The organism is Streptomyces sp. NBC_01463, from assembly GCA_036227345.1.
In the GTDB taxonomy this organism is placed as follows: Bacteria; Actinomycetota; Actinomycetes; order Streptomycetales; family Streptomycetaceae; genus Streptomyces.
This window is the reverse complement of sequence record CP109468.1, coordinates 4,317,955-4,433,297: the sequence shown is the minus strand read 5'-3', so window position 1 is coordinate 4,433,297 and position 115,343 is coordinate 4,317,955. Positions and strand designations below refer to the sequence as shown.

The window sequence follows — 115,343 nt, the reverse complement described above, 5'->3', positions numbered from 1 at the left end:
AGGATCTGGTTGGCCTCGGGCCACAGCTGCCCGGCCGGGTCGGCGGCCAGTGTGGACAGCTCGCCGCGCAGCTCCTGGAGCGGTCCGCGCAGCGACTCGCCGAGCACGGCGGTCAGCTGGGAGTGCCGGGCGGACAGGTCCGCGAGCCGCTCGGCCTGCTCCTCCAGCTCGGAGGCGTACCGCTCGGTGCGGTCGGCCAGCTCGGCGGCGTGCTGTTCCGTCAGCCCGGTGACCTCGGCGGTGTGCCGTTCGGTCAGTTCCGTGACCTCCGCGGTGTGGCGGTCGGTCAGCTCGGTGACCTCGGTCCTGCGCTGCTCGTCGAGCTCCTCGTACGGCCTGCGGTCGGTGAACGTCATGACCGCGCCGACCAACTGGTCGCCGTCGCGCACGGGGGCCGTGGTCAGGTCGACGGGCACCTGCGCACCGCTCTTGGACCACAGGACCTGCCCGCGCACCCGGTGCTTGCGCCCCGACTTGAGGGTGTCGGCCAGCGGCGACTCCTCGTACGGGAACGGCTCGCCCTCGGCACGTGAGTGCAGGATCAGCGGATGGAGCTCCTGGCCGCCCAGGTCGCTGGCGCGGAAGCCCAGGATCTGCGCGGCGGCCGGGTTCACGAGGACGACCCGGCCGTCGGTGTCCGTGCCGACGACGCCCTCGGAGGCGGCCCGCAGGATCATCTCGGTCTGGCGCTGCGACCGGGCCAGCTCGGCCTCGGTGTCGACGGTGCCCGACAGATCGCGCACGACCAGCATGAGCAGCTCGTCACCCGTGTAGCTGCCGCTGTACGAGCTCTGGACGTCGTTGTACGCCGCCTGCCCGTCCTCCAGGCTGGCGCTCGTCACCTCGACGGGGTACTCGTTGCCGTCGGTCCGCCGCGCGATCATCCGCGTGGGCTTGGTCCGGCCCCGCTCGTCCGCAGCCTCCGGCCTCCGCATCGACCCCGGGATCAGCTTGGAGTCGAACTCCGGCAGCAGATCGAGCAGTCCGCGACCCACGAGCGCGGTGCCCGGAGTCTCGAACATTTCGAGGGCGATGGTGTTGGCGTTGACGACCGTACCGTTGCAGTTGACGAGCAGGAGCCCGTCCGGAAGGGCGTCGAGTATGGCTGCGAGGCGAGCAGCGCCTCGGGATGGCCTGCTGCTCACGACGACGCTTCCTCCCTGATTACTGCACCTTGCCGACAGCGGGCCCCATCTTGCCCCTCGGGCCTCAGGCTGTCACTGGAGGAGTCTAAAGGCAGGGGAGGGGCAAGGGGCGGCGGATGAGGGGGAGCTCTCACCAAGGTTCTGTGCATACGGTGTACGACTCTGGCCCATTACGTGCCCCGCTACCCGCCCCGAATGCCGTGCAGCCGCAGCTCACCGCACGTTCGGGAGCACCGGCCGCAGGCTGTTCCAGCGCCCGATCTCGCACCCGTTGGTCCGGTCGAACGCGGAGTCGATGCTTCGCCCCTGCCACGTTCCGGTGATCCGGGCGGTGGCCGGTCCGCCGAACTGCTGCGTGCACATCGCGGCCCGGGACACCGGTGCGAACGGGTCCGCGCTCTCGCCCGGCAGCTGCGCCAGCCGGTCGCAGGCCTGCTGCGCCACCGGGTGGCTGCCGCCGGCCGGCTCACAGTCCAGCTCGTACGTGCCGTCGGCCGCCGGGTCCCCCGAGCCGGAGACGACGACGGTGAGGTGGGTGCCCTCGTCGTCGCTCTGCAGCACGGGCAGCGGCACCGGCAGCGGAAGGGGACCGGCCACGGCCGTCGCCGCGGGCGCGGCGGCGGACAGTGCGGCCAGCGACACGAGGGCGGTGAGGGCGAGACGACGCATCATGCGGGCTCCTGTGGTCGTACGTGCCGCCGGACCGGGCCGGCGGCGCGGGTAACGAAGGGCGGACGCCCCACCCCGACTAACGCTCCGCACGCCACGGCGTTGCGCAACCGCAGGCGCTTTGCTCTCGCGGCCGACTGCCTAGTACCGTAGGCATCGATTGGTGACGCAACGCTCAGCTGTGTCATCATCTGCACGCACCACCGCGCATGCGCGGGTGTGCTGGAGGCGTCGCCTAGTCCGGTCTATGGCGCCGCACTGCTAATGCGGTTTGGGTCTTAAAGCCCATCGAGGGTTCAAATCCCTCCGCCTCCGCTTGATCACCGAAGCCCCGGGCCAACGGCCCGGGGCTTCGGTCGTTCCCGGGTCCGAGCGGCATCCACCGGGAGGGTCTCGAACCGGTGATCTCGCAGCTCAGCAGGGGTGCGGCTAATGGATTTCGCGTCACGGCGCAGGTCATGTAATGTTGTTCTCGCAACGCCGACGGGGCAGAGAAAAGCCCGGAACGCACAAGCACTCGTAGCTTAACGGATAGAGCATCTGACTACGGATCAGAAGGTTGCAGGTTCGAATCCTGCCGAGTGCACAGCAGGCCAGAGGCCCCCAGGAGAAATCCTGGGGGCCTCTCGCGTTGCCCGTACAGCAGCGAAGTACGCCTTCTCAGCCCAGCTGCTCGGCCAGGCCGACGATGATGCCCTCCGGCCCGCGGAGGTAGCAGAGCAGGTAGCTGTCCTCGAACCGGGCGATCTCGCCGACGAGTTCCGCGCCGTGCGGGCGCAGGCGGGCGACGGTGTCCTCGATGTCGTCGACGGCGAACATGACGCGGTGCGTGCCCAGGATGTTGTGCGGCCGGTTGCGCGGTTCGTCGCTGGTCGCCTCGGGGCTCCGGTACCTCGCCAGTTCGAGCCGGCTGTGACCGTCCGGGGTCCGGATCATCGCGATGTCGCAGCGGACACCGTCGAGTCCGGTGCACTGGTCGGCGAAGAGGCCCTCGACCGTCCCCCTGCCCTCCAGCTCCAGACCGAGCTCCACGAAGAACGCGATGGCCGCGTCCAAGTCCTCGACGACGATGCCGACGTTGTCCATCCGCTGAATCGCCATGGTGGCTTCTCCTTCGTTCCGTGTGGCCGGTGGCGGCCCCTGATGCTCCTGGGACGGAGCCGGTGGCACGTTCTCGACATCCCCGGATCGCCCGACTCCGAATAGTCCGGGTCGTTTCCCGGGCGGGATTCGTCCGGATGGGTGTGACGGGCTCGTGGAGGAGGTGCTGCTGCGAGCTTTCGCCGGAGTGGGGCGTGGGCGTCCCGACGCCGGGCAATACCCCGCCCTCATGAGCCCGGTGGGGCGGCGAGAGGATCCGCACACCACAACGACGGAGACGAGGACGAGTCCGTGAACAGACAGACCCCGCGCAGCGCCACGGCCTTGTATGCCGCAGCCGCCACCTGCGCCGCCATAGGTGCCCTGCTGTGGCTGCGCAGCCGGACCGGCACGGCACCCAGCTTGTTCCTGGCCTCGTCCGCCCCGGACACCGACGGCAACCACCCGTCCTCCTGGCGGGTGTGGTCGCCGGTGGTGTCCGAGGAACGTCTTGGTGTGTATCTCCTCGCGGTGGCGCTGGTGGCGGCTCTGGCGGCGCGCCTGGTTGCCACCTGGCGCGAGTGAACCGTGCCGGAACGCCGTCGTCCGTCAGGCCTCGGCGTTGGCGGTGGTGGCCACCTGGGGCCCGGGCTCGGGGCGGAGTACCGGGCGGCGTCGGGTCGGGGCGCCGAGGGTGGGGTGGGCGACGCCCCAGGCCGCGCCCTTGCAGACCAGTTCCTTGTAGAGGGCGGCCGTCCTGCCGGTCAGGGCCGCGCTCACGGCGCGGTCGTCCGCGGTGACGTACTGGATGAGGCCTTCCCTGCGGCCCAGCGAGATGCACTGGTTGAAGTAGCGGAGCGGGGTCTTCGGCACCTTCGTGCCGGTCAGGCGGGCCGCGATGGCGTCGGCGGCCTGCCAGGCGGTGGGGACGCCCGAGGCGCACGACATCCGCAGGGGCTTGTCGCCGGGGCCCGCCACGAGGGCCGCGTCGCCGATGGCGTACACGTCCGGGTGCGAGAGCGAGCGCATGGTCGCGTCGACCGTGATCCGGCCGGTGTCGGAGACGTCCAGTGTGGTCGCCTCCGCGATCGGGTGGACCGCGAAGCCGGCGGTCCAGACGGCGACGGCGGCGGGGAGGGAGATGCCGTCGGCGGTGGTGACGGCGTCGGCCGTCACCTCGGTGATCCTGGTGTGTTCGTGGACCGTGATGCCGAGGCCGGCGAAGACCTTCCGCAGGTGCCGGGCGCCCTTGGGCGAGAACCCGTCGCCGAGGCCGCCGTGCGTGGCGAGGGCTACGGAGAGGTCGGGCCGGGCCTCGGCGAGTTCGGTCGCGGCCTCCAGGCCGGTGAGGCCGCCGCCGATGACGAGGACCTGCTCGCCGGCGTCCAGACGGTCGAGGCGTTCGCGGAGCCGGAGTGCGCCGGGGCGGCCGGCGATCTGGTGGGCGTGCTCGGCGGTGCCGGGGACGCCCTGGCTGTTCCAGCCGCTGCCGAGGGCGTACACGAGGGTGTCGTACGGCAGGTCCTCGGTGACCTCCTGCGCGTCGTCCTGCGCGCCGTTCACGTCCACGACCGTGACGCGCTTGCCGTCGGGGTCGATGCCGGTCACCTTCGCGTGCTTCAGTGCGACGCCGGTGCCCGCGAACATCTCGGCGAAGGGCCTGGGGGTCAGCTCCTGGCCCACCGCCAGCTGGTGCATCCGGACGCGCTCGACGAAGTCGGGCTCGGCGTTGACGAGGGTGATGGCGACGTCCTCGCGGCGCAGCCGCTTGGCAAGGCGGCCGGCGGCGATGGCTCCCGAGTATCCGGCCCCGAGGACGATGATGCGGTGCTGCTGCTGCATTTCCCTGCTCCTGTCTCGCGCGGGTTCGCCTCTTGAACCGGGCGGCCCGGCGATTTCTGACAGGGGGTGTGTGTGACCTGCGTCACGAGGGGCTAGAAGGCTCGGAACAGAGGGTCCCCGTGGTCGGAGGCCGCCCAGCGCCGGGTCGCGCGTTCGAGCTTGTCGGGGTTGACCTGGTTGCGGAACGCGGCGATGCCCTCGGCGGTGATCTCCAGGCACATCACGCCGATGACCCGGCCGCCCACGACCGCCACGACGGCCGGGAGGCCGTTGGCGGTCGTGGTGTGGACCTCGGGGGAGCCGCCGGCGATGTCGCGCTTGGCCTTGCTGGGCTTGAACAGACCGCGCATGAACGTCGCGACCGCGACAGCGCCCTCGAACGCCTTGGCGCGGGCCGGGACCTTGCCGCCGCCGTCGCCGATCGCGACGGCGTCCTCGGTCAGGAGCCGTACGAGCGGCTCGGTCCGGCCGGTGGTCGCGGCCGCGAGGAACTCCTCGACGATCCGCCGGGCGGCCGCCTCGTCGATCCCGGTGCGGGGCCTGCCGTGCGCGAGGTGCTTCTTGGCGCGGTGGAAGATCTGCTGGGTGGCGGCCTCGGTGAGGTCGAGGATCTCGGCGATCTCGCGGTGCGGGTAGCCGAAGGCCTCCCGCAGGACGTACACCGCCCGCTCGTTGGGGGAGAGCCGCTCCATGAGGGTGAGGACCGCGTACGAGACGGAGTCGCGCTGCTCGGCCGTGTCGGCGGGCCCGAGCATCGGGTCTCCGGCGAGCAGCGGCTCGGGGAGCCATTCGCCCACATAGGTCTCGCGCCGGGCGCGGGCCGACGTGAGCTGGTTGAGGCAGACGTTGGTGAGGACCTTCGTCAGCCAGGCCTCCAGGACCTCGATGCGGTCGACGTCGGCTGCCTGCCAGCGCAGGAACGTGTCCTGCACGGCGTCCTCGGCCTCGGTCGCGGAGCCGAGGAGCCGGTAGGCGATCGCCTCCAGACGGGGCCTGGAGGTCTCGAACCGCTCCACGTCCTGCACGCTCAGGGGCATGGACCGGATCCTAACGCCCGCCGCCGCACGGGTCCCGGGGGCGTCCCGGGCGATTCCCCGGCGGTCGCGGACGGGTTCTCACGCCGCGGCCGGCGGGATGTTCTGGTTGGCGTGGAAGAAGTTGTCCGGGTCGTAGGTGCGCTTGACCGCGGCCAGGCGGTCGTAGTTGCCGCCGTACGTGGACCGGACGCGGTCCGGGTCCTCCGCCTCCCCGAGGAAGTTGATGTACGCGCCGCCCATGGAGTGCGGGTGCAGCGCGGTCCAGTAGTCGACGCACCACCGGCGGATCCGTTCGGCGTTGGCCGGGTCGGGGTCGATGCCGGCGATGACACCGGACCAGGTGGCGTCCCGGTAGGCCCAGGGCGTCGCGGCGGGGCCGACCCGGTGGGCGGCTCCGTCGACCGGGTACAGGTGCATCGTCGACAGGCCGGTGGGCAGGTTGCGGCCGAACTCCGCGTGCACGTCGACCGCCGCGTCCGGGATCCCGTCGAAGAAGTCGCCGCGCCAGTACCACTGGAGCCCCTTGGGGATCAGCCCGTCGAACATGGTCTGCAGGGCCGGGTAGGGCATCGGGCTGGTGAAGTGGAACGCGGGCGGCGCCGGTTCCTCGACCGCCTTCAGCAGCTCCTCCAGCCGGCCGGACGCCGGGTCGGCCGTGCAGCACCAGACCACGCCGCACATCTTCTGCCCGTGGATCGCTTCGGGGAAGGGCGGTCCCGGCGGGACCGACAGGAGGGCGAAGAAGCCGTAGAGGTCCTCCGGCGCGGCGGGCAGGAACTCCCGGTACCAGCGCAGGACCTCCGCCGTGCGGTCGACCGGCCACACGGTCACCGCGACCCCGACCGTGCCCACCGTGTGCAGCCGGTACGTGAACGACGTGACCACGCCGAAGTTGCCGCCGCCGCCCCGCAGCGCCCAGAACAGGTCGGCGTGGTGGTTCTCGTTCGCGGTGACGAAGGTGCCGTCGGCCAGCACGACGTCCGCGGCGATCAGGCTGTCGATCGTGAGCCCGTATCTGCGGGTCAGATAGCCGTGTCCGCCGCCCAGGGTGAGGCCGCCCACTCCGGTCGTCGACATGATTCCGGCCGGCACGCCGAGGCCGAAGGTGTCCGCCGCGTGGTCCAGGTCGCCCAGCTGACTGCCCCCGCCCACCTGGGCCGTTCTGGCCTCGGGGTCGACGCGCACCCAGCGCATCGGGGACAGGTCGAGGGTCAGCCCGCCGTCGGTCAGGCACAGGCCGGGCCCGCTGTGTCCGCCGCCTCGGACGGCGAGGCCGAGCCCTGTCTCCTGGGCGAAGCCGAGCGTCGCCCGTACGTCCGCGACGTCCACGCACGAGGCGATGGCGGCGGGGCGCCGGTCGATCATGGCGTTGTAGAGGCTGCGGGACGGGTCGTAGTCCGGGTCCCCCGGCGCGACGACCGGGCCCCGCAGGGCCGTGCGCAGGGTGTCGAGGGCGGTTCCGTCGATGGTGGTGGTCATGGCCGAACACCTCTGAGGGATTCCGGTGGCGAACCCACCGCCCTTCCAGTGTGACGCAGGTCACATCACAAGGCGATATGTGTGGGATCATTGTGGGTTCGTATCCGTGGTGCCCCTCGGTATCCGGCTCGTATCCCGTTTCGCCTCTCTTTCCGTCCACGTCCAGAAGTCCGGGAGTTCACGCATGGGTTGGCAGTGCGGCGGTCTTCGGTGGCCCGAGGACCGGGGCGGTCCGGTGCTCGCGTGGCACCGGGGCCGGCAGACGCGGGGGAGCGTGCTGGCGTACGGGACGGAGCTCGGGTTCCGGGCCGCGGGCGGGCGGACGTGCATCGGCGCGCGGGGCAACGCGTGCCCGGTGACGGCCGCGGTCCCGGAGCGCAGCACCGGCGCGCGCTGCGCGGAGTGCGGGCGGCTGGACCGGGCGCATTCGGTGGCGGCCGACACGATTCCCGACGACCCGCGGACGTACCGCGTGTACCTGGCCTGGTTCGGTCCCGGGATGGTGAAGGTCGGGATCACCGCCGAGGAGCGGGGCGCGGCCCGGCTGCGGGAGCAGGGGGCGGTGGTCTTCAGCTGGCTGGGGCGTGGGCCGTTGATGGCGGCGCGGCGGGCCGAGGAGGTGCTGCGGGCCGCGCTCGGGGTGCCGGACCGGATTCCGTACGCGCGCAAGCGGGCGGTGCGGGCTGATCTCCCGGTGGCCGGCGAGCGGGCCGGCGAGGTGGCGGAGCTGTACGGGAAGGCCGCGGCGCTCGACGGGCGGGGCTGGCCCGAGGCGCTGGAGCGGCTGCCGTTCGAGGCCGTCGACCACGCGGGCATCTTCGGGATCGAGGGGGCGGCCGGGACGGCCGGGCCGGTGCGGGCGGTGAGCGGGCTGGTGGACGGCGGCGCGGTCGCGGGGCGGCTGGTCGCGGCGGCCGGGCCGGATCTGCATCTGGACACCGGGACGGACGGGGTCGTCGTGGTGGACACCCGGCTGATGACGGGCTGGGACCTGGCGGCGGCCGGCCCGGACAGCGGGGTGAGCGTGCCGACCGTCACCGCGGGGGGCGGCGCTTCGCAGGCCGGGCTGTTCTGAGATCGTCGGAGACGGTCGAAGGAGGAGCGCCTGATGGACACGGATGACGGACGCGACGACGTGGTGCGGTTCCATGAGCGGCTCGGACTGCCCGGGATCATCGACGTCCACACGCACTTCATGCCGGAGCAGGTGCTGCGCAAGGTCTGGGCGTACTTCGACTCGGCCGGCCCGCTGACCGGGATGGAGTGGCCGATCGCCTACCGGCACGACGAGGACGAACGCCTCGCGCTGCTGCGCTCGTTCGGCGTGCTCCGGTTCACCTCGATGCTCTACCCGCACAAGGCCGGCATGGCGGCCTGGCTGAACGGCTGGGCGGCCGGATTCGCGGCCCGGGTGCCCGACTGTCTGCACACCGCGACCTTCTTCCCGGAGGAGGGCGCCGGGAAGTACGTGGCGGAGGCCGTCGACGCGGGGGCCCGGGTCTTCAAGTCGCACGTCCAGGTCGGCGCGTACGACCCGAACGATCCGCTGCTGGACCCGGTGTGGGGACTGCTCGCCGAGGCCGGGATCCCCGTCGTGACGCACTGCGGGTCGGGGCCCGCGCCCGGCAGGTTCACCGGGCCGGGACCGGTCGGCGGACTGCTCGCCCGGCACCCCCGGCTGCGGCTGGTCGTGGCGCACATGGGGATGCCGGAGTACGCGGAGTTCCTGGCGCTGGCGGAGACGTACCGGGAGGTGCGGCTCGACACGACGATGGCGTTCACCGACTTCACGGAGGAGCTCACCCCCTTCCCGGCGGCGGAGCGCGGGCGGCTCGCGGCGCTCGGCGACCGGATTCTGCTGGGGACGGACTTCCCGAACATCCCGTATCCGTACGCCCACCAGCTGCACGCGCTGGAACGGCTGGGGCTCGGGGACGACTGGCTGCGGGCGGTCTGCCACGACAACGCGAAGGCGCTGTTCGACTGCTGAGGGCGCGGGGGCGGCCGCCTCGAACGCTTTCTCAGGGAATTCACAGAATCGGAAAAGAACTCTCTCAGGGGCGTCTCACAGGGTTGGGGCATGACGACGACGACCTCGCCCCAGGGGCGTACCGAACTGCTCAGGCCGGACCGGACGCCCGTCCGGGTGCTGGTCGTGGACGACGAGGCCCCGCTGGCCGAGCTGCTCTCCATGGCGCTTCGCTACGAGGGCTGGGAGGTGCGCAGCGCGGGGGACGGCGCGGGCGCCCTGCGCACGGCCCGGGACTTCCGGCCCGACGCGGTGATCCTCGACGTGATGCTGCCCGACATGGACGGGCTCGCCGTCCTCGGCAGGCTGCGCCGGGAGCTCTCCGACGTGCCCGTGCTGTTCCTGACCGCCCGGGACTCCGTCGAGGACCGGATCGCCGGGCTCACGGCCGGCGGCGACGACTACGTCACCAAGCCGTTCAGCCTGGAGGAGGTCGTGGCCCGGCTGCGCGGCCTGATCCGGCGGTCCGGCACGGCGGCGGTGCGCAGCGAGTCGACGCTCGTCGTCGGCGACCTGATGCTGGACGAGGACAGCCACGAGGTGAGCCGCGGCGGGGCCAACATCCACCTCACGGCAACCGAGTTCGAGCTGCTGCGTTTCCTGATGCGCAATCCGCGCCGGGTGCTGAGCAAGGCGCAGATCCTGGACCGGGTCTGGAACTACGACTTCGGCGGACAGGCCAACGTCGTCGAGCTCTACATCTCCTACCTGCGCAAGAAGATCGACGCCGGCCGCTCGCCGATGATCCACACCCGGCGCGGGGCGGGATACCTCATCAAGCCCGGTGAGTAGCACCGTGAAACGGCTGGCGAAGGGGCCGTGGACGCTGCGGACGCGGCTCGTCGTCTCCGCGGTGACGCTGATCGCGGTCGTCGCGGCCGTCATCGGCACGGTGACCGCCATAGCGTTCCACACCTACATGTACGGCAAGCTGGACGACCAGCTGCGTGACATCACGATGCGGGCCGAGCGCAGGCCGGGTGAGCCCGTTCCCGGTGGGCTCAAGAACAAGGACCCGCTCGGCTTCATCGGGATGGGCGGGCAGCCGCTGAAGACGTTCGGTGCGCTGTCCCTGGACGGTGACGTCTCGGAGTCCGCGGTCGTGAACGGGGGCGGGTTCGACGCCAAGGAGAACGTCGACCCCCTGACCGGTGCCCAGGAGGCCGCCCTGGAGGCGGCCGGGGTCACCTCGGACGGCCGTGCGCACGACGTCGACCTCCCCGGGCTCGGCAGCTACCGGGTGCAGGCCACCGCCCCCGCGAGCGACGGGACGACCGTCCTGGTCGGCATCCCCACCGAAGAGGTGAGCCGGGCCATCACCACCCTGATCCTCGTCGAGGTCTGCGTCACCGGGGCCGGGCTCATCGCCGCCGGGATCGCGGGCGCCGCCATGGTCACGGTCGCCCTGCGGCCGCTGCGCCGGGTGGCCGCCACCGCGACCCGTGTCTCCGAACTCCCGCTGCACAGCGGCGAGGTCACCCTCTTCGAACGGGTCCCGGACGCCGAGGCCGATCCGCGCACCGAGGTCGGGCAGGTCGGCGCGGCCCTCAACCGGATGCTCGGCCACGTCGGTTCGGCCCTGGACGTGCGGCAGAAGAGCGAGATGCGGGTGCGGCAGTTCGTCGCCGACGCCAGCCACGAGCTGCGGACCCCGCTCGCCTCGATCCGCGGATACGCCGAACTCACCCGGCGCGGACGGGAGAACGCCGGACCCGACACCCGGCACGCTCTCGGCCGGATCGAGTCCGAGGCGGAGCGCATGACGGGCATGGTGGAGGATCTGCTGCTCCTCGCCCGGCTGGACGCAGGCCGGCCGCTCTCGTGCGAGAGCACTGATCTCTCGCCGCTCGTCATCGACGCGGTGAGCGACGCACGCGTCGCGGGGCGGGTCGCCTCACCGGACGGCTCCGGGTCCACGCACCACTGGCGGCTGGAGCTGCCCGAGGTGCCCGCGACCGTCCGGGCCGACCCGACCAGGATTCAGCAGGTGCTGGTCAACCTGCTGGCCAACGCCCGTACGCACACCCCGCCCGGGACCACGGTCACGGTCCGGGTCCTCGCGGGGGCCGGGCAGCCGTGGGTGACGCTGGAGGTCCGGGACGACGGGCCGGGCATTCCGGCGGAGCTGCTGCCGCACGTCTTCGAACGGTTCGCGCGGGGGGACGCCTCGCGCTCCCGGCACGCCGGTTCGACGGGGCTCGGGCTCGCCATCGTGCAGGCCGTCACCGCCGCGCACGGCGGTGTCGCCGAGGTGCGTTCGGTGCCCGGGGACACGGTGTTCGCCGTCCATCTGCCGGCCGATGGCGGGCACGCGGGCGGTCCGGGCCCGGACGGTTCCACCACCTCACAGCGGGACCACAGGCTCACCACACGGGTGTGACAGCGCGGTTGGCGAGTGTCGGTGTCATGCGAACCGACACTCCCTGGAGCACCCTGCCGGCCCGGGACCACCTCCTGGCCCGCGCGGGCGATGCGGCAGGTGCCCCCGTACTCGACGTGGTGGTACCCGTCTACAACGAGGAGAAGGACCTGGAGCCGTGCGTGCTGCGGCTGCACGACCATCTGGCCCGCACCTTCCCGTACGCCTTCCGGATCACCGTCGCGGACAACGCGAGCACCGACCGGACGCCCGAGGTGGCGCGGCGCCTGGCACGGTCACTGCCCGGGGTGCGGTCCTTCCGGCTGGAGGAGAAGGGCCGCGGACGGGCGCTGCGCACCGTCTGGTCGCACTCGGACGCCCCGGTCCTCGCCTACATGGACGTGGACCTGTCCACCGACCTGAACGCACTGCTCCCGCTCGTCGCGCCGCTGATCTCCGGCCACTCGGACCTGGCGATCGGCTCGCGGCTGGCCCGCAGTTCGCGGGTGGTGCGGGGCACGAAGCGGGAGTTCATCTCGCGGGCGTACAACATCGTCCTGCGCTCGTCGCTGGCCGCCCGGTTCAGTGACGCGCAGTGCGGGTTCAAGGCGATCCGCCGGGAGGTCGCGCAGCGGCTGCTGCCGATGGTCGAGGACACCGGCTGGTTCTTCGACACCGAGATGCTGGTGCTCGCCGAGCGGGCCGGGCTGCGCATCCACGAGGTGCCGGTGGACTGGGTCGACGACCCCGACTCGACGGTCCACATCGTGCGGACCGCCACCGAGGACCTGAAGGGCGTGTGGCGGGTCGGGCGGGCGCTGGCCGTCGGCGCACTGCCGCTCGACCGTCTGGCCCGGCCCTTCGGCGACGACCCGCGCGACCGCGGGATCGGCGGGGTGCCGGGCGGACTGGCCCGGCAGCTGGTCGGGTTCTGCGTCGTGGGCGCTCTCTCCACGCTCGTCTACCTGCTCCTCTACTCGCTCTTCCGGCTGGGCGCCGGCCCGCAGATCGCCAACGGCGGCGCGCTGCTGGTGTCGGCCGTCGCCAACACGGCAGCGAACCGGAGACTCACCTTCGGCGTACGCGGCCGGGGCGGGGCCGTCCGTCACCAGGCGCAGGGCCTCGTGGTCTTCGCCATCGGCCTGGCGCTGACCAGCGGTTCGCTGGCCGCACTGGGCGCGGCCTCCGGCTCGCCCTCGCACGGCACCGAACTCGCCGTGCTGATCGCGGCCAACCTCGCGGCGACGGTGCTGCGGTTCCTGCTCTTCCGCGCCTGGGTCTTCCCCGACCGCGACCGCGACCGGAGCGGTGGCGGCCGCGGCGGTGACGCGGCCCGCCCGGCGGGCACCCCCGCGCCCGGCCCGGCCGCCGCCCCGGCCGACGACACCCACCACGAACTGAGGAACGTCCGATGACCACGCTCGACCACCTCCCGGCCCCACCCCACGCGGGCTCGCCGAGCCTCGGACGGACGGCCGGCCCGCTGCCGCGCCGGCTGTGGCGGGGCAGGCCCGAGGACCCCCGCTGGGCGCGCCCGGCCTTCCTCGCCATGCTGCTGGTCATCACGCTGGCGTACCTCTGGAACCTCGGCTCCTCCGGCTACGCCAACTCCTTCTACTCCGCGGCCGTGCAGGCCGGCAGCCAGAGCTGGAAGGCCTTCTTCTTCGGCTCGCTGGACTCGGCCAACGCCATCACCGTCGACAAACCCCCCGCCACCCTGTGGCCGATGGCGCTGTCGGTGCGGATCTTCGGCCTGAGCTCGTGGGCGATCCTGGCCCCGCAGGTGCTGATGGCCGCGGCCACGGCGGGCGTGCTCTACGCCTCCGTGCGCCGCCGGTTCAGTGCCGCCGCCGGGCTGATCACCATGGCGGTGTTCGCGCTCACGCCCGTCGCCGCGCTGATGTTCCGCTTCAACAACCCGGACGCGCTGCTCGCACTGCTGATGACCGTCACGGTCTACTGCGTGCTGCGCGCGATGGAGAACGGCCGCACCAAGTGGCTGGTGTGGGCGGGCGTCGCGGTCGGTCTGGCGTTCCTGTCCAAGACCCTTCAGGCGTTCCTGATCCTGCCACCGCTGGCGGTGCTGTACGCGGTGTTCGCGCCGGTCTCCGTACGCAGGCGGTTCGGCCAGCTCGGCCTCTCGGCGCTGGCGATGATCCTCGCGGGCGGCTGGTGGGTGGCGATCGTCGAACTGTGGCCCGCCTCCTCGCGCCCGTACATCGGCGGCTCGCAGAACAACTCGTTCCTGGAGCTCACCTTCGGCTACAACGGGCTCGGCCGGATCAACGGCGAGGAGACCGGCAGCGTCGGCGGCGGGGGCGGCCCGGGCGGCGGCTCCGGCGGCCAGTGGGGCGAGACCGGCATCGGCCGGATGTTCAACTCCGAGATCGGCAGCCAGATCTCCTGGCTGCTGCCCGCCGCGCTGATCCTGCTGGTCGCGGGCGTCTGGCTGACCTGGCGGGCGAAGCGGACGGACACCGCCCGGGCGGCGTTCCTCGCCTGGGGCAGCTCGCTGCTGATGACCACGGCCGTGTTCAGCTTCATGGCGGGGATCTTCCACCAGTACTACACGGTGGCTCTGGCGCCCTACCTCGCGGCGCTGGTCGGCATGGGCGCCACGGTCCTGTGGGAGGAGCGGTCCCGCTGGTGGGCGGGCGCCGCGCTCGGTGTCACGGTGGCGGTGACGGCCTACTGGTCGTACGTGCTGCTGGGGCGGACCCCGGACTACCAGGCGTGGCTGCGGCCGGCGGTGCTCGTCGTCGGTCTCGTGGGCGCGGTGGGCCTGCTGCTCGCCTCGCGGCTGGGGCGCCGGCTGGCGCTCGCCGCGGTGGGTCTGGGCTTCGCCGCGTCACTGGCCGGGCCGGCCGCGTACACCGTGAGCACGCTGAACACCGGACACCAGGGCTCGATCGTCACGGCCGGCCCGGCCTCCGGCGGCATGGGCGGCGGTCCGGGCGGCGGTGGCGGCCGCGGTGGCGGGATGCGGCCGCCCGGGCAGGGTGCCCAGCAGGGCAACCAGCAGGGCGGCGGCATGGGACAGCCGCCGGCCGGTGGCCGGGGCGGGCAGCCCCCGACCGGCACCCCGCAGGGGCAGGGCGGTACCGGCACCGCACAGCAGGGGCAGCGGCCCGGAGCCATGCCCGGCATGGGCGAGGGCGGACGGGGCGGTGGCGGCGGTATGGGCGGGCTGCTCAACGGCGCGTCCGTCGACGCCGCGGCCAAGAAGCTCCTCGCGGCCGACGCGGACGACTACACCTGGGCCGCCGCGGCCATCGGCTCGCAGAACGCGGCCAGTTACCAGCTCGCCACCGGCGACCCGGTGATGGCGATCGGCGGCTTCAACGGGAGCGACCCGTCCCCGACGCTCTCCCAGTTCAAGAAGTACGTCGAGGACGGCCGGATCCACTACTTCGTCTCCAGCGGCACGGGCGGCGGTGGCGGCATGGGCGGCAGCGGCGGCACCTCGTCGAAGATCTCCGCCTGGGTGGAGGCCAACTACAAGGAGGTCACGGCCGGCAGCGCCACCTTCTACGACCTGACACAGCCCAAGAGCGCCTGAGGCGGCAGCCCCTCAGCGCCGCAGCAGCAGGTCGGCGACAACAGGGCGGTGGTCCGAGGCGAGCGTCTCGGCCACCGCCGCGTCGCGTACCCGCACGGTGTCCTTCGACACCGCGACGTAGTCGATCCGCTGCACCGGGTCCTGCGCCGGATACGTCGGCCCGCCCGGCTCGATGTCGGTGAGCGTCTCCCACAGCGGGGCCAGCTCCGGCGCGGCCGGTGCCGCGTTGAAGTCGCCGAGCAGGATCTGGTGCACCGGCCGCCGCTCCGACTCCTGGTCCTCTGCCATGATCCGCCGGGTGTCGGCCACCTGGGCGGTCCGGACGGACGGGTCGCCGCGGTAGTCGAGGTGCGTCGCGTACACGTGCACCGGGACCCCCTTCACCCGCAGCACCACCTCGCCGAAGCCGGGCGCGGGGGCCGGGACCGGGTTCGGGTCCTGGGTGGAGAGCCGGGTGATGTCGTGGTTCTCGGCGCTCACGATGCGGTAGCGGGACAGCACCGCGACGCCGAACTCGCGCCGCGGAGCGTCCGCCGTCGCCGGATCGAGGCTGTAGATCGGTGCGAACGACACGTGCATGCCGAGCCGTTGGCCCAGTTCGGCCGCCAGGTCGCGGTTCTGGCTGCGGTCGCCCCAGTGGACGTCGACCTCCTGGAGCCCGATCACGTCCGCGTGCAGCGAGCGGAGTTCGGCCACCTGCCGGTCGAGATCGAAGACGTTGTCCATGCCGGCTCCCGCATGGATGTTGTACGTGGCGACGCGCAGGGGCACCAGCTGACCCGGCCCGTGCCCCGCAGCGGCCGCGGGCGGCATCAGAGCCGCCCCCAACAGGCCTGCGGCCAGCAGAACTTCCACCGTACGACGACGCAGTGACATACCACTCCAGCCCTTGTCGGATCAGCGACCGGAACGCTATCGCGGGAAAGTCGTTTGTACGTGGCTCATGCACGGCTATACGGTGTACAACGATTCCCCTGTACGCCGTATAGGGACTTGATCCGACGCCCGGGAGTCCGAATGACGGCGACCTCCGCCGAGCCGAACCGCCTTGTGTCGCCGAGCCATCCGCAGCGCTGGCTGATCCTCGGCGTCATCTGTCTCGCGCAGCTCACCGTGCTGCTCGACAACACCGTCCTCAACGTCGCGATCCCCTCCCTCACCCGGGAGCTGCACGCCTCCACCGCCGATGTGCAGTGGATGATCAACGCATACTCGCTCGTGCAGTCGGGGCTGCTGCTGACCGCCGGCAGCTCGGCCGACCGATACGGCCGCAAGAAGATGCTGATCGCGGGCCTCGCCCTGTTCGGCGTCGGCTCACTGGTCGCCGGGCTCGCCCAGTCGTCCGGGCAGCTGATCGCCGCCCGGGCGGGCATGGGCATCGGCGGTGCGCTGCTGATGACCACGACCCTCGCCGTCGTCGTCCAGATCTTCGACGACACCGAGCGGGTGAAGGCGATCGGCATCTGGTCGACCGTCAGCTCGCTCGGCTTCGCCGTCGGCCCGCTGATCGGCGGGGTGATGCTCGACCACTTCTGGTGGGGCGCCATCTTCCTGATCAACATCCCGGTCGCCGTGATCGGCCTGGTGGCCGTGGCGCGGCTGGTCCCGGAGTCGAAGAACCCGAGCGGGGAGCGCCCCGACCTGCTGGGCGCGCTGCTCTCCACCATCGGCATGGCCGCGGTCGTGTACGCGATCATCTCCGGCCCGGGCCACGGCTGGACCTCCGGCCAGGTGCTGCTGACCGCCTTCGTCGGGGTCGCCGTCCTCACCGGGTTCGTGCTGTGGGAGCTGCACATCCCGTATCCGATGCTGGACATGCACTTCTTCCGGAACCAGAAGTTCATCGGCGCGGTCGCGGGCGCGATCCTGGTCGCGTTCGGAATGGGCGGCTCGCTGTTCCTGCTCACCCAGCAGCTCCAGTTCGTGCTCGGGTACGGGCCGCTGGAGGCAGGGCTGCGCACGGCCCCGCTGGCGCTGAGCGTCGTCGCGCTGAACCTCACCGGGCTGGGCGCCCGGCTGGTGCCCAGGCTCGGTACGCCGGTCACCATCGCCTCCGGGATGGGGCTGCTCGCCGCGGGCCTCGCCGCGATCGCCCTGTTCGGCGGGGACGGTTACGGCGGCACCCTGCTCGGCCTGCTGGTGATGGGCGCCGGCATCGCGCTCGCCATGCCCGCGATGGCCAACGCGATCATGAGCGCCATCCCGCCGGAGAAGGCGGGCGTCGGCGCCGGGGTCAACGGCACCCTGGCCGAATGCGGCAACGGCCTCGGGGTCGCGGTGCTCGGCGCGGTCCTCAACTCCCGCTTCGCCGCGCTCGTCCCGTCGGCCGTCGGCGCCGCCTCGCTGCCGGCCGCGCTGGCCGCCGCGGACGGTGCGGGGGAGCGGCGGGCCATCACCGACGCCTTCTCCTCGGGCCTGGAGACCAGCATGCTGGTGGGGGCGGTGGCCGTGCTGGCCGGCGGTCTGCTGGCCGCGGTGCTGCTGCGGCGGGCGGAACGGGGAGAATCGGGGCAGGCTGATCCTGCCGCGGCGGCGGCATAGCATCAGGCGGGATGTACCGGACCGTACTGCTCCGTTTACCGGCACGGACACGTGAGCACGCGGTATGCGGGCACGGAGTAGGTGAGCACGGGTACGTGAGCACGGAGTACGTATCCGGTCCGTCCCGCCGGTGAGACGAGGAGTGCGCCATGGTGTCCGCGGCCGACCGCGCGAAGGACCCTGCCCGGACGAGTGTGTGGCTGAACCACCGGCCACCGTCGCGCGCCCGGAAACCGGACCAGCCCGCAGGACTCGACCGCGACCGGATCACCGCGGCCACGGTCCGGCTGCTGGACGCCGAGGGGCTCGCGAAGTTCTCCATGCGCCGGCTCGCCGCCGAACTCGACGTCACCGCGATGTCCCTCTACTGGTACGTCGACACCAAGGACGACCTGCTGGAACTGGCCCTCGACTCGGTCTACAGCGAGATCGACCCCCCGCAGGAGGACGCGCCCTGGGAGACCCGGCTGCGCACGTTGGCGACGGCCTACCGGGAGCTGCTGGTCCGGCACGTCTGGGTCTCCCCGCTCGTCGGGAAGTTCCTCAACACGGGCCCGCACGCGATGCTCATGTCGTACGCGATCCAGGACGTGATCCGCGCGACCGGCCTGCCGATGGGACGGCAGACCGGCGCGCTGTCCGCGGTCTTCCAGTTCGTGTACGGATTCGGCACCGTCGAGGGCCAGTTCGCCCAGCGCAGTGCCGAGGCGGGGCTCACCCAGGACGAGTACTTCCAGCAGGCGATGGCGGCCATCCAGGGCCAGCCGCAGCTGGGCCCGATCGTGGAGAACTCGCAGGACCTCATCGCCGCGCGCGGCGCCGACACCGTGCACGAGATGCACGAGCGGGACTTCGCGTTCGCGCTCGACCTGCTGATCGCGGGCATCGTCGCGATGCGGGAGCGGGCCGGACGGGAGCAAGCCGGGGACGGGGAAGAGGCCCGCCCCCGTCAGTAGCCGCGAGCCGTGTCCACGGCGAGCGCCGGGAGCCGCCCCGCCGTCAGCTCCCGCAGACAGGCCGTGAAGTCCGTGACCACGTCCTCGTCGGCCGTGATGCCCGCGGAGTGCGAGGTGATGACCGTACGGGGCAGCCGCCAGCAGGGATCGTCCGGCGCCGCGGGCTCATCGGGCAGGACGTCGAGCACCGCCCGCCCGACCGTGCCCGCACGCAGCGCCCGCTCCAGCGCGGCCAGGTCCACGGTCGCGCCCCGGCCCACGTTGACGAAGGTGGCCCCGCCCATGGCCGCGAACCGGTCCGCCCCGAAGTACCCGGCCGTCGCGTCCGTCAGCGGCAGCGCGGCCACCACCCAGCGGGCGGCCACCGGCTCGTCCGGACGGGCCAGCGCGTCGAAGCCCGGCGGCACCTCGCGCGGTGTGCGGGCCACGCCCACCGTCCGGATGCCGCACGCCCGCAGCAGCCCGGCGACGGACGAGCCGATCCGTCCGGTGCCGTGAACCAGGGCCGTCTGCCCGGCCGCGAGTTCCGAGGGGATGCGGCGCCACTCGGCCCGGGCGTGCTGTACGGCGAACTCCGGGACCGACTGGCACTCGGCGAGCACCCAGCCCAGCACGTACTGCGCGATCCGTTCGCCCATCCGGCCCACCGTCCGGGTGAGCAGCGCACCGGCCGGCCACGGCCCGGCGCCCAGCAGGGCGTCCGTACCGGCGTTCACGCTGTGGAACCAGAGCAGGCCGTCCCCGCGCAGCGCCTCGGGCAGTGTGGCCCCCACGTAGACGTAGGGGCCGCCTCCGGCGTCCGCGGCGCGCTCCACCCGGTGTCCGGTGGCCCGCTCCAGGGCGGCGGCCGTGGTGGGCCCCACCTCGGGGCCGGCCAGCAGCCGGGCCCGGGCGAGCCGTTCGGCAGGGGGCGGCGGGAGCGTCATAGCGGTCAGCTGCCCGGGGCCAGGTGCGCCGGGAAGCCGCCGGTGGCGACCGGGCTCCACCGCTCGGGGGTGATCCTGATGATCGACTTGCCCTGCTTCAGCATGGCCGCCCGGTACTCGTCCCAGTCGGGGTGCTCCCCCGAGATGTTCCGGAAGTACTCGACCAGCGGCTCGACCGAGTCCGGTGAGTCGATCACCTCGGCCGAACCGTCGACCTGGACCCACGGCCCGTTCCACTCGTCCGACAGGACGATGACGCTGACCCGCTCGTCGCGCTTGGCGTTGCGGGTCTTGGCCCGTTCGGGGTAGGTCGAGACGACGATCCGGCCGGCGTCGTCGACGCCGCAGGTGAGCGGCGAGCCCTGGGGGCGGCCGTCGGACCGGGTGGTCAGCAGGATCGCCCGGTGCCGGGGCCGTACGAAGGCCAGCAAGTCGTCGAGTTCCACGGCGGTGTTGGTCGCGATGTTGGATGCCATGGAACCGACCCTACGACCGTGCGGTCAGGCGGTCGGCAGGGAATCGCCCTGCACGGCCTGGATGTCGAGCTCCACCCGCAGCGTCGTGCCGATCGCCGAGATGCCCGCCTGGACCACCTGGTTGTAGTTCATGGCGAAGTCCTCGCGGCGCAGCTCGGCCGTGGCACGGAACGCCGCACGGACGCCGCCCCACGGGTCGGGGCCGGTGCCGAGGTAGCTCAGGTCCAGATCGACCGGGCGCTCCACGCCGTGCAGCGTCAGCTCGCCGTGCACGGTCCAGCGGTCGGGGCCCGCCGGGGTCAGTCCGCCGGAGCGGTAGGTGATCTCCGGGAACCGCTCGGTGTCCAGGAAGTCGGGCGACCGCAGGTGCTTGTCCCGCATGCCGTTGCCGGTGTCGATGCTGGCCGCGCTGATGACCGCGTCCACGCGGGAGCGCTGGACGTCCTCGGCGATCTCGATCCGGCCGCCGAACTCGGTGAACCGGCCGTGCACGCTGGAGATCCCCAGGTGCTGGGCGACCGCGGCGACCGAGGAGTGCGCCGGGTCCAGCGACCAGGCGCCCGGCGGCGGCAGCTCCACGCCGCCCTGGCGGGCCAGCACCACAGTGCCGGCCTCGACCCGGCCGCTCGCCGTGACGAGGGCGGTGGAGGCGGCGGGTGCGTACCCGACCGCCGTCACGATCACGGTGTACGCGCCCGCGGACAGCGGGGTGTCGGTCCGCACCGTCCCGTCCTCGTCGGCGGCGGCCCGCAGCACCTGCGTACCGGTCATGTCGGTGACCGTCACGACCGCGTGCTGGACGGCCCAGCCGTCCCGCGTGCGTACCTGTGCGCGAAGTCCCATCCCGTTTTCTCTCCTTGCGTCCTTGCTCAATGGCCCGTCCGCTCCCGGAACGGGTCACTCAATGAGTCGGGCCCCGGGGCGGGGACGGCAGGCCGTCCCCTGCCTGCCGTCCCCACCGCCGGGGCCCATTTTCCGCCTGCCCGGACAGACTCTCCGCTCGAAGTGCCGTCCCGCCAGGGGTCCTGCGGGTCCGGGGAGAACCCCCGGACCGGTTACGCGCCCGGGTGGACGAGCTCGATGTCGTGGCCGTCGACCCCGCGACCGGCCACGGTCAGGGCGCCGGCCACCGGCGGGTAGCCGGTCGCGATGACCGAGTACTCGCCCGCGTCCAGGTCGGCGAAGGCGTACGCCCCGTCCTCCCCGGTCGTCGAAGTGGCGATCACGTTGCCGGCCGCGTCGACCAGCGTGACCCGGGCGTCGGGCAGCGGCCGCCGGCTCGTGCCGGCCCGCACCACGCCCTGGACCAGCGCACCGGACTGCAGTGCGGCGTCGACCCGGGTGACACCCTGGCCGCCGACCTCGACAGGCAGCGCCAGCGGGCGGAAGCCGGCCGCGTTGACCGCGACGGTCACCGCGCCGGGGACCAGCTCACCGAAGGTGAACTCGCCCGCGTCGCCGGACTTGCCGGTCGCCAGCACGTCGCCGCGCACATCGGTCACGATGACCATGGCGCCCTCGACCGGAGTGCCGCCCTCGGCGGCCCGCACGGTCCCGGCCAGGCCGCTCGTGCCGGCCAGCAGGATGTCGTAGGCGAGCGGTGAGTCACCGACGACCACGGTGGACGCCTGCGGCTGGAAACCGTCGGCGGACGCGATCAGCACGTAACTTCCGGCGCCCGGGGCGTCCAGCCCGTAGGAGCCGTCGGCCTGCGCGACCGAGATGCCCAGCTGCCGGCCGCCCAGCGAGATCAGCGTGACGGCGGCCTTGGCGACCGGCACACCCTCGGCGCCGCGCACCACACCGCGGACCGCGGTGCCCTGCACGGCCGTCACCGGGGCGGCCACCGGGTCCTGAAGGGTGTCCACGGCGGTGACGCCGGCGGTTCCCTCGGAGACCAGGGCGGCGGTACCGGAGGGGACCTCGGCGAGTGCCGCGGTCTCGGCCGGGGCCGGTGCGTCGTTGGCGGCGTTCGTCCTGAGCGCGACCTCCTTGATGAAGATCGTGATCAGGAAGGCGAGCAGCGCGGCCGGAGCGGCGTACAGGAAGACGTCACCGACGCCGTGCCCGTACGCGGCCTCCACGACCGTGCGGAACGGTGCGGGCAGCGTGTCCAGGTTGGGGATGCCCCCGCCGCCCGTCCCGCCGTGGCCGAGGGCCGCGCCCTGCGGACCGAGGTCCGCCAGGCCGTCCTTGACGTAGTGGGTGACGCGGTTCGCCATGACGGCGCCCAGGGCCGAGACCCCGATCGCACCACCGAGCGAACGGAAGAAGGTGACGACGGAGCTGGCCGAACCGAGGTCCGAGGGGTCGACCTGGTTCTGCGTGGCGAGCACCAGGTTCTGCATCATCATGCCGATGCCGAGACCCATCACGAACATGAAGATCGCGATGTGCCAGTACGTGGTGTCGTACCGGATGGTGCCGAGCATCCCGAGGCCCGCGGTGAGCAGGAAGCCACCGCTGACCAGCCAGGCCTTCCAGCGGCCCGTCTTGGTGATGATCTGGCCCGAGAGGGTCGACGAGAGGAAGAGACCCGTGATCATCGGGATCGTCATCACACCGGACATCGTCGGCGACTTGCCGCGTGCCAGCTGGAAGTACTGGCTGAAGAAGACGGTTCCCGCGAACATCGCGATACCGACGAACAGCGAGGCGAGCGAGGCGAGCGTGATCGTCCGGTTGCGGAAGAGCCGCAGCGGGATGATCGGCTCCTTGGCCCGGGACTCGGTGAAGACGAACAGCAGCACGAGGACCAGGGAACCCGCGAGCATCGCGCCGGTCTGCCAGGACATCCAGTCGTACTTGTCGCCCGCGAAGGTCACCCAGAGGAGCAGCAGCGAGACGGCGGCGCTGATGAAGAAGGCGCCGGTCCAGTCGACCTTGACCTCACGCTTGACGACCGGGAGCTTCAGGGTCTTCTGGAGCACGATCAGGGCGATGACCGCGAACGGCACACCCACGTAGAAGCACCAGCGCCAGCCCATCCAGCTGGTGTCGGTGATGACACCGCCGAGCAGCGGGCCGCCGACGGTGGCGACGGCGAAGACCGCGCCGAGGTAGCCGCTGTAGCGGCCGCGCTCGCGCGGGGCGATCATCGCGGCCATCACGATCTGGGCCAGGGCGGAGAGACCGCCGACGCCGATGCCCTGCACCACACGGCAGGCGATCAGCATGCCGCTGCTGGTCGACATACCGGCGACGACCGAGCCCGCGACGTAGATGATCAGTGCTATCTGGACCAGCAGCTTCTTGCTGAACAGGTCCGAGAGCTTGCCCCACAGGGGGGTGGTCGCCGTCATGGCCAGCAGCGAGGCCGTGACGACCCAGGTGTAGGCGCTCTGGCCGCCGCCCAGGTCGGAGATGATCTCCGGCAGGGCGTTGGAGACGACGGTGGACGACAGAATCGCGACGAACATGCCGAGCAACAGCCCGGTGAGCGCTTCCATGATCTGCCGGTGTGTCATCGGCGTGCCGTCGGAGGAGTCGTTCCCTCCGTGCTTGGCGTGGCCGCCCCGCACACCGGTTGGTGTGGTCGTAGCCATTTAAATCCTTGTCTTTGCTTCTGTTACACGGGTGTACGGGTGTACGAGCCGTTGTGGCTGTCGGTGTGCCGGGAGCGGCAGTCGCCGCTGTGCTTTCCGGGGACGCACCCGCCGGAGCCGCGACAGGAGAAGCTGTCGCGCAGCCGGGCCAGCAACGTGTTGAGCTGCCCGACCTCTTCGTCGGACCAATCCTCGAGGTGGTGGGCGAACATCTCGGTCGTCCGCCGGTTCAGTTCGCCGAGCACGCCCTCGCCCGCGGGGGTCAGCCGCAGGATCCGGGAGCGCTTGTCCGCCGGGTCCGGGGACCGCTCGATCCAGCCGCGTTCCGCCACGTGAGCGACGTGCCGGCTGGTCACCGACATGTCGACTGCGAGGAGCTCGGCCAGTCTGCTGATCCGTATCTCCCCGTGCTGGCTCAGCAGAGCCAGCACGGCGGCGGAGCCGGCAGGGCACTCGGCGGGCAGGATGCGGGCGAGTCCCCGTTTGACGGCGCCGATGGCGCTGAGCTGCCGGGCCAGTTCTTCGTACTGACTCCGTGCGGCCACGGGACCCCCAGACATCTCGCACCGGTCATCTTGTTGCTTAGGGCAACCATAGAAGCCGTTGGTTGCTGCAGGCAAACGAAAAGTGCCTTGCATAAGTAAAGGAACGCAAAAGGCTGTGTAGGGCGCGGGTCAAACGCCCAGCGTGTGCGCCACAGGAGTGGCAGGTGTGTCTCCTGCCACACCGGGGTCGGGATGCGGTGGCTCGGGGCGGGCTGCCGAGTTCCGCGGGACGTACGTGCGACGCCCCGTCGCGCGCACCTCGGCGGCCCTTCGCGCACATATACGGGTGCGGGGCGGGCGTCACGGCGGGGTGATCCGTCAACTGCACGCGGGTGCGGGCTGGTTGGTGGATCCCCGCCGTCGCGGGCCCGGTGCCGGGGCCGGCGGACGCGGCGGCATCGGCACCGCTCCTTCACCGCTTCCCCGGTTATGGCCTCGCGCCTTCACCGCCCCGGGGGTTGGGCCCTTCCGCCGAGTTCGCTAGGGTCCTGCGACATGGCACACAACCCCCACGCCCCGCAGGGTCCCGAGGGCAACAGCGACCCGGCAGGCAACACCCAGATGTTCCGCGCCTTCGTCGACGAGGGCGAGCCGCAGCGCAGGCAGCAGCCCGCCGCCGTGTCGTCCGGACCGAGGACCGGGATGATCGCCGCGGTCGTCGCGGTGATCGTCGTGCTCGGCGCGGTCGCCTGGCTCGCGCTCGGCTGACCGGCCCTCCGGTCACTCCGCACCCACCCGTCACTTCCAGACGGCGGTGACGTCCCGGGTATCGACATGCATGCCCAGGGGCACCCGCCAGGCGTCCACACAGACGGTGTACGTCTTCTTCAGCGCCGCTCCCGCGCCGATCGGTGCGGGCAGCGGCGCTGTCGATTCCCGGGTCGCCCAGTCGATCCCCAGCCCGCCGATGATGTGCGTGGCGAAGGTGACGGTGCCCGAACGCACCGGTGAGCCGCCGGTGTTGCGGAACTCCACGGTCACCTTCTCGCACCACCGCTCGTCCGCCGCCGCGCGCACGGGCGCGCCGACCTTCAGGACGGCGGGGCCGGCGGGAGCGGTGGAGCCGGGTGCGGAGGGGGATGCGGGGCCGGTGGACCCGGTCGATCCGGTAGATCCGCCCGTGGACCCGCCGGAGGAACTGGTTCCGGTCCCGCTTCCGGCCGCGGAACCGGTTGACGGGGTGCCGCCGGCCGTTCCGGTGCTGCCGGACGCGCCGCCCGAGGTCCGTGCCGGACTGCCGGAGGCTCCCGGCCGCGCCGTGTCCGCCCCGGAGCCGCCCGTACCGCCGCCGGCACCCGTACCGCCCGCACCGCCCGCACTGTCCGGGCTTCCGGCGGAGGGCGAGGAGTCCGAAGGGTCCCCGGTCCCGCTCGTGCCGCCGGCCCCGTCCAGCGGGACCAGCGTGACCTTCCCCGAGGGCGCCACCGCACCCGACGGCGTCCTCCCCGGGCCCGCACCGGCGGCGCCGACCGCCGTGTAGCCCTCGCCGCCCGCCCGGTCGCCGCAGCCTGTCAGCGCACCGCCCAGGCACAGCACGGCCGCCGAGGCGGCGAGCACGGTGCCCCGGCGGCCGGACCTGACCCATGTCTGACGTCGCATCGCGCCAGTGTGTCTGACGGACCGTCAAATCGGAACCCTCGGGTCCCGGCTTCCGGGTCAGTCGGCGATGAGCCCCTCCCTGAGCTGGGCGAGCGTGCGGGTCAGCAGCCGCGAGACGTGCATCTGCGAGATGCCGACCTCCTCGCCGATCTGCGACTGGGTCATGTTGGCGAAGAACCGCAGCATGATGATCTGGCGCTCGCGGGCCGGGAGTTTGGCCAGCAGCGGCTTGAGCGACTCGCGGTACTCGACGCCCTCCAGCGCCGCGTCCTCGTACCCCAGCCGGTCCGCCAGCGAGCCCTCGCCGCCGTCGTCCTCGGGTGAGGGCGAGTCCAGCGAGGAGGCGGTGTAGGCGTTGCCGACGGCCAGGCCGTCGACGACGTCCTCCTCGGAGACGCCGAGCGCCTTGGCCAGCTCGGGAACGGTCGGCGAGCGGTCGAGCTTCTGGGCGAGCTCGTCGCTGGTCTTGGTGAGGGCGAGCCGCAGCTCCTGGAGCCGGCGCGGCACCCGCACCGACCACGAGGTGTCGCGGAAGAAGCGCTTGATCTCGCCGACGACGGTGGGCATCGCGAACGTGGGGAACTCCACGCCGCGTTCGCAGTCGAACCGGTCGATCGCCTTGATCAGGCCGATCGTGCCGACCTGGACGATGTCCTCCATGGGTTCGTTACGGCTGCGGAACCGTGCCGCGGCGTAGCGCACCAGCGGCAGGTTGAGCTCGATGAGTGTGTCCCGCACATAGGCGCGCTCCGGACTGTCCGTTCCGTCGGGGCCCGGTGCGGGACCCAGCGCGGCGAGCCGCAGGAACAGGGAGCGGGACAGCGTGCGGGTGTCGATGGCTTCCGACGAGCTGGTGAGCACAACGGGTGCGGGTGCGCTCTTCGTGAGCGTGAGCACCTTCGAGCTGCCCTGTTCTGCGGACATGCCACCCCCTTGAGGTCGCGGACGGTCGCGGTGGCCGCGACCATCGGAGGAACGCAGCCTCCACCTGAATACCGGAGGGGAGGCTGCGGCAAACGCGGTTCCCGCAGAATGTCACATGTCGGCAACACGCTGTAGTGACTTGTCGACAAGTTCTGGGGGTGTCTGCGCAGTTAACAAGGGGTGTGCGGCTTTTGGTCCGCGAGGGGCGCCCGAGGATCGGTCTACCCGATCCGGTTACGCCTCGATCCTGTTTGCGGATCGCAGTCGGGCAAAGCTTCGGGCCAGGAGCCTTGACACGTGCATCTGGGAGACTCCCAGTTCGGCGCTGATCTGGGACTGCGTCAGATTGCTGTAGTAGCGCAGCAGCAGGATCCGCTGTTCGCGTTCGGGCAGTTGTACGAGCAGGTGCCGGACCAGGTCGCGGTGTTCGACCCCGGCCAGCGCCGGGTCCTCGTAGCCGAGCCGGTCGAGCAGGCCGGGCAGCCCGTCGCCCTCCTGGGCGGCTTCGAGCGAGGTCGCGTGGTACGAGCGGCCGGCCTCGATGCAGGCCAGCACCTCGTCCTCGGAGATCTTCAGCCGCTCGGCGATCTCCGCGGTGGTGGGGGAGCGGCCGTGAGCGGTCGTCAGGTCCTCGGTGGCGCCGGTGACCTGGACCCAGAGCTCGTGCAGCCGGCGCGGTACGTGGACGGTCCGCACGTTGTCCCGGAAGTACCGCTTGATCTCGCCGACCACGGTCGGCATCGCGAAGGTGGGGAACTGGACGCCGCGTTCGGGGTCGAACCGGTCGATGGCGTTGATCAGGCCGATCGTGCCGACCTGGACGACGTCCTCCATCGGCTCGTTGCGGCTGCGGAACCGCGCGGCGGCGTACCGCACGAGCGGCAGGTTGGCCTCGATCAGGGCCGTCCTGACCCTGCCGTGCTCCGGGGTGCCCGCCTCCAGCCCCTGGAGGCGGCCGAAGAGCACCTGGGTGAGCGCCCTGGTGTCCGCGCCCCGGGTCCTGGCGGGCGCGACCGTGTCATCGGGCGTCTCGGTCTGGATCGTCTGGACTGTCTGGGCCGTCTCTGCCGCCGCCGGGGACGGCGTCCGGGTGGCCTGGACGGCCTGGACGGTCTGGGGAGGCACTTGAGGCGCTGTACTGGCCGGCACGATGACGCCACCCCTTTGCGGTCAACTTCGGTCAACTCATCCTTCAAAAGCGGTCATAGCATCACAAGACATGTCCACTATGTGCAAGCACCCCATAGCGCCGTGTTGACCCTGAATCGGTTTAAACACAAAGAAAAGCCCCTCACCATCGTGGTGAGGGGCTCGCAGGGCCGAAGGCGTCAGAACGGGTAGTCGGCGATCACCCAGGTGGCGAATTCACGCCACTGCCCGGCGGCCGCCTGGTGGGCCGGATGCTCGATGTAGCTCTTCAGCGCGGCCTCGTCGGCGACCGCGGAGTTGATGGCGAAGTCGTACGCGATCGGCCGGTCGGTGATGTTCCAGGCGCACTCCCAGAACTCCAGCCCGGGCACCTTGTCCGGCAGTTCCCGGAAGGCGGCGGCGCCCGCGACGACCCGCGGATCCTCCCGCTCGACGCCGTCGTTCAGCTTGAACAGGACCAGATGGCGGATCATGGGGGTACTCCTACTTCACGAGCTCGGACATGAAGTCGCCGACGCCCTGTGCGGCACTCGAAACGCCCTCGAACCCTACCTGGACGAGGTCCGCGGCCCGGGCGGGGGACGTGATGATCGTGTAGAGCACGAAGACGACTATCAAGTAGAGAGCAATCTTCTTCGCTTGCACCATCAGCCCCTGACTCCCCTTCGATCCCCTGTGCGGTCGGGCGAGTCTATCCGTACACATGGCCGTATCCGCCTGCTGTTTCCGATCACACATACGGTCTTTAAGGACCAAGGACCCGGTGATCGGGGTCCTTCGCCCGCCCCCGCGGCTTATGCGGCAAGGCAGCATGGAGAACGAGCCCCCGGGGATCTGGCAGGAATCCGAGGGGCGAGGAACAGGACCTCTCTGTGGGGTCCTCGCCGCGGCCTCCCCCGATCGCGGCGAGGGCTGGTAGGGCCTGTTCTCATCGGGGGAAGCGGCTTGTCCCCCCGATGCCGCTTCCCCCGACCTGAACGCACACGAGGCCCCGGGTCCGACGACGGTCGGACCCGGGGCCTCTGTCATGACCCGTCCGGGGCAGGCGACGCCCGGCCCGTTCAGGCCGGCCGGCCGCGGCGGCCGCGCTGGCGCTCCAGGCTGCTCCGCAGATGGTCGGTCATGGCCTCGGCGGCCCGCTCGGGGCTGCGGCGCAGGATGGCCCGGACGATCCGGTCGTGCTCGGCATGGGTGGGCTCGCCCGCGCCCGGGATGCTGCTCAGCCGGAAGATGTGCAGGTGCGAGTGGAGACGTTCCACCGCGTCGCACAGCAGAGGACGTCCCGCGGCCTCGGCCACGGTCTCGTGGAAGCGCTGGTCGAGGGCGGCGAACTCCCGGTAGACGGCGTACCTGTCGCCGGATCCCGGCAGGCTGCGCATCGACTCCTGGAGCTGTTCGAGCCGGTCGAGCCGGGCCTCGTCGGCGTGCCGGGCGGCCAGCGCGGCCGCCTCGGGCTCCAGGAGCAGCCGCATGTCGAACAGCTCTTCCAGCCCCTGGGAGGTGAGCAGCGCGGTCGCCCGGTAGCCCGCCTGGGACCGCTTGACGACCAGGCCGTCCGATTCGAGCCGGGCCAGCGCCTCGCGTACCGGAGTGGGCGAGACCGCCAGGGTGCGGGCCAGCGCGTCGATCCCGACCCGGGCCTCCGGGGCGATCTCATGGTCCATGACCATGGCCTTGATCGCCTCGTACACGGTGTCGGCCAGCACCTGCCGGGGAGGCTCCGGCGACTGGGAGGAGCCGGCGGACTCTTCCGACGGCATCCGGCCTCCTGCGGCAGTGGGCGGTGGCGGGACCGCGCACCTGCGGCGCAGTCTATCGAGCCGGGCCTTGCGGCCCTTGGGCGCGCCCGGCTCCCGCGGAGCGCGCACGCTGCCGGTGCTCACCGGTCGTTCCCGGTCCCCTCGGGCCGCAGCCGCAGGCCCTGCATGCCGCCGTCGACGGCGAGGTCGGTGCCGGTGGTGGCGCCGGAGAGCGGGCTCGCCAGGTAGCAGACGGCGCTCGCGACCTGCTCGGCGGAGACGAGCCGCCCGGTCGGCTGACGGGCTTCGAGTGCCGCGCGCTCGGCCGCCGGGTCGGCCGCCGATTCGAGCAGCCTGCCGACCCAAGGGGTGTCCACCGTGCCGGGGTTGACGCAGGTGACGCGGATGCCGTCGCGGACGTGGTCGGCGGCCATGGCCCGGGTGAGGGCGAGCACGGCACCCTTGCTGGCGCTGTAGAGGGCGCGCTGCGGCAGGCCCGCGGTGGCCGCGATCGAGCAGGTGTTGACGATCGCGGCGTGCCGGGAGGCGCGCAGCAGCGGCAGGGCCGCGGCGGTGACGCGGGCGATGCCGACGACGTTCACATCGAGGACGCGGTGCCATTCGGCGTCGTCGTTGTCGGCGACGGTGCCCTGGGCGCCGATCCCCGCGTTGTTCACGAGGATGTCGAGGCGACCGAAGCGCTCGCCGACGGAGGCGAGGGCCGCGTCCACGGACGCGCGGTCGGTGACGTCGCAGCTCTCGCCGTGCAGCCCCTCGGGCAGCCGGTCCGTGCGCAGGTCGAGGACGACGACCGTGGCTCCGCGCCGGGCGAGCGCGGTGGCGGTGGCCAGTCCGATGCCGGAGGCGCCGCCGGTCACCGCCGCGGTGAGTGAGCCGAACTCCCCTGCCGCGCCCGCCGGGGTGCCCGCCGCCGTGTCTGCCGTCTGCTCTGCCATGGGTGTTCGCCGTCCTTCGTACGTACGTATGCGGTGCTGTGCTGCCGTGGCGCTGCGCGCGGGAATCTCAGGAGGCCGGGGTGGCCCGCATGCGCTGGCGCTGGTGGCCGAGGTGGTCGATGTCCAGCTCGACCACGTCGCCGGCCGCGAGATAGGGGAAACGGCCCGAGAGCGCGACGCCCTGCGGGGTGCCGGTGTTGATGACGTCGCCCGGTTCGAGCGTCAGGTAGTGGCTGAGGTGGCGGACCAGCTCGTGCGCGCCGAAGATCATGTCGGCGGTGGAGGAGTCCTGCCTGCCCTCGCCGTTGACGCGGCTGCGCAGGGTCAGTGCCTGGGGACCTCGGGGCAGGTCGGCCTCGGGGACGAGCCAGGGGCCGAGGGGGTTGAAGGTCGGGCAGGACTTGCCCTTGGACCACTGACCGCCCGAGACGTCGAGCTGGTAGGCCCGCTCGGAGACGTCGTGCGAGACGGCGTAGCCGGCGATGTGGCGGGCGGCGTCCTCGGCGCTCTCCAGGTACGCGGCACGGGTGCCGATGACGAGGGCGAGTTCGACCTCCCAGTCCACCTTCTCGGCGCCGGGCGGGATCAGCACGTCGTCGTAGGGGCCGACGACGGTGTTGGGGTGCTTGAAGAAGATGATCGGGGCGGCCGGCGGCTCGCTGCCGGACTCGGCCGCGTGGGCCGCGTAGTTCTGCCCCACGCACAGGACGGCGGACGGGCGGGCCACCGGGGCGCCCACCCGCAGCCCGGCGGCGCCGGGGAGTACGGGCAGGGTGCCCGCCGCCAGTGCGGCGCGGACCCGGGCGATGCCGTCGTCCGCCAGGAAGGCCCCGTCGATGTCGTCGGTCAGCGCGGCGAGGTCGCGGATATCGCCCTCGCCGTCGCGTACGGCCGGGCGCTCCCGGCCGGCTGGTCCTACTCGCATGAGCTGCATCCGACAGCCTCCTTGGCCTCGCGGTGTCACTGCCGGAAACCTATAGGAAATGAATCGGCTCGTGAACCCCGAAGCTTGAGCGATGTGCTCACGCTCGCCGCCGCATACGCCATCGGGGTGGCGTATTCATGGCACAGGCTGGAGAAACTGACTCACCGCAAACCCTTGACCGGGCCGGGAGGGTGATGCGTAGTCTCCTCTCGTTCTCATTTCCTATAGGAAATGGTCGATCCTCTGCGGGCTTCCGCCCTTCCCCGTGGACCCCGCACCGCTACGCGCTCCACCCTCCTGTGAAAGGCCCGCTCCCCCATGAGCATCATCACCAAGGTCGACATCCGGCTCGTCAACATCGAGCCCGAGGTGCTGCGTACCGACGCCTCGCAGACCTTCGTACGCCAGGAGACCGTCCTCGCCACCGTCGAGACCGACGACGGGCTGCGGGGAACCGGCTACTCGTACACGATCGGCACCGGCGGTTCCTCCGTGGTGGCCCTGCTGCGCGACCACCTCGCGGGCACGCTGATCGGCGCGGACGCACGCGGCGTCGAGGCCCTCTGGACGAAGATGCTGTACGCCACGCGGGCCACCGCCCACGGCGCGCTGACGGCGCTCGCGATGGCCGCGCTCGACACCGCGCTGTGGGACCTGCGGTGCCTGCGGGCCGGCGAGCCGTTGTGGCGGCTCGCGGGCGGGGCGCACAGCCGGCTGCCCGTCTACGACACCGAGGGCGGCTGGCTCCAGCTCTCCGTCGAGGAACTGGTGGCGAACGCGAAGGCGTCCCGCGCCGCCGGGCTGAGCGGCGCCAAGTTCAAGGTGGGCAAGCCCAGCGCGGCCGAGGACGCCGAGCGGCTGGCCGCGGTCCGCGCGGCGGTCGGCCCCGACTGGCAGATCATGGTCGACGCCAACCAGTCGCTGACGGGCCCCGAGGCGATCCGGCGCGCCCGCACCTACGAGCCGCTGGACATCGCCTGGTTCGAGGAGCCGCTGCCCGCGGAGGACGTGGCCGGCCACGAGCGCCTGGCCCGTTCCACCACCGTGCCGGTGGCCGTCGGCGAATCCGTCTACAGCGTGGGCCACTTCGCCGAGTACCTGGGAAGGGGCGCCGCCGGCATCATCCAGGTCGACGTGGCGCGCGTCGGCGGCATCACCCCGTGGCTGAAGGTCGCCCACGCGGCGGAGGCGTTCAACGTCAAGGTGGCCCCGCACTTCCTCATGGAGATCCACGCGAGCCTGGCCTGCGCCGTTCCGGCCGGCATGTACGTCGAGCACATCCCGCAGCTCGGTGCGATCACCCGCAGCGCGCTGAGGATCGAGGACGGCTGCGTCGTACCGCCCGAGGCCCCCGGCCTCGGCATCGAGTGGGACGAGGACGCGATCGCGGACCTGCGCGTCGCCTGACACCGGGGCCCGCTCGCCCCTCCCCGCCTCCCCGCCCTCCCCATTTCTCCGCAAAGGAGCAGGAAATGGCAACGTCCCCGTCCGGTCAGGCATCCCCCTCCGGCCAGGAGCCCGCGGCAGGCGCGTCGATGCGACGCGTCATACCGGCGGCCCTGATCGGCTCGGCCCTGGAGTGGTACGACTTCTACCTCTACGCCGTGGCCTCCGCCCTGGTCTTCAACAAGGTGGTCTTCCCGGTCGGCAACGAGTTCATCGGCACCCTCGCCGCGTTCTCGACCCTCGCCCTCGGCTACTTCATCCGCCCCCTGGGCGGCGCCCTGTTCGGCAGTCTCGGGGACCGGGTCGGACGCCGGCACGTCCTGGTCATCACCCTGCTGGTGATGGGCGGGGCCACCGTGCTGATGGCGTTCCTCCCCACGTACGAGCAGGCGGGTTTCTGGTCCCCCGCCATGCTCCTGGTCCTGCGGCTGGTGCAGGGGCTGGGCGCCGGGGCGGAGTTCGGCGGCTCGGCCGTCATGTCCGTGGAGTTCGCCCGGCCGCGCCGGCGCGGGCTGCACGGCGCCTGGCCCGCTTCCGGGGTGTACCTGGGCCTGCTGCTGGCGTCGGCCGCCATGGGCGGAGTCGCGAGCCTGCCGCACGACGCCTTCCTGAGCTGGGGCTGGCGGCTGCCGTTCGCGGCGAGCGTCGTGGTCATCGGGCTCGCGCTCTTCATCCGCCTCAGGCTCCAGGAGTCCCCCGCGTTCAAGGAGGTGGAGCGGGAGGGCGAGGTCATGAAGGCACCGCTGCGCGAGGTGCTGACCCACGAACGCCGCGGCGCGCTCGTCCTGATCGGAACCCAGGTCGCCCAGTCGGTGATGGCCTACCTCTTCCTGACCTTCATCACGGCGTACGTCACCGACACGCTCCACATGGACGACTCCGCGGGCCCCTTCGCGGTGACCGTGGGAGCGGCGGTGGCGCTGGTGACGATGCCGCTGTTCGGGGCGCTCTCCGACCGGGTGGGACGACGTCCGGTGCTGCTCTTCGGCACGGTGTTCTGCGCGGTGTACGCGTTCCCGTTCTTCTGGATCATCGACAGCACGCGCAGCCGGTTCGGACTGACGACCGCGCTGGTCATCGGCCTCGGCCTGGGGGTCGGCGCGATGTTCGGACCGCAGGGCGCCTACTTCGCGGAGCTGTTCTCCGCGCGGATCAGGATGACGGGGCTCACCTTCAGCCGCGAGGTCGGCGGCGCCCTCGCGGGCGGCCTCACCCCGATCATCGCGCTGTCCCTGGTCGAGTGGACCGGTGGCAGCTCCTGGGCGGTCGCGCTGTTCGCGGTGCTGGCCTGCGTGGTGATCGGCCTGCCCGCGGTCCTCCTCGGCCCGGAGACCAGGGGACGCTCCCTGCTGGCGCCGACCCGCGCCGAGCTGGAGGCCTCGACCGGTCTGTTCGAGGAGGCGCCCCGCTCGGCGGAGGCGGACCCCGAAGCCGCACCGTTCCGGGCCGCCGGCGCCGCGAAGCGCTAGCGGCTGCCGGAACGCAGTGAAGGGACCGACCCAAGCGGGTCGGTCCCTTCATCTACCTGCGGTAGCGGAGGGATTTGAACCCTCGGTGAGTTTCCCCACACTCGCTTTCGAGGCGAGCTCCTTCGGCCGCTCGGACACGCTACCGAGAGAGAGCTTAGACCATCTCGGCCGTCCGTCGAAATCCGATTCCCCGCCGGGCGGCGAAGGTGCCGGGTGCCCAGGTCAGCGGTCGCGGAAGAAGGCGGTGAGACGGGCCGCGCAGTCGGCCTCCAGGACGCCGTGGATCACTTCGGGGCGGTGGTTGAGCCGGCGGTCCCGTACGACGTCCCAGAGCGAGCCGGCCGCTCCGGCCTTCTCGTCCCGGGCGCCGTAGACGACCCGGTCCACGCGGGACTGCACCAGGGCGCCCGCGCACATCGTGCAGGGCTCCAGGGTGACCACCAGCGTGCATCCGGACAGCCGCCACCGGCCGAGCGAGGCGGCGGCCCGGCGCAGGGCGAGGATCTCGGCGTGGGCGGTCGGGTCACCGGTCGCCTCGCGCTCGTTGTGACCCGTGGCGAGCAGGGTGCCGTCCGGGGCGAGGACGACGGCGCCGACCGGCACATCGCCGGCCGCCGCCGCCAGGTCGGCCTCGTCCAGGGCGCGGCGCATGGGCGCCCGCCACGGGTTCCGTACGGGATCGTGCGGTGGGGACGGGTCGTGCGGGTGCGGTGGTTCGGTCACCCGCGGACCCTAGCGGACGGTCTCCAGGACCTCGGCCGCTCCCAGCGCGTCCGCGATCTCCACCAGGGCGTCCGTCCGCAGCATCAGCAGCTCCGCCTCGGGGAGCCCGAGGTCGGACAGCACCCCGGTGTCACCGAGCGGACCCGCCGGCACGGCGTCGTCGTCCGGCCCGTCGTCATCGTCGTTGGAGTTGTCGTTGGAGTTGTTGCCGGGGGTGTCCGGCTCGCCGTCCTCCGTACCGTCGAGGCCGACGAGCTCTTCGAGGGCGGCAATCGAGTCCTCGGCCCCGGGTTCGCGGCCGAGCAGTTCATCGGTGAGCAGGATCTCCCCGTACGAGGAGCGGGCGGCGGCGGAGGCGTCCGAGATGTAGATCCGGGGGTCCTCCTCACCGTCGACCCGGACGACGCCGAACCAGGCGTCCTCCTGCTCGATGAAGACGAGCACCGTGTCCTCGTCCACCGAGGCCTCACGGGCCAGGTCGGTCAGATCGGACAGGGTCTCCACATCGTCGAGCTCCGTGTCGCTCGCTTCCCACCCGTCTTCGGTGCGCGCGAGCAGTGCGGCGAAGTACACCGTGACTCTCCCACTGGTCTCAGGGGCTCGCGTTCGGATCAGGCCGGACCCGAACAGAAGACCCCAGTCGTGTCGGTCCGGCGGGAGGACCGCCGGTGGTCCGGCTGCCCTGGGTCCCGCCCATCGGAATCGTGGCAGAAACGAGGGCCTCGCGAGAGCAGTTCCGCCGTTGCGTCGGCCATCAGTTCTCTCCGGCACCGCCACCAGGGGGTCTTCCACCCGGCCGGACGGCTACCAGCGAAACGTCCGCATCCGCATGGCCTGGCGCATTCTGGCGGCCTTGACCCGGCGCGGCTGGACCCGGTCACGGAGTGCCTTGGCCTCGTGAAGCTCGCGGAGGAACTGGGCGCGGCGCCTGCGGCGCTGCGCGTCGGTCTCCGGCGCGTCCTGCGCCTTCTGCGCGTCCCGCGGGTCCTGGTCGTCCCGCTGCTGCTGCGCCCCGTCCGGCATCGGCTCATCACCCCAAGGCTGGGTACGTATGCCCCCACCTTCCCCCCGAACGCGTGGTTGATGCCAGCGCACGGGTACGGGAGGCACGGCTACTGTGGGTGTCATGCGGATCCACGTCGTCGACCACCCGCTGGTCGCGCACAAACTCACCACCCTGCGCGACAAGCGCACCGACTCCCCGACCTTCCGGCGCCTCGCCGACGAGCTGGTCACCCTGCTCGCGTACGAGGCCACCCGCGATGTGCGCACCGAGCTGGTCGACATCGAGACCCCGGTGACACCCACCACCGGCGTGAAGCTGTCGTACCCGCGGCCCCTCGTCGTACCGATCCTGCGGGCCGGTCTCGGCATGCTCGACGGCATGGTGCGGCTGCTGCCGACCGCCGAGGTGGGCTTCCTGGGCATGATCCGCGACGAGGAGACGCTCCAGGCGTCCACGTACGCGACCCGGATGCCGGAGGACCTCTCGGGCCGCCAGGTGTACGTCCTGGACCCGATGCTGGCCACCGGCGGCACCCTGGTCGCGGCCATCCAGGAGCTGATCAAGCGCGGTGCGGACGATGTCACCGCGGTCGTGCTGCTCGCGGCGCCCGAGGGCGTCGAGGTGATGGAGCGCGAGCTGGCGGGGACACCGGTCACCGTCGTCACCGCCTCGGTCGACGAGCGGCTCAACGAGCACGGCTACATCGTGCCGGGCCTCGGCGACGCCGGGGACCGGATGTACGGCACCGTCGACTAGGACGGACGCGGGACACGGAACGGCGACGGCCGGGGCGCTCGAAGAGCGCCCCGGCCGTCGCCGTTCTGCCTGCCCGGCTGTCCGCCCGCTGGCCCCGCCTCAGCAGGAGGACGGTGCCGGGGCCGGCTTCGTCAGGGCGGTCAGCGCGGTGGCGGCCGCCTGCGGCGTGCTGAACGCCTTGAACTTCGTACCGATGATCAGGTCGATGTCCGCGCCCTTGCGGGCGTCGGTCTTCGTAGCCGCACCGGCCAGCTGGGTGCCGAGCACCGGGAGCGTGCCGTTGACCGCGGCCGGGGCGCCCAGCAGCAGGGCGGTGCCGGGGACCTTCTTGTCGTACGCGGCGGTGGCGTTGCCCACCTTGCCGATGGTGAAGCCGCGCTTCTTCAGCTCGTCCGCTGCCGCCTTGGCGAGTCCACCGCGCGGTGTCGCGTTGTAGACGTTGACGGTGATCTTCGCGGGCTTCGGCAGCACCTTGGCGGGCGCGGACGGTCTGGCGGACGGGCAGTCAGCCGTGCGGTCGGCGGCGCTGGCCTGCTTGTCGCCGCCCGTGAAGACGTCGATGAGCTGCAGCGTGCCCCATCCGGCCAGCCCGAGGGCGACGACGGAGGCGGTGGCCGCGAGGACCAGTTTGCTGCGGCGGCGGGGGCGCCGCATGCGCGGGTACTTGTCACCCGTGATGCGGTACTTTCCGCCCATGCCGGGAGGAGTGAGCATGCTCATGGGCGCAGCGTAGTGCGACCCGGTGATGATGCCTATTTAATGATCGCCGGATCGCACCCGTCCGGGTGGGAAAGCACCCGAACGAACCCTGCCGGTATCGAACGGACCGGCGTTCAGCAGGCGGTGTGCAGCGGGGGAGCGTTCGGCGGACAGGCGTTCGACGAGTGCCGGTGCCGGTGTCGCTGTCGGCGCGTGTGCCGGCGGGTGAACCCTCAGCCGAGTTCGAGCACGCGGGCGTGCAGCACCTGGCGCTGCTGGAGCGCGGCGCGGACGGCGCGGTGCAGCCCGTCCTCCAGGTAGAGGTCGCCCTGCCACTTCACTACGTGCGCGAAGAGGTCGCCGTAGAACGTGGAGTCCTCGGCGAGGAGTGTTTCGAGGTCCAGCTGTCCCTTGGTGGTCACGAGCTGGTCGAGGCGGACCGGGCGCGGCGCGACATCCGCCCACTGCCGGGTGCTTTCCCGGCCGTGGTCGGGATAAGGCTTCCCATTTCCGATGCGCTTGAAGATCACACGGAAAGCCTACCGGTCAAGAGGCTCCGGGCGCAGCCATGGAGCGGGACTGCGATGCTGACCGAGGCGGCATATAGGCGTTCATTCCGGAATTGAGGCCGTGATGAGTGAGAGCGACAGCGCGAGCGGGGGCGCACTCGGGAGCGCGAAGGGGGGTGCGAGCGGGGCCACCGGCACGGACGGCGCACTGCCCCCGCGGGCGGCGGAGATCGCGGCCGGATACGCGGCCGCCGGGCCCGCCCTCGACCTCGGCGCCCTGCTCTGGGACGGCGCCTGTCTGCCCGGCGCGCAGATCCGTATCCCGCTCGCCATGCTCAACCGCCACGGACTCGTCGCCGGCGCCACCGGCACCGGCAAGACCAAGACGCTCCAGCTGATCGCGGAGCAGCTGTCGGCGAACGGGGTGCCGGTCTTCCTCGCCGACATCAAGGGTGACGTCTCCGGCATCGCGTCCCCCGGCGCCGCGGGTGACAAGGTCGCCGAACGGGCCGGCCAGGTCGGACAGGAGTGGACGGCCACCGCCTTCCCCGCCGAGTTCTACGCACTGGGCGGCATCGGCCCCGGCATTCCGCTGCGGGCGACGGTGACCGGCTTCGGCCCGGTCCTGCTCTCCAAGGTGCTCGGCCTCAACCGCACGCAGGAACAGTCGCTCGGCCTCAACCGCACGCAGGAACAGTCGCTCGGCCTGATCTTCCACTACGCCGACGCCAAGGGCCTCGAACTGGTGGACCTCAAGGATCTGCGGTCGGTGGCCGCGTTCCTCGTCTCGGACACCGGCCGGGCCGAACTCAAGGGGATCGGCGGGCTCTCGACGGCCACGGCCGGAGTGATCCTGCGCTCGGTCACCGCGTTCGAGCAGCAGGGTGCGTCGGACTTCTTCGGCGAACCGGAGTTCGACACGGCGGATCTGCTGCGGCAGGCGCCGGACGGGCGGGGACTCGTCTCCGTACTGGAACTGGCCGCCGTACAGGACAAGCCGGAGCTGTTCTCCGCGTTCCTGATGTGGCTGCTGGCCGATCTCTTCCACGATCTGCCGGAGGTCGGCGATGCGGACCGGCCCAAGCTCGTCTTCTTCTTCGACGAGGCGCATCTGCTGTTCAACGGGGCGTCCAAGGCGTTCCTGGAGTCGATCACCCGGACCGTGCGGCTGATCCGGTCCAAGGGCGTGGGCGTCTTCTTCGTCACGCAGACCCCGCGCGACGTCCCCGCCGACGTGCTGGGTCAGCTCGGCAACCGGATCCAGCACGCGCTGCGCGCGTTCACGCCGGACGACGCGAAGGCGCTGCGGGCGACGGTGAAGACCTTCCCGGACTCCCCCTACGACCTGGAGGAGGTGCTGACCGGCCTCGGCACCGGCGAGGCGGTGATCACCGTGCTGAGCGAGAGGGGTGCGCCGACACCGGTCGCCGCGACCAGGCTGCGTGCCCCGCAGTCGCTGATGGGACCGGTCCCGGCGGCGGAGCTGGACGCGGCGGTGAAGGGCTCCTCGCTGTACGGACGTTACGCACAGGCTGTGGACCGGGAGTCGGCGTACGAGAAGCTGGGCGCCGCCCAGGAGGCGGAGCAGCGCGCCGCGGCCGAGGCGGCGGACCGGGCGGCGGTGGAGAAGGCGGTCGCGTCGGGCGAACGCCCGGCCGGGCGCGCGGACGGGCGCTCGGATGATCGCTCGGACGATCGCTCCGGGGAGGACCCTTCGCTGGTCCAGCAGGTGGTCGGCAGCGGGATGTTCAAGTCGCTGGCGCGGTCCGTGGGCACGCAGCTGGGCCGGGAGATCTCACGCTCGCTCTTCGGCACGGCCCGCCGCAGACGGTAGGGCGTGCCCCGGCGGACGGTGCGGGGGCGGGGCCGGGGGCTCATTTCCCCTTGGCCGCCGCCTTCGCGGCCTTGGCGGCCTGCTTGGCCTCCTGCTTGAAGGCGCGGACCTCGGCGAGTGACTCGGGCCCGGTGATGTCGGCGACCGAACGGTGCGCGCCCGCCTCCCCGTACGGACCCGCGGCCTCCCGCCAGCCCGGCGGCCGCACATCGAACTGCTTGCCCAGCAGCGCCAGGAAGATCTGCGCCTTCTGGGTGCCGAACCCGGGCAGGGCGTTGAGCCGCTTGCGCAGGTCGGCCCCCGTGGAGGCCTCGGTCCACACCGCGCTCGCCTCGCCGTCGTACTGCGCCACCAGGAACTGGCACAGCTGCTGCACACGCTTGGCCATCGAGCCCGGATAGCGGTGCAACGCGGGTTTGGCGGTGAAGAGTTCGGTGAACGCCTCGGGGTCGTACGTGGCGATCTCATGCGCGTCCAGATCGTCCCCGCCCATGCGCTGTGCCAGTGCGTACGGCCCGGAGAACGCCCACTCCATCGGCACCTGCTGGTCCAGCAGCATGCCCACGAGGGCGGCGAGCGGGCTGCGTGCGAGAAGCGCGTCCGCCTCCGGCTGCTGAGCGATCCGGAGGGTGATGTCCTGGCCCTTGCTGCTCTTGGTCATGGACCCGATGATTGCGAGCCGAGGGCGCGACAGCCAGCGAAACCACGCCGGTGCGGCTCTTTGCAGCCGTTTGCCGCTGTTCTCCACGGCTCGTCGCGCCTCGTCCCCCGCAGTCCTCAGCCGCTGCCGTCGAGTCTGTCCGCACGTTTGTTCAGGTAGCGCGCCTCCGGGATGCTCAGGGTCCCGGCGGCCGCCGCACGGTAGGCGGCGCGGGCGCCCTCGCGGTCGCCGGCCCGTTCCAGCAGATGGGCGCGGACGGCGTCCAGCCGGTGGTGGCCGGCCAGCCGCTCCCTGAGGGCGTCGGCCTCGGACAGCCCGGCCTGCGGCCCGTGCACCATCGCGACGGCGACGGCCCGGCTCAGCGCGGCCATCGGCTCGGGGGCGATGCGGACGAGGACGTCGTACAGGGCGAGGATCTGCGGCCAGTCGGTGTCCTCGGCACGGGCCGCCTCGTCGTGCAGCGCGGCGATGGCCGCCTGCACCTGATAGGGCCCGGCGGGCCCCTCGCCCAGGGCCTCCTCCACCAGGGCCACGCCCTCGGCGATCACCGCCCGGTCCCAGCGGGTGCGGTCCTGCTCGTCGAGGGGGATCAGCTCACCGTGCGGTCCGGTACGCGCGGCGCTGCGGGCATCGGTCAGCAGCATCAGCGCGAGCAGCCCGGCGACCGCGCCGTCCCGGGGGAGCAGCAGGCGCACCGAACGGGTCAGCCGGATCGCCTCCGCCGCCAGGCCCGCCCGGTGCAGGGCACGCCCCGAGGTGGCCGTGTAGCCCTCGTTGAAGATCAGATAGAGCACCTGGAGCACGGCGGCGAGCCGCCCGTCCCGTTCGGCGGGCCCCGGCTGGACGAACGCGGCACCCCGGACCTTCCGCTTGGCCCGGCTGATCCGCTGGGCCATGGTCGCCTCGGGCACCAGATGCGCGCGGGCGATCTCGGCCGTGGTCAGTCCGCCGACGGCCCGCAGGGTCAGCGCGATCTGGGCGGCCGGGGCCAGGTCCGGATGGCAGCACAGGAAGAGCAGGGTCAGGGTGTCGTCCTGGGACGGCGCCCGGCTCCCGCCCGGCAGGGGCTCGTCGGGTGCCGGAGCGGTGAAGGCGTCCCGCGGCGTGAGCGCGGCCGCCGCCTCCTCCCGCGCGCGCCGCGCGTCGTCGCTGCGCAGCCGGTCCACGAGCCGCCGGGAGGCCACCCTGATCAGCCAGCCGCGCGGATTGTCCGGCACCCCCTGCTCCGGCCACTGCCGGGCGGCGGCGATCAGGGCCTCCTGCACCGCGTCCTCGGCCGGGTCGAAGTGCCCGTACCGCCGGACCAGCGCGCCGAGGACCTGCGGGGCGTGCAGCCGCAGCAGGTCCTCGACCTCGGTCGTACGTCTCACACATCGCCTCCGCCGCCGTCGATGGGCCGGATGACCACCGGACGGACGGGCGCTCCGGCGGGCGCCGGACACTCCGTGATGCGCGCGGCGATCTCGGTGACCCGCTCCAGGCTCTCGCACTCGAGGACCCAGTACCCGGCGAGCAGTTCCTTCGTCTCCCCGTAGGGACCATCGGTGATCACCGGCCGGCCGTCGTCACCGGCACTGACGAACCGGGCCTTCGCCGGTTCGGTCAGCCCCTGCGCGTCGACGAGCTCACCGCTCTCGGCGAGATCGTCGTTGACCGCGCCCATGAACGCGAACATGGCCTGCACATCCTTCTCGCCCCAGGCCGGATTCCCGGCGGACGCGTTCCCGCGCATCGCCTCGTAGTCGGTCTGCGAGCCCTGCACCATCACCAGGTACTTCATGAGTCCGCTCCCTCGGTTTCCCTGCCGCCCCTCGTGGGCGGCTCTCACAGGGGACGTCGGAGCGGGTCGACGGTTCTCGACACCGCGCCGGAGGGATTCCCGGGAAGCGCCGAGAATTCCCGGAACGGCGCAGGCGGCCAGGCGGCCGGCTGCTCAGGCGGGCACCAGGGTGTCGGACGAAGCAGCAGGCACGGACCCCGCCTCCTGTGCCGTCTCCTGCGACCGGCGCGCAGTGCGGCGTTCGGCCTGCGGGAGATACGCGATGACGTGCGCGTGGAAACGGTCGACGGCGTCGTCGACGCTTCGGATGAAGCCCGACTCGGCGTTGCCGCGAGAGGCTCCCATCCCTTTGAAGAGGGACAGCCGGAACCCAGTGATCCGGCTGCCGTCCGTGGGAAGCATGTCGCCCGGCTCCGGGCGCAGCCGTTCCAGAGTGCCGCGCGGACCACTGTGACCTTCGAGCAGCGTCTCGACGTGGAGGTCGGCGGGCGCCTCGGCCAGCTGTCGCATCAGTCGCTTGGCCGAGGTGAGGGGGTAGGCCCCTTCCGGGACCGGAATCTCCACCGAGGTACGCAGCTTTCCGGTCCGCAGGTCGGCAACGATCGTGATGATGCCCGGCGAACCGTCGACCCGCAGTTCGGCGGTGAGCCGGCCCTCCTCGCAGAGCCGGTCGGCGAGAGCCGCCCGCCGGGACTGCGGAGTGGTGCCGCGCTGGGCGCGCTGGACCGGCAGGGCCTTCTGGCCCAGTTCACCCCCGAGTCGCAGACATACCTGACGGATGAGGCGCTCCCAGCTCTCGACGACCTCGACGGCGCGCGGATCGCCCTCGCTGAGCGTCTCCGTGTCGATGCCGTTGCGTACGGGGACCCACGAGGGCCCCATGTTCTGGAAGCCGTGGCAGCCGGAGTTCTCGTGCTGGAGGTAGTGCAGCAGTTCCTGAAGGAGCCAGGCGTGAGCGGCGTTTCCGACGCCCTCGTGCCGGATCAGCATGTGTGCCTGGTGGGCCACCTCGGCCCAGGACAGGTGCCAGAGCGCGACCTTGTGCTTGCGCCGTCCGTCGGTCTTGACGGCGACGAGCGGACTGCCTTCCAGGGCCACATCGTTGGACAGCGTGATCACGGCCTCGTACCCCCGACGGGCGGCGATGTCCATATAGTTCTGGACCTGGTCCGACCGCAGGGCGTTTCCGTTGGTCTTCGTCTCGACCAGTGCGGTCCACAGCTTTCCAGCCCGTTCCACCCGGATCACGCCGTCCGGGCGCTTGGGAGTGTCCCCGTGCGGGAGCGAGACCTCGGTGAAGGTCTGCATGCGGCCGGCCGGAGCGCCGAAGGCGGCCGTCAGCCGGCGCCCGAACTCCGGTACCTGTGCCATGACGGACAGCAGGACGGAGGTGGCCCGTACCTCCCGCTCCTTGTCGCTCTTGAGCGTCGGGGCGGGAAAGAGCCGCGCAGACTTCCACGCGTCGTTCTCTGCCAGTGACTTCTTGACCAAGGCCGGAAGCGTCACCTTCTTCTTCGCGGTCCGGGGGCCGCGGGTGCGCTTGGGAGGGGCCGTTGCCGGACCAGTGGCCTCGGCTTCGCGCACCGGCTGACGGGGTACCGAGACGGACTGCTCCGCGGTGGACGGCTGTTCGGCCTCGCCGGTGCGGGGCGGGGTCTGCGCGCCGAGCGGCTCCGCCGTCCCGTCCGTCTCCCCGGCCACGTTCCCGCTCTCGCCCTCGTTCTCCCCCTCGTCGTCGACGTCGATCCCGAAGTCCGTGGCGAGACCCGCCAGACCGGTCTCGTACCCCTGGCCGATGGCGCGGTACTTCCACTCCGTGCCGCGCCGGTAGAGCTCCCCGAAGAGGAAGGCGCTCTCCACCCCGGCATCGGCGATCGAGAACCCCAGAAGCACCTCGCCGGTGCGGTCGGCGACCGTCATCCGGAGATCGTCCAGTTCTCCGAACCGCGAGCCGCCGTACCGGCTCGCAGCCACTACGAGACGCTCGACGTCCGCCGGTACGGCGGTCAGATCGAGGCTGATGCGGTCCTCGCTGCCGCTGTCGGTCGGGGTCTTGCCGAGCAGCTGCACGCTGCCGTCGGCAGCGGTCGTGTTGTTGTAGTAGAAGAAGTCGGCGTCGCTGCGCACCTTGCCGTTGCCGTCCAGCAGGAGCACCGACACGTCGGCGTCGCCGTCGCCCGCGGTGCTGCTCCAGCTCAGACTCGCGATGACCGCTCCGGTGTCGTCGCTGAGGTCCGCCAGACCGACGTTGGCGCCCTTGGTCATCTCACGCATGTAATCCCCCCAGACGCGCAGCCGAGTCGGGTGGTGCCCTGGCAGCGGCGCATGTTGATCAGTGGCACAGCACAAGCCGCTGCGCACCAGAAGGACGGTAGTCCTTGAATGGAGAAGCCGTGAAGGAACCGTGTGTTTCGGTTGTGTGCTGTACGGAGCCTGCGGGCGAAGTGCCAGGCCGGCGTCATGCGCGGCCGTCGCCCCGGCCCGTGGTCGCCGGTAGCCGGGCGCCGGTAACAGGCAAGCGGCAAGAAGTGGTTGTGGTGGCTGCCCGCACCCGGTCATTGCGGTTGATTCCGGCTCCGGCCACCGCTCGGTTGTCCGGACCGGGCCTGGGGCCGGTCATGGGCCATATGTTCTGTAGTCAATCAAAAGTGTTGTGCGATCGAGTCGGAGGAAGCCTCGTTGAGTGCGCGCATATTGGTGGCCGAGGATGACGAGAAACAGGCGCGGCTGATCCGGATCTACTTGGAGCAGGCCGGGGACGAGGTCCAGATCGTCTCGGACGGCAGGTCGGCGATCGACCGGGCAAGGTCGTCGCGGCCGGACCTCATCGTGCTCGACGTGATGATGCCGCACGTCGACGGACTCGACGTCTGCCGCATCCTGCGCGCCGAGTCGCAGGTGCCGATCCTCCTCCTCACCGCGCGCAGCACCGAGGAGGACCTGCTCCTCGGCCTCGACCTCGGGGCCGACGACTACCTGACGAAGCCCTACAGCCCCCGGGAGCTGGCCGCTCGGGTACGGGCGTTGCTGCGGAGGTCGAAGGCTGCCGCCCCCGTCGCGCCGGCGGTGCTGACCGTGGGGGACCTGGAGGTCGACGCGGCGCGCTTCGAGGTACGGGCCGCCGGGCGGCCGGTGCTGCTGACCGGCAAGGAGTTCGCGATCCTGACCGTGCTGACGGAGGAGCCGGGACGGGTGTTCACGAGGGCCCAGATCATCGACCGGGTCTTCGGGTTCGACCAGAACGTTCTGCCGCGCACGGTCGACGCCCATGTCATGAACCTGCGGCGCAAGCTGGAGAGGGGCGGCGAGGGCACGCGCTACGTGGAAACCGTCTACGGCCGCGGCTACCGGCTGGCGTACGGCACCGGGACCGCGGGATGAGTTTCCGGCTGAGGGTGCTCGGACTGCTCATGCTGGTGGCGATGGCGGCCACCGCGGCGACCGCCTGGCTCACGCTCCGGCAGGCCAACAACCAGGTGCGGGAATCCGCCAGAGCGGGCCAGGAGGAGGTGTCCCGCATCCTCGACGGGATGACCACGTACGGCTTCGTGCACGGCACCTGGGAGGGAGCGGCGCCCACGGTGCGCTCCCTCTCGGCGGCCACGGGGCAGCGCATCCGCGTCGTCACGGAGACCGACGTCCTGGTCGCCGACTCCGATGTCCTCGCCGGGCGCCCGGCCCGCGAGGTGAGCGGCCGGCCTCCCGTACTGGCCGATGCCCGTCCCCGGCTCCGGCTCCCCGCCGCCAAGATCCCCCGTGCCTCCGTCAAGCGCACGGTGACCGCGATCACCGATTACCGGGCCTCGGTGGCGTACGCGGCCTGTCTGACGAGTGCGGGGGCCGCGGTGACGGCACGTCCGGACAGCGTCGGCATTCCCCGGGTCCAGGCCGACCGGCGTCCCGCGCAGTGCAAGGAACCCACGGCGGGGGACTCCGCCCCCTACGTCGCACAGGACAGCGCCGCCGCGGTGAAGTGCGAGAGCGATCCTCGTCTTTCGGCATGCCTGCAACGGGTGTTCAACGAACGCACCCTCTCCGTCGCGCCACCGCGCCTGCAGATCGGCCTCGGGGCGCTCGACGAGTCACCGGCCGGTCTGGCCGCCGCGCCCACCGTGGCCGTAGCGGGTGCGGTCGCGCTCGCGGCGATCGTCGCGGCCCTGGTCCTGAGCCGGGCCGTGCTGCGCCCGGTCCGTGCACTGACCGCGGCGGCCCGCGGCCTCGGCGGCGGCGATCTCGAACACCGGGTCCCCGTCACCGGCCGCGACGAGATCGCCGAACTCGGGCGCGCCTTCAACCGGATGGCGGACTCCCTCCGGAGCGCGGAGGAGCGCCAGCGCCGGATGACCGGCGACATCGCCCATGAACTGCGCACACCGCTGGCCAATCTGCGGGGCTACCTGGAAGCGCTCCAGGACGGCTTCGTCGAGCCCACGCCCGAACTGCTCGACTCCCTGCACGAGGAAGCGATGCTGCAGCAGCGGATCGTCGACGACCTCCAGGACCTGGCCCTGGCCGAGGCCGGGGTGCTGACCTACCATCGCGCGGTCACCGACCTGCGGAACGTCCTCGACGCCTCTCGTACAGCGCACCGGGCAACGGCCGAACAGGCGGGTGTCGCCCTGGAGCTGGCGGCGCCCCTCCCCGTCCACGCGGCGGTCGACCCGGACCGGCTGCGCCAGGTCATCGGAAACCTCGTCGGCAACGCGCTGCGCGCCACGGCGCCGGGCGGCACCGTGACGCTGGAGCTGCGGCGGGAGGGCCGGACAGCGGTCATCCGGGTGCGGGACACCGGCGAGGGCATACCGGCCGAGCACCTGCCCCAGCTCTTCGACCGCTTCTGGCGTGCCGATCCGGCCCGGGGCCGCGCCACGGGCGGCAGCGGCCTCGGGCTCGCGATCGCCCAGCAGATCGTCACCGACCACGGAGGCACGATCGGGGTCGAGAGCGTGGTGGGGACCGGAACCACCTTCGTCGTCGCCCTCACGGCCGTCACCGAGTGACCCCCTGCGCGACGGTCCCGGGGGAGCCGGGCATCTCCACGGGACCGGCCGCTCAGCCGCCTGCCAGCGCCTGGGTCGGCGCGAGCCGGCCCGCGCGTACCGCCGGATAGAGACCGGCGACCGCGCCGATCACCAGCGTGACCCCCACGCCGGCCACCGCCGCCCACATCGGCACCGCGGTCGGCCAGTCCCGTACGTACGCGTACCCGGCGGTGATCGCCGTACCCAGTACCGTCCCGCCGAGCCCGCCCAGTGCCGAGAGGAGCAGCGACTCGGAGACGAACTGGCCGCGGATCTGCCCGCTGGTGGCGCCCAGGGCGCGGCGCAGGCCGATCTCCGGCCGGCGTTCGAGGACCGAGATGACCATGGTGTTGCCGACGCCGACCCCGCCGACGAGCAGGGCGACACCGCCGAGCCCCAGCAGCAGCCCGGTCAACGCGGAGTCAGTGGCCTCGCGGGCCGCCAGCGCGTCCGAGGGACGTGAGACGAGCACACTGCCCGGCTTCTCGGGGTTCGCGGTGGGGGCCAGCACACCGCGTACGGCACCGACCCGGTCGTCGCGGGCACGCACGTAGACGGTCGACGGGTGCCCGTCGAAACGCAGATACGTCCGAGCCGCCTGGCGGCCGACCAGCGCGGAACTGTCGATCTCCGGCGCGAGGGGGGCCGGCCGCAGCACCCCGACGAGCGAGAACCAGGTGCCTCCCAGCCACAGCCGGGTGCCCGGGGTGTACGCGTCGAGGCGCCGGGCCGCCTGCGCGCCGAGTACGACGGCCGGATACTCCTCGGTCGCCCTGTCCAGCCAGCGGCCGATCGCCACCTCCGTGCCGATAGCGGCCGGCAGCTCCGGGTCCGCGGCCGCCACTTGAATGCTGCCCGTGCGGCCGACGGGCATCCGGTCGTTGCGGTAGACGGCCGCCCCCTCGACCTCACCGGTCGCGGCCACCTGCTGCACGGGACCGATCCGCCGGATCATCGCCGCCGCCTCCTGCGGCAGCCTGGTCGTTCTTCCGTCGGGCGACTGGCCGGGGGCGACGCGCAGCATGTTGGTGCCGAGCCGGTCGAGCTTGTGGTCGATCTCCGCACGACCGGAGCCGGAGATCCCGACGACGGCGACCATGGCGGCCACCCCGATCGCGATTCCCAGGGCGGACAGGAACACCCGCAAGGGGCGCGTACGCAGGCCGGTACCGCCGAGCCGTACGAAGTCGGCCGGGCCCAGCCTGGCGGGCCGCAGCGCGGAGGCTGCCGCGCGGGCGCGCCTGGAATGCCGGGAGGGGGTCATCCGTGCACTTCCGTACCGGTCGGTGTGTGTGCGCTGTCGGCGACGATCCGGCCGTCCCGCATCTCCACCTTCCGGTCGAACACCTCGGCCATCTCACGGTCGTGCGTGATCACCACCACCGTGGTGCCGGCGGTGTGCAGTTCGCGCAGGAGTGCCAGGACCGCGGTGCCCGCAGCGGAGTCGAGGTTGCCGGTGGGTTCGTCGGCGAGGAGCAGAGCCGGTTCGCCGATCACGGCACGGGCGACCGCGGCCCGCTGCCGCTCGCCGCCCGAGAGCTGGTGGGGCAGATGGCCGAGGCGATGGCTGAGCCCGACACGGGCCAGCGCCCGCGCTGCCCGGCGCCGCCGCTCCCGCATCGGCACACCGGCGTACAGCAGTCCGTCGGCGACGATGTCGAGCACCGGCACCCCGACGGCCAGATGGAACTGCTGGAAGACGAACCCGATGCGCTGAGCACGCAGGGCGGACACCTCGCGGTCGGACAGGGCGGCGATGTCGTACCCGTCGATGACGACGCGCCCGCCGGACGGCCGGTCGAGCGTTCCCATCAGATGCAGCATGGTCGACTTCCCCGAACCCGAGGGTCCGACGATGCAGGCCAACTCGCCGTACCGGACGCCGAGATCGACGCCCCCGACGGCTGTCACCCCACCGGAATAGCGCTTGGACACCGCGGTGAACTCGACGACCGTCCCCGTCCCGCTTCTGCCTGCGGTCATGGGGGTCATTCGGGGACCCTCACCTTCATGCCCTCGCGCACCTGTGCGCCGCTCACCTCGACCTTGCCCCCCGCGAACAGCCCGGTTCCGACCGGTACGAAGCGACTGGGCGAGCCATCGCCGGTGCCGTCCTCGTCGGCGCCCTCCAGCCCGTAACCGCCTTCCGCGAGCGCGATGAGAGCGGCGACCGGAACGGCCAGGACGTCCTTGCGCCGCTTGGCCACATAGCGCACGGTGACCGGTCCGCTCTGCAGCCTGCCGAGGGACTCCTGGTCCTTGAAGACGATCACGACAGCCACCGTGGCGGCGGCTTCCCCGGACCCCTCGCCCGCACCCGCCGCCTCGCCCTCCTTCCCGGAGTTGGACGCGGAGGCGTCCTTGCCCACACTCGCCACGGTTGCCGGTACGGAGCTCCCGTCGGGGAGATCCACGCTCACCGTGGTGCCACGCCCCGCCCAGCGCGTTTCGTTCGCCGGTGCGTTGATGGTCACCATGCGCGATGTGCTCGTGTACGTGACCGGGTTTCCGGCCGCCCCGGAGCCCACGGGGGCGGTGGTGCCGGCGATACGGACCGCGCCGGACGCGTAGACGACGGATCCGGCGTCGACGGTGCCGGTCTGCGGCAGACCGAGATCCTTCTGCCAGCGCTTGACGGCCGCGGCGGTCAGCTCGGTGTAGGACTCGTCGACGGTGAAGCCCGAATAGCCCAGAGCGCTGAGGTTGCTCTCGAACTGCTGGACGTCCATACCGTGCAGGGGCACCGATCGCGGCCGCGCGTCAGGTGCCGGCTGTGCGGTGGTGTCCGGAGCGCCGGAGCGGCTTTTGCCGGCTTGCGCGCCGCCTCCGCCGGCAGCACCCTCGTTCGCATCTCCGCTCCCCTCCCTCTCCCCGTCCCCGCCCCCGTTCGCGTCGGTCTCGCCGGCTGCTGCCTCCTGCAGACCGAGATCCCGGTACATCGGCAGGCTCCCGTACAGCAGCACCACCGGCCGGTCATCGATCCGCAGCACCTGCTGCCCGCGCCGCGCAGTGGTTCCGGAGGCGGGAAGCCAGGTGATCGTTCCCTCGGCCTTCAACGGGAAAGGCACCTCCGGGCCGTGCCCGAGCTGACCGTCGATCTCCGTCTGGTCGGTCAGCGTCTCGCGCGACACCTGAACCGTCCGGCCCCCTCTGCCAGGCACCTTGGCATCGTCCGTATCGCCCCCGCCGAGTCCGAGGGCGCCGGCGGTGCTGACCGCGGCGACCAGGAGAATCCCCACCGCGACCAGGGCAGGTCCCCGGCGGCGTCTGCCTCCGGGGGCGCTTCCGGCTTCGTGCTCGGCCGCGGAGCTGCCGTCCGTGGCGAACTGCTGCTCCGGCTCGTTCATCCCGTCCACCCGTTCGAACCCGTCAGCCTTGGGGCGCGGGTGCGTCGTCCGGAATACCGATGACGGAAGCGCAGGCACGCGTCGCGCGCTTCGCACCCGCTGACGCCGAGTCCCAGGTGACGTCCTGGAAGTGCCCGGAATCGTCGGTATCGGGGAAGTCGGGTGCGCCGTGCTCCTGCATGCACGTGGCGTACTGCTTCTTCTTGCGGATCTCGGTTTCGGACAGCGGAGGCTGCTGCGCCTTCTCGACGCTGTCCGGCACGGCCACGCTGAGGCCGGCGCACTCTTCCTGCGCCTTCAGTGCCTTCGGGTCGCGCTTCCACTTCGACCGGTCGCCGACGTCTACATTTCCCTTGGCATCAGGGTCGGGGGCGTCGAGGCCCGCGTCACGCAGGCACTTGACCCACTTGCGCTGGGCGTCGACGTACTCAGCCAGCTCACTCGTACCGCCCGCGGATGCGGATGCGGTGGCGGAGTTCTTCGCGCTGCCCGCCGACGCCACTTCGCCGTCGCCACCGCCGTCACCACCGCAGCCCGTCGTCAGGGCCAGCGCCGTCAACGACGCCGCACCCATCAGCCACAGTTGCCCCTTGAACCTCCGACGCGCACTCATCCCCGCGTGCTCCTCACAGCCACCGCCGGCCACCCACTGCGCCCGGTGGTGACGAAAGTAGGAGCGCACCCATGAAGGACCTGTGAAGAAGCAATCAAGAAGTGTTCCGGGTCAGAGCGCCTGGTTCAGCCGGCTCCTGGTCCAACCTGTACCTGGTTCAGCCTGTGCCTGGTTCAGCCCTGCTTCAGTGCGGCGAGGCCCTTCTTCATGTCTTCGGTGTTCATGACCGGCTGGATCTCGATCGACGCGCCGAGTCCCTCGAAGAGCGGCTCCGCGATGGAGGGCAGCAGCGAGCTGTCCGGCATGTCGAACACGAAGGTGCAGCATCGCTTGCCCTCGCTGGGGCCGAAGTAGGCCGCCTCGGGCTTGAGGCGTTCCGCGAGCGACTGCATGATCGTCGGCAGGGTGCCGTTCTTGACCGCTTCGTTCGCGAGCTGGGTGTCCAGCTGTGCTCGCAGCATGACCCTCATGGCGTGGCTCCTTCCGTCCTCCGGGACCGGCGCGGATCCGTCCGCGCTCGCTGAACCCCGGCGACGTCCCGCTCAGCGTCACCGCGGGGTGCGGGGGCAGCCAACATCTCGTGCACCATCCGGGCTGCCCCCGCACGCCATCGACCCCTCCGACTGACGTGCTACGGGTGAACAGGCGCCCATCGCGCTGCACGGCGGCTCGGGCACCGGCACCCTGCTGAGTGAGGAGCAGGCGGGGTATGCGCTGCGCAGGCCGGTGGCCCGCTGCCTCCGCCCTCCGCAATCGGCATCACGGTCCCGGCGAAGCCCGGCGGGCGCGAGTCGAAGGGGGCGATTCAGTGACGTTCGGTGCGACAGGGCCATCCGGCCACAGGCACGCGACGGACGAGCCGGCCGACAGCGCCGGTGTGCAGCCGGAGGTTCCCGGCGTGCGGACGGTTCCGGAGCAACCGTCCCAGCCGCCCGATGAGGGGTGGCGCCCGGTGCCTCGCCACGTCGCGTGCGTGATGGACGGGAACGGCCGGTGGGCGCAGCAACGCTCCCTGCCGCGCACGTCCGGGCACCGTGCGGCGGAGGCGACGGTGATCGATGTCATCGAGGCGGCGCGGTCGGCGGGGGTCGAATGGCTCAGCCTGTACGCGTTCTCCACCGAGAACTGGCGGCGTCCGGGCGACGAGGTCGACTTTCTCATGCGTCTGGTACGCCGAGTGGTGCGCAAACACGCGCTGCTGCTGCACGCGCGCGGCATCCGATGCCGGCTCCTGGGAGCCGAGGACCCGCGCATTCCCGCCCCGCTGGCCCAGGACTTCGCCGACCTGATGACTCTCACCGAGGCCAATCGCGGCATGACGCTGACCGTGGCGTTCGACCACGGCGGGCGGCAGGACATCGTCGCCGCAGCGCGGTCCCTCATCCGCGCCGGGGTGCCCGCGGATGCCGTCGACCAAGCGTGCTTCGCCGCGCATCTGCCCGTGCCCGACACGCCTGACGTGGACCTGGTGATCCGTACCTCCGGCGAACAGCGCATCTCCAACTTCATGCTCTGGCAAGTGGCCTACGCCGAGTGGGTCTTCCCGCCGGTGCTCTGGCCCGACTTCCGTGCGCCGCACCTTCTGGAGTGCCTGCACGAATACCGACGCCGCGACCGCCGATTCGGCGGTGTGGCACCGCAGACGAAGGGACGACCTCAAAAGTGAAGGACACGGACAGCAGCCGCTTCACGCCGAACGGGCCCGGTACCGGGGTGCCGTACGAGAACTCCGACCGGGAGGCCGCCGGACCGCCGGAGGAATCCCTGTTCGGCCCCGGCTCGCAGTTCCACCGATTCTTCAACGATCCGCGATGGGCCCTGGCCGTCGTCAGGGCCACGGTGATGGAAGCGGCCCACCCGCAGATCGGCGCGGCCCTGGCCGACAACTCCTCCTTCGTGGTGCACCCGTGGCGCCGCCTGAGCAACACCCTCGTGAGCCTGCAGCGCATGTTCGGCGCCGACGAGGAGACCAGGCAGAGAGAGGCGGCGCGACTCAACCGCCTGCACGCACGGCTGAGCGGCACGGACGCCAGGAACCAGCCCTACGACGCGATGGACCCCGAGGTACGGGCGTGGGTGGTCGCGACGCTCTTCGAGAGCTCCGTCACCATGTGCCGACTGAGCGGACAGCCCCTGGACCAGCTCACGATGGAACAGCTCTACGCCGAATTCCAGGCATTCCTGGCCGCTTTGGGGGACCGGGCGGGCCACCTCCCGCCCACGCTGCCCGAGTTCTGGCAGTACTACGACCGCATGGTCGCGGAGGAACTGCAGAACACGGAGGCGCTGCGCATCATCCTCTATCAGCTCTTCGAACATCTGCCGGCGCCGCCGCTGTTCCGTGGACTTCCTACGCTCTGGGCGACCGGTCGCGCACTGGCAGGGCCCGTGATCGGCACCATCACCGTGGCATCGCTTCCCGAGGTCTTCCGCCGTCGTGCCGGGCTGCCGGAGATCCCTGGTGCCCAGACCCTGATGCAGGGTGCCTACATGGCCGCCCGTCTGACCGGTTCCCTGCCCGACAACTGGATCCAGACGGAGAACGTCGTCAGTCTGCTGAATCTGTCGCCGGACGGCGACGGGCCCTGGTCCGAGAGGCTCACCACCCTGCGCACCCGGACGAAGCGGGCCGGCGCACTGTTCCGGCTGATCACACCGGTAGCGGCACAGCAGGGCGCTCCGGGCGGGGCCGGGAACCAGCGAGGTGCCCGAGAGTTCTTCACCGAGGTACTGGACCAGACCGGGGACGGCTGTCTGGACTGGCCCGACCTCGCCGCCATGGCCCGGGAACTCTGCTCCCGTCTCGACCTGGACGAGCCGGAGGAGACCCGCTTGTACGACGCTTTCGCCGCGTGGTGGAGGGAACTCCAGGCAGCCCTGGACAGCGACGGGGACGGTCGGGTGAGCGCTGACGAGTACGCGGCCGCAGCCCCGTCCCTGGCAGGACCGGCGCTGATCAGGGTCGCCGAGGTCCTCTTCGATGTCACCGACGCGGACGGCGACCAGTCCATCGACGCCGAGGAGTACCGGGCCCTGTTCAGGAGAGGCTTCGCGCGATCCGTCGCGGAGGGCGAAGGGCGATACTCCCGAAGCGCGTTCGTCCGGGAATTCCTGTCCTTCATGTCAGGCCGTCAGCGCTCGACCCCCTACGACCCGTTGCTGTCCGACGCGTAGTCCTCCGGCCCCGCCCGACCACTGCGACCCGGGGGCGCCGTTGCGTTCCTGAACGTCGAAGGCCCCCGCTGCAAGCAGCGGGGGCCTTCGACGTATTGCCCGGTGAGAGCAATGGCGGAGGATACGAGATTCGAACTCGTGAGGGGTTGCCCCCAACACGCTTTCCAAGCGTGCGCCCTAGGCCACTAGGCGAATCCTCCGCGGCAAACAATACAAGACGTTGAAGGGTGCTCGCGAACCCGTTCCGCCTCGGAGCTCTCCGGGCGGTCCTGGAGGGGTCTCCGGTTGCGGGGGAGGTGGACTTGCGGGGGTGGGGATCGGCTAAGGTGGGCGTCAGCCCCTCACGTGGCGCTATCTGACTGAACTCCCCCAGGGCCGGAAGGCAGCAAGGGTAGGTTGGCTCTGGCGGGTGCGTGGGGGGCCCTTGTGTGTCCGGGCCCGGTGCGCGGCGGGGCTTCCGGGGCCGAGGGCGTTCGGACGGGTCGTGGTGAGATGTCCCGCAACCGGTGGTGTGCCCGGTGCGGGGCCGGTTGTCAGTCCGCCCCGATAACCTCGTATGTGTGTCGTCCCTTGCGCTGTACCGCCGCTATCGCCCCGAGTCGTTCGCCGAGGTCATCGGTCAGGAGCATGTCACTGACCCCCTGCAGCAGGCCCTGCGGAACAACCGGGTCAATCACGCGTACCTGTTCAGTGGTCCGCGCGGCTGCGGCAAGACGACCAGCGCGCGCATCCTCGCCCGCTGTCTGAACTGCGAGCAGGGGCCCACGCCCACGCCCTGCGGGGAGTGCCAGTCCTGTCAGGACCTCGCGCGCAACGGGCCGGGATCGATCGACGTGATCGAGATCGACGCCGCTTCGCACGGTGGCGTGGACGACGCCCGTGACCTGCGGGAGAAGGCGTTCTTCGGTCCCGCGTCGAGTCGTTACAAGATCTACATCATCGACGAGGCGCACATGGTCACCTCGGCGGGGTTCAACGCCCTGCTGAAGGTGGTCGAGGAGCCGCCGGAGCACCTCAAGTTCATCTTCGCGACCACGGAGCCCGAGAAGGTCATCGGCACCATCCGTTCGCGTACCCACCACTACCCGTTCCGGCTCGTGCCGCCCGGGACGCTGCGCGAGTATCTCGCCGAGGTGTGCGGCAGGGAGAACAGCTACGTCGAGGACGGGGTGCTCCCGCTCGTCGTGCGGGCCGGGGCCGGTTCCGTGCGTGACTCGATGTCGGTCATGGACCAGCTGCTGGCCGGTGCGGCTGATGCCGGTGTGACGTATGCCATGGCGACGTCCCTGCTCGGCTATACGGACGGCTCCCTGCTCGACTCGGTCGTGGACGCCTTCGCGGCGGGCGACGGGGCAGCCGCCTTCGAGGTCGTGGACCGGGTGATCGAGGGCGGCAACGACCCGCGCCGCTTCGTCGCCGACCTCCTGGAGCGGCTGCGTGACCTGGTGATCCTGGCCGCCGTGCCGGACGCCGGGGAGAAGGGCCTCATCGACGCACCGGCCGACGTCGTCGAGCGGATGCAGGCCCAGGCGTCCGTCTTCGGCGCCGCCGAGCTGAGCCGCGCCGCCGACCTGGTCAACGAGGGGCTCACGGAAATGCGCGGGGCTACCTCGCCGCGTCTCCAGGTCGAGCTGATCTGCGCCCGGGTGCTGCTGCCGGCGGCCTTCGACGACGAGCGTTCGCTTCAGGCCCGGCTGGACCGGCTGGAGCGGGGGGCGTCCTTCGCCACCACCGGACCGGGGCCCTCGATGGGGTACGTCCCCGGGCCGGAGGCACTGGCACACGCTCCCGTCGCGCCCCAGGCCCACGCCCCTGCCGCACCCCAGGCGTACGCCCCTCCTCCCGCCCCTCAGCCGGAGGCCGGTTCCGGGCCCGCCGCCGCGCGTGCGGCGGTGCGCGGGGATGCTGCCCCGTCTGCGCCCGCCCCCGCACCAGTGGCTCCCGCTCCGGCTCCCGCTCCCGTGGAGCCGCCGCCCGCCGAATCGCCTGCGGCCGGTCAGCGGCCGGGGGCCTGGCCCGCCGCGGCCGCACCCGAGCAGGGCCGCAGGCCCGGAGGCTGGCCCACCGCCTCCACCCCGGGCCAGGCCCCAGCACCGCAGGCCGCCGCTCCCGCCGCGCCCTCTGCGGCACCCTCCGCACCGGTTCCCGCCGCCGCCGCGCCCGCCCCCGGCATGACGCAGGGCGCCGGGCAGGTCCGCACCATGTGGCCCGACATCCTGGAGGCGGTCAAGGGCCGCCGCCGGTTCACCTGGATCCTGCTCAGCCAGAACGCCCAGGTCACCGGCTTCGACGGCACCACCCTGCAGATCGGCTTCCTCAACGCCGGCGCCCGCGACAACTTCGCGAGCAGCGGCAGTGAGGAGGTGCTGAAGCAGGCGCTGGCCGAGCGGTTCAACGCGGTGTGGAAGATCGAGGCGATCGTCGACCCGTCCGGCGGCGCGGGACAGCCCCCGCAGGTCGGCGGCGGGCGTCCCTCCGCGGCCGCACCGCCCGCGCCGCAGCGCCCGGCGGCCCCCGCGCCGCAGTCGTACGAGCCCAGGCCAGCCCCGGAGCGGCAGCAGCAACAGCCGTCGGGCGGCGACCCGGCGCCGGAGCCCGCACCCCCCTCGTACACCGCTCCCGAACCACCCCGGTCGGTCGCTCCCGAGGACGACACCCCCGAGGCCGACGACCCCGACCTCGTCGACTCCGCCCTGTCCGGACACGAGCTGATCGTGCGCGAACTGGGCGCCACGGTCGTCGAGGAGTTCACGAACGAGTAGGGCGGGTGGTGGGGGCGCGCTGTTCCAACGGTCCCCCGAGCCCGGCCCGCGGAGAGGCCCTCCACTCCAGGGCCCTCGCGCCGACCCCGGCGGTAAGAGAGGCCCCGGACGCTCGGCCCCGGGCCCCTCTCCCCGAGAGGCCCCAGCCCCCCGAACCCCCGCGCCGAGCCCCTCCCGCCCGGTCGCCGCCGTGTCCACGGAGCGGCGGCCGTCAAGGGCGCCGTGCCCCGGCGGCTAGGCTGCACCCCGTGAAGGTCCTCGTCATCGGCGGCGGCGCCCGCGAACACGCCCTGTGCCGCTCTCTCTCCCTCGACCCCGACGTCACCGCTCTGTACTGCGCTCCCGGCAACGCCGGCATCGCAGAGGTGGCCGAACTGCACCCGGTCGACGCCCTCGACGGCGCTGCCGTCGCGCGCCTCGCCACTGAACTGGGCGCCGAGCTGGTGGTCGTCGGCCCGGAGGCGCCGCTTGTCGCCGGGGTCGCCGACGCCGTGCGCGCCGCCGGCATCCCCTGCTTCGGCCCGTCCGGCGAGGCGGCCCGGCTCGAGGGCTCCAAGGCCTTCGCCAAGGACGTGATGGCCGGGGCGGGTGTTCCGACCGCCCGCAGCTACGTCTGCACCACGCCCGCGGAGATCGACACCGCCCTCGACGCGTTCGGCGCCCCGTACGTCGTCAAGGACGACGGTCTCGCCGCAGGCAAGGGCGTCGTCGTCACCGACGACATCGACGCGGCCCGTACACACGCGCTGGCCTGCGACCGCGTGGTCATCGAGGAGTTCCTCGACGGCCCCGAGGTGAGCCTCTTCGCGATCACCGACGGCACCACCGTGCTGCCGCTCCAGCCCGCCCAGGACTTCAAGCGGGCCCTCGACAACGACGAGGGCCCGAACACCGGCGGCATGGGCGCGTACTCCCCGCTGCCGTGGGCGGACCCGAAGCTGGTGGACGAGGTCATGCAGTCGGTCCTCCAGCCGACCGTCGACGAGCTCCGCCGCCGCGGTACGCCCTTCTCCGGGCTGCTGTACGCGGGCCTCGCGATCACCTCGCGCGGCGTACGGGTCATCGAGTTCAACGCCCGGTTCGGCGACCCGGAGACCCAGGTGGTCCTGGCCCGTCTGAAGACCCCGCTGGCCGGTGTCCTGCTGGGCTCGGCCAACGGCACTCTGGACGAGCTGCCCCCGCTGAAGTGGCGGGACGAGGCCGCGGTCACCGTGGTCATCGCCTCGCACAACTACCCGGACACCCCGCGAACGGGTGATCCGATCGAGGGGCTCGACGAGGTCGCGGCACAGGATGCCCCGCATGCGTACGTCCTGCACGCCGGGACCCGCAGGGACGGCGACACCGTGGTCAGCGCCGGCGGACGGGTGCTTTCCGTGACCGCGACCGCCAAGGACCTCGCGGGCGCCCGTGAGCGCGCCTACGCGGCGGCGGCCCGGATCCGGCTCGACGGCTCCCAGCTCCGTACGGACATCGCGAAGAAGGCCGCGGAGGCCTGAGCCGCACCCGTCCGACGAGAGCCACGGACACCTCAGCCGTACCGCTCCGACCACCACTGACGCGCCGCTGCCCCATGGACAGCGGCGCGTCAGCACCTTTGCCCAAAGCCATTCCATCGAGTGACGGCTGAGCCATCCGGATGACGCCCACCGAAGCCCCAACTAGGGTGCGGCGCAAGCGTTCCGGCACTTGGCCCACCGGCATTGCGATGTCAGTGACGGGTGCCACAGTGGGGGAGTGAGCAACACCGCCGTGGGGGCAGAGGGGGTGACGTCCGGCCGTGTCCGGTACCGGTACAGGTGAGGAGCTGGGTGCGCAGGCAGCGCGCGCCCGGGCTCTCGTCCTGCTGCGCATCCGCAGCAGGGCAACAGCAGTCGCGCTGCTTCCGGCAGCGCTCGCCGTCGTGCTGTTCGCCGCGGGCGGGCAGGGCTTCGCCGTCGGCAGCGGCTGGGACACGGTGCGCTGGGCCGTGACGGCCTGCGCCGTCGTCGTCCTGCTGGTCGCGGCCGCCGTCGCGGTCGCGGTCGTACGGGCGAAGCCGGCGGTCAGCCCGACCGTCCCGCTGAGCGAGAAGGCGGCCCCGGATCTCTACCGGCTGGTCCGTGATCTGGCGGAGCGGCTCGGTGTGCCCGCGCCCTCGGCCATAGCGCTCACGCCCGACTGCGACAGCTGGCTGGAGGACCGCACCCACCCGGCCGCGGACCGGGCGGCCAAGGAGGCCGCGCGGCAGGACCCGAGCGGTCCGGCGGACGGCCGTCGGCCGGGACGCGGGCGCAGGGTTCAGGCGGCGCCCGTGCTGGTCATCGGTTCCCCCTTCCTGTGGTGGATGCGGGTCGCGGAGCTGCGGGCGGTGCTCGCCCCGGTCGTCGCAGGCACGGGCCCCTCCGCCCACCCCGACATAGCCGCGGCCCGGCGCTTCGTGCGCGGCCTGGACGGTGTGGTCGCCGATGCGGCCTTGCCCGTACAGGGTCCTGTGCGCAGGGTCCTGCGGCTGCCGCGTCTGTTCATCGGCAGGATCGCCCGGCTGCTGCTGCGCAGTTGTCGCGGCCATGCGGCGGAGATGGAGCGAGGCGTAGCGGCCGCGGCGTCGACCCGTGCCCAGACCGTGGACTACGGGCTGCGGATCGTCGCGCAGGAACAGGTCGGTCTCGCCTACGCGGGCTGGGACCGGCTGCTCACCCGGGTCGCGCTCCCCGCCTGGCGGATGGGCCGCTGGCCCTCACGGCTGGACGCGGGTGTGGTCTCGGCCCTCACCGAGCTCTCCCGGCGCGACCGGCTGGCCGAGGGGTTCACCTCCCGGCTCGGTGAGCGCCCGGCCTGCGATCTCCTGGAGGAACCGGGAGCGGCCGACGAGGCGGCGTCCCTGCTGGCCGCCCGGCTCTTCCACGGCGGCCCCGCGGAGACCGGCCCCGACTGGGCCCCGGTGGACTGGCAGCAGTATCCGGAAGAGGTCGTCGACCGGAAGTGGCGTGCCGAGGCGGCCCGGCTGCACCGCGTCCTGGACGCCATGGGCGTGCCGCCCGCGTCCGGCGCCGGTTCCGACACCGCGTGCGCCGGGGTGCCCACGCTGGCGCGCGTCGTCGAGCACCTCGCCGTGGGCGAGGGCGGTGGCGAGGAGCTCGCGGCAGGGATCAGTGCGGCGGTGGCCCGGGACGAGGCGCTGGCCCCGCAACCGGTGACCGGCGGCTCCGGTGACGCGGGAGGGGACGTGCTGGACCTCTGGGGACCCGATCCCCTGCCGCTCTTCCCGCTCCAGCCGCCCCGTACGGGCACCGAGCTGCTCGCCGACCACGTCGCGGCGATGGTCTGCTGCGCAGCCGTCGACACGGCGGGCGCGGCACCCGGTCTGGACTGGCTCGACGGCCCCGCCCTGCTGGTCGACGGCGAACGCCCGGCCGATCTCGGCAGCCCGGTCCTCAGCCTGGTCGAGGACGGTGACGCCGGCCCCCTGCGGTCGTGGCTCGCCTCGGTCGGCGTGCGCACCGACAAGCCCGTCCGTCTCGTCTGAAACAGGTCTGGGGAGACGGCTGTTGACGCGGCCGGCTCCCGATATCCGGAACACCAGGTTCCGTTCACGTCAATTCGCGACGAACGGTGACGGAGTGCATGCGTTATGTGATGTGCTGGGGACCGGCGCTGACAGTCGGCGCACCACTGTTGTTCCGGGGGCCTGAGGGAGGGATGCGTCATGGGGGCGGAGCAGATTCGCCGTTGGGAATCGGGTGCCCTCGCGCACGCCGTCACCGATCCCTTCGGCCAGGGGCCGCTCCCCTGGCTGCGCGGCAGTGAGAACTACTTCGACGACACCGGCCAGGTCGTCCCCTGGTACGCCGACCCCACCCTGCCCCGCGGCTCCACCGGCGGCGGCACCCGTACCGCCGACGACGTCCGCCGTCAGATCAAGGGCTTCATCTCCACCGGCGCCGCCGCCCCCGGCGAGGCGATCGACTTCCACATCACCGTGGACCCGCCCCAGCAGTTCTCCGTGGACATCTACCGGATCGGCCACTACGGCGGCGACGGCGCCGCCAAGATCACCACGAGCCCGCGGCTCTCCGGCATCGTCCAGCCGCCGCCCCTCACCGCCGACCGCACGGTCTCCTGCCACCACTGGTGGCAGTCCTGGCGGCTGCAGATCCCGACGTACTGGTCGATCGGTGCCTACGTCGCGGTGCTGACCACGGTCGACGGCTACCGCTCCCACATCCCGTTCACGGTGCGCGACGACCACCCGGCCGACCTGCTGCTGGTGCTCCCGGACATCACGTGGCAGGCGTACAACCTCTACCCCGAGGACGGCCGGACCGGCGCCAGCCTCTACCACGCCTGGGACGAACAGGGCCGGCTGCTGGGCGAGGAGGACGCGGCGGTCACGGTCTCCTTCGACCGCCCCTACGCGGGCGCGGGCCTCCCGCTCCATGTGGGCCATGCCTACGACTTCATCCGCTGGGCCGAGCGCTACGGCTACGACATCGCCTACGCCGACACCCGCGACCTGCACGCCGGCCGGATCGACCCGAGCCGCTACCGGGGCCTGGTCTTCCCCGGCCACGACGAGTACTGGTCGGTGCCCATGCGCCGTACCGCCGAAGCCGCCCGCGACCACGGCACCTCGCTCGTCTTCCTCTCCGCCAACACCATGTACTGGCAGGTCAGCCTCGCGCCGTCGCCCTCCGGCGTCCCCGACCGCCTGCTCACCTGCCGCAAGCGCCGCGGCCCGGGGAAGCCCGCGCTCTGGCGCGAGATCGACCGCCCCGAGCAGCAACTGCTCGGCATCCAGTACGCGGGCCGGGTCCCCGACCCCCACCCCCTGGTCGTGCGGAACGCGGAGCACTGGCTCTGGGACGCGACCGGTGCCGTCGAGGGCGACGAGATCGACGGCCTGGTCGCCGGGGAGGCCGACCGCTACTTCCCGCGCACCACGCTTCCCGAGCACGACAACCGCATCCTCCTCGCGCACTCGCCGTACCTGGACAGCGACGGCGTGACGCGCCACCAGGAGACATCCCTGTACCGGGCGCCGTCGGGCGCGCTCGTCTTCGCCTCCGGCACCTTCGCCTGGTCCCCGGCCCTGGACCGGCCCGGCCATGTGGACCCGCGCATCCAGCGGGCCACGGCCAACCTCCTCGACCGCATCTGCAAGCGCGCCTGAGGGAACGGGCGCCCCGCCCCCGCCCGGAGCCGCGTCCGCCACCCCTCCGAAGCCGCCCGCACCCGGATACGGGACAATCGGAACAGCTCCTGGATCAACCTACGCGGAGGCAGCGTGTCCGGATTCGTAGAAAAGCCCGAGCCCGTGCAGGTTCCGGGGCTCACCCACCTGCACACGGGCAAGGTGCGTGACCTGTACCGGAACGAGGCCGGTGACCTCGTCATGGTCGCCAGCGACCGGATGTCCGCGTACGACTGGGTCCTGCCCACCGAGATCCCGGACAAGGGCCGCGTCCTGACCCAGCTCTCGCTGTGGTGGTTCGACCAGCTCGCCGATCTGGTGCCGAACCACGTCCTGTCCACAGAGCTGCCCCCCGGCGCCCCGGCGGACTGGGCCGGCCGCACCACCATCTGCAAGTCCCTGCGGATGGTCCCGGTCGAGTGCGTCGCCCGCGGCTATCTGACCGGCTCCGGCCTGGTCGAGTACGACGCGTCCCGCACCGTCTGCGGTCTCGCCCTCCCCGAGGGCCTCGTCGACGGCTCCGAGCTGCCGGCGCCGATCTTCACCCCCGCCACCAAGGCGGCCGTCGGCGACCACGACGAGAACGTCAGCTACGAGGAAGTGGCCCGCCAGGTCGGCGCCGAGACCGCCTCACAGCTGCGCCGCACGACGCTGGACGTGTACAGCCGGGCCCGCGACATCGCCCGCGAGCGCGGGATCATCCTCGCGGACACGAAGTTCGAGTTCGGCTTCACGCCCACCGCCGACGGCGGCGAGGAACTGATCATCGCCGACGAGGTGCTGACCCCGGACTCCTCCCGCTTCTGGCCGGCCGCCACCTGGGAGCCGGGCCACGCCCAGCCGTCGTACGACAAGCAGTTCGTCCGCGACTGGCTGACCTCCCCGGCCTCCGGCTGGGACCGCAAGAGCGAGCAGCCGCCGCCGGCGCTGCCGCAGGAGATCGTGGACGCGACCCGCGCCAAGTACCTGGAGGCGTACGAACTCCTCACCGGTACGCCCTGGAAGTAGGCACCCGCCGCACACGAAGAAGCCCCCGGCCGAAGGGCCGGGGGCTTCTTGCTGAACCGAGCGGACGACCAGGTTCGAACTGGCGACCTCAACCTTGGCAAGGTTGCGCTCTACCAACTGAGCTACGTCCGCAAGCGCCGAAGCGCGAGGACTACTATACCCATCCCCGCTCGCGGGCGAGACGCACCGCGGCGTGACGGTTCTCCGCCCCGAGCTTCGCGGCCGCCGCCGAGAGGTAGTTCCGCACCGTCCCCTGCGACAGGGACGCCCGCTCCGCGATCTCGGCGACCGGCGCTCCGTCCGCCGCCAGCTCCAGCACCTCCGCCTCGCGCACGGTCAGCGGCGAGTCCCCGGCAGCGATCGCGTCGGCCGCCAACTCCGGGTCCACATAGCGGTTTCCGGCATGCACGGTGCGGATGATCCCGGCCAGCTGTCTGGCGCTGACGGTCTTCGGCACGAACGCCCGGACGCCTGCCGCGAGTGCCCGCTTGAGATGCCCAGGGCGGCCGTGGCTCGTCACGATCATGGTGCGGCAGCCCGGGAGTTCGGCCCGTATCGATGTGGCGACGCTCACACCGTCAGCCCCCGGCATCTCCAGGTCCAGGACCGCCACATCGGGGTGGTGCGCCCGCGCCATGGCGAGGGCCTCGGGGCCGGTCGCGGCCTCCGCGACCACCACCAGATCGTCCTCCAGCGCGAGCAGGGCGGCGAGTGCGCCCCGGATCAGGTGCTCGTCGTCGGCGAGCAGCACCCGTACCGCGGTCATCGTCGTTCCTCCACCAGGGCCGCCCGGGCAGCCGTACGCGCCATGTCACCGGATGTGCGACCGGCGGGTGCCCGCGATTCCGTGCGGGCCAGCGGGATCCTCGCCGTCAGCCGGAACAGTCCGTCACCCGCCGGGGCCGCGTCGAGCGAGCCGTCGATCGCGCCGAGCCGTTCACGCAGTCCGGCCAGCCCGGAGCCCGCCTTCCCGGTTGCGGCCGCGGGCGCCCCGTCGTTCTCCACATCGAGCACCACCGCATCCGCCGAGACACCGAGCCTGATCGTGCAGCGGCGGGGATCGCCGTGCCGCAGCACATTGGTCGCGGCCTCGCGCACCACCCAGCCGAGCGCCGACTGGACGGGCGCGGGCATGCCTCCGCCGTCGTCGGCGGTCACCGCACAGTCGATGCCGGCCGCCCGCAACACGCCTTGGGCCCCCGCCAGTTCCGTACTCAGATCGACCTCCCGGTAACCCCGCACGACATCGCGCACCTCCTGCTGCGAAGCGCGGGCTATCCGCTGCACCTCGACCATCTGGTCCACCGCCTCGGGCCTGCCGCGCTGGGCGAGCTCCACCGCCAGTTCGCTCTTCAGCGCGATCACCGCGAGATTGCGGCCCATCACGTCATGCAGGTCCCGCCCGAACCGCAGCCGCTCCTCGGCGACCGCGAGCCTGGCCTGTATGTCCCGGGCCCCCTCGGCCTGCCACATCACACTCAGACTCCAGGCGCTGGGCCGTACCGAGATCAGGACCAGCACACAGCCGAAGAGCGTGGTCGGCACGATCCCCGCGAGGGGGCCGCCCCGAACCCCGGCCGCAGCGAGGGTGCCGGTGGTCACGGCGACGAGCAGGAGCGACTCGAACAAGAACGTGCGGACGGGGACGAGGAGCACTCGCGTGATCACGAACGCCATCGGTGCGTTCAGGGTCATGAGGAGCAGCCCGGGGCTGTTGATCCCGTCCACCGCGGCCAGCGCCGCCAGCAGGCCCACGCCCAGCACCAGCAGGACGAGCGGCGCGACCATCCGCCGGCGGGGGAACTCGGAGACGCCGAGGTAGTGCTCGTACGAGGGACGGACGTTGCGGTTGCTCAGCAGGCACTGCGTCAGGCTCACCAGAAGCAGCGCCGCACCGAGCGCCAGCGGGAGCGGCTCGTGGCGGATGTCCTCCTTGAACGGCGCCAGCTGCCACGACAGGGCGAAGAGCCAGGGGATCGAGGAGATGGTGAACCGCGAGTACAGGTCGATCCGCTCCATCTTGCCGCGCTCCTGCCAGCCTCGGCGCCAGCTCCGTACGCGCATCACCACGGCACAACCTTCCTCAGCGTCGCGGATCCCAGCGGAACCACCGCTGCACAGCAAACACCGCGAGTGCCGTCCAGACCAGTCCGGTCAGGGCCGCTCCGAGCAGGTCAGCGCTCTCGGGGACACCCAGCCAGCCCGATCGTATGAGGGTCATCACGCCGGTCAGCGGCAGGAACTCACAGGCCGATGCGAGCGGGTCGGGAAAGATCTCCAGTGGCACGAACAGTCCTGAGCCCATCATCGAGACGAGGAACAGCGGCATGGTGGTGAGCTGCGCCGTCTGTACGGTGCGGGTGAGCACGGAGGTGGCCGCGCCCAGTGCTGTCAGCAGCACCACGGCCAGGAGCAGCCCGGCGAGGAGCAGTTCGGGCCTGCGCGGCGCGGAGAGGTCGAAGAAGGCCGTGCCGGCCGCGATGATCACGGCGGACTGCGCCAGGGCCAGTGCGGCCGACGGCAGTGCGGTCCCGGTCAGGATCTCCCCGTCGGTGACCTCGCCGGTGCGCAGCCGCTTCAGGACCAGGTCCTCGCGCCGCGCGACGTAGGCGGCGACCATGTTCATGTAGACGGCCTGGATGAGCACCGTGCCGATGCCGCCGGTGAGCGCGGCGCCGGCGACGGTCAGCCCGGTGCCGGCGAGGTCCACTTTCTCGAACGTCGACTTCATCGCCAGGATCATGGCCGCGGGCACCATCAGCGCGACGACGACGGCGGTCCTGTTGCGGGCGAGCAATGTCAGTTCGGCCCGTCCGAGCGCGTTCAGCCTGCTGCGGACCGTGGTCGCCGCCCGGACCACCGAGGGCGGGGCAGGGGCGGTGCTGGCGGGGGTCGTCATGAAACGGTCACCTCTTCGGTCCTGGCGGCGGATTTCGCGATGTCGAGGAAGGCCTCTTCGAGCGAGGCGGAACGGGCGTCGAGCCCGATCAGGGGGACCTGCGACTCACCTGCCCAGCGCAGCAGTTCGGTCAGTGACTCCTGGAGCCGGTGCGTACGGATCTCGATCCGCGGGCCGTCGGCCGCGGCGCGCAGGCTCAGCGGCAGCTGTCCCGCCGCGACTCCGTCGGGAAGCTCGAACCGGATCCGCGCCGGACGGGCGGCCGTCACCTCGGCCGTGGTGCCCGTGGTCACGATGCGGCCCCGGTGCATGATCGCCAGCCGGTCGGCGAGCGCCTCGGCCTCCTCCAGGTAGTGCGTGGTGAGGAGGACGGTGATGCCGTCCTCCTTGAGTCGTCGCACCAGCTCCCAGGTGTCGCGCCGTCCCTCGGCGTCGAGACCGGTGGTCGGCTCGTCGAGGAACAGCACTTCGGGCCGGCCGAGCAGCGCCAGGGCCAGATCGAGCCGCCGCCGCTCGCCGCCGGAGAGCTGCTTGACCCGGACCGAGGCCCGGTGACCGAGTCCCACCAGCTCCAGTGCCTCGGCGGTCGGCCGGGCGCCGCTGGTGCAGCCCGCCCACATCCGTACGGTCTCCTCGGCCGTCAGATCGGACGGGAAACCGCCCTCCTGGAGCATCACACCGATCCGCGGCCGGACCGCGGCGCGATCGGTGTACGGATCGTGGCCGAGCACCCGTATCGCGCCGCCGTCCGGACGGGCCAGTCCTTCGAGCAGCTCGACGGTGGAGGTCTTGCCTGCGCCGTTCGTCCCGAGCAGGGCGAACAACTCGCCGCGCGCCACGGAGAAGGAGACGCCTGTCACCGCCTCGAAGCCGCCCGCGTAACTGCGCCGGACAGCGGTCGCCTCGATCACGCACTCCCGGGAAATCTCGTCGCTGGTCATGCACTCAAGGTTTCCTCCCGGCCCGGACCGGGGGCAGTGCGAGCTGTCACCACCACCCATGACAAACGTCATGGGTGGTGGTGGAGAGGGTGGTGAAGAGATATGCCTGCCTCGAACCGCGTCGTGAACCGCGTCTCGACCCGGCACCTCGAACCCGCGGCTCGAACCGCGCCCTCCCGTACGACCTCATACGAAGCACGAAGAAGGCCCCAGTCGAATAATCGACTGGGGCCTTCTATCAAGAGCGGACGACCAGGTTCGAACTGGCGACCTCAACCTTGGCAAGGTTGCGCTCTACCAACTGAGCTACGTCCGCATTGCAACCACTCGGCTTTCACCGGTGGAGCGAGCACTACTCTACCTGATCCACTTGAGTGGTTGTGGAAGAGCGATGCAGAGCGGGTGACAGGAATTGCACACTGCGCCTCCCCCCTGGAAGGGGGGTGTTCTACTACTGAACTACACCCGCACGCTGCGTGAGGGCCAGCTTTTCGGCCTTGCCCCTCGGCGTGCTCCAGACTCTAGCCGACCTGCGGGGGTGTCGCGCAAGTCGGCTCCCGCGAGGTGTCGCCCGAGTGGTCGCTGACAGGCCGTCCGATGCTCGCCGGCCGGCCCGCCGGCGCCACCCGATCGCTCAACTGGCTTCCTGGAACGCCTCGTAGACCTTCTTCGGAATCCGGCCCCGGGCCGGCACCTCCATCCGGTGCGAGCGGGCCCATGCGCGGACGGCCGCGGGGTCGGGCGCGAGGGAGGTGTGCCGGTACGAGACGGGAACCTTGCCGTGCTTGCCTGCATTTGTCTGCTTGCGGCCGGCCGCCACGTACGGCGCCAGGGCCTTGCGCAGTTTCTTTGCATTGGACGGATTGAGGTCGATCTCGTACGACTTCCCGTCCAGGGCGAAGGCGACCGTTTCCGCTGCTGCTCCCCCGTCGATGTCGTCGGAGAGCGTGACCACTACGCGCTGAGCCACGGATTTCGGTCCTTTCCTACGGCATCCTCGCCTGACATGCGCGGATGCCGGCCTTCCGGCTGTGAGCGCGGATGCGGGCCGACCGGTGTCGGCCGTTTAAGGGCAATGTTGCTTTCCCTGGTAATCATTTGTACAGCGATGGGTGCCGCATTGTGAAGCCCGCCCAATTACCTGCGCGTGTCAACCGGCTTTGTGTGCTGCTGGTGAGGATTTTTTTTGCAGGATTTTCCGCACCCGTTGTCGCGGCCGATATCTCGGCGTGATCCGGGCCGCTCGATATCTACCCGCGTAGAATTTCAGGCCAGGTACGCTGAGTGGACCCGCGGGGGTCTGGGGAACCCCCCGGAGAAACAGCCGCACCACACCACCACACCGGGAGTGCCAGTGGCACGCGTCGTAGTCGACGTCATGCTCAAGCCCGAGATTCTCGACCCGCAGGGACAGGCTGTGCAGCGTGCGCTGCCCCGTCTCGGCTTCGAGGGAATCGCGGACGTACGTCAGGGAAAGCGTTTCGAGCTGGAGGTCGAGGGGCCGGTCGATGACGCCGCCCTCACCCGTATTCACGAGATGGCCGAGACGTTCCTCGCCAACACCGTGATCGAGGACTTCACCGTGAAGGTGGAGAAGGCCGAGGAGTCGAAGTGACTGCTCGTATCGGAGTCGTCACCTTTCCGGGCACGCTCGACGACCAGGACAGCCTTCGGGCCGTACGGGTCGCCGGCGCCGAGCCCGTATCGCTGTGGCACCGCGACAAGGACCTGCACCAGGTCGACGCGGTCATCCTGGCGGGCGGTTTCTCCTACGGCGACTACCTGAGGGCCGGCGCCATCTCGCGCTTCTCGCCCGTCATGGAGACGGTGATCGAGCAGGCGAAGGCGGGCATGCCGGTTCTCGGCATCTGCAACGGCTTCCAGATCCTGACCGAGGCGCACCTGCTGCCCGGCGCGATGCTGCGCAACAACCACCTGCACTTCATCTGCCGCGACCAGAAGCTGCGCGTCGAGAACGCGGAGACGTCCTGGACCTCGGACTACTCCGCGGGCCAGGAAATCTCCGTACCGCTCAAGAACATGGACGGCCGCTACACCGCCGACGAGCACACACTCGACGAGCTGGAGGCGGAGGGCCGTGTCGCGTTCCGCTACGTGGACGTGAACCCCAACGGCTCGCTGCGCGACATCGCCGGCATCACCAATGCCGCGGGCAACGTCGTCGGCCTGATGCCGCACCCGGAGCACGCCGTGGAGCCGCTGGTCGGCACCGGTCGTACCGACGGTCTCGGTTTCTTCACCTCGATCATCAAGAAGCTGGTCAACGCATGAGCCTGGACACGGTCAAGCACGCGGCCGAAACCCCGGACACCGCGCAGCCCTGGAAGGAGCTCGGCCTCAAGGAGGACGAGTACGCCCGGATCCGCGAGATCCTGGGCCGCCGTCCCACCGGCGCCGAGCTCGCCATGTACTCCGTGATGTGGTCCGAGCACTGCTCCTACAAGAGCAGCAAGGTCCACCTCAAGCAGTTCGGCGAGAAGGTCCCGGAGAACGACGCGATGCTCGTCGGCATCGGCGAGAACGCCGGTGTGGTCGACGTCGGTCAGGGCTACGCGGTCACCTTCAAGGTCGAGTCGCACAACCACCCCTCGTACATCGAGCCCTACCAGGGCGCGGCCACCGGCGTCGGCGGCATCGTCCGCGACATCCTCGCCATGGGTGCCCGTCCGATCGCGGTCGTCGACCCGCTGCGCTTCGGTGCGGCCGACCACCCCGACACCCGGCGCGTCCTGCCGGGCATCGTCGCGGGCATCGGCGGCTACGGAAACTGTCTCGGCCTGCCGAACATCGGCGGCGAGGTCGTCTTCGACGCCTGCTACCAGGGCAACCCGCTCGTCAACGCCGGCTGCATCGGCGTGATGAAGCACGAGGACATCCACCTGGCCCAGGCCTCAGGCCCCGGCAACAAGGTGATCCTTTACGGCGCCCGCACCGGCGGCGACGGCATCGGCGGCGTCTCCGTGCTGGCCTCGGAGACCTTCGACGACACCAAGCCCACCAAGCGGCCCGCCGTCCAGGTCGGCGACCCGTTCCAGGAGAAGCTCCTCATCGAGTGCACCCTGGAGATCTTCAAGGAGAAGCTCGTCGCGGGCATCCAGGACCTCGGCGGCGCCGGGCTCTCCTGTGCTACCTCCGAGCTGGCCTCGGCCGGCTCCGGCGGTATGCGCGTCGAGCTGGACACCGTGCCGCTGCGCGACTCCTCCCTCTCGCCCGAGGAAATCCTCATGAGCGAGTCGCAGGAGCGCATGTGCGCGATCGTCGAGCCGCAGCACGTGGACCGCTTCCTGGAGATCTGCGAGAAGTGGGACGTCATCGCCACCGTCATCGGTGAGGTGACCGAGGGCTCGCAGCTGGAGATCTTCTGGCACGGCGAGCAGATCGTGGACGTGCCGCCGCGGTCCGTCGCCCACGAGGGCCCGACCTACCACCGCCCGTTCGCCCGCCCGTCCTGGCAGGACGCGCTGCAGGCCGACGACGCCGGAAAGCTGGCCCGTCCGGCGAACGGCGCCGAGCTGCGCGAGCAGGTGCTGGCGCTGGTCTCCTCCCCGAACCAGGCCTCGAAGTCCTGGATCACGGACCAGTACGACCGGTTCGTGCAGGGCAACACCGTGCTCGCGATGCCCGAGGACGCCGGCATGGTCCGCATCGACGAGGAGTCCAACCTCGGCGTGGCCATGGCGACCGATGGCAACGGCCGGTACGCGAAGCTCGACCCGTACACCGGCGCGCAGCTCGCGCTGGCGGAGTCGTACCGCAACGTCGCCGCCTCCGGCGCCAAGCCGCTCGCCATCTCGGACTGCCTGAACTTCGGTTCGCCCGAGGACCCGGACGTCATGTGGCAGTTCGCCGAGGCCACCCGTGGTCTGGCGGACGGCTGCCTGGAGCTGGGCACCCCGGTCACCGGCGGCAACGTGTCGCTGTACAACCAGACCGGTGACACGGCGATCCACCCGACGCCGGTCGTGGCCGTGCTCGGTGTGATCGACGACGTGACCCGGCGTACGCCGGTCGCCTTCAAGGAAGAGGGCCAGCTCCTCTACCTGCTGGGTGACACGCACGAGGAGTTCGGCGGCTCGGCCTGGTCCGAGGTCGTCCACCAGCACCTCGGCGGCATGCCGCCCAAGGTCGACCTGGGCCGCGAGAAGCTGCTCGGCGAGATCCTGATCTCGGCGTCCCGCGACGGCATGATCGACGCGGCGCACGACCTGTCCGACGGCGGCCTGATCCAGGCGGTCACCGAGTCCTGCCTGCGCGGCGGGAAGGGTGCCCGGCTGGTCGTGCCGGACGGACTGGACGCGTTCACGTTCCTGTTCTCCGAGTCGGCGGGACGCGCGATCGTCTCGATCCCGCGCAGCGAGGAGCTCCGCTTCAACGACATGTGCGGGGCGCGGGGTCTGCCCGTGACCCGGATCGGTGTCGTGGACGGCGAGGAGATCGAGATCCAGGGCGAGTTCAGCATCCCGCTGAGCGAGCTGCGTACGGCGCACGAGGGAACGATCCCCGCGCTGCTGGCGTAGCCCCGCCCGACTGTCAGGCACTGTGACGTGCTGTGACGTGTCGTGATGTGCTGCCACGTGCGCGCGTCACGCTTTGCAGAAGCCCCCGCCCGGTTCGACCGGACGGGGGCTTCTGCATGCCCGGGTTGGTTCCGCCGGTTTCAGGGGAGGGCTTGACGGGGATTACGTAATTACGTAATCCTTGAGCAATGGAACTGGAGGAACGGGTCTCGGAGCTGGAGAGACGGCTTGAGGCGCTCGTGGGCGACCACCCCGAGGCGCCGCGACCGACCGGGGCCGATTTCTGGGCCCTGGAGGGGTTGAAGCAGGAGCTCTCGGGGGCGGGGGTGGCTGACGGGGGAGTGCTCTATACGGGGGCGGTGCGGCTGCCGACGGGTGAGCGGTACGAGTGGCAGTACGGCGCGCTGACCGAGCAGCTGCTGGACGTGGAAAGGCCCGCCGAGGCGGATGGCAGTGACAGGACGGAGGAGGGGGGCGGAGAGGAGAGCGGTCGGGCGGCGCCCGGTGCCGACTGGTCGGATACCGCCGAGTCCTTCGCCGCCCTCGGCCACCCGGTGCGGCTGCGGCTGCTCCGGGAGATCCTCGGCGGCCGGCGCACGGCGGCGGAGCTCGCCGCGCTCGAGGAGACCGGGACGACGGGGCAGATCTACCACCATCTGCGTCAGCTGACCGGCGCGGGCTGGCTGCAGACGAAGGGGCGCGGGAGATACGAGGTCCCGGGGGCCCGCGTGGTGCCGCTGCTGGTGATCCTCACGGCGGCCAGACCCTGAGGAGGCCCGTGCGGGCCATCCGCGACCACTGACGAGACGACGACGAAGAGACCGACGTTCGGACCCGACGACCAGGGGGAAGTCATGTCTGCCCGCAAGACCGTCATGGTGCTCTACCGGCTCTGCTGGATCATCTTCTTCGCGATGGTGGTCATCAGCCTCTCCACCCGCCCACCGTTCCCGTACTGGGTGACCTGGGTGCCCGCTGTCGCCGCGATCGCCCTGCTGCTGACGGCGGGCCGCAAGGCCCGCGCGGCCGTGGCCGACCCGCCGCCCGCGGTGGAGGTGGAACCTCCGGTGTCCGGGCGCTGGACCGCGTTGAACAGTCCGGCGGACAAGGTGCCCAGCCACGGGATACACGGCTACGGGCAGACGTACGCGATCGACATCGTGGCCGAGCCCCGGCCGTGCGATGAGCCTCAGCCGCCTTGCGACCCTCAGCTGCGTGACGACCCTCAGCCGCGTGACGATTCCCGGCCTCCGCCGCGAGCCGGGGAGGATCCGGCAGAAGGCCCCGGGGGATCGGCCGCTGCGGACGACGGCCTGTCCCGTCCGGAGTTCCGCCGCCTGTGGCCGGTCGCCCGGCGCAACCACCACTTTCCGGCGTTCGGAGCCCCGCTGCTCGCGGTCGCCGACGGCACGGTGGTCCACGCCTCGCACGGACGGCGCGACCATCTCAGCCGCAATTCCATGCCCGCGCTGGTGTATCTGATGGTGATCGAGGCGTCCATACGGGACGTGCTCGGACCGGGCAGCATCGTCGGGAACCACATCGTGCTCGACCTGGGCGACGGTACGTATGCGCTCTACGCCCATCTGCGGCGCGGCTCGCTCCGAGTGCGCGTGGGGGACACCGTCCGGACCGGGCAGCAGCTCGCCGAATGCGGAAACTCGGGGAATTCCACCGAACCGCATGTGCATTTCCAGCTGATGGACGATCCGGACCTGGATGTGGCGATCGGAATTCCGTTTACCTGGCGCGGGATAGGCGTGCCGGCCAACGGCGAGACGTTCACGGTCGGAGGGCCTGCTGACGGGAGTCCTGTTCCCGGTCAGGACGCGGCTCAGACCGCTTCCTGAGTCCGCGCCGCCGCGCCTTCCTGAGCCCGCGCCGCCGCGCCCGGCAGTCGGGTGGCCAGGACCAGGGCCAGGACCATCACGGCGGTGGCGCAGCCGAACACCACATCGGTGGAGGAGGCGAAGGCGTTCAGGGCCTGTTGGTGCGCGGCGCCGGTGAGCCAGCCGATCCCGCTGGTCGTCCCACCGGGCCCGCGGGCCGCGTACACCCTGCTGAGCACGGTGCCGAGGAGGGCGGCGCCGAGGGCGGTCCCGAGGGTCTGGAAGAAGCGGACTCCGGTGGTCGCGACGCCCAGTTGGCGGGGTGGGGCGGTGTCCTGGATCAGCTGGATGAGCTGCCCGACGAGCTGTCCGAAGCCCAGCCCCATGAGCAGCATCGCGCCGCGCACCGTCCAGAGACCGGTGTCCGTCGTCAGGGTGGCCAGCAGGGCGAGGGCGGCCGACGCGAAGACCGTGCCGCTGACAACGAAGGTCTTCTGCGACCAGCCGGCCGATACGAGGCGGCCGGAGACGAGACCGACCACGGTCATGCCGACCGCCATGGGGACCAGATACAGCCCGGCCGAGGTCGCGGCGACTCCCCGTACGACTTGGAGATAGATCATGACGTAGACGATCGACCCCATCATCGCGGCGCCGACCAGCCCTTGGATGGCGAAGCCGTAGCGCATCGTCCGGTTGGCGAACAGGGTGAGCGGCAGGATCGGTTCGGCCGCGGTGGCCTGGCGCCGGAGGAAGAGGCCGAGGGCGGCGACGGCGGTGACCAGCAGGCCGACGATCAGCGGGGAGGACCAGGCGTGGTCCTGGCCGCCCCACTCGGTGACCAGGAGAAGCGAGGTGGAGAAGGCGGCGGCGAGACCTGCGCCGAGGAAGTCGATCCTGTGGCGTGTGGTGCCGGAGGGGAGCTGCAGGACTGTGATGGCGGCGACCAGGACGGCGATGCCGACCGGCAGATTGACGTAGAAGATCCATCGCCACCCGGCATGGTCGGCGAGGGATCCGCCCAGCCAGGGGCCGAGGGCCATGCCGGCACCGGCGATGACTCCGCCGAGGTTGCCGCCCTTCTCGCTCCGGCCCGTGCCGGAGGACGCGTTGCCGGCGGTGCCGCCTGCGCCGGATGCGTCCTTGTGGCTTCGCTTGCGGCTTGGGCTTTGGCTCCGGGTGCCGCTGTCGTCGGCCTCGGGCCCCTGTCTGGCGAGGTGGTGCAGGACGACCATGGTGACGCTCATCAGGCCACCGCCGCCAATGCCCTGGAGGGCGCGTGCGGCGATCAGTTCGCCCATGGACTGCGCCATGCCGCACAGCGCGGACCCGGTCAGAAACGTGGCCAGCGCCCCGATGAAGACCTTCTTCGGGCCGAGTGAGTCGCAGAGCTTTCCGTACAGCGGGAGGGCGGCGGTCGCGGCGAGCTGGTAGGCGGCGATCAGCCACGGGATCCGGTCGAGGCCATGGGCCGGGTCGAGGTCGCGGACGATCGGCACGGTCGCCGAGGACACGATGTTCGAGTCGAGCACGGCCAGGAGGATCGTGATGACGCAGAGCGCGATGCCGAGGGTGCGCCTTCCGCCGGAGCCCGGCGGGCGGGCGGGGGAGGCGGAGGCCGTGGGACCGGCCTCGGTGGACGCGCCGGTGGGCGCGTCGAGCGATGCGTCGGGCGATGCGTCGGATGGCGCGTCGGACGGTGCGTTGGGCGGCGCTTCAGACGGCCGTCCGGACGGTGCTTCGGGCAAGGCTGTGGACAGGGCTTTGGGCATGGCGGGCTCCCCTCCTGGGCGGCGAAGTACCGCCTTGGTGGGCACCACTGTTCCCGTAAAAATGTACTGGGTCAACTTTACATCCAGGATAAAAATTATTCTGAGATCAAGTTTCATCCTGGTACAGTGATGGCATGACCGAGGGGATGGGCCTGCGCGAGCGCAAGAAGATCCAGACGCGACGCCGTCTGCTGGCCGAGGCCACGAGGCTCTTCGGCGAGCGCGGGTTCGACGAGGTCTCGGTTGCGGAAATCGCCGAAGCGGCCGATGTGTCGAAGATGACCGTCTTCAACTACTTTGACAGCAAAGAGGACTTGGTTCTCGCTCCCATGGAGGAGCACATCGGCGATGTCGCCCGGGTGGTGCGTGACCGGGCCCCCGGCGAGTCAGCGGTGGCCGGTATGCGTCGCCACTTCCTGGCCGCGATCGAGGACCGGGACCCCGCGGTCGGGATGAGTGATTCGCCGGTGGCGCTGGGGCTCATCCAGTTGATCCAGCAGACGCCGGCCCTGCTGACCCGGGCCTACGCGTTCTTCGCGCGCACCGACGAGATGCTGGTCGACGTCCTGGTCGAGGACGGGGAGGATCCGGCTGTCGCGCGCATCGTGGCTGCCCAGTTGATCAGCACCCGCAATACCTTGATCACCGAGAACCAACGGCGGTTGCTCGCAGGTGAGTCGGCCGACGCGATCGCGGCGGACGCCGTCGCGCTTGCCGAGCGAGGGTTCGACCTGCTGGAGAAGGGCCTGGGCGACTTCGCGACCCGCGCCTGACCCGGGCCACCCTGCCTACCCCGACCCCGACCCCGACCCCGGCCCTCACCCCCACCCCCACCCTCGCTCTCTCCTGCCCGGCCCAGCCCCCGCCCGCCCCCGCCCGCCCCCGCCCGACCCCGGTCTGCCGCCGCGCTCTCCCCCGCCCGTCACGCGACTCCGGCGGTACGTCGTAGGCTCCCGTGCATGCCGCCGTCCCGGAAGCGCGCCCGTCGCTACGACCCGGTCAGGACCCGCACTGCGGTCCTGGCGCAGTTCGCCCATGTCCGCACCGCAGTGAGCGCGCTGACACCGCAGCAGCTGGACGCGCCGAGTGGGCTCGGCGCATGGACCGTGCGCGAGCTCGCCGTCCACGTGACCATGGCGCTCTCGCACGTCAGCAGGCATCTCGAACTGCCCGAACCGGCTCTGGCCAAGCCTGAGACGACCTTGTTGGAGTGGCCGTTCGCCACAGCGGAGCGGGCCGGCCGGATCGCCGACGACACCGTGGCGCTCGCCGCCGGGCACCCCGATCCGGACGCCCTGTACGCGGAGGTGGCCGACCGATTCGAGGCGCTGGTGCTGGGCACCTCCGAGGACCGGCTGCTGGCCACCCGGGTCGGTGTCATGCGGCTCGGGGACTTCCTGGTCACGCGCACCGTGGAGCTCGTGGTCCACACGTACGACCTCAACGAGGCGGCCGGGCTGGACATCCCGTACGACCGTCAGGCGCTGGCCGCCTGCACCCGGTTGCTCGCCGACGCCCTGGCGGAGAAGGCGCCGGGCGGTTCGGTCGAGGTGAGGGTCCCGCCGTTCGCCGTCGTCCAGTGCGTCGAGGGACCCCGGCACACCCGCGGCACGCCGCCCAATGTCGTCGAGACCGATCCGCTCACCTGGATCCGGCTCGCCACCGGGCGTACGTCGTGGGCGCGGGAACTCGACGCGGCGAAGGTCGGCGCCAGCGGCGAACGGGCCGACCTTGCCGCGCTGCTGCCCCTGATGGGGTGACGAGCGCCGGTCAGGAGCTCTTCGGATAGGGCAGCAGGCCGGCGTCCGTCCGTTCCCAGGCCGCTTTCAGTGCTGCCAGCAGTGCCGGCTCGGCGGCCGCGCGGTCGGCCTGCTCCCGCTGGTCCTTCGCCAGGTGGAAGAGCTGGTCCGCCCCGCCGCTGCCCCGGTAGTACTTCCAGTCCCCGCGGCGCAGCGCGCGCTCCCCGCGCACCCGCCAGAACAGGTCCCGTTCCCGGGGTTGTTCGCCCCGCAGGAGGTATCCGGCGAGGCTGATGCCGTCCAGCGGGTATGCCGGATCGGGGCGGGCACCGGCGAGTTCCAGCAGCGTCGCCGTCCAGTCGGGGGAGAACAGCGGCAGATCGCTCACCTGGCGGGGATCGATCCTGGCCGGCCAGCGCAGTACGGCGGGCACCCGGATGCCGCCCTCCTGGAGGGAGCCCTTGTTGCCGGAGAGCGGCCACTGGTAGGAGAAGCGCTCACCGCCGTTGTCGCTGGCGAAGAAGACCAGGGTGTCCTCCTCCTGCCCGGACCGCTTCAGCGCCTTCAGTACCTCGCCGACCGAGCGGTCCAGGTCCTCGACCATTTCCTTGTACTTGGCGAGCGAGCCCCCGTCGGCGTGGAACAGCCCGCCGAGACCGCCCTCCTTGATCTTCCGTACGATCTCGGCGCTCTCGGCCGTGTCGCCCTCGGCGATCCAGGGCCAGTGCGGTGTGGTGAAGTTGAGGTTGAGCAGCCACGGCTTGTCGTGGTCGCGCTGGACGTACTCGCTCGCCCGCTCGGTCAGGATGCGCGTGTAGTAGCGCAGGTCCTTGTACTCGGCATCGCCCTCGTAGAGGTCGTACTCACCGCCGAGACCGAGCTTCGAGTAGTACTCCAGCGCCCCGCCGAAGTTGCCGAAGAACTCGTCCCAGCCGGACTTGGTGGGGCTGTAGTCCGGCAGGTAGCCGCAGTGCCACTTGCCGATCAGCGCGGTCGCGTATCCGGCGCCGCGCAGCAGCGAGGCGAGCGTCGGGTGAGTGGGTTCGAGACCGACCGACCGGTCTGCGATGGGTTCGGCGAGGCCGCCCTTCGTACGCCCGGGATAGCGGCCGGTGTACAGGCTGAACCGGGTCGGTGAGCAGGTCGCGGACCCGGCGTAGGCATCGGTGAACCGCACACCCTGCCGGCCGAGCCGGTCCAGGTTCGGGGTACGGATGTCCGGCGACCCGTACGAGGAGAGATCGGCCCAGCCGAGGTCGTCCCCGAGGATGAACAGGATGTTGGGCCGCCGGGAGTGCCGGCCCCGGGCCGCCCGGAAGGCCTGCTCGGGGGCGACCGGTTCCGCAGCGGCGGGGGCGGCTGCGGTCACGCCCACCGCGGCGGTCGCGGCCGTGGCGCCGACGGCGGTTCCGAAGGCGCGGCGGGTCAGCGGAGAGCCGGAACTGTGGTTCGAGTCGTGAGAAGGCATGACTGCTCCAGGGCAGGGCTGGGCCGCTCAGCGGGACGGCAGCGGATGCGGCATCGGAGGGGGCAGTGGAGACGGCAGTGGAGGCGGAGGAGGGTCCCGTCACGTCCGTCGGCGGCGGGGGCGACTGTGGATGCGCGTGCCTACGGGCCCGGGCGGCCTCGGCGGAGCCGGGAGGGCGGAGCGGGGGAGGGGACAGCAGGAGAGGGGGAGAAGAGGTGAGGCAGCGGAACCCTCGTGCGCGCCGGAGGAATCAGGCGCGGCGACAGATGGCGCTCGATACACGTCCCAGATCGACGTGACGGCGCTCCACGAGCGTGACCGTGCGGTCACCGAGGGGCTGCATGGGCCAGGAGCCTGCCAACGCGCCATGCGCCTGTCAACGCCGGTCTCGCGCCTCGGACGGGTCCGCCCGCGGACGTCGACGGCTCCTGACAGCCGCACCGCCGCCCCCGTCGCCCCAGCCGACCTCCCCACAGCCACCTCCCCCACCTCCAGCCGCTCGCCAGAAGCCGCATACCGGTCGTCCCGGTGTGAGGCTCGCCACGAAATGAGCGTTCGGCCACCCCGCGGGACGGCGGGGTCGGCCGCCTCACGGAGTGCCACGAACTCGTCCCGCCGGTGCCCGAGCCCAGTGGCCGGAACCTGTCGGTAACCCGCCGTTGATCGGGGCGACGACTGCCCTCCGCCCGTTGCGGCCCTCATGCGCACACCGGAGCGTGATCACTCCGCGTCACCGTGCGGTAGGGGGTGGAAGGGGGTCGGAAGGGGGGTGTGGAGTCCGTTCACCCGTGCTCGGGCGGGGTGTCCCCAATTCGGACCAGTGGTCGATCTCGCCTACACTCGGTGGCGTGCCTCGTGGTGATGGACGACTCAACCACGACCTGCTCCCCGGAGAGAAAGGCCCCCAGGACGCTTGTGGCGTCTTCGGTGTCTGGGCTCCGGGTGAAGAGGTCGCCAAGCTCACCTATTTCGGACTGTATGCCCTGCAGCACCGTGGACAGGAGTCCGCGGGCATCGCAGTGAGCAACGGGTCCCAGATCCTGGTCTTCAAGGACATGGGACTGGTCTCGCAGGTCTTCGACGAAACGTCTCTGGGATCCCTCCAGGGCCATATCGCGGTCGGTCATGCCCGCTACTCCACCACCGGTGCCTCGGTGTGGGAGAACGCGCAGCCGACGTTCCGTGCGACCGCGCACGGCTCGATCGCCCTGGGTCACAACGGCAACCTGGTCAACACGGCCCAGCTCGCCGAGATGGTCGCCGACCTTCCGCGCAAGGACGGCCGCGCCACCCAGGTCGCCGCGACCAACGACACCGATCTGGTGACCGCTCTGCTCGCCGGCCAGACCGATGAGGACGGCAAGCCGCTCACCATCGAGGAAGCCGCCGGCAAGGTGCTTCCCGAGGTGAAGGGCGCCTTCTCCCTCGTCTTCATGGATGAGCACACCCTCTATGCGGCCCGCGACCCGCAGGGCATCCGCCCGCTGGTCCTCGGCCGGCTGGAGCGTGGCTGGGTGGTGGCCTCCGAGTCCGCCGCCCTCGACATCTGCGGTGCCAGCTTCGTCCGCGAGATCGAGCCGGGCGAGCTCGTCGCCATCGACGAGAACGGGCTCCGCACCTCGCGCTTCGCAGAAGCGAAGCCGAAGGGCTGTGTCTTCGAGTACGTCTACCTGGCCCGCCCCGACACGGACATCGCCGGGCGCAACGTCTACCTCTCCCGGGTGGAGATGGGCCGCAAGCTGGCTGCCGAAGCCCCGGTCGAGGCCGATCTGGTCATAGCGACACCGGAGTCCGGCACCCCCGCGGCCATCGGTTACGCGGAGGCCAGCGGAATCCCGTTCGGCGCCGGACTGGTGAAGAACGCCTACGTCGGCCGGACCTTCATCCAGCCCTCGCAGACCATCCGGCAGCTGGGCATCCGCCTCAAGCTGAACCCGCTCAAGGAAGTCATCAAGGGCAAGCGACTGGTGGTCGTCGACGACTCGATCGTCCGCGGCAACACCCAGCGCGCACTCGTCCGGATGCTCCGCGAGGCCGGCGCCGCCGAGATCCACATCCGGATCTCGTCCCCGCCGGTGAAGTGGCCCTGCTTCTTCGGAATCGACTTCGCGACCCGCGCCGAGCTGATCGCCAACGGCATGTCCGTCGACGAGATCGCCACGTCGATGGGGGCCGACTCGCTCTCGTACATCTCGATCGACGCGATGATCGAGGCGACGACGATCGACAAGCCGAATCTGTGCCGCGCCTGCTTCGACGGTGAGTACCCGATGGAGCTGCCGGACCCGGAGCTGCTCGGCAAGCAGCTGCTGGAGACCGAGCTGGCGGCAGGCCCTGCGGCGACCGCCGCGGCCGACGCGCTGCGCCGTCCGTGACCCGGACCGCACGGCAGCCTTCCCCCCAGCCCCGTATTTCCACACGAAAGATCCCAGGCAATGTCTGAGACAACAGGTGCTTCCTACGCGGCAGCGGGCGTCGACATCGAGGCCGGCGACCGCGCCGTAGAGCTGATGAAGGAGTGGGTGAAGAAGACGCAGCGCCCCGAGGTCGCGGGCCTCGGCGGTCTCGGCGGCTTCGCCGGGCTCTTCGACGCCTCGGCCCTCAAGCGCTACGAGCGTCCGCTGCTCGCCTCCGCCACCGACGGCGTCGGCACGAAGGTCGACCTCGCCCGCCAGATGGGCGTGTACGACACCATCGGCCACGACCTCGTCGGCATGGTCGTGGACGACCTCGTCGTCTGCGGTGCCGAACCGCTCTTCATGACCGACTACATCTGCGTCGGCAAGGTGCATCCCGAGCGTGTCGCGGCCATCGTGAAGGGCATCGCCGAGGGCTGTGTGCTGGCCGGCTGCGCCCTCGTCGGCGGCGAGACCGCCGAGCACCCCGGCCTGCTCGGCGCGGACGACTTCGATGTCGCCGGCGCCGGTACGGGTGTCGTCGAGGCCGACAGCCTGCTCGGCCCGGACCGTATCCGCAAGGGCGACGCCGTCATCGCGATGGCATCGTCCGGTCTTCACTCCAACGGGTACTCGCTCGTCCGTCACGTCGTCTTCGACCGGGCCCGCTGGGCGCTGGACCGCCAGGTCGAGGAGTTCGGCCGGACGCTCGGCGAGGAGCTCCTGGAGCCGACCCGGATCTACTCCCTGGACTGCCTGGCGCTGACCCGTACGACCGAGGTGCACGGCTTCAGCCACGTCACCGGCGGCGGACTGGCCAACAACCTGGCCCGGGTCATCCCGGACTCCCTGCACGCGACGGTGGACCGTTCCACCTGGACGCCCGGCGCGGTCTTCGACCTCGTGGGCAAGGCCGGTCAGGTCGAGCAGCTGGAGCTGGAGAAGACGCTGAACATGGGCGTCGGCATGATCGCGATCGTCCCGGCGGAGTCGGTGGACGCGGCCCTGACGACACTGGCCGACCGTGGCGTCGACTCCTGGGTCGCCGGCGAGATCACCGACCGCGGTGCGCACACGACGGGCGCGGAGCTCGTGGGCGGGTACGCGCGCTGAGCGCGGGCGCGCGGGATGCCCGCAGGCGCCGGACGGGCCGCGACGGCCCGTCCGGGTGCCATGGCCATGACGGCCCGGGACGAGCCCGTGGCGCACCGTTGCGTGCGGCGGACGAACCAAGGCGAGTGACGTTGCGGGCGGCGGAGGACACTCAGCCCGCGACGCCGAGTGCCGCAGCGGACACAGGGCACGCGACGACGTCGAATGCGGCGCAGGACGGCAGACGCCGGCAGGCAGTGGCAGTGGACCCCGCATGCGGCACACCGCGCACGATCCGGACCGGGACAGCACAGAACCCGGTCCGGGACAGGCCCGGACCGGGTTGATGTGTCAGCGCGAGGTCAAGCGCCGCGGCGCTGTGACGACGGACCGGACTGATCGTCCTCGTCCTCGTCATCGTCGTTGTACTGATCCGCGTACTGTGCGTACGGGTCATCTTCCTCGTCGTCGTCCTCGAACGGCTCAGCGTTCGGTGGTTGACTCGAAGGTGATGCGCCCAGCTCATTGGCCAGACGCGACAGGTCAGTCCCGCCGCTGCTGTACTTCAGCTGACGGGCGACCTTGGTCTGCTTGGCCTTTGCCCGGCCGCGCCCCATGGCTCGACCCCCTCGGTGACGGGGCTCGATGGCCCCAGAGTCTTGACACGCGTTCATGTTTCAGGACGGACTCTCGGCAGAGAGACCGCGCCTGTAGTGCTTTAACGGTACCTGCTTCCGCGGCCATACGGTACGCCGCCCGCATCACGCGCCTCGGAAGAGGACCCGCGAAGAGCTCTGTCCTCGCTGGTCAACTGCGATTTTAACCTCATATTGGCATGCGACCCGCCGACCGGGGTGAGTCTTGTCTCGCCGGTCGACGGGTCGCAAACCGTACGCATGCCGTAGCCGTGCCGTGCGCGGACCGTGTGCGTGCTGCCTACAGGCGGTGACGCCCGACGGGGCCCGCCCCTGTCAGCCGCGGCGTGCTTCGGCCATCCGCTGTTCGGCGATCCGGTCGGACGCGGCGGCCGGCGGGATGCCGTCGGCCTTCGCACGCGCAAAGATGGCCAGCGTGGTGTCGAAGATCTTCGCCGCCTTCGCCTTGCACCGGTCGAAGTCGAAGCCGTGCAGCTCGTCCGCGACCTGGATGACACCGCCCGCGTTCACGACGTAGTCGGGGGCGTACAGGATCGACCGGTCCGCCAGGTCCTTCTCGACGCCCGGGTGCGCGAGCTGGTTGTTGGCCGCACCGCACACCACCGAGGCGGTGAGCACCGGGACGGTGTCGTCGTTCAGGGCGCCGCCGAGCGCGCACGGGGCGTAGATGTCCAGGCCCTCGGTGCGGATGAGCGCGTCGGTGTCCACCGCGACGGCGACCTCGGGGTGCTTCTCGGTGATCCGGCGCACGGACTCGGCCCGCACATCGGTGATCACCACCTCGGCGCCGTCCGCCAGCAGGTGCTCGACGAGGTGGTGGCCCACCTTGCCGACACCGGCGATGCCCACTTTCCGGCCACGCAGCGTCGGGTCGCCCCACAGGTGCTGGGCCGAGGCCCGCATGCCCTGGAAGACGCCGAAGGAGGTGAGCACGGAGGAGTCGCCGGCGCCGCCGTGCTCGGGGGAGCGGCCGGTGGTCCAGCGGCACTCGCGGGCCACGACGTCCATGTCGGCGACGTACGTGCCGACATCGCAGGCCGTCACGTAGCGGCCGCCGAGCGAGGCCACGAAGCGGCCGTAGGCCAGCAGCAGTTCCTCGCTCTTGATCTGCTCGGGGTCCCCGATGATGACGGCCTTGCCGCCGCCGTGTTCGAGACCGGCCATGGCGTTCTTGTACGACATGCCGCGCGCCAGGTTCAGCGCGTCCGCGACGGCCTCCTCCTCGGAGGCGTACGGATAGAAGCGGGTGCCGCCGAGGGCCGGGCCCAGGGCGGTGGAGTGGATGGCGATGACGGCCTTGAGGCCGCTGGCGCGGTCCTGGCAGAGGACGACTTGTTCGTGGCCCCCCTGGTCCGAGTGGAACAGGGTGTGCAGTACGTCGACGGGCACGCCGGTCACATCGGTCACTGTGGTGACTCCCAAGTACGAAGCGGCGGAGAAGACCCTCCTGAAGGTGGGGAGGGCCCCGGACCGGCCGTGACGGCAGGTCCGACGGGCATGAGCTTAAGGCCGGCGCCGGCCCCCGGCCGAGGAAGATCCGGTCGCGTGGAGAGGATCACCCACCAGGGGAGTACGGGCGTGACACGATCTGCTGCATGTCGGTGGTGTCTTCGGTGTTCGTCCCTTACGCGTCCTACCTCCGGGTGTACGAGCCACTGGCGGCCTTCCCGGAGGCCGAACGTGCGCACTGGGCCCGCTATGCGGGCCGCGAGCGGATTCCCACGGCCCAGGACGAACTGCGCCGTTCGCTGGCCGACTTGGCGGCGACCCCGCCGGTCGGTGTGCCGGCGCACGAGAGCGCGGACGCGTTCGTCGCCGAGGTGGACGGGGTGGTGTGCGTCTGCCCGTGGCGGACCCGGCTGCGCGGGTGGCTGGCGCTGGACGGGCTGGCGGACATGTTCCCCGGTCCGGTGCTCGACGCGGTGCTGCCGCCGGTGGTGCGCGGGCAGGCGGTGGCGGACCACGAGCGGTGGGCGGAGCGCAATCCGGACGCCCGGCCGTGGATCAGGACGGCGGTGTGGCAGGTGCCGGTGCGCTGGTTCGTCCTGTTCTCGGACGAGGAGCGCGAGTACCTGGTGGCGGGCGAGGACGGTGACCCGCCGGTGCTGCGGTACCGGACGCCGATGGTCCAGGCGCGGCGCCGGCTGGCCCGGGCGCTGAAGACGCTGCGGGAGTCCATGGACGAGGGGCCGCTGACCGAGGGGCTGGTGGACGTCGGGCGGTGGCTGGAGGAGTTCCACCCGCGCTCGCTCGTGGAGCTGGACTACGGCGGGCTCGTGCACGCGCTGCCCGCGGAGCAGCTTGCGGGGGACCGGAGCGCCGCCGATGTGGCGGAGGGCATCGCGGCGCTCGGTGCCGGGGACGCGGAGGGGGCGGGCGAGGCGTACGCGCGTCTCGCGGAGCGCTGGAGGGCCGTGAGGGACCGCCAGTTCGCGAACTGACGTGCCATGAACCTGTGCCCTGTGTGACACGTGAGAGTGAAGAGGCGGAAGCGTACTTCAGTGGTCTTAGGACCTACGTCCCGAACCGGGCCTTTGCCTCAAGCGTGATGGATAGCACTTACGGGGCCCTTGCGTCCTTCCCTACTCCTCGTGCCAAAATAGGACAAGGAGTCCGGGGAGGGCTCCATCCGTCCAAGTAAGGGCGGATTGCTCTGCATTGCACTCTATGGGGGGTCTGATGACTCCTGATCGCTCTGTGACTGATCGTCACGGTGGTGTGACTGTCCGCTATGGCATGGTCCATCGGCTTCCGTCGCTGATGAACACCTGGGAGGGCAATTCCATCGGTTTGGCCGACGTGGCTGGACGGATGGTGTAGTTGTAGTGCCGAGGACAAGCCGTTCGTCCTATAACCGACTCGGCCCGCGTCCGCCATTTCGGGCAACGCGGGTCAAGGTGCAGAATTTAGAGGAAAGAACCGAGATGGTTCGGTTCTCCCGAGGAGGCCGCTCATGACCGCTCGCACCCCTGATGCCGAGCCGCTGCTGACCCCGGCTGAGGTTGCCACGATGTTCCGCGTGGACCCGAAGACGGTGACCCGTTGGGCCAAGGCAGGCAAGCTCACGTCCATCCGCACGCTCGGTGGACATCGCCGGTACCGCGAGGCAGAGGTCCGCGCACTGCTTGCGGGTATTCCGCAGCAGCGCAGCGAGGCCTGACATACCCCTGTCGCCGCGTCACAACTGGGCTTTTGGGTCCCCCAACCCACATAGCCCACCCATAGCTCCATATGACGGGCGTCCGCCCCAACGGGCGCCATACCTGTGCCATACGGGTTTTGTCATGAGATCGCGCTGGACTCCGCCGGGTCCAGCGCGATCTTTTTTGTGCGCTGTGCGGCCGGCGTGAGTCCTGCCGTGTCCCCGCTGCTCGCGCCTCTCGCGGGCTGAAAACCGGGCGTCCGGTTGGCTCCGTGCGAGCCCCGTGGGGGTCTCGTGCGAGCTTGCTCGGGTCTGTGCGGGACTGTGCGCCCTCGCCCCGCGAGGGCCGGACCGGGGTGGTTCGAGGGTTCCTGCGGGGCCCCTGTCCGGGTGGTGCAATTGCACATATTAAATTCGCCAGTTGTAGGAAGGGCGTAAAGTCACCCCTTCTCAAAACTGATTCGGTGACACCCGTCACATGGCATGAGTCTTGCCAAGTACGAGACTGCCACTGCTGTGGAGCGGAAGGCCACGCCATTGGTCACGCGTCGGCAGGACTTTCGTCCTCGGTCCGTGAGGCTCGGGGGCCGGTGTCCGGGGCCTCCTCGGGCCGGCCGGGCGGCGCCGGGGCGCGTACGGCGGCATGGAAGGCCGGCGCGGGCAAGGGGGCGGCCCGCGCCACAGGCGCCCGAAGGCCGGCCTCCGAGGGCTCCTGCGCCCGGGAGGCGGCCTCCTCGGACGCCCGGGCGCGCTCCGGGGCGCTGTGGGCCGCCGGGCCCTCCGCGGTCCGTTCCCGGGCCCCGGAGGCCGTCGCAGGGTCCAGCGCGAGCCGGAGTATCCGCGCGCAGACCGCGCAGTGCCGGGTGAGGTGGCGATAGCCCGAGGCCGCCGCCAGATGGGCGCGCAGCAGGGCGCGGATCTCGTGCCGGGGCGTCCTCCCGCGGACGGGTTCGCGGGCACCGGACCGGTCCGGCCGGAAGTCCTCGCCCGTGGATGCCGCCATCCGCGCCACCTCCCGGTGGTTGCGCGCCGTCCCGCCCCAGGAAACCAGGGACAGCCCCTGGTTTCTGAGTACTCGTCGGCGGACACCGGAGTCAAGACGCACGAAAGCCCGGATCCAGGGGATCCGGGCTTTCGTTACTGCGGTCCTGACGGGATTTGAACCCGCGGCCTCCACCTTGACAGGGTGGCGAGCACTCCAAACTGCTCCACAGGACCAGGTTTTCGCGGCTGCCTTGCGGCTGGCTGCGAAGACAGACTGTACAGGAGGTCAGAGGGTGCGGTCGACCTCACTCCTGGTGGTGAGGCCGTTACGCGCGCACCCCCGGGCCGCCCGCGTGCCCGCCGCCGTACGGCTTACGGGGCGGCGGCGTCGATCGCCTTCACGATCCGCTTGTCCGAGACGGGGAAAGCGGTGCCCAGGGCGTGCGCGAAATAGCTGACCCGCAGCTCCTCGATCATCCAGCGGATGTCCAGGACCTCCTGCGGAACGGGCCTGCCCTGCGGCAGTTGCTCCAGCAGCCAGGCGTACTCGTCCTGCATCTCGTGGACCTTCTCCATGCGCGTGGTGTCGCGCTGGACGTTCGTCGGCATCTGCTGGAGCCGGCGGTCCTCGGCGACCAGGTAGCGCATCAGGTCGGGCAGCCTGCGCAGTCCGGTCAGGGTGACGAACCCGGGTGGCACGAGACGGGCCAGGTGGTCCCGTACGTCCGTGACGTTGTTGATCAGGACCAGGCTGTTGGTGGTCTTCAGCCGGCGCTCGCAGGCCTGCCAGGCCGCCAGGATCTGCTGGACCTGGCCGATCGTGCGGACGGTCAGGTCCACCAGGTCGGCGCGCACCTTGTCGTACAGCTTCCGGAACGACGCCTCGTCCCAGGCCGGGCCGCCGTGCGCGGCGATCAGCCGGTCGGCGGCCGCCGTCGCGCAGTCGTCGAAGAGCGCCTGGATGGAGCCGTGCGGATTGCGGGACAGCGCGAGCTTCTGCTGGTTGGTGAGCTTGTCCGATGCGAACTTCGCCGGGTTCACCGGGATGTTCAGCAGGATCAGCTTCCGGGTGCCGCGCCACATCGCCTGCTGCTGCTCGGCCTCGGTGTCGAAGAGCCGTACGGCCACTGTCTCGCCCTGGTCGACCAGAGCCGGGAACGCCTTCACCGGCTGACCGGCCCGACGGGTCTCGAAGACCCGGTCCAGCGCGCCGATCGTCCAGTCCGTGAGGCCCGACCGCTCGATGGACTCACCGGTGGGGCCCGCGGTCGCCGCGGCGGCCTTGGAGAGCGCCTGACGGGCCTTGGGACGCAACTGGACGCGCAGCGCCTCCAGGTCCTTGTCCTCGGCCACCTTGCGGCGCCGCTCGTCGACGACCCGGAAGGTGATCTTCAGGTGGTCCGGGACCCGGGTGAGGTCGAAGTCGTCGGCCGTGACGGGGACGCCGACCATCCGCTGGAGCTCGCGCGCCAGGGTGAACGGCAGCGGCTCCTGGAGGGGCACGGCCCGGTCCAGGAACTTGTCCGCGTAGTTCGGCGCGGGCACGTAGTGCCGGCGGATCGGCTTCGGCAGGGAGCGGATCAGCTCGGTGACCACTTCCTCGCGCAGGCCGGGGATCTGCCAGTCGAAGCCGTCGGACGTGACCTGGTTGAGCACCTGGAGCGGGATGTGGACGGTCACACCGTCCGCGTCCGCGCCGGGCTCGAACTGGTACGTCACCCGGAACTTGAGCTTCCCCTGCCGCCAGGAGTCCGGGTAGTCGTCCTTGGTGACGGCCCCGGCCTTCTCGTTGATGAGCATGGAGCGCTCGAAGTCCAGCGCGTCCGGCTCGTCCTTGCGCTTGTGCTTCCACCACGAGTCGAAGTGCGCGCCCGAGACGACGTGTTCCGGGATCCGCTGGTCGTAGAAGTCGAACAGCGTCTCGTCGTCCACGAGGATGTCGCGGCGCCGGGCGCGGTGCTCCAGCTCCTCGACCTCGCCCAGGAGCTTGCGGTTGTCGTGGAAGAACTGGTGGTGGGTGCGCCAGTCGCCCTCGACCAGGGCGTTGCGGATGAAGAGGTCCCGCGAGGTCTCCTGGTCGATCCGGCCGAAATTGATCTTGCGCTGGGCCACGATCGGTACGCCGTACAGCGTGACCCGCTCGTACGCCATCACCGCCGCCTGGTCCTTCTCCCAGTGCGGCTCGCTGTAGGTGCGCTTCAGCAGATGCTGGGCCAGCGGCTCGATCCACTCCGGCTCGACCCGGGCGTTCACCCGCGCCCACAGCCGGGACGTCTCGACCAGTTCGGCCGACATCACGAACCGCGGCTGCTTCTTGAACAGCGCCGAACCGGGGAAGATCGCGAACTTGGCGCTGCGGGCGCCCAGGTACTCGTTCTTCTCGGTGTCCTTCAGCCCGATGTGCGACAGCAGACCGGCGAGCAGCGAGGTGTGCACCGACTGCTCCGGGGCATCGTCCTCATTGAGCTCGATCCCCATCTGCTTGGCGACCGTACGCAGCTGCGCGTAGATGTCCTGCCATTCGCGGATGCGCAGGAAGTTCAGGTACTCCTGCTTGCACATCCGGCGGAAGCTGGAGGAGCCGCGCTCCTTCTGCTGCTCGCGGATGTAGCGCCACAGGTTCAGGAACGCCAGGAAGTCGGACGTCTCGTCCTTGAACCGGGCGTGCTGCTGGTCGGCCTGCGTCTGCTTCTCGGACGGCCGCTCGCGCGGGTCCTGGATGGAGAGCGCGGAGGCGATGACCATGACCTCGCGGACACAGCCGTTGCGGTCGGCCTCGATGACCATGCGGGCGAGCCGCGGGTCCACCGGCAGCTGGGAGAGCTGACGCCCCAGCGGGGTGAGCCGCTTCTTCGGATCCTTCTCGTCCGGGTCGAGCGCGCCGAGCTCCTGGAGGAGCTGCACACCGTCACGGATGTTGCGGTGGTCCGGCGGGTCGATGAAGGGGAACTTCTCGATGTCGCCGAGGCCGGCCGCGGTCATCTGGAGGATGACGGACGCCAGGTTCGTCCGCAGGATCTCCGGGTCGGTGAACTCCGGCCGGGTCAGGAAGTCGTCCTCGGAGTACAGCCGGATGCAGATGCCGTCCGACGTACGGCCGCAGCGGCCCTTGCGCTGGTTGGCGCTGGCCTGCGAGATCCGCTCGATCGGCAGCCGCTGGACCTTGGTGCGGTGGCTGTAGCGGGAGATGCGGGCGTTGCCCGGGTCGATCACGTACTTGATGCCGGGGACGGTCAGCGAGGTCTCGGCGACGTTCGTCGCGAGGACGACCCGGCGTCCGGTGTGGCGCTGGAACACGCGGTGCTGCTCGGCGTGCGACAGGCGCGCGTAGAGGGGGAGCACCTCGGTGTGTCTGAGGTTGCGTTTGCCGAGCGCGTCCGCGGTGTCACGGATCTCCCGCTCGCCGGAGAGGAAGACCAGGACGTCGCCCGGCCCCTCCGTCTGGAGCTCGTCCACGGCGTCGCAGATCGCGGTGATCTGGTCGCGGTCGGAGTCCTCGCTGTCCTCTTCGAGGAGGGGACGGTAACGCACCTCGACGGGATACGTACGCCCGCTGACCTCGACGATCGGCGCCTCGCCGAAGTGGCGCGCGAAACGCTCCGGGTCGATGGTCGCCGAGGTGATGACGACCTTCAGGTCCGGGCGCTTGGGCAGCAGCCGGGCCAGGTAGCCGAGCAGGAAGTCGATGTTCAGCGACCGCTCGTGGGCCTCGTCGATGATGATCGTGTCGTATGCGAGCAGCTCGCGGTCCGTCTGGATCTCGGCGAGCAGGATGCCGTCCGTCATCAGCTTGACGAACGTCGCGTCCTGGTTGACCTGGTCGGTGAACCGGACCTTCCAGCCGACGGCCTCGCCCAGCGGCGTCCTCAGCTCCTCGGCGATGCGCTCGGCCACCGTGCGCGCCGCGATCCGGCGCGGCTGGGTGTGCCCGATCATGCCGCGGACGCCACGGCCCAGCTCCATGCAGATCTTGGGGATCTGGGTGGTCTTGCCGGAGCCGGTCTCACCGGCGACGATCACGACCTGGTGGTCGCGTATCGCCTCCAGGATCTCGTCCTTCTTCTGGCTGACCGGCAGCTGTTCGGGGTACGACAGGGCAGGCAGCCGCCCGGCCCGCAGCGCGAGCCGCCCGGCTGCCTTGGTGGCCTGGCCCGCGATCTCGTCCAGCACGGCCTGCTGGGCCTCGGGCTGACGAATGCGGCGCGCGCCTTCGAGGCGGCGGCCGAGCCGGTGCGCGTCGCGGAGCGAGAGCTGCCCGAGCTGGGACTGGAGATCGGCAAAGGAAGTAGACATACGGGTCCCAGGATCTCACCCGGGCCCGAGGAACGGCGAACCTATTTCGCGCGGTCTCGGTCACCGGACCCGCACGGTCGGGGAGCGCGCGGTCACAGCACGTACCATTCCGGACAGTCGATCTCTCTGCCGAGCCCCTGCCGGAAGGCCTGTCCGCCGTGTCCCGTTCGTCGTGGTGCTGCCTGCCGGCGGCCCTCGCTGTCGTCCTGGGACTGTTCTGCGGACCGGCGACGGCGACGGCCGCGGTGCCGTCGCCTCTCCCGGACGCGTCCGTTGCAGCTGTGACCGTGAACGAGACGGTGACCGCGACCGAGACGGTGGCCCGGGACATCGGGCAGCGGGACGGGCTTGCGGGCTGTGGGCGCAGGAGCGGGCACGACGGCGGTGAACCGGGTGTCCCGGGGCGGTCCCGAGCCGCCCACGACCAGGCACCGGGCCTCGCCGAATGGGGTCTGCCCGAGGCCGTCGGACCGGAGCCGCTGCGGTGGTCCGCACCGATGAACCCGCGCGGCCCGGACGCGGCCGCGCCGACCCCGGTGGAACTCTCCGTACTGAGGGTGTAGACGGCCCGCACCTCCCGGCCGTCCTCCTTCTCTCTCCCTCCCGCATCGCCAGCTCGGAGTTCCGCATGCCCACATCCCCGCCCAAGCCGTCGTCCCTGAAGCAGTCCTCGCGCAAGCCGCTCGTCTACGCCGCCGGGGTCGTCGTGGCCGCCGCCCTGTTCGGCTACGTCTCCTACCGGGCCACCGCCCCCGAATCCGCCGGCGCCTCCTCGTCCTCGGTGGTGGCCGACGTCACCGCGGGCCCGGACGAGGGCGTCTACCCCGAGCTGGCGAAGCTCGCCCGCCGCGAGGCCGGCGACAAGCTGGCCCTGGGCCGGGCGGACGCGCCCGTCGTCCTCATCGAGTACGCCGACTTCAAGTGCGGCTACTGCGGCAAGTTCGCCCGGGACACCGAACCCGCCCTGGTGAAGAAGTACGTCGACAACGGCACCCTGCGCATCGAATGGCGCAACTTCCCGATCTTCGGTGCCGAGTCCGAGGCCGCCGCGCGAGCCTCCTGGGCCGCCGGACAGCAGGGCCGCTTCTGGGAGTTCCACCGGGCCGCGTACGCCGAAGGGGCCAAGGAGAAGGGGTTCGGCAAGGACCGCCTGAGGGCGCTCGCCCGCCAGGCGGGGGTGCCCGACCTCGACCGCTTCGTGCGCGACACGGACGGTACGGCGGCCGCGGCGGCGGTGAGCGAGGACCAGGAGCAGGGGTACGGAATCGGCGCGACGTCCACCCCGTCCTTCCTGGTCAACGGCCGCCCGATCGCCGGGGCGCAGCCCGCGGAGACCTTCACCCGGGCCATCGACCAGGCGGCGGAGCGCGCGAAGAACATCGGCAGCGCGGGCCAGGACGCCGAGGGGGCCTCCGGGACGAGCACCGCGTCCCCCGAAGCGAGCGCCGCGAAGTGACGCCCGGCATCGGCTACTTCGCCGCGTTCCTCGGCGGGCTGCTGGCCCTGCTCAGCCCGTGCAGCGCCCTGCTGCTCCCCGCCTTCTTCGCGTACTCCATCGACTCCGCTTCCCGGCTGCTCGCCCGGACCGGGATCTTCTACGCCGGACTGGCCACCACGCTCGTGCCGCTCGGCGCCGCGGGCTCGTACGCCGGGCGGCTGTTCTACAGCCACCGCGACGCCCTCGTCCTCGGCGCGGGCTGGCTGATCATCGGCCTCGGCGTCGCCCAGATCGTCGGCCTGGGCTTCGCCTCGCGCCGGATCTCCGCCCTCAGCGGCCGGATCAGGCCCACCACGGCCGTGTCCGTCTACGCCCTCGGCGCCGTCTACGGACTGGCCGGCTTCTGCGCGGGACCGATCCTCGGCAGCGTCCTGACCGTCGCGGCCGTCAGCGGCAGCCCGGCGTACGGCGGACTGCTGCTCGCCGTCTACGCGCTGGGCATGGCGGTGCCGCTGTTCGTGCTCGCGCTGCTCTGGGAGCGGTTCGAGCTGGGCCGGCGGGCCTGGCTGCGCGGCCGCGCCCTGCGGCTGGGCCGCTTCGAACTGCACACGACGACGCTGCTGTCGGGGCTCTTCTTCATCGCCCTGGGCGCCGTGTTCCTCGTGTACGACGGGACGACGGCGCTGCCCGGACTGCTGGACGTGGACCAGTCGTTCGCCGTCGAGCAGTGGGCCCGGGGCATCGGCGAGCACGTGCCGGACGCGTTGCTGCTGGTCGCGGTGGTGGCCGTGGCGCTGCTGGTGATCGCGGTGCGGTCCGGGCGCCGCCGGGACCGCGGCGGGGCGGAGGAGCTGAACACCGTGGACCGGGAGGGTGCCTGACACGGCGAAAGCCCCGTCCGACGGACGGGGCTTTCGGGTGGTGGCTGGGGCCGGGATCGAACCGGCGACCTATCGCTTTTCAGGCGATCGCTCGTACCAACTGAGCTACCCAGCCACGCAGCTCACAAGGGCTGCAGCGGTCCTGACGGGATTTGAACCCGCGGCCTCCACCTTGACAGGGTGGCGAGCACTCCAAACTGCTCCACAGGACCAAGCAATGTGCGAGAACAAGTCTCGCACACGTTAAAGCGTGCCCCCAACGGGATTCGAACCCGTGCTACCGCCTTGAAAGGGCGGCGTCCTGGGCCACTAGACGATGAGGGCTAAGGGCCCACCTGCGCGCTTTCCAGCGCGTCGGGGACGTCAGAAGCATATGGGATGGCGGCGGCTATCGCCAAAACGGTTTACGGGGAGGGGGTGGGAGACGTCGGGAGCGGGCTCCGGAGGGCCGGGTCGTCCTTGGGCAGATGGCGGCTGACCTCGGCGGTCGTCAGCCCGAGACCGCCCAGCGTGATCTCGTCCCAGGCCTGCAGACGGCGGGTCGAGCGGTCCAGATAGAGCACCGACGCGAGGACCTGCTCCGGCTTCTCGTTCTGTACGGCCCGCAGCCCGCCGCCGCCCGTGGACCCCTCGATCATCAGCCGGGTGCCGCCCTTCATGAGCTCGTTCTGCCGGTGGTGCACATGACCGGCCAGCACCAGCGGGACCGCCCCGTCCGTCTGCCGGGCCGCCTCCGGTTCGTGGGTGACGGCGATGTCGGCCGGGGTGCCCGCCCGCTGCTGGGCGCGCAGCGCGCCGGCGAGCCGCAGCCCCGCCGCCCGCTCGACGTCCGCGGCCTGCTCCGGCCCCGTGCGGTCCGGGGTGAACTGCGGGTCCCCGATGCCCGCCACCCGCAGCCCGCCGACGGTCACCGCGCGGCCCTCGTCCAGCACGTGCACGTTCTTGAAGCGCTTGTTCCCCTCCAGGTACTTCTGCGTCACCGCGGAGTCGTGGTTGCCCCGGACCCAGACGTAGGGCGCGCCCAGATCGCTGACCGGGTCGAGGAAGCTGTTCTCCACGGCCGCCCCGTGGTCCATCGTGTCGCCGGAATCGATGATCACGTCGATGTCGTACTGCTCGACGAGCGAGCCGATGATGTGCCAGGCCGCGGGGTTGAGGTGGATGTCGGAGACGTGCAGGACGCGGAGCGTGGCGGGGTTCGGGCTGTAGACGGGGAGCGTGGATGTGGCGTCGTACAGCTTGGTGACGTTGGTGACCAGCCGGGCCAGCTCCTGCTGGTAGACGTCGAAGTCACTGACGATCGAGCGGGCGTCGCCGACGACGGAGGGCGCGCTGGAGAGCAGTCCGGAGAACTTCGGCTCCAGGACGGACTCCGGGTTCCAGGTGGCGTACGCGCTGACGCCCGATGCGGCCAGCAGGGTGAGCGCGAGCCCGCCGGCGGCCAGGGCGCGGCGGGGCCGGCGGTAGACGGCGAGGCCGAGGGCGGTGGCCCCGGAGACGACCGCGACGCAGGAGCGCACGGCGAGCTCGCGGGCGCCGGTGTTGACGTCGCCGGTGACCTCGTTCTCCAGGCCTGCGAGCCGTTCGGGGTGCTGGACCAGGGCCTCGGAGCGCACCGGGTCGAGGCGGTCGACGTCCACGTCGAGACGGACAGGGGCGTGGTGCGAGTCCAGTTCCAGTGCGCCGAGCGGGGACACGTTGATCTTGGTGCCGCCGCTGAGGGAGGGGCGCAGGGTCATCGTCGTGTCCATCGGGCCGACGGGCGTACGGACGCTCCCCACGACCAGCAGTCCCAGCCAGGCGCCGCACAGCACGACGGTGACCAGGCCGAGCGCCCGGACGAACGGGCGGGGCGAGACGGCGGACAGGGCGCCGGGGCGGGGCCGGCGGCCGGGGCCGCGGCCGGAGCGCAGGAGGTGCCGGACGCGGGTTGCTGCGGCGCGGAACGGGGCGCGGGCCATTGGGCGCGTATGCCCCGGTGCGGGGGCGAATATGCCCTTCGGCCGGTCCGGGGCGCATCCGGCGGCCGTACGTGACAATGGCGGGGTGCTGGAGATGACGCGGGAAGCGTTCGAGGAACTGGTCGGCGAGGCGCTCGACCGGATCCCGCCGGAGCTCACCCGGCTGATGGACAACGTCGCGGTGTTCGTCGAGGACGAACCGGAGTCCGACGATCCGGAACTGCTGGGGCTCTACGAGGGCACACCGCTGACCGAGCGCGGTGAGTGGTACGCGGGCGTGCTGCCGGACCGGATCACCATCTACCGGGGACCGACGCTGCGGATGTGCGAGTCGCGCGAGGACGTCGTGGCGGAGACGGAAATCACAGTCGTGCACGAGATCGCCCACCACTTCGGCATCGACGACGAGAGGCTGCACGCGCTCGGCTACGGGTGAGGGCGCGGGGCCGGCCGCAGGCGGGATCGGCTTCGGGTGAGGGCGCGGGGCGGGCCGTACCGGCCCGGCTCCGGGGGTCCGCGGAGTGCGCCGTGAGGTGTGAACGACCTGTGCGGGCCTGCCCGGGGGCGTGTCCCCGGCGGGGCGGCGGGAGTTGGGCACAGCGCTCCCGGCTCGTTTCCGTCCCGCCCCGTCCTTCCTCGCGCCCCCGGAGGTGCCCCCGTGCGCCAGTTTCCCGTTCCCGTCCGCTGGGCGGCCGTCACTGCGGTGACGATCGCCGCGTCCACCGGCTGCATGAGCATCGGCTCCGACGGCGGGAAACCGGCGCCCTCGCGGTCCGCCTCGCCCAAGGGGGCGGCGGCGGAGCCGGACGGCTCCACGGTGGCCGGCACCGGCAGCGCCCGTACCGGGGGCGGCTCCGGGGCGCACTCCGAGCGCAAGGGCGGCCGGTCCGGTGATCCGAGTGCCTCCGCCGCCCCCTCGGGCAGCCCCGGCGGCGGCCGGGACCGGCCCGGACCGGCCCGGGGCGGCGATCCGTCGGCGCCGGGGCCATCGGCGCCCGGGCCGGGCGTTCCCGAGCAGCCCCAGACGCCGGCGCCGTCCGACCCGGGACCCGGCACCCCCGAGAGCCCGCAGCCGCCGGTGGAGCCGGAGCCCGATCCGGAGCCCTCGGACCCCCAGCCGCCGGCGCCCTCCGCGTCGCCGGCCGCGCAGCTCCGTAACGGTGCGCCAGGCTCGCCGGACGGCGTCTACGCGTTGCGGACTCCGCAGGCATCACCGCAGGTGGGACCCGCTTGACGGGGCGGTCGGCAGGGAGCGGTTTGCGCAAAGTGGGGGAGAGTGCGTATGGTGGTAGATCGTTTGATCCCATTGCCCGGCGCCGACACAGAAGAGCGCCGTGTGGCGCGTACTCTCCCTTGCCGTGGCTGGACCGCATTGAGGCGGTCGAAATTGCGAAAACACGGAGTTACGGGCGCGTGCCGAGACTCCGGAAGGTTTCGCATTTCGCATGTCAATTTCCAGTTCTGACCACACCGTCATGCCCGAGAACGTCGAGAACGATGTCGAGAGCGCCGAACTCATCGAGGTCGCGGAGGCCGTCATCGCCGAGTCCGCCGACTCCATCGACTCCGCCGACGCCATCGAGGCGGACGCCCCCCAGGCCGAGCAGGCCGACACCGACGCCGCCGACGAGGCGGACGCCGAGCCGACCATCACCTTCGCCGACCTGGGCCTGCCCGAGGGCATCGTCCGCAAGCTCGCGCAGAACGGTGTGACCGCGCCCTTCCCGATCCAGGCGGCGACCATCCCGGACGCCCTGGCGGGCAAGGACATCCTGGGCCGAGGCCGTACCGGCTCCGGCAAGACCCTCTCCTTCGGTCTGCCGACCCTGGCCTCGCTGGCCGGTGGGCACACCGAGAAGAAGAAGCCCCGCGCGATCATCCTCACCCCGACGCGTGAGCTCGCGATGCAGGTCGCGGACGCGCTTCAGCCGTACGGCGACGTGCTCGGCCTGAAGATGAAGGTCGTCTGCGGCGGTACGTCGATGGGCAACCAGATCTACGCGCTGGAGCGCGGTGTCGACGTCCTCGTCGCCACCCCGGGCCGGCTGCGCGACATCATCAACCGGGGCGCCTGCTCCCTGGAGAACGTCCAGGTCGCCGTCCTCGACGAGGCCGACCAGATGTCCGACCTGGGCTTCCTGCCCGAGGTCACCGAGCTGCTCGACCAGATCCCCGGCGGCGGCCAGCGCATGCTCTTCTCCGCCACCATGGAGAACGAGATCGGCACCCTGGTCAAGCGCTACCTGAGCAACCCGGTCACCCACGAGGTCGACTCCGCCCAGGGCAACGTCTCGACCATGTCGCACCACGTCCTCGTCGTGAAGCCGAAGGACAAGGCGCCGGTCACCTCCGCCATCGCCGCCCGCAAGGGCCGCACGATCATCTTCGTCCGCACCCAGCTGGGTGCCGACCGCATCGCCGAGCAGCTCGTCGAGGCGGGCGTCAAGGCGGACGCACTGCACGGCGGCATGACCCAGGGCGCCCGTACCCGCGTTCTCGAGGACTTCAAGAAGGGCTACGTCAACGCGCTCGTCGCGACCGACGTCGCCGCCCGCGGTATCCACGTCGACGGCATCGACCTGGTCCTGAACGTGGACCCGGCCGGTGACCACAAGGACTACCTGCACCGCTCGGGCCGTACCGCCCGCGCCGGCAAGTCCGGTGTCGTCGTGTCGCTGGCGCTTCCGCACCAGCGCCGTCAGATCTTCCGCCTCATGGAGGACGCCGGCGTCGACGCGTCGCGCCACATCGTCCAGGGCGCGGGCGTCTTCGAGCCGGAGGTCGCCGAGATCACCGGCGCCCGTTCGCTCACCGAGGTCCAGGCCGACTCCGCGAACAACGCCGCCAAGCAGGCCGAGCGCGAGGCCGCCGACCTGACCAAGCAGCTGGAGCGCGTCCAGCGCCGTGCCGTGGAGCTGCGCGAGGAGGCCGGCCGTCTGGTCGCCCGCGCCGCACGCGAGCGGGGCGACGACCCCGAGGCCGCAGTGGCCGAGGTCACCGCCGAGGCGGAGGCCGCACTGCTGGCCGCCACCTCCGTTCCGGAGCAGCCCGCAGCGCGCGAGGAGCGTCGCGACGACCGCGGCAACTACGAGCGTCGCGACAACCGCGGCGGCGACCGTGGCGGTTACCGCGGCGGCAACAGCGACCGCACCGGCGAGCGCAGCGGCCGTCCGGCCGGCAGCAACGGCTACCGCGGCAGCAGCGACCGTCCGTCCTTCCGCGGCAGCAACGACCGTCGTGAGGACCGTCCCGTCGGCGGCGGCTTCCGCTCCGGTGGCGGTGACCGTCGTGACGACCGCGGTGGCCGTTCCTTCGAGCGCCGTGACAACGACCGTCCGTCGTTCAACCGCGACCGTCGTGACGAGCGCCCCTCGGGCGGCTTCCGCTCCGGTGGCGGTGACCGTCGTGACGACCGCGGCGGCCGTTCCTTCGAGCGCCGTGACAACGACCGTCCGTCGTTCAACCGCGACAACGACCGCCCGTCGTTCAACCGCGACCGCCGTGACGACCGCCCGTCCGGTGGCTTCCGCTCCGGCGGCAGCGACCGTCCGTTCAACCGCGACCGTCGTGACGACCGCCCGTCGGGCGGCTTCCGCTCCGGCAGCAGCGACCGCCCGACCGGCCGCCGCGACGACCACCGCGGTGGCACCGGCACGGGTACCGGCACCGGCACCTTCGGCCGCCGCGACGACAAGCCGCGCTGGAAGCGCAACGGCTGATCGTCAGTAGGTCTTCCGACCTCTGAGAGCGGGCTCGTCCTTCACGGACGGGCCCGCTCTGCTTTTTGCCCGGCTCGTTCCTTGAACGGGTTCGAATCTGTCTATCGGTGCACGCGCGGCGGCTGTTAATGTCACCTCATTCGCATGGGGGGTTGGGGCCGGGGGGCTTTTACTTCGCGCAGACCGCGGCACACGCTGCCGCGTCCTTCCCATGCCTCTTCGAGGGTGTCCGGGAGGGACTCGGCTTGAGACGTCACATGGGCGTGCGCAGTGCGGTCGCCGTTGTTGCGGCCATTGTCATCGGCGCGGGCTTCGTACCGCTGAACGCAGGACCCGCACGTGCGGCTACCGGTGGCGAGGTGGTCTTCCCCGCAGACGTCGCCGGACAGCCGAGGACGGTCATTCCGCTGTCGGCCGGGCCGACGGGGTACCTCCGGTACGAGGAAGGGCGCGGTCAGTTCTGGAGTTCGTACAGTGGTGAGAACCACATCATCTACAACGACCTCGAGGGGCCCGACGCCGACGGTACCTACGGGGCCGGGTCCGACGTCGTGGCGGCGTACCGGAGCCGGGGGATGTCCGAATCCGGCGAGATCCGGCTGTATGACGTGGTCGCAGGGACCAATTCCTACGTGGAGCTGCCCGACGGGCACCAGTACGTGGGGACCTACGGCACGACGGTCGTGACGTACAGCCGCACGAGCCCCACAGCCGCGCCGGAGTGGCATCTGCTGCGGCTCGTGGACGGTGCCGTCCAGGACACCGAGGTCGTCGGATGGCCCGATGGCGCCGAGCGTCCTCTCAAGGCGGTCACCGGTGGGGCCGATGGGGTTCTCGTGCAGTACCGCCAAGGAGCCCGCCTCCGGCCATTGTGGATCTCGCTGTCGACCGGTGAGGCCCGCCCGGTGGGCCCCGGTGTCTCTGCCGGGACGGCGTCCACGGTGGTGTCACGCGACCACGTGGTGGAGTGGACCAAGGACGGCAAGGTGACGTTCTACGCGAAGGGCACATCGCAGTCCGGGCAGCTGTCCGTGAGCCAGGTGAAGGACCTTCCGTATGCGGAGGGCGACAGGCTTCTCGGCGTCACCGGGCAACAACTCGTGGTCGCACGCGCCTCGGGGGCGGGAGGCTCGACTCCGTACCGACTCGTGACCGTTCCGCTGGACGGCGGTCCCGAGGAGGCGCTCTTCGCGTACGGGCGGGCCGACGCCATGCCCACCCCGGACGGCGGGCTGCTCGTGGTGGCCGGCTCCCGCCCTGACGGGCTGGGCGTGCAGCTGGTCCGTCCCGGTGACGGCGGATCGACCACGGAGAAGCTGGTCGACGTCACACCGGCTACGTCGCGCCCACAGGGGATGAGTTTCAGCCAGGGAAGGCTCGAATCGCTGGAGCTCCTGTCCGACCAGAGCAAGGGCTTCCGCTCGCGAACGGTATCCGTGTCGGGTCCGCTTGCCGTCGGTGATACGGGGCCGGCCGGTGACCGTGGTTTCGATCTGGCGGACTGCGGGGACGGCGATGGGTGCCCGACCCTGTTCGCCACGGGCGACGGACGAACCGTGATCATGCCTGCCCCCAACGGCGGTGGCGCACAGATGCCGTCGCTCGTGGGGCCGGGAGGGACCGAGGCCGTTCCGTTGTCGGTCCCCGGTCTTGCCTGGTTCCAGGTCGTGGATGTGTCGGGACGCTACGCACTGGGTCGCGGCGGCCGTACCGACGGCAGCGACGCCGGCACCGTCACCGTCGACCTGGACACGGGGACGCTGCTGGCGCGCATGCCATTCAGTGGTGAGGACGCCGATCTGTACGGAGACCGGGTGTGGGGGGCGGGCGCCGTGGCGGGCACGGTGGCCGGTCGCGACGCGCGCACCGGCGCAGTGCAGCAGACGGTGGATCTCGGCACCGGGTGCAAGGCCGAGGACATCAAGGTGACCTTGCACTGGCTCAGTTGGGACTGCGCCGGAAGCACGGCCAGGGGCGGCGTCTTCGATCTTGAGAAGAAGACCAATCTGACCTATCCCGACCCGGTGTCCGTGCTCGGCGACGGGTACGTCGGGTGGCGCAACGGAGACGACGTGAAGATCACTGATGTGCGGGGAGGGACCCCCGTACCGGTGCACACGTACGTGATGGCCGGCGACGGTGAGCGGGAACAGCAGTACGCCATCGATGCCGGCACCGGACGTCTCGCGTATCAGCGGCAGGCCGATGGAGACATCACGGTCGCCGACCTGGGGATCCCCGCCTCGCCGCTGGCTCGCATCGACTCCGACGTTCCGGCATCGGCGACGCTGCGGGGCGGCGTCCCGTCCTGGGCGGCGCGTTGGTGGTTGTCGAAGCCTGCCGCCTCCTGGCAGCTGACGTTGAAGAACCAGGCCACGGGTGCCACCGTCCGGACTCTCACGGGCGGGGAAGCGCGTGGCCTGGTGAAGGCGGTGTGGGACGGCAAGGACGCGGCGGGCAGGTTCGTCGCCAACGGCGCTTACGCCTGGGCCCTGTCGGTGAAGCCGGCCGATGGGCAGGGTGCGGACCTCACGGCTTCGGGTTCGGTGAGGCTGTCCGGCGGCGCGCCCGTCCCCCGCGACTTCGTCGGCAACGACGGCTTCGGCGACCTGCTGGCGTTCACGCCGGCGGGCGCGGCGGATTTCCGGGCCGGTACGGGTACGGGGACGGGTTCGGTGGACGCCAAGGTGTCGGGCTCGGGCTGGACGGGCGCGAACAGCGTGACTGCCGCGGTGCCGTTCGACGACGTGAGCGGTGACCGGTGCAACGACGTGCTGGTGCGGGTGCAGAGCGGCGAGCTGCGGGCGTACAAGCCCGCGTGCGGTGGCGCGTTGAAGTCGACGACGCCGTTCACGAAGGTGGGTCTGGGCTGGAACGTGTACGACGCCCTGACGTCACCCGGAGACCTGACCGGGGACGGCCGGGCGGACGTGATCGCCCGCGAGACGTCGACCGGTTACCTCTACCTGTACGAGAGCAGGGGTGCCGGTGTCTTCAAGGCGCGGGTGAAGATCGGCACGGGCTGGAAGGGCTATCTGCTGGCGGGTGCCGGGGATGTGACCGGTGACGGCAGGGGTGATCTGTTGGCGCGGGATGCGGCCGGGGTGTTGTGGCGGTATGCCGGGACGGGCAAGGGGACGCTGGCGGCGCGGGTGAAGGTCGGTGGTGGCTGGCAGGTGTACAACTCGCTGGTGGGCGTGGGCGATCTGAGCGGTGACGGCAAGGCCGATCTGCTGGCCCGGGACACGTCCGGGGTGCTGTGGAGCTACCGGGGCGACGGCAAGGGGCTGTTCTCGGCCCGGGCGAGGGTCGGGGGCGGCTGGCAGACGTACCGGACGCTGTCCTGACGCAGGGCCCGACAGGGCGCACGCGGCTGGCCCGTACGGCACTCCTTGCCGTACGGGCCAGCCGCGTTGGGCCTGTGCCCGCTCTTTTGAACGAGTTCGAGAAGGGGCTTCGTGGCTGGTCACATCGTTGCTAGGATCCGCTCAGCTTTCCGGGCTCATCGGGGAGAGCGGGGTGGGGACCCCGCTCGGATCTTCACCACTCGGCCGTCATCACTTCCGCGTTCTTCTTCGCAGACAGACCACCGTGGTCCCCCGTGCCCGTTTCTGCTCCTGGGGAGGGACACGGACGTGAGGCGTATTCGTGCGCGCAGAACGATCTCCACTGTGGTGGCGGTCGGGCTGATGGTGGGGTCAGGGATGTTCGCGGGCGGGGCTGCGGCTGCCGGCGAAAGCTCGTCGGGGGATGCGCCAGGGGGTCTCGCGGCGCAGACGGTGCGTGCGGTCGCTCCGGTCGCAGGAGGGGTCAGCCGGGTCTCGCTGGCCAACGGCGTGCTGGCGACCAGGGAGTCGAACGGCTCCGATGAGGCCTTCTACCGCCGGATGGTGACGGCCACGCCTGCGGGGCTCACTGTGGGCGGTCCCGAGCTCCTGGGTCACACGGACGCCGCATACGTGGGTCCCTACCCGAGCGGTGACGGCCACGTGTTCGAGTTGTACCGCTATGAGGCCGGCACCACGAGTGTCAGCTCGGTGGGTGACGAGGACGACCGGCGGTCGTTGCGCATGGACGCGGACCTGGACTCGGTGGTCGAGATCACCGGGCGCTACGCGGTCATCAACGGCAGCAACCCGGTGCTCCAGTACATCGGTGATCTCGGGGAGAGCCCCTCCATCGTCGTGTCCCGTCCGGTCAGAGCCGCGTCCGTGTGGGGCACCACGCTGTGGTCGGCCACGACGGCGAAGGGGGTGCTGACCGCACAGGATCTCAAGACGAGGAAGATCACCCGGACGATCGACACCGGTCTGCCTTGCGTGTTCAAGGAACTCCAGGCGGTCGGACGGTGGGTCTACTGGTCGTGCGGGCCGACCGGACAGGCCGGGGTATGGGACGTCACGGCAGGCAAGAACATCGGGGTGCCCCGCGGCGAAGCGCTCATCGGCGACGGCTATCTGGTGCAGCACGACAGGAGCACCGGACAGCTGATGCTCACCGGCTTCCAGGACGGCACGGCGAACGACACCCATGCCATCGGTGAGGTGCCGGACACCGCTGAGCGCGGGGTGACCTGGACGGTGGACAGGTTCGGTGGTCCGGTCGCCTACATCGCGGCCGACCAAGGCGTGTATCTCGTATCGAGCGGGGTGGCGAGGCAGCCGGTCGCGGTCGTCGAGACCGAGGCCGGCGGCAGCACCGGATGGGCCAACCCCTGGAAGGCCACCTGGCTGATGTCCCGGCCGGTGGGCTCCTGGAGGATCGTCATCAGGAACAAGGCCACCGGCACGGTCGTACGCACCATGGACGGCCTGCCGAACGCGGGTGGCGTATCGGGCTCGGCGACCTGGAACGGCCGCAACGACAAGGGTGGTTACGTGCCTAACGGCGCGTACGTCTGGACGCTGTCGGCCAAGCCGCTCGACGGGAAGGGGCCGGACGCGAGCACCTCGGGCACCCTGAAGCTGACCGGTGGTGCGGCAGTGCCGCGTGACTTTGTGGGGCGTGACGGTTTCGGCGACCTCCTGGTGTTCACGTCGAACGGAGACTCCGCGTTCCGGGCCGGTACGGGGACGGGCCGGGTGGACTCGTACGAGCCGGGCAGCATGGACTGGTACGGCGCCAAAGCGGTGACGGAAGCGGTGCCGTTCGACGATGTGAGCGGTGACCGGTGCAATGACGTCCTGGTGCGGATCCCGAGCGGTGAACTGCGGGCGTACAAGCCGAAGTGTGGTGGTGCGCTGTACAACACGACTGCGTACACGCGGGTCGGTGGTGGCTGGAACGTGTACGACGAATTGACGTCGCCGGGTGATCTCACGGGTGACGGGCGTGCGGATCTGCTGGCCCGGGAGAAGGCGACGGGCTATCTGTATCTGTACGAGAGCAGGGGTGCCGGTGTCTTCAAGGCGCGGGTGAAGATCGGTACGGGTTGGAAGGGCTATCTGCTGGCGGGTGCCGGGGATGTGACCGGGGACGGCAGGGGTGATCTGCTGGCGCGGGATGCGGCCGGGGTGTTGTGGCGGTATGCCGGGACGGGCAAGGGCACGCTGGCGGCGCGGGTGAAGGTCGGCGGTGGCTGGCAGGTGTACAACTCGCTGGTGGGCGTGGGTGATCTGAGCGGCGACGGCAAGGCCGATCTGCTGGCCCGGGACACGTCCGGGGTGCTGTGGAGCTACCGGGGCGACGGCAAGGGGCTGTTCTCGGCCCGGACGAGGGTCGGGGGCGGCTGGCAGACGTACTCCAGGCTCGCCTGATGTCCCGACCCGCAACCACACCGGTTCGTCCGGGAGACAGAGGGAAATCCTTGTCCATATCTGCCCGTGCACTCAGGGCGGCGGCAGCGCTGGCCGTGCTCGCCTCCGTCGGCGGGGCGCTGCCCGCCACCGGCGCTGCCGCCCGGGAGGCCCCGCCGGCAGCCGCCGCTCCGGCCAGGATCAGCACGACGGGTGTCTGGGGTCTGGACTTCGGCGGCGGCGTGCTGAACACGGTGGAGCGCTTCACCAACGACATGCAGTACGTCCTGTCGCGCCGGATCAGTGCGGACGGGACGTCCGTGGGCGAGCCGCTGCGCGGGGCGTTCGCGGGCGTGTACGCGACCGGGGACCACCTGGAGCGGGTGCAGTGCGACGCCGGTTCCTGCGTTCCCCTGACCGCTGCGGGCAACGGCCACTACGGCGTGACCGAGGTGACGTCCGGCGGTCTGGAGACCGTGAAGGTCTGGGTGGATCCCAACGAGCTGTACTACGCCCCGGACGCGCAGTTCCCCGCGGCGAACATCGTGGACCTGACCGGCCGCTACTCGGTCGTCGACGCGGGATCACCGTCCAGGCAGTACGTACTGGGGGTCCAGAAGTACCGCCTCACCCAGGAGGAATGGACGCGCAAACCCACCGCCGCCGCGGTGTGGGGGACCAGGCTCTGGGCCGCGAGTGCCACGGCGGGTGCCGTCACCTCGACCGACATCGCGCGGAAGAAGGTCATGGAGACGGTCGCCACCGGCGCCCCTTGCGTGATCAAGGAACTGCGGGTGGTCGGACGCTGGGTCTACTGGAACTGCGGCTCGGCCGGACCGGCGGGGGTCTACGACCGTACGTCGAAGAGATCCGTCTCCGTGCCGTCGGGGCCCGCGCTCGTCGGCGACGGATTCCTGGTCCGGCACGACCGGGCGGCCGGCAAGCTGATGCTCACGGACTTCCACACGGGGACTGTCGCGGCGCCGCGAGCGGTTGCCGATGTGCCGGCCGGAACGGTCGCCGACCAGCGGCGGCTCACCTGGGCGGTGGACAAGTTCGGCGGGGACATCGCCTACCTCGACTCCACGGCCACCGTGCACATCGTGCCCAGCGGGGTATCGGCCCAGCCGCTCGCGAAGATCGCGTCCGATCCCGCCACGAACGACATCTACATCGGGGGTGCGGACGGCCTCCCGGACCGGTCGAGCACCTGGCAGTTCAACAAGCCCGTGAACTGGACGTTCACCGTCAAGGACTGGCTCGGGCGCACCGTACGCACCATGAAGGGCGAACCGGGCACGGAGGTCGACGTCACCTGGGACGGCACCACCGACACCGGCGGCTACACCCGCAGCGGGCCCCACACCTGGTCCCTGAAGGCGACGGCCGCCGACGGTGGCGGCACGTACACCACCAGCGGGAGTGTCGGTGTCGCCGGCGGCGAGGAAGGCTTCCACGACCAGGGCTACTACGCCTTCGGCGACCTGGTCACCCTCAACTCCTCCGGTGCCCTGACCGTTCAGTTCGGGCAGATCGCGGGACGCTTCGACGGCAAGACGTCCGGCTCCGGATGGCCGGCGGGCACTCTCGCCGTGCCGTTCGCGGACACCGGCAGCGACCGTTGCGCCGAACTGCTCGTCCGGCTTCCGGGCGGCGAGCTCCGTCAGTACGCGGGCCGCTGCGGCACGTCGGGATACACGCCTGCGAGCAGTCACCTCTCGGTCGGGAAGGGCTGGCAGCAGTACGACGTGCTGACCTCGCCCGGTGATGTGAACGGGGACGGCCGGGCCGATCTCGTCGCACGGCAGACGAGCACCGGCGACATGTACTTCTACGCGGGTGCGGCCGGCGGGAAGTTCGCGGCCAGGGTGAAGATCTTCAACAACTGGAAGACGTACGCGCAGATCACGGGCGCGGGGGACCTCACCGGCGACGGCCGCCCCGACCTGCTCGGGCACGACCGCAGCGGAGGCCTGTGGCGGTACGACGGCCGGGCCGACGGCACGTTCGCGCCGCGGGTGAAGGTGTTCTCGGACTGGGGGCGTACGTACGACACCGTCGTGGGCATCGGGGATCTGTCGGGCGACGGCAGGCACGACATCGTCGTACGCGACTCGGCGGGGAAGCTCTTCCGCAACGACGGTAACGGCAAGGGGTCGTTCGGGGCCCGAACCCCGATCGCCACCGGATGGCAGGTCTACAAGGGGATCTACTGACAGCGGGACGGCCCGCGTACGGGCCGTCCCGTACTCGGGCTGCGTCCTGACGGTGGGCCGTCCCGTAAAGCGGGTCGCGTTCTGACGGTGGGCCGTCCCGTACGTGGGACGCGCCCTGCGCATGTCATGCCCCCAGCGAGGGAATCGCTGGGGGCATGACAAACAACCCAGGCGGCGCGCCGCCCGAGAACCCGTCCCCGCCGCCCCCGCCACCCTCTCCCGCCCCACCCGCAGACTCGGACGAGGCGCGGCTGGCCGAGCTCGGCTACACACAGGTCCTCGCGCGCCGGATGTCCGCGTTCTCCAACTACGCGGTCTCGTTCACGATCATCTCGGTGCTCTCCGGCTGCCTGACCCTCTACCTGTTCGGCATGAACACCGGCGGCCCGGTCCTGATCACCTGGGGCTGGGTCGGCGTCGGCCTGATGACGCTGTTCGTCGGTCTGGCGATGGCCGAGATCTGTTCGGCGTACCCGACCTCCGCGGGCCTGTACTTCTGGGCCCACCGGCTGGCCCCGCCCCGCTCGGCGGCCGCGTGGGCGTGGTTCACGGGGTGGTTCAACGTGCTGGGGCAGGTCGCCGTGACCGCCGGGATCGACTTCGGGGCGGCGTCGTTCCTGGGGGCGTACCTGAACCTCCAGTTCGACTTCGAGGTCACCCCGGGCCGCACGATCCTCCTCTTCGCCGCCATCCTGCTGCTGCACGGCCTGCTGAACACGTTCGGCGTGCGGATCGTCGCGATCCTCAACAGCGTCAGCGTCTGGTGGCACGTGCTCGGGGTCGCGGTGATCGTCGGCGCGCTGACGTTCGTACCGGACTCGCACCAGTCGGCCTCGTTCGTCTTCACCGAGTTCGTGAACAACACCGGGTGGGGCAGCGGCTTCTACGTGGTGATGATCGGGCTGCTGATGGCCCAGTACACCTTCACCGGCTACGACGCCTCCGCCCACATGACGGAGGAGACGCACGACGCCGCGACCGCCGGCCCGCGCGGCATCGTCCAGTCGATCTGGACCTCGTGGATCGCCGGATTCGTCCTGCTGCTCGGCTTCACCTTCGCCATCCAGTCGTACGACGGAGCCCTCGGCTCACCGACCGGGGCCCCGCCCGCCCAGATCCTCCTCGACGCCCTGGGCGCGACCACGGGCAAGCTGCTGCTCCTGGTGGTGATCGGCGCCCAGCTCTTCTGCGGCATGGCGTCCGTGACCGCGAACAGCAGGATGATCTACGCCTTCTCCCGGGACGGCGCCCTGCCGTTCTCCCGCGTCTGGCACACGGTGAGCCCCCGCACCAGGACCCCCGTGGCGGCGGTCTGGCTGGCCGCCACCGGCGCGCTTGTCCTGGGCCTCCCGTACCTGATCAACGTCACCGCGTACGCGGCCGTCACCTCCATCGCGGTGATCGGCCTCTACATCGCCTACGTCATCCCCACCCTGCTCCGCCTCCTGCGCGGCGACGACTTCCGCCCCGGCCCCTGGCACCTGGGCCGCTGGTCCCGCCCCATCGGCATCGTCGCGGTGGTGTGGGTCGTGGTGATCACGGTGCTCTTCATGCTGCCCCAGGTGTCGCCCGTCACCTGGGAGACCTTCAACTACGCCCCGGTCGCGGTCCTGGTGGTCCTGGGCTTCGCCGCCACCTGGTGGTTCGCCTCGGCCCGCCACTGGTTCCTCAATCCGGATCACAAACGCACGATCGCCCGCAATACTCCCCGCTGAACGGGGGCGCTGCCACGACGACCGGGCCCGGCAACCGATACCCGATCGGAGGCCGGGCCACGGCGGGCTATGCTCGTGGGAGATTCGCCGAGGGCCGTTAGCTCAATTGGTCAGAGCAGCGGACTTTTAATCCGTTGGTTGTGGGTTCGAGTCCCACACGGCCTACGCGATGCAGGGCGGGGAAGCCCATCCGACCTGCCGCTCAGCGCCTCGACCGGTTCCATCCGGTCGGGGCGCTGCGTCGTTCCGGGGCTCTTGCGTGAGCGGACGGGCCGACAACAGACGCCGGGTTTCCATGCGAGAGCCGCTTTCCGCCAAATACGCGACACATCAACACATACGTGGTGTCGAGCGTCGCGTCTCCGGTAGTCAGTGGATCTTCCGATTCCCCGACCGAGGAGCCCCTCGTGTTGCGTCGTCACGCCCCCCACCTGCCTGCCGCGGCCGCCGTCACTGCCACCGCCGTTGCCGCGCTCGCCCTCACCGCCTCGTCCGGTCAGGCGGCCACCGCCGGCGGCCAGTCGCGAGTTGAGTCACGGCCGGCCGTTCTGGCTGCCGACAACGGTGATGTGCTCAGCTCGGAGTCGGGTGTCTTCTACCTGGACCCGCTCAAGGCGATCAAGGTCAAGGCGACCGTGCACCGGATCATGTACCGCACCACCGACCGCACCGGCAAGGTCATCGTCGTCACCGGCACCGTGCTGAACCCCGCGACGTCCCCGTACGGTGAACGCCCGATCGTCGCGTTCGCCCCCGGCACGCAGGGCCTGGCGGACAAGTGCGCCCCCTCGCACCAGATGGCCGACGGCACCGAGTACGAGGCGCTGCCCATCAAGCGGCTCCTGGACCGGGGTTATGCCGTGGTGGTGACGGACTACCAGGGGCTCGGCACGCCCGGAGTCCACACGTACATGACCCGCGAGGCGCAGGGCCGCGCGGTCCTGGACTCCGTCAGGGCGGCCCAGCGCCTGGACGCGGTGGATCTCCCGGACGCCGGTCCGGTCGCGCTCTACGGCTACTCCCAGGGCGGCGGCGCCACGGCGTCCGCCGCCGAACTGGCCCCCACCTACGCGCCCGAGCTGAAGATCAAGGGCGCCGTCGTCGGCGCTCCGCCCGCGGACATGAACAAGGTGGCCGACAGCATGGACGGCTCCGCCTACGGGGCCTTCTTCAACTACGCCCTCTCCGGCCTGGCCACCGCGTACGGCATCGACATCGACCCGTACCTGACCGCCCATGGCAAGCGCGTGACGAACGACCTGCGCGACAACCTGTGCACGACCCAGGCCCTCGCCAAGTACCCGTTCCTGAACTCGCGTTTCCTGACCGTGGACGGGCGCCCGCTCACCGAGCGCCTCAAGCGTGCCCCGTGGAACGCGATCGTGGCCGACCAGCGGCTCGGCGAGCGCAAGCCCGCCGTACCCGTCCTGCTCTCGCACAGCGCCCTGGACGACGTCATCCCCCAGCAGGTCGGCAAGGACCTGGCCGCCGACTGGTGCCGGCTGGGCGTGACGGTCAGGTTCGCGGGCAACATCGTCCCCGGACACATCGCAGCGACCGAGGCGACCAGTGCCGACGGACTCCCCTGGCTCGCGGACCGCTTCGCGGGGGAGTCCGCCCCGAGCACCTGCTGACCGGGACGGGCGGATCGGGAATCCCGTCTGTGCCTTGACCGTCTCGATCGCCTCGGACCCGAGGAACCTCCCGGCCGGCCCACGGGCCGGCCGGGAAGGAGCCCGTTCAGCTCCCGTGCAGTGCCTTCTTCAGGGCGTCGATCGCCAGGTGGCGTGCGACGTTGGCGGCGCGGGTGTCGCGGAGGCTGTCCAGGAGCAGGAAGTCGTGGACCATTCCGGCGACCCGGACCGCGGTGACGTCGACGCCCGCCTCGCGGAGCTTGTTCGCGTACTTCTCGCCCTCGTCGCGCAGGACGTCCGCCTCGTCGGTGATGACCAGGGTGGCCGGCAGCCCCTTGAGCTGGTCGAGGCTGGAGCGGAGCGGGGAGGCGTAGTGCTGTTTCCGTTCGGCGGGGTCGGCGGTGTACGCGTCCCAGAACCACTTCATTCCGTCGCGGGTGAGGTAGTAGCCCTCGGCGAACTGCTGGTACGACGGTGTCTCGAAGTCGGCGTCCGTCACCGGGTACAGCAGGACCTGCGCCTTGAGATCGATGCCGTTGTCGCGCTCCTTGTTCATGAGCGCGAACACCGCCGACATGCAGCCGCCGACCGACTCGCCGGTCACCGCGACGCGGGAGGTGTCGAGGCTGTGGTCGGCGCCGTTCTTGAGCACCCACTGGCCCACGGCGTAGTTCTGCTCGACCTGCGTCGGGTACTTCGCCTCCGGTGCCCGGTCGTACACCGGGAAGACGCCCGCGGCGCCCGCACCGACGACCAGCTCGCGGAAGAGCCGGTCGTGCGTCTTGTCGTCGCCGAACACCCAGCCCGCGCCGTGGATGTAGACGACGACCGGCAGCGGACCCGTCGCGCCCTTGGGGCGGATGATGCGGGTCCTGACCGTGCCCCACTCGCCGGCATCGACGTCCACCCACTCCTCGTCGACCTCCGGGCGGGGGACGCCCTCGCCGCTCTGCAGGCCGGCGAGGATGTCGCGGCCCTGTTCCGGCGGTACCTCGTAGATCCGCGGGTGCGGGTCGGTCGCGTCGGCGAGTTCCTTCGCGGCGGGCTCCAGGTAGGGCGTGACGGGCGGGGGAAGCTGCGTCATCAGTGCTCCAGTGCATACGGTGCCCCCAGGTCAGGGCACGGATCCCCCGCTCTTTTCTCCCGTCCCCATGATTCCCGCGAACGACGGCACTGCAAGCCGAAGAGCGCCGGCGGTCTGCCACGGCGCCGACGCCGTTCGCCGTCGTTCCGTGTCGTCAGCATGGATCCGCGCGGACCGGCTGGCGGCGCGGAAGCCGTTCAGCAGGGACGTACGGGCTGGGAGGGCCTTCTCGGAGGGGGCCGGTCCCGCCCTGTTGCATGGGCCACTTGGGATCCTTCCGTGTGTTGTCCGCCTGTGGGCGGGGGAGGTTCGCGACGACGCCCGGGGCAATTCGTTCCCCGGCCGGCGTGGACGGGCAACACGGCCTCCGGGGAGCTGCATTGACACAGGGCGCGGGCACACGGGTCGCGGTGGTCGGCGGCGGGATCGGCGGGCTGGCCGCCGCGCTGTTCCTGGCGCGTCGTGGGCACACGGTCACCGTGCTGGAGCGCGACGGACACCGTCCGGGGCACGGTCTCGACGAGGACTTCTTCGACTGGCGGCGCCCCGGAGTGCCCCAGGCCGTCCAGCCGCACGGACTCCTCGCCCCGGTCCGTACCGTGCTGCGGGCGGAGACCCCCGACGTGTACGACGCGATGCTGCGCATGGGCGCGGGCGAACGCAACGAACTCGAATGGTTCACCGAACCGCCGCCCGCCCGCCCGGGGGACGAGGACCTCGTCACCGTCCAGACGCGGCGCATCGTGCTGGAGACGGCGCTGTATGAAGCCGTACGTCGCGAGCCGGCCGTCGATCTCCGGCTCGGGGAGCCCGCGGAGGGGCTGATCGTGGATGGGCGCGGTGACGTTCCCCGGGTGACAGGGGTGCGGTCGCGGTCCGGGCGCCACGATGCCGATCTGGTGCTCGACGCCTGCGGGCGCCGCTCCCCGGTGCCGGGATGGCTGTCCGCCGCGGGCTGCCGGGAGGTGGTCGTGGAGAACCACCGGATCGGGATCGCGTACTTCTGCCGCTGGTACCGGCTGTCGCCGGACGGGCCGAGGAATCCGGGGCGGGTCAAGGCCGGTTCGGTGGCGGCCTTCGCGGTCGGCGGGGTGTTCCCCTCGGACAACGGCACCTTCGCGGTGTCCCTGACCGTGTCCACGGCCGACCCCACCCGTGGCGCACTCCTGGACCCCGAGGTCTTCGAACGGGTCGCCAGGACGTTCCCCGCCGTGGCCGCCTGGCTGGATCTGCGGCCCGAGGCGATCTCCGGGGTGCTGGCGATGGGCGGTCTCGACAACCGGTGGACCGGGCTGTGCGACGACGCAGGGCCCGTGGTCACGGGGCTGGTCGGGGTCGGTGACGCGGTCACCCACACCAATCCCACGATGGGGCAGGGAGTGGCGCTGGCCCTGTGGGCGGCGCAGTGGGTGGCGGCCCATGCGGGGGAGGCCGCCGGCGACCCGGCGGGGTTCGCGGGCGACTTCCACCGCTGGACCGGGCGGGCGCTGCGGCCGTGGTTCGACGTGCAGGTCGCGATGGACCGGGCCAACGACAGCCGGCTCAGGAACCCGGCCCGGGTGCCGCGGAATCCGCGCACCGAGGAGGCCCGCGCGCAGGCTGCCCTGTCCGCCTGTTCCTGGGACGACCCGGTCGTGATGCGGGCCAGGGCCCGCATCCGTCATCTCGTCCAGCCCGCCGACGAGGCGTACGGAACGGAGGAGGTACGCGCCCGCCTCGCGTGCTGGCTGGCGGAACACCCGGACTTCACCCCCGTGTTCGACGGGCCCGCCCGCGAGGAGTGGGAGTCGGCCGTGCGGGCCGCCGGGCAGCCCCTCTGAGGGAGGGGAGGTTTCGCGCCGCTCCCGGTCCCGACAGCACGGCGGCGCCGGTGCCGGCCATTCGTGGCCGGCACCGGCGCCAGGGCCGTGCGTGATCCGGAGGTCAGACGAGGAGCTTCGTCTTCGCCCGCTGGTACTCGTCCTCCGTGATCGCGCCCTTGTCCTTGAGATCCGCGAGTTTCGACAGGTCCTCGACGTGGCTGGCCTTCGGTGCGCCGTTCGCGTCGGACGTGCCCGCGGCGTCTCTCACGTACGCCTTGAACGCGGCGTCACGTTCCTTCGCTTCCTTCACATCGCGCGTCCCCATGGACTTGCCGCGTGCGATCACGTAGATCAGCACGCCCAGATACGGCAGCACCAGGGCCAGGATCAGCCAGCCCGCCTTGGCCCAGCCGCCGAGGTCGTCACTACGGAAAATGTCCATGATGACCCGGAACAGAAGGAAGAGCCACATGATCCAGAGGAAGAACCAGAGCATGGTCCAGAACAGATTGAGCAGGGGATAGTCGTCCATCGTCCACTCCAGACGCCGCGCCGACATGGCTGAATCTGAAATCAGTCATATCACCGCATTTATCCACTCGCCCGTTGGCGTGGCCCGGGATGGGCCGGGCGGGGGAGGGCGGGGTGCGACGTGGTGTGGCGGGGCGCGCGGTGGCCGCTTCTCCTGTACCCGCTACTGGCAACTTCTCCTGTGCTGGCCGTTTCTTCGGCAGCGGCTACTTCTCCGGTACGGAGACTGGGGCCTCGGCGTCGGGTGTGCCGGTGGCGGGTTCGGCCGGCTCGGCCTGCTGCGGAATCCCGGAGGCGTCCGAGGCGGGCGCGGGCGCGGTCTGCGCCGCGTGCGCGACCGTCGTGGTCTTCCGGATGTGCATCAGGAGTCCTATGAAGCCGGCGAGGAAGCCGCTGGCCAGACCCGATATCGCGTGGTTGACCGCGTTGACCGACTCGCTGTCCGGAAGCCCGATGGCCGCGTAGTTCACCGCCGCGCTCATCAGTGCCCCCATCACGCCGCCGATGAGGCCGCTGACGGCGGCTGCGCGTACGGGAGAGGGCGGGGCGGCCGGGGCCGCCGGGGCGGAGGTGGCGGTGGGGGCAGGAGTGGTGAGCGGTGCGGTCATCGTCGAGGGCCCTCCAGACAGGCTGCGATGGAGACCGGGAGCGGCTCACGGGCGCGGCGGCATGCGCGCTCCAGGGACTGCTCGCACGGGCAGCCCACCGGTCCGGAGGGTGCAGCAGACACCTTGCGGCAGAACACGTGTTCCTCGCAACACCTTCTCGGTTTCAACACTTTGACGTTCCGTCGGGGTGTTCGCGGGGGTGTGAGGTGGTGGCAGGCCAGTGCGAGCGGGCGGGGCGTGGCGGGCGGCCGGTCAGGGGTGCGGGGGCGGAGTGGTCATGCGCGCCTCGAACATGCCGTAGAGTTGTGTTTACCGACGCGGGGTGGAGCAGCTCGGTAGCTCGCTGGGCTCATAACCCAGAGGTCGCAGGTTCAAATCCTGTCCCCGCTACTGAAGAATCAGGCCCGGCATGCATACAGCGTGCCGGGCCTGATTCGTTTGTACGTCGCCGGGCCGTCGGCCCGGCGACCGGCGGGACCCGCACCGCGCACGTACCCCCATTGGCCGACGTGGAGTCGCCCCGCGACCCCGCTCCGGGAAGCCTGGAGGTGGTGCGCGGTACCGTCCGCGGCCGTGGGTGCGCCGGGCAGGAGACCAAACAGGTGGGGAAGCGGGAGAAGCGGCGGAAGGGGCGTGCCGGGAGCGTGCGCGCCCGCCGGTTCGTCCGGGCGCTGCCGGCACTGATGATCATCGGTGGCGTGGCGTTCGACCTCCTCACCCCGCCCGCCTTCACCGCCATCCCGCTGTTCGCGGCGGCCCCGCTGATCGCGGCGCCCTTCTTCTCGCTCGCCAGCACCGTTCGGACCGGC

At 71.2% G+C, this 115,343-nt stretch carries 96 protein-coding genes, 13 tRNA genes and 1 other RNA gene (2 of these 110 only partly in view); 52 read left to right on the top strand and 58 right to left on the bottom strand.

The genetic code is table 11. The features are described 5' to 3' along the window. Both OG521_19570 and OG521_19565 read right to left on the bottom strand, forming a co-directional pair. Positions 1–1,145, bottom strand: the 5' portion of a protein-coding gene (locus OG521_19570; GenBank protein WUW22869.1) for a PAS domain-containing protein. It extends 3,211 nt beyond the left edge of the window; 1,145 of the gene's 4,356 nt are visible here — the first part of the coding sequence; the start codon lies at positions 1,143–1,145; its stop codon lies beyond the left edge, outside the window. 213 nt (positions 1,146–1,358) lie between these two features. Further along, a complete protein-coding gene (locus OG521_19565; GenBank protein ID WUW22868.1) occupies positions 1,359–1,817 on the bottom strand; it encodes a subtilase-type protease inhibitor in 459 nt (152 codons plus the stop codon). 221 nt (positions 1,818–2,038) lie between these two features. On the opposite strand from OG521_19565, the gene OG521_19560 reads away from it, so the two are divergent. Then, positions 2,039–2,129: transfer RNA gene (locus OG521_19560), tRNA-Ser, on the top strand. Between the two features lie 198 nt (positions 2,130–2,327). Beyond that, positions 2,328–2,400: transfer RNA gene (locus OG521_19555), tRNA-Arg, on the top strand. Positions 2,401–2,474: 74 nt separating this feature from the next. Here OG521_19555 and OG521_19550 read toward each other — a convergent pair. Next, entirely contained in the window at positions 2,475–2,915 is a 441-nt protein-coding gene (locus OG521_19550; GenBank protein WUW22867.1) for a VOC family protein, read from the bottom strand. 291 nt (positions 2,916–3,206) lie between these two features. Between OG521_19550 and OG521_19545 the strand changes: the two genes are divergently transcribed. After that, positions 3,207–3,479 carry a hypothetical protein gene (locus tag OG521_19545; GenBank protein ID WUW22866.1) on the top strand — a complete coding sequence of 91 codons (273 nt, stop codon included), beginning with the start codon at positions 3,207–3,209 and terminating at the stop codon, positions 3,477–3,479. Between the two features lie 24 nt (positions 3,480–3,503). Here OG521_19545 and OG521_19540 read toward each other — a convergent pair whose 3' ends face one another. The 3 genes from OG521_19540 to OG521_19530 form a co-directional block, all read right to left on the bottom strand. Then, complete coding sequence (locus OG521_19540) at positions 3,504–4,736, bottom strand: FAD-dependent oxidoreductase (GenBank protein WUW22865.1); 1,233 nt, start codon at positions 4,734–4,736, stop codon at positions 3,504–3,506. Between the two features lie 92 nt (positions 4,737–4,828). Continuing rightward, the gene (locus OG521_19535; protein ID WUW22864.1) at positions 4,829–5,773 is read right to left on the bottom strand and encodes an RNA polymerase sigma-70 factor; all 945 of its coding nucleotides are present in this window, start codon (positions 5,771–5,773) and stop codon (positions 4,829–4,831) included. Between the two features lie 78 nt (positions 5,774–5,851). After that, positions 5,852–7,252, bottom strand: a complete 1,401-nt coding sequence (locus OG521_19530; GenBank protein WUW22863.1) for an FAD-binding oxidoreductase — start codon at positions 7,250–7,252, stop codon at positions 5,852–5,854. A gap of 184 nt (positions 7,253–7,436) precedes the next feature. Between OG521_19530 and OG521_19525 the strand changes: the two genes are divergently transcribed. The 6 genes from OG521_19525 (at position 7,437) to OG521_19500 (ending at position 15,199) form a co-directional block, all read left to right on the top strand. Next, positions 7,437–8,327: a DUF2797 domain-containing protein gene (locus tag OG521_19525; protein WUW22862.1), complete on the top strand. Its 891-nt coding sequence runs from the start codon at positions 7,437–7,439 to the stop codon at positions 8,325–8,327. Positions 8,328–8,360: 33 nt separating this feature from the next. Next, positions 8,361–9,242, top strand: a complete 882-nt coding sequence (locus OG521_19520) for an amidohydrolase (protein WUW22861.1) — start codon at positions 8,361–8,363, stop codon at positions 9,240–9,242. A gap of 90 nt (positions 9,243–9,332) precedes the next feature. Next, a complete protein-coding gene (locus OG521_19515) occupies positions 9,333–10,073 on the top strand; it encodes a response regulator transcription factor (GenBank protein ID WUW22860.1) in 741 nt (246 codons plus the stop codon). After that, positions 10,066–11,661 (top strand): HAMP domain-containing histidine kinase, encoded by a 1,596-nt coding sequence (locus OG521_19510; protein ID WUW22859.1) that lies wholly within the window; start codon positions 10,066–10,068, stop codon positions 11,659–11,661. The genes OG521_19515 and OG521_19510 overlap by 8 nt, the downstream gene beginning before the upstream one ends. Before the next feature lie 26 nt (positions 11,662–11,687). After that, complete coding sequence (locus OG521_19505) at positions 11,688–13,055, top strand: bifunctional glycosyltransferase family 2/GtrA family protein (GenBank protein ID WUW22858.1); 1,368 nt, start codon at positions 11,688–11,690, stop codon at positions 13,053–13,055. Then, entirely contained in the window at positions 13,052–15,199 is a 2,148-nt protein-coding gene (locus OG521_19500) for a glycosyltransferase family 39 protein (GenBank protein WUW22857.1), read from the top strand. Before OG521_19505 ends, OG521_19500 begins: the two co-directional genes overlap by 4 nt. Before the next feature lie 12 nt (positions 15,200–15,211). On the opposite strand, the gene OG521_19495 is transcribed toward OG521_19500, so the two are convergent. Then, entirely contained in the window at positions 15,212–16,075 is an 864-nt protein-coding gene (locus OG521_19495; GenBank protein ID WUW22856.1) for an endonuclease/exonuclease/phosphatase family protein, read from the bottom strand. 141 nt (positions 16,076–16,216) lie between these two features. Here OG521_19495 and OG521_19490 point away from each other — a divergent pair, with 141 nt between their 5' ends. Both OG521_19490 and OG521_19485 read left to right on the top strand, forming a co-directional pair. Next, positions 16,217–17,740 (top strand): MFS transporter, encoded by a 1,524-nt coding sequence (locus OG521_19490; GenBank protein WUW22855.1) that lies wholly within the window; start codon positions 16,217–16,219, stop codon positions 17,738–17,740. Between the two features lie 149 nt (positions 17,741–17,889). Further along, entirely contained in the window at positions 17,890–18,696 is an 807-nt protein-coding gene (locus OG521_19485) for a TetR/AcrR family transcriptional regulator (protein ID WUW22854.1), read from the top strand. Here OG521_19485 and OG521_19480 read toward each other — a convergent pair. The 5 genes from OG521_19480 to OG521_19460 form a co-directional block, all read right to left on the bottom strand. After that, positions 18,690–19,622: a D-2-hydroxyacid dehydrogenase gene (locus OG521_19480; protein ID WUW22853.1), complete on the bottom strand. Its 933-nt coding sequence runs from the start codon at positions 19,620–19,622 to the stop codon at positions 18,690–18,692. The genes OG521_19485 and OG521_19480 overlap by 7 nt on opposite strands. A gap of 5 nt (positions 19,623–19,627) precedes the next feature. Further along, positions 19,628–20,098, bottom strand: coding sequence for a PPOX class F420-dependent oxidoreductase (locus tag OG521_19475; GenBank protein WUW22852.1), 471 nt, complete (start codon positions 20,096–20,098; stop codon positions 19,628–19,630). Between the two features lie 24 nt (positions 20,099–20,122). Continuing rightward, on the bottom strand, positions 20,123–20,941 hold the full coding sequence (locus OG521_19470; protein WUW22851.1) for a YceI family protein: 819 nt from the start codon (positions 20,939–20,941) through the stop codon (positions 20,123–20,125). A gap of 212 nt (positions 20,942–21,153) precedes the next feature. Next, positions 21,154–23,643 carry an MFS transporter gene (locus OG521_19465; GenBank protein WUW22850.1) on the bottom strand — a complete coding sequence of 830 codons (2,490 nt, stop codon included), beginning with the start codon at positions 23,641–23,643 and terminating at the stop codon, positions 21,154–21,156. A 23-nt stretch (positions 23,644–23,666) separates the two neighbouring features. Next, positions 23,667–24,188 (bottom strand): MarR family winged helix-turn-helix transcriptional regulator, encoded by a 522-nt coding sequence (locus tag OG521_19460; protein WUW22849.1) that lies wholly within the window; start codon positions 24,186–24,188, stop codon positions 23,667–23,669. Between the two features lie 495 nt (positions 24,189–24,683). Here OG521_19460 and OG521_19455 point away from each other — a divergent pair, with 495 nt between their 5' ends. Next, complete coding sequence (locus OG521_19455) at positions 24,684–24,896, top strand: hypothetical protein (protein ID WUW22848.1); 213 nt, start codon at positions 24,684–24,686, stop codon at positions 24,894–24,896. A 30-nt stretch (positions 24,897–24,926) separates the two neighbouring features. On the opposite strand, the gene OG521_19450 is transcribed toward OG521_19455, so the two are convergent. The 8 genes from OG521_19450 to OG521_19415 form a co-directional block, all read right to left on the bottom strand. Continuing rightward, positions 24,927–25,787, bottom strand: coding sequence for a hypothetical protein (locus OG521_19450; protein ID WUW22847.1), 861 nt, complete (start codon positions 25,785–25,787; stop codon positions 24,927–24,929). A gap of 57 nt (positions 25,788–25,844) precedes the next feature. Beyond that, a complete protein-coding gene (locus OG521_19445; GenBank protein WUW22846.1) occupies positions 25,845–26,711 on the bottom strand; it encodes an RNA polymerase sigma factor SigF in 867 nt (288 codons plus the stop codon). A 234-nt stretch (positions 26,712–26,945) separates the two neighbouring features. Continuing rightward, positions 26,946–27,860: an RNA polymerase sigma factor SigF gene (locus OG521_19440; GenBank protein WUW22845.1), complete on the bottom strand. Its 915-nt coding sequence runs from the start codon at positions 27,858–27,860 to the stop codon at positions 26,946–26,948. Positions 27,861–28,039: 179 nt separating this feature from the next. Beyond that, entirely contained in the window at positions 28,040–28,333 is a 294-nt protein-coding gene (locus tag OG521_19435; GenBank protein ID WUW22844.1) for a Dabb family protein, read from the bottom strand. Positions 28,334–28,343: 10 nt separating this feature from the next. Next, positions 28,344–28,508 carry a hypothetical protein gene (locus OG521_19430; GenBank protein WUW22843.1) on the bottom strand — a complete coding sequence of 55 codons (165 nt, stop codon included), beginning with the start codon at positions 28,506–28,508 and terminating at the stop codon, positions 28,344–28,346. Between the two features lie 413 nt (positions 28,509–28,921). After that, positions 28,922–29,620: a GntR family transcriptional regulator gene (locus OG521_19425; protein WUW22842.1), complete on the bottom strand. Its 699-nt coding sequence runs from the start codon at positions 29,618–29,620 to the stop codon at positions 28,922–28,924. A 119-nt stretch (positions 29,621–29,739) separates the two neighbouring features. Then, positions 29,740–30,555, bottom strand: a complete 816-nt coding sequence (locus tag OG521_19420; GenBank protein WUW22841.1) for an SDR family oxidoreductase — start codon at positions 30,553–30,555, stop codon at positions 29,740–29,742. Positions 30,556–30,622: 67 nt separating this feature from the next. After that, entirely contained in the window at positions 30,623–31,489 is an 867-nt protein-coding gene (locus OG521_19415) for a fumarylacetoacetate hydrolase family protein (GenBank protein WUW22840.1), read from the bottom strand. A 309-nt stretch (positions 31,490–31,798) separates the two neighbouring features. Here OG521_19415 and OG521_19410 point away from each other — a divergent pair, with 309 nt between their 5' ends. Together OG521_19410 and OG521_19405 are read left to right on the top strand one after the other, a co-directional pair. Then, positions 31,799–32,887 carry a mandelate racemase/muconate lactonizing enzyme family protein gene (locus tag OG521_19410; protein ID WUW22839.1) on the top strand — a complete coding sequence of 363 codons (1,089 nt, stop codon included), beginning with the start codon at positions 31,799–31,801 and terminating at the stop codon, positions 32,885–32,887. A 65-nt stretch (positions 32,888–32,952) separates the two neighbouring features. Next, positions 32,953–34,395: an MHS family MFS transporter gene (locus OG521_19405; GenBank protein ID WUW22838.1), complete on the top strand. Its 1,443-nt coding sequence runs from the start codon at positions 32,953–32,955 to the stop codon at positions 34,393–34,395. Between the two features lie 59 nt (positions 34,396–34,454). On the opposite strand, the gene OG521_19400 is transcribed toward OG521_19405, so the two are convergent. The 4 genes from OG521_19400 to OG521_19385 all read right to left on the bottom strand — a co-directional run bounded on the left by OG521_19400 (position 34,455) and on the right by OG521_19385 (position 36,141). Continuing rightward, positions 34,455–34,539 (bottom strand) — tRNA-Ser (locus tag OG521_19400). 78 nt (positions 34,540–34,617) lie between these two features. Next, a complete protein-coding gene (gene tadA, locus OG521_19395; protein ID WUW22837.1) occupies positions 34,618–35,118 on the bottom strand; it encodes a tRNA adenosine(34) deaminase TadA in 501 nt (166 codons plus the stop codon). Between the two features lie 9 nt (positions 35,119–35,127). Then, positions 35,128–35,691 (bottom strand): hypothetical protein, encoded by a 564-nt coding sequence (locus OG521_19390; protein ID WUW22836.1) that lies wholly within the window; start codon positions 35,689–35,691, stop codon positions 35,128–35,130. Positions 35,692–35,922: 231 nt separating this feature from the next. After that, entirely contained in the window at positions 35,923–36,141 is a 219-nt protein-coding gene (locus OG521_19385) for a hypothetical protein (GenBank protein WUW22835.1), read from the bottom strand. A 103-nt stretch (positions 36,142–36,244) separates the two neighbouring features. Here OG521_19385 and upp point away from each other — a divergent pair, with 103 nt between their 5' ends. Continuing rightward, positions 36,245–36,880 carry a uracil phosphoribosyltransferase gene (gene upp, locus OG521_19380; protein WUW22834.1) on the top strand — a complete coding sequence of 212 codons (636 nt, stop codon included), beginning with the start codon at positions 36,245–36,247 and terminating at the stop codon, positions 36,878–36,880. A gap of 99 nt (positions 36,881–36,979) precedes the next feature. Here upp and OG521_19375 read toward each other — a convergent pair whose 3' ends face one another. Next, the gene (locus tag OG521_19375; GenBank protein ID WUW26731.1) at positions 36,980–37,576 is read right to left on the bottom strand and encodes a LytR C-terminal domain-containing protein; all 597 of its coding nucleotides are present in this window, start codon (positions 37,574–37,576) and stop codon (positions 36,980–36,982) included. Between the two features lie 236 nt (positions 37,577–37,812). Further along, positions 37,813–38,109, bottom strand: coding sequence for a type II toxin-antitoxin system VapB family antitoxin (locus OG521_19370; protein ID WUW22833.1), 297 nt, complete (start codon positions 38,107–38,109; stop codon positions 37,813–37,815). Between the two features lie 103 nt (positions 38,110–38,212). Here OG521_19370 and OG521_19365 point away from each other — a divergent pair, with 103 nt between their 5' ends. Next, on the top strand, positions 38,213–39,922 hold the full coding sequence (locus OG521_19365; GenBank protein WUW22832.1) for a DUF853 domain-containing protein: 1,710 nt from the start codon (positions 38,213–38,215) through the stop codon (positions 39,920–39,922). 40 nt (positions 39,923–39,962) lie between these two features. Here the strand turns inward: OG521_19365 and OG521_19360 are convergent, their stop codons facing one another. From OG521_19360 to OG521_19345, 4 genes are all read right to left on the bottom strand, one after another. Further along, on the bottom strand, positions 39,963–40,583 hold the full coding sequence (locus OG521_19360) for a Fe-S cluster assembly protein HesB (protein WUW22831.1): 621 nt from the start codon (positions 40,581–40,583) through the stop codon (positions 39,963–39,965). A gap of 116 nt (positions 40,584–40,699) precedes the next feature. Then, on the bottom strand, positions 40,700–41,953 hold the full coding sequence (locus tag OG521_19355; protein WUW22830.1) for an RNA polymerase sigma factor: 1,254 nt from the start codon (positions 41,951–41,953) through the stop codon (positions 40,700–40,702). Next, the gene (locus OG521_19350; protein WUW22829.1) at positions 41,950–42,363 is read right to left on the bottom strand and encodes a YciI family protein; all 414 of its coding nucleotides are present in this window, start codon (positions 42,361–42,363) and stop codon (positions 41,950–41,952) included. Before OG521_19350 ends, OG521_19355 begins: the two co-directional genes overlap by 4 nt. 153 nt (positions 42,364–42,516) lie before the next feature. Next, a complete protein-coding gene (locus tag OG521_19345) occupies positions 42,517–44,637 on the bottom strand; it encodes a TerD family protein (GenBank protein WUW22828.1) in 2,121 nt (706 codons plus the stop codon). 405 nt (positions 44,638–45,042) lie between these two features. Between OG521_19345 and OG521_19340 the strand changes: the two genes are divergently transcribed. Continuing rightward, positions 45,043–45,744 (top strand): response regulator transcription factor, encoded by a 702-nt coding sequence (locus OG521_19340; protein WUW22827.1) that lies wholly within the window; start codon positions 45,043–45,045, stop codon positions 45,742–45,744. After that, complete coding sequence (locus tag OG521_19335; GenBank protein ID WUW22826.1) at positions 45,741–47,363, top strand: ATP-binding protein; 1,623 nt, start codon at positions 45,741–45,743, stop codon at positions 47,361–47,363. Before OG521_19340 ends, OG521_19335 begins: the two co-directional genes overlap by 4 nt. A gap of 52 nt (positions 47,364–47,415) precedes the next feature. On the opposite strand, the gene OG521_19330 is transcribed toward OG521_19335, so the two are convergent. From OG521_19330 to OG521_19310, 5 genes are all read right to left on the bottom strand, one after another. Next, positions 47,416–48,648 (bottom strand): ABC transporter permease, encoded by a 1,233-nt coding sequence (locus OG521_19330; GenBank protein WUW22825.1) that lies wholly within the window; start codon positions 48,646–48,648, stop codon positions 47,416–47,418. Further along, the gene (locus tag OG521_19325; protein WUW22824.1) at positions 48,645–49,376 is read right to left on the bottom strand and encodes an ABC transporter ATP-binding protein; all 732 of its coding nucleotides are present in this window, start codon (positions 49,374–49,376) and stop codon (positions 48,645–48,647) included. The genes OG521_19330 and OG521_19325 overlap by 4 nt, the downstream gene beginning before the upstream one ends. Beyond that, complete coding sequence (locus OG521_19320; protein WUW22823.1) at positions 49,373–50,731, bottom strand: peptidoglycan-binding protein; 1,359 nt, start codon at positions 50,729–50,731, stop codon at positions 49,373–49,375. Before OG521_19320 ends, OG521_19325 begins: the two co-directional genes overlap by 4 nt. A 22-nt stretch (positions 50,732–50,753) precedes the next feature. Further along, positions 50,754–51,344, bottom strand: a complete 591-nt coding sequence (locus OG521_19315; GenBank protein WUW22822.1) for a hypothetical protein — start codon at positions 51,342–51,344, stop codon at positions 50,754–50,756. A 173-nt stretch (positions 51,345–51,517) separates the two neighbouring features. Continuing rightward, positions 51,518–51,814: a hypothetical protein gene (locus OG521_19310; protein ID WUW22821.1), complete on the bottom strand. Its 297-nt coding sequence runs from the start codon at positions 51,812–51,814 to the stop codon at positions 51,518–51,520. Between the two features lie 506 nt (positions 51,815–52,320). Here OG521_19310 and uppS point away from each other — a divergent pair. Continuing rightward, positions 52,321–53,010: a polyprenyl diphosphate synthase gene (gene uppS, locus OG521_19305; GenBank protein ID WUW26730.1), complete on the top strand. Its 690-nt coding sequence runs from the start codon at positions 52,321–52,323 to the stop codon at positions 53,008–53,010. A 47-nt stretch (positions 53,011–53,057) separates the two neighbouring features. Beyond that, a complete protein-coding gene (locus tag OG521_19300; GenBank protein ID WUW26729.1) occupies positions 53,058–54,518 on the top strand; it encodes an oxygenase MpaB family protein in 1,461 nt (486 codons plus the stop codon). A 112-nt stretch (positions 54,519–54,630) separates the two neighbouring features. Here OG521_19300 and OG521_19295 read toward each other — a convergent pair. Further along, positions 54,631–54,718 (bottom strand) — tRNA-Ser (locus tag OG521_19295). A 132-nt stretch (positions 54,719–54,850) separates the two neighbouring features. Here OG521_19295 and ffs point away from each other — a divergent pair. From ffs to OG521_19265, 6 genes are all read left to right on the top strand, one after another. Then, positions 54,851–54,947, top strand: an RNA gene (gene ffs / locus OG521_19290) — signal recognition particle sRNA small type. Between the two features lie 131 nt (positions 54,948–55,078). Beyond that, complete coding sequence (locus OG521_19285) at positions 55,079–57,280, top strand: DNA polymerase III subunit gamma and tau (protein ID WUW22820.1); 2,202 nt, start codon at positions 55,079–55,081, stop codon at positions 57,278–57,280. 248 nt (positions 57,281–57,528) lie between these two features. Next, positions 57,529–58,779 carry a phosphoribosylamine--glycine ligase gene (gene purD / locus OG521_19280; GenBank protein WUW22819.1) on the top strand — a complete coding sequence of 417 codons (1,251 nt, stop codon included), beginning with the start codon at positions 57,529–57,531 and terminating at the stop codon, positions 58,777–58,779. 281 nt (positions 58,780–59,060) lie between these two features. Then, a complete protein-coding gene (locus tag OG521_19275) occupies positions 59,061–60,788 on the top strand; it encodes a hypothetical protein (GenBank protein WUW22818.1) in 1,728 nt (575 codons plus the stop codon). Positions 60,789–60,968: 180 nt separating this feature from the next. Then, positions 60,969–62,432, top strand: a complete 1,464-nt coding sequence (locus OG521_19270; protein WUW22817.1) for a phosphoribosylamine--glycine ligase — start codon at positions 60,969–60,971, stop codon at positions 62,430–62,432. 114 nt (positions 62,433–62,546) lie between these two features. Then, a complete protein-coding gene (locus tag OG521_19265) occupies positions 62,547–63,461 on the top strand; it encodes a phosphoribosylaminoimidazolesuccinocarboxamide synthase (protein ID WUW22816.1) in 915 nt (304 codons plus the stop codon). A 59-nt stretch (positions 63,462–63,520) separates the two neighbouring features. On the opposite strand, the gene OG521_19260 is transcribed toward OG521_19265, so the two are convergent. From OG521_19260 to OG521_19225, 8 genes are all read right to left on the bottom strand, one after another. Then, positions 63,521–63,593, bottom strand: a tRNA-Gly gene (locus OG521_19260). Positions 63,594–63,615: 22 nt separating this feature from the next. Continuing rightward, the gene (locus tag OG521_19255) at positions 63,616–64,227 is read right to left on the bottom strand and encodes a response regulator transcription factor (GenBank protein ID WUW22815.1); all 612 of its coding nucleotides are present in this window, start codon (positions 64,225–64,227) and stop codon (positions 63,616–63,618) included. Continuing rightward, entirely contained in the window at positions 64,224–65,525 is a 1,302-nt protein-coding gene (locus tag OG521_19250) for a histidine kinase (protein WUW22814.1), read from the bottom strand. Before OG521_19250 ends, OG521_19255 begins: the two co-directional genes overlap by 4 nt. Before the next feature lie 19 nt (positions 65,526–65,544). Next, a complete protein-coding gene (locus OG521_19245) occupies positions 65,545–66,360 on the bottom strand; it encodes an ABC transporter permease (protein WUW22813.1) in 816 nt (271 codons plus the stop codon). Then, positions 66,357–67,301, bottom strand: a complete 945-nt coding sequence (locus tag OG521_19240) for an ABC transporter ATP-binding protein (protein WUW22812.1) — start codon at positions 67,299–67,301, stop codon at positions 66,357–66,359. Before OG521_19240 ends, OG521_19245 begins: the two co-directional genes overlap by 4 nt. Positions 67,302–67,544: 243 nt before the next feature. Continuing rightward, positions 67,545–67,617, bottom strand: a tRNA-Gly gene (locus OG521_19235). Between the two features lie 81 nt (positions 67,618–67,698). Then, a tRNA-Gly gene (locus OG521_19230) sits at positions 67,699–67,770 on the bottom strand. Positions 67,771–67,935: 165 nt separating this feature from the next. Continuing rightward, entirely contained in the window at positions 67,936–68,271 is a 336-nt protein-coding gene (locus tag OG521_19225) for an Lsr2 family protein (GenBank protein ID WUW22811.1), read from the bottom strand. Positions 68,272–68,655: 384 nt separating this feature from the next. Here OG521_19225 and purS point away from each other — a divergent pair, with 384 nt between their 5' ends. The 5 genes from purS to OG521_19200 all read left to right on the top strand — a co-directional run bounded on the left by purS (position 68,656) and on the right by OG521_19200 (position 73,689). Next, positions 68,656–68,916, top strand: a complete 261-nt coding sequence (gene purS, locus OG521_19220) for a phosphoribosylformylglycinamidine synthase subunit PurS (GenBank protein WUW22810.1) — start codon at positions 68,656–68,658, stop codon at positions 68,914–68,916. After that, positions 68,913–69,593: a phosphoribosylformylglycinamidine synthase subunit PurQ gene (purQ, locus tag OG521_19215; GenBank protein WUW22809.1), complete on the top strand. Its 681-nt coding sequence runs from the start codon at positions 68,913–68,915 to the stop codon at positions 69,591–69,593. Before purS ends, purQ begins: the two co-directional genes overlap by 4 nt. Beyond that, the gene (purL, locus tag OG521_19210; protein WUW22808.1) at positions 69,590–71,839 is read left to right on the top strand and encodes a phosphoribosylformylglycinamidine synthase subunit PurL; all 2,250 of its coding nucleotides are present in this window, start codon (positions 69,590–69,592) and stop codon (positions 71,837–71,839) included. Before purQ ends, purL begins: the two co-directional genes overlap by 4 nt. A 188-nt stretch (positions 71,840–72,027) precedes the next feature. Then, on the top strand, positions 72,028–72,609 hold the full coding sequence (locus tag OG521_19205) for a winged helix-turn-helix domain-containing protein (GenBank protein WUW22807.1): 582 nt from the start codon (positions 72,028–72,030) through the stop codon (positions 72,607–72,609). A gap of 84 nt (positions 72,610–72,693) precedes the next feature. Then, complete coding sequence (locus tag OG521_19200; GenBank protein ID WUW22806.1) at positions 72,694–73,689, top strand: peptidoglycan DD-metalloendopeptidase family protein; 996 nt, start codon at positions 72,694–72,696, stop codon at positions 73,687–73,689. Here the strand turns inward: OG521_19200 and OG521_19195 are convergent. Then, entirely contained in the window at positions 73,674–75,440 is a 1,767-nt protein-coding gene (locus OG521_19195; GenBank protein WUW22805.1) for an MFS transporter, read from the bottom strand. The two genes, OG521_19200 and OG521_19195, sit on opposite strands and share 16 nt — an antisense overlap. Positions 75,441–75,574: 134 nt before the next feature. On the opposite strand from OG521_19195, the gene OG521_19190 reads away from it, so the two are divergent. Both OG521_19190 and OG521_19185 read left to right on the top strand, forming a co-directional pair. Further along, entirely contained in the window at positions 75,575–76,213 is a 639-nt protein-coding gene (locus tag OG521_19190; GenBank protein WUW22804.1) for a TetR/AcrR family transcriptional regulator, read from the top strand. 186 nt (positions 76,214–76,399) lie between these two features. Further along, the gene (locus OG521_19185) at positions 76,400–77,200 is read left to right on the top strand and encodes a maleylpyruvate isomerase family mycothiol-dependent enzyme (GenBank protein ID WUW22803.1); all 801 of its coding nucleotides are present in this window, start codon (positions 76,400–76,402) and stop codon (positions 77,198–77,200) included. A 10-nt stretch (positions 77,201–77,210) separates the two neighbouring features. On the opposite strand, the gene OG521_19180 is transcribed toward OG521_19185, so the two are convergent. Next, the gene (locus OG521_19180) at positions 77,211–78,647 is read right to left on the bottom strand and encodes a sulfatase-like hydrolase/transferase (GenBank protein WUW22802.1); all 1,437 of its coding nucleotides are present in this window, start codon (positions 78,645–78,647) and stop codon (positions 77,211–77,213) included. A gap of 848 nt (positions 78,648–79,495) precedes the next feature. Here OG521_19180 and purF point away from each other — a divergent pair. Both purF and purM read left to right on the top strand, forming a co-directional pair. After that, positions 79,496–81,022, top strand: a complete 1,527-nt coding sequence (gene purF / locus OG521_19175) for an amidophosphoribosyltransferase (protein ID WUW22801.1) — start codon at positions 79,496–79,498, stop codon at positions 81,020–81,022. Between the two features lie 60 nt (positions 81,023–81,082). Then, on the top strand, positions 81,083–82,156 hold the full coding sequence (gene purM / locus OG521_19170) for a phosphoribosylformylglycinamidine cyclo-ligase (protein WUW22800.1): 1,074 nt from the start codon (positions 81,083–81,085) through the stop codon (positions 82,154–82,156). Between the two features lie 341 nt (positions 82,157–82,497). Here the strand turns inward: purM and OG521_19165 are convergent, their stop codons facing one another. Both OG521_19165 and OG521_19160 read right to left on the bottom strand, forming a co-directional pair. Further along, complete coding sequence (locus tag OG521_19165) at positions 82,498–82,752, bottom strand: DUF3073 domain-containing protein (protein ID WUW22799.1); 255 nt, start codon at positions 82,750–82,752, stop codon at positions 82,498–82,500. A 354-nt stretch (positions 82,753–83,106) separates the two neighbouring features. Beyond that, positions 83,107–84,198 carry a valine dehydrogenase gene (locus OG521_19160; protein ID WUW22798.1) on the bottom strand — a complete coding sequence of 364 codons (1,092 nt, stop codon included), beginning with the start codon at positions 84,196–84,198 and terminating at the stop codon, positions 83,107–83,109. Between the two features lie 188 nt (positions 84,199–84,386). On the opposite strand from OG521_19160, the gene OG521_19155 reads away from it, so the two are divergent. Both OG521_19155 and bldC read left to right on the top strand, forming a co-directional pair. Continuing rightward, entirely contained in the window at positions 84,387–85,232 is an 846-nt protein-coding gene (locus OG521_19155; GenBank protein WUW22797.1) for a hypothetical protein, read from the top strand. A gap of 512 nt (positions 85,233–85,744) precedes the next feature. Then, positions 85,745–85,951: a developmental transcriptional regulator BldC gene (bldC, locus tag OG521_19150; protein WUW22796.1), complete on the top strand. Its 207-nt coding sequence runs from the start codon at positions 85,745–85,747 to the stop codon at positions 85,949–85,951. A 523-nt stretch (positions 85,952–86,474) separates the two neighbouring features. Here the strand turns inward: bldC and OG521_19145 are convergent. The 3 genes from OG521_19145 to hrpA form a co-directional block, all read right to left on the bottom strand. Continuing rightward, positions 86,475–86,936 carry a DUF6274 family protein gene (locus tag OG521_19145; GenBank protein WUW22795.1) on the bottom strand — a complete coding sequence of 154 codons (462 nt, stop codon included), beginning with the start codon at positions 86,934–86,936 and terminating at the stop codon, positions 86,475–86,477. Positions 86,937–87,076: 140 nt separating this feature from the next. Next, positions 87,077–87,151 (bottom strand) — tRNA-Asp (locus OG521_19140). 138 nt (positions 87,152–87,289) lie between these two features. Then, a complete protein-coding gene (hrpA, locus tag OG521_19135) occupies positions 87,290–91,210 on the bottom strand; it encodes an ATP-dependent RNA helicase HrpA (protein ID WUW22794.1) in 3,921 nt (1,306 codons plus the stop codon). A 281-nt stretch (positions 91,211–91,491) separates the two neighbouring features. Between hrpA and OG521_19130 the strand changes: the two genes are divergently transcribed. The 3 genes from OG521_19130 to OG521_19120 all read left to right on the top strand — a co-directional run bounded on the left by OG521_19130 (position 91,492) and on the right by OG521_19120 (position 93,529). Further along, positions 91,492–91,773 carry a hypothetical protein gene (locus tag OG521_19130; protein ID WUW22793.1) on the top strand — a complete coding sequence of 94 codons (282 nt, stop codon included), beginning with the start codon at positions 91,492–91,494 and terminating at the stop codon, positions 91,771–91,773. 65 nt (positions 91,774–91,838) lie between these two features. Then, entirely contained in the window at positions 91,839–92,666 is an 828-nt protein-coding gene (locus OG521_19125) for a DsbA family protein (protein ID WUW22792.1), read from the top strand. Beyond that, positions 92,663–93,529 carry a cytochrome c biogenesis CcdA family protein gene (locus tag OG521_19120; protein ID WUW22791.1) on the top strand — a complete coding sequence of 289 codons (867 nt, stop codon included), beginning with the start codon at positions 92,663–92,665 and terminating at the stop codon, positions 93,527–93,529. The genes OG521_19125 and OG521_19120 overlap by 4 nt, the downstream gene beginning before the upstream one ends. A gap of 38 nt (positions 93,530–93,567) precedes the next feature. Here the strand turns inward: OG521_19120 and OG521_19115 are convergent. The 4 genes from OG521_19115 to OG521_19100 form a co-directional block, all read right to left on the bottom strand. Then, a tRNA-Phe gene (locus OG521_19115) sits at positions 93,568–93,644 on the bottom strand. 22 nt (positions 93,645–93,666) lie between these two features. Then, positions 93,667–93,741, bottom strand: a tRNA-Asp gene (locus OG521_19110). 39 nt (positions 93,742–93,780) lie between these two features. Beyond that, a tRNA-Glu gene (locus OG521_19105) sits at positions 93,781–93,853 on the bottom strand. Between the two features lie 80 nt (positions 93,854–93,933). After that, entirely contained in the window at positions 93,934–95,490 is a 1,557-nt protein-coding gene (locus OG521_19100) for a metallophosphoesterase (protein ID WUW22790.1), read from the bottom strand. Positions 95,491–95,575: 85 nt separating this feature from the next. Here OG521_19100 and OG521_19095 point away from each other — a divergent pair, with 85 nt between their 5' ends. The 9 genes from OG521_19095 (at position 95,576) to OG521_19055 (ending at position 110,509) form a co-directional block, all read left to right on the top strand. Next, the gene (locus OG521_19095) at positions 95,576–95,926 is read left to right on the top strand and encodes a metallopeptidase family protein (protein ID WUW22789.1); all 351 of its coding nucleotides are present in this window, start codon (positions 95,576–95,578) and stop codon (positions 95,924–95,926) included. A gap of 222 nt (positions 95,927–96,148) precedes the next feature. Further along, positions 96,149–96,724, top strand: coding sequence for a hypothetical protein (locus tag OG521_19090; GenBank protein ID WUW22788.1), 576 nt, complete (start codon positions 96,149–96,151; stop codon positions 96,722–96,724). A gap of 241 nt (positions 96,725–96,965) precedes the next feature. Then, positions 96,966–99,209 carry a DEAD/DEAH box helicase gene (locus OG521_19085; GenBank protein ID WUW22787.1) on the top strand — a complete coding sequence of 748 codons (2,244 nt, stop codon included), beginning with the start codon at positions 96,966–96,968 and terminating at the stop codon, positions 99,207–99,209. A 65-nt stretch (positions 99,210–99,274) separates the two neighbouring features. Then, entirely contained in the window at positions 99,275–102,556 is a 3,282-nt protein-coding gene (locus tag OG521_19080; protein WUW22786.1) for an FG-GAP-like repeat-containing protein, read from the top strand. Between the two features lie 432 nt (positions 102,557–102,988). Beyond that, entirely contained in the window at positions 102,989–104,965 is a 1,977-nt protein-coding gene (locus tag OG521_19075; protein WUW22785.1) for an FG-GAP-like repeat-containing protein, read from the top strand. Positions 104,966–105,015: 50 nt separating this feature from the next. After that, the gene (locus OG521_19070) at positions 105,016–107,160 is read left to right on the top strand and encodes a VCBS repeat-containing protein (protein WUW22784.1); all 2,145 of its coding nucleotides are present in this window, start codon (positions 105,016–105,018) and stop codon (positions 107,158–107,160) included. 155 nt (positions 107,161–107,315) lie between these two features. Further along, positions 107,316–108,875, top strand: coding sequence for an amino acid permease (locus OG521_19065; protein WUW22783.1), 1,560 nt, complete (start codon positions 107,316–107,318; stop codon positions 108,873–108,875). Positions 108,876–108,966: 91 nt separating this feature from the next. After that, positions 108,967–109,040, top strand: a tRNA-Lys gene (locus OG521_19060). 242 nt (positions 109,041–109,282) lie between these two features. After that, a complete protein-coding gene (locus OG521_19055; GenBank protein ID WUW22782.1) occupies positions 109,283–110,509 on the top strand; it encodes a lipase family protein in 1,227 nt (408 codons plus the stop codon). 106 nt (positions 110,510–110,615) lie between these two features. Here OG521_19055 and OG521_19050 read toward each other — a convergent pair whose 3' ends face one another. Next, the gene (locus OG521_19050) at positions 110,616–111,593 is read right to left on the bottom strand and encodes an alpha/beta hydrolase (GenBank protein ID WUW22781.1); all 978 of its coding nucleotides are present in this window, start codon (positions 111,591–111,593) and stop codon (positions 110,616–110,618) included. 380 nt (positions 111,594–111,973) lie between these two features. On the opposite strand from OG521_19050, the gene OG521_19045 reads away from it, so the two are divergent. After that, the gene (locus tag OG521_19045) at positions 111,974–113,413 is read left to right on the top strand and encodes an FAD-dependent oxidoreductase (protein ID WUW22780.1); all 1,440 of its coding nucleotides are present in this window, start codon (positions 111,974–111,976) and stop codon (positions 113,411–113,413) included. A 103-nt stretch (positions 113,414–113,516) separates the two neighbouring features. On the opposite strand, the gene OG521_19040 is transcribed toward OG521_19045, so the two are convergent. Both OG521_19040 and OG521_19035 read right to left on the bottom strand, forming a co-directional pair. Beyond that, the gene (locus OG521_19040; protein WUW22779.1) at positions 113,517–113,927 is read right to left on the bottom strand and encodes an SHOCT domain-containing protein; all 411 of its coding nucleotides are present in this window, start codon (positions 113,925–113,927) and stop codon (positions 113,517–113,519) included. Positions 113,928–114,132: 205 nt separating this feature from the next. Continuing rightward, positions 114,133–114,534 carry a hypothetical protein gene (locus OG521_19035; protein WUW22778.1) on the bottom strand — a complete coding sequence of 134 codons (402 nt, stop codon included), beginning with the start codon at positions 114,532–114,534 and terminating at the stop codon, positions 114,133–114,135. A gap of 316 nt (positions 114,535–114,850) precedes the next feature. On the opposite strand from OG521_19035, the gene OG521_19030 reads away from it, so the two are divergent. Next, positions 114,851–114,924, top strand: a tRNA-Met gene (locus OG521_19030). A gap of 161 nt (positions 114,925–115,085) precedes the next feature. After that, a protein-coding gene (locus OG521_19025) for a serine/threonine-protein phosphatase (GenBank protein WUW22777.1) crosses the window boundary here: on the top strand, positions 115,086–115,343 show its 5' portion. Its footprint extends 957 nt past the window's final position; only the first 258 of its 1,215 coding nucleotides appear in the window; the start codon lies at positions 115,086–115,088; the stop codon falls past the right edge of the window.

What these genes read in the sequence shown, in the direction of transcription:
- OG521_19565 (WUW22868.1), bottom strand. Translation starts at nt 1,817, where the DNA reads ATGATGCGTCGTCTCGCCCTCACCGCCCTCGTGTCGCTGGCCGCACTG.
- OG521_19550 (WUW22867.1), bottom strand. Translation starts at nt 2,915, where the DNA reads ATGGCGATTCAGCGGATGGACAACGTCGGCATCGTCGTCGAGGACTTG.
- OG521_19540 (WUW22865.1), bottom strand. Translation starts at nt 4,736, where the DNA reads ATGCAGCAGCAGCACCGCATCATCGTCCTCGGGGCCGGATACTCGGGA.
- OG521_19535 (WUW22864.1), bottom strand. Translation starts at nt 5,773, where the DNA reads ATGCCCCTGAGCGTGCAGGACGTGGAGCGGTTCGAGACCTCCAGGCCC.
- OG521_19530 (WUW22863.1), bottom strand. Translation starts at nt 7,252, where the DNA reads ATGACCACCACCATCGACGGAACCGCCCTCGACACCCTGCGCACGGCC.
- OG521_19525 (WUW22862.1), top strand. Translation starts at nt 7,437, where the DNA reads ATGGGTTGGCAGTGCGGCGGTCTTCGGTGGCCCGAGGACCGGGGCGGT.
- OG521_19520 (WUW22861.1), top strand. Translation starts at nt 8,361, where the DNA reads ATGGACACGGATGACGGACGCGACGACGTGGTGCGGTTCCATGAGCGG.
- OG521_19515 (WUW22860.1), top strand. Translation starts at nt 9,333, where the DNA reads ATGACGACGACGACCTCGCCCCAGGGGCGTACCGAACTGCTCAGGCCG.
- OG521_19505 (WUW22858.1), top strand. Translation starts at nt 11,688, where the DNA reads ATGCGAACCGACACTCCCTGGAGCACCCTGCCGGCCCGGGACCACCTC.
- OG521_19500 (WUW22857.1), top strand. Translation starts at nt 13,052, where the DNA reads ATGACCACGCTCGACCACCTCCCGGCCCCACCCCACGCGGGCTCGCCG.
- OG521_19495 (WUW22856.1), bottom strand. Translation starts at nt 16,075, where the DNA reads ATGTCACTGCGTCGTCGTACGGTGGAAGTTCTGCTGGCCGCAGGCCTG.
- OG521_19490 (WUW22855.1), top strand. Translation starts at nt 16,217, where the DNA reads ATGACGGCGACCTCCGCCGAGCCGAACCGCCTTGTGTCGCCGAGCCAT.
- OG521_19485 (WUW22854.1), top strand. Translation starts at nt 17,890, where the DNA reads ATGGTGTCCGCGGCCGACCGCGCGAAGGACCCTGCCCGGACGAGTGTG.
- OG521_19480 (WUW22853.1), bottom strand. Translation starts at nt 19,622, where the DNA reads ATGACGCTCCCGCCGCCCCCTGCCGAACGGCTCGCCCGGGCCCGGCTG.
- OG521_19475 (WUW22852.1), bottom strand. Translation starts at nt 20,098, where the DNA reads ATGGCATCCAACATCGCGACCAACACCGCCGTGGAACTCGACGACTTG.
- OG521_19470 (WUW22851.1), bottom strand. Translation starts at nt 20,941, where the DNA reads ATGGGACTTCGCGCACAGGTACGCACGCGGGACGGCTGGGCCGTCCAG.
- OG521_19465 (WUW22850.1), bottom strand. Translation starts at nt 23,643, where the DNA reads ATGGCTACGACCACACCAACCGGTGTGCGGGGCGGCCACGCCAAGCAC.
- OG521_19455 (WUW22848.1), top strand. Translation starts at nt 24,684, where the DNA reads ATGGCACACAACCCCCACGCCCCGCAGGGTCCCGAGGGCAACAGCGAC.
- OG521_19450 (WUW22847.1), bottom strand. Translation starts at nt 25,787, where the DNA reads ATGCGACGTCAGACATGGGTCAGGTCCGGCCGCCGGGGCACCGTGCTC.
- OG521_19445 (WUW22846.1), bottom strand. Translation starts at nt 26,711, where the DNA reads ATGTCCGCAGAACAGGGCAGCTCGAAGGTGCTCACGCTCACGAAGAGC.
- OG521_19435 (WUW22844.1), bottom strand. Translation starts at nt 28,333, where the DNA reads ATGATCCGCCATCTGGTCCTGTTCAAGCTGAACGACGGCGTCGAGCGG.
- OG521_19430 (WUW22843.1), bottom strand. Translation starts at nt 28,508, where the DNA reads ATGGTGCAAGCGAAGAAGATTGCTCTCTACTTGATAGTCGTCTTCGTG.
- OG521_19425 (WUW22842.1), bottom strand. Translation starts at nt 29,620, where the DNA reads ATGCCGTCGGAAGAGTCCGCCGGCTCCTCCCAGTCGCCGGAGCCTCCC.
- OG521_19420 (WUW22841.1), bottom strand. Translation starts at nt 30,555, where the DNA reads ATGGCAGAGCAGACGGCAGACACGGCGGCGGGCACCCCGGCGGGCGCG.
- OG521_19415 (WUW22840.1), bottom strand. Translation starts at nt 31,489, where the DNA reads ATGCAGCTCATGCGAGTAGGACCAGCCGGCCGGGAGCGCCCGGCCGTA.
- OG521_19410 (WUW22839.1), top strand. Translation starts at nt 31,799, where the DNA reads ATGAGCATCATCACCAAGGTCGACATCCGGCTCGTCAACATCGAGCCC.
- OG521_19405 (WUW22838.1), top strand. Translation starts at nt 32,953, where the DNA reads ATGGCAACGTCCCCGTCCGGTCAGGCATCCCCCTCCGGCCAGGAGCCC.
- OG521_19385 (WUW22835.1), bottom strand. Translation starts at nt 36,141, where the DNA reads ATGCCGGACGGGGCGCAGCAGCAGCGGGACGACCAGGACCCGCGGGAC.
- upp (WUW22834.1), top strand. Translation starts at nt 36,245, where the DNA reads ATGCGGATCCACGTCGTCGACCACCCGCTGGTCGCGCACAAACTCACC.
- OG521_19375 (WUW26731.1), bottom strand. Translation starts at nt 37,576, where the DNA reads ATGGGCGGAAAGTACCGCATCACGGGTGACAAGTACCCGCGCATGCGG.
- OG521_19365 (WUW22832.1), top strand. Translation starts at nt 38,213, where the DNA reads ATGAGTGAGAGCGACAGCGCGAGCGGGGGCGCACTCGGGAGCGCGAAG.
- OG521_19360 (WUW22831.1), bottom strand. Translation starts at nt 40,583, where the DNA reads ATGACCAAGAGCAGCAAGGGCCAGGACATCACCCTCCGGATCGCTCAG.
- OG521_19350 (WUW22829.1), bottom strand. Translation starts at nt 42,363, where the DNA reads ATGAAGTACCTGGTGATGGTGCAGGGCTCGCAGACCGACTACGAGGCG.
- OG521_19345 (WUW22828.1), bottom strand. Translation starts at nt 44,637, where the DNA reads ATGCGTGAGATGACCAAGGGCGCCAACGTCGGTCTGGCGGACCTCAGC.
- OG521_19335 (WUW22826.1), top strand. Translation starts at nt 45,741, where the DNA reads ATGAGTTTCCGGCTGAGGGTGCTCGGACTGCTCATGCTGGTGGCGATG.
- OG521_19330 (WUW22825.1), bottom strand. Translation starts at nt 48,648, where the DNA reads ATGACCCCCTCCCGGCATTCCAGGCGCGCCCGCGCGGCAGCCTCCGCG.
- OG521_19325 (WUW22824.1), bottom strand. Translation starts at nt 49,376, where the DNA reads ATGACCCCCATGACCGCAGGCAGAAGCGGGACGGGGACGGTCGTCGAG.
- OG521_19320 (WUW22823.1), bottom strand. Translation starts at nt 50,731, where the DNA reads ATGAACGAGCCGGAGCAGCAGTTCGCCACGGACGGCAGCTCCGCGGCC.
- OG521_19315 (WUW22822.1), bottom strand. Translation starts at nt 51,344, where the DNA reads ATGAGTGCGCGTCGGAGGTTCAAGGGGCAACTGTGGCTGATGGGTGCG.
- OG521_19310 (WUW22821.1), bottom strand. Translation starts at nt 51,814, where the DNA reads ATGAGGGTCATGCTGCGAGCACAGCTGGACACCCAGCTCGCGAACGAA.
- uppS (WUW26730.1), top strand. Translation starts at nt 52,321, where the DNA reads ATGGACGGGAACGGCCGGTGGGCGCAGCAACGCTCCCTGCCGCGCACG.
- OG521_19270 (WUW22817.1), top strand. Translation starts at nt 60,969, where the DNA reads ATGGGGGCGGAGCAGATTCGCCGTTGGGAATCGGGTGCCCTCGCGCAC.
- OG521_19255 (WUW22815.1), bottom strand. Translation starts at nt 64,227, where the DNA reads ATGACCGCGGTACGGGTGCTGCTCGCCGACGACGAGCACCTGATCCGG.
- OG521_19250 (WUW22814.1), bottom strand. Translation starts at nt 65,525, where the DNA reads ATGCGCGTACGGAGCTGGCGCCGAGGCTGGCAGGAGCGCGGCAAGATG.
- OG521_19245 (WUW22813.1), bottom strand. Translation starts at nt 66,360, where the DNA reads ATGACGACCCCCGCCAGCACCGCCCCTGCCCCGCCCTCGGTGGTCCGG.
- OG521_19240 (WUW22812.1), bottom strand. Translation starts at nt 67,301, where the DNA reads ATGACCAGCGACGAGATTTCCCGGGAGTGCGTGATCGAGGCGACCGCT.
- purL (WUW22808.1), top strand. Translation starts at nt 69,590, where the DNA reads ATGAGCCTGGACACGGTCAAGCACGCGGCCGAAACCCCGGACACCGCG.
- OG521_19205 (WUW22807.1), top strand. Translation starts at nt 72,028, where the DNA reads ATGGAACTGGAGGAACGGGTCTCGGAGCTGGAGAGACGGCTTGAGGCG.
- OG521_19200 (WUW22806.1), top strand. Translation starts at nt 72,694, where the DNA reads ATGTCTGCCCGCAAGACCGTCATGGTGCTCTACCGGCTCTGCTGGATC.
- OG521_19195 (WUW22805.1), bottom strand. Translation starts at nt 75,440, where the DNA reads ATGCCCAAAGCCCTGTCCACAGCCTTGCCCGAAGCACCGTCCGGACGG.
- OG521_19190 (WUW22804.1), top strand. Translation starts at nt 75,575, where the DNA reads ATGACCGAGGGGATGGGCCTGCGCGAGCGCAAGAAGATCCAGACGCGA.
- OG521_19185 (WUW22803.1), top strand. Translation starts at nt 76,400, where the DNA reads ATGCCGCCGTCCCGGAAGCGCGCCCGTCGCTACGACCCGGTCAGGACC.
- OG521_19180 (WUW22802.1), bottom strand. Translation starts at nt 78,647, where the DNA reads ATGCCTTCTCACGACTCGAACCACAGTTCCGGCTCTCCGCTGACCCGC.
- purM (WUW22800.1), top strand. Translation starts at nt 81,083, where the DNA reads ATGTCTGAGACAACAGGTGCTTCCTACGCGGCAGCGGGCGTCGACATC.
- OG521_19165 (WUW22799.1), bottom strand. Translation starts at nt 82,752, where the DNA reads ATGGGGCGCGGCCGGGCAAAGGCCAAGCAGACCAAGGTCGCCCGTCAG.
- OG521_19155 (WUW22797.1), top strand. Translation starts at nt 84,387, where the DNA reads ATGTCGGTGGTGTCTTCGGTGTTCGTCCCTTACGCGTCCTACCTCCGG.
- bldC (WUW22796.1), top strand. Translation starts at nt 85,745, where the DNA reads ATGACCGCTCGCACCCCTGATGCCGAGCCGCTGCTGACCCCGGCTGAG.
- OG521_19145 (WUW22795.1), bottom strand. Translation starts at nt 86,936, where the DNA reads ATGGCGGCATCCACGGGCGAGGACTTCCGGCCGGACCGGTCCGGTGCC.
- hrpA (WUW22794.1), bottom strand. Translation starts at nt 91,210, where the DNA reads ATGTCTACTTCCTTTGCCGATCTCCAGTCCCAGCTCGGGCAGCTCTCG.
- OG521_19125 (WUW22792.1), top strand. Translation starts at nt 91,839, where the DNA reads ATGCCCACATCCCCGCCCAAGCCGTCGTCCCTGAAGCAGTCCTCGCGC.
- OG521_19100 (WUW22790.1), bottom strand. Translation starts at nt 95,490, where the DNA reads ATGGCCCGCGCCCCGTTCCGCGCCGCAGCAACCCGCGTCCGGCACCTC.
- OG521_19085 (WUW22787.1), top strand. Translation starts at nt 96,966, where the DNA reads ATGCCCGAGAACGTCGAGAACGATGTCGAGAGCGCCGAACTCATCGAG.
- OG521_19065 (WUW22783.1), top strand. Translation starts at nt 107,316, where the DNA reads ATGACAAACAACCCAGGCGGCGCGCCGCCCGAGAACCCGTCCCCGCCG.
- OG521_19050 (WUW22781.1), bottom strand. Translation starts at nt 111,593, where the DNA reads ATGACGCAGCTTCCCCCGCCCGTCACGCCCTACCTGGAGCCCGCCGCG.
- OG521_19040 (WUW22779.1), bottom strand. Translation starts at nt 113,927, where the DNA reads ATGGACGACTATCCCCTGCTCAATCTGTTCTGGACCATGCTCTGGTTC.
- OG521_19035 (WUW22778.1), bottom strand. Translation starts at nt 114,534, where the DNA reads ATGACCGCACCGCTCACCACTCCTGCCCCCACCGCCACCTCCGCCCCG.